Source organism: Buchnera aphidicola (Uroleucon sonchi) (assembly GCF_011035165.1).
GTDB classification, from domain to species: Bacteria; Pseudomonadota; Gammaproteobacteria; order Enterobacterales; family Enterobacteriaceae; genus Buchnera; species Buchnera aphidicola_BE.
Map to the genome: position 1 here is coordinate 173,015 of NZ_CP047588.1, position 115,343 is coordinate 288,357.

Here is a 115,343-nt window from a genome sequence, read left to right on the forward strand (position 1 = left end):
TATTAAATTATATGACTTACCTATCACTCAAATACCATTATCTAGTGCAGCTCTTGCTTTATCTGCTATTTATTATTCTGGTTATTACATTAATCAAAATGTCATAAGAAAGTTGCTTCCTTCTGTTCAATTATCGGGCAGGTTTCAAACTATTTCTATTTCTCCTCATGTTATTATAGATGTAGCTCATAATCCTCATGCTGCATTATATTTATCTCATAAATTAGATGAAATGCATATTATTGGTAAAATATATGCAGTAGTAGGAATATTAAAAGATAAAGACATTACAGGTATTATAAATCAATTAAAAAATAAAATTGATTATTGGTTAGTATCTCCATTAAAAAATGTTCGTACTGCAACTTCAATACAATTGAGAAATATATTTCCTATTCATAATACATCAATCTTTAATAATATAAGTGAAGCTTATAAAAAAGCATATATAACAGCAAAAAAAGAAGATTTAATTTTAGTATTCGGTTCTTTTTTTACTATTTCAGAACTTTTTTCATTACATGTATAAATAATAAAATATATTAAAAATATTATGCTTTTCTTAGATTATATTGTTATCTTAACTATTATTAGTTCATTTTGTTTTGGTATATGCCGCGGGTTTAATCAAGAAGTAATTGCTTCTTTTTTTTGGTTTTTTAATTTTTATTTTTTTAGTAAATATAATTATTTTTTTCATTTTTTTCACAATTCTATTCAAAATATTTTTTTAATAAATCATTTTTTCATATTTTTTATGATGATTTTTTTTTTATAATAAAACGTACATTAAATTTTTATATAAAAAAAATTATTAAAAAAATGCATATTTCTTATTGGAATATTTTATTAGGAGGTATATTCGGAATTATTCGAGGTATAATATTAGCGTGTTTTATTTTATTGATATTTAGCTATATTAGTCAAAAAAACTATAATTATTATATTAATCATTCTATATTAATTAATAGATTTATAATATGCACAATGTTTTTATTATATTAAACTAAGCACATTATTGTTAATGTCAAAATTATAGTGTGCTTAGAATAAATTGTATTTTCAAAAAGTATATTAATGCTCAAACATAGCAGAAATTGATTCTTCGTTACTAATACGTCTAATTGCTTCAGCAAGCATTCCTGATAATGTTAATGTGCGTACATTTGGTAGTAATGCTATTTGCTTTGACAAAGGAATGGTGTCACATACTACTACTTCATCTATAACAGAAGTTTGTAGATTAATCAAAGCATTTCCAGAAAAAATAGGATGAGTAGCATATGCAAAAACTCTCTTAGCACCTCTTTCTTTTAAAGCTTCTGCAGCTTTACATAAAGTGCCACCTGTATCTATCATATCATCTACTAAAATACAATCACGATTTGCTACATCTCCAATAATATGCATGATTTGTGATACATTAGCATGAGGCCTTCTTTTATCAATAATAGCCATATCAGTATCATAAAGCAATTTAGCAATTGCTCTTGCTCGAACGACTCCTCCTATATCAGGAGAAACAACAATAGGATTTTTTAATTCTCTTTGCAACATATCTTCTAGTAAAATCAAACTACCAAAAACATTGTCTACTGGTACATCAAAAAAACCTTGTATTTGTTCTGCATGTAAATCTACTGTTAATACACGATCAACTCCAATACTAGATAAAAAATCAGCTACTACTTTAGCTGTTATAGGTACTCTAGCTGATCTTACACGACGGTCTTGGCGAGCATATCCAAAATATGGTATTACTGCTGTAATTCTTCCAGCAGATGCTCTTCTTAATGCATCTACCATAACTACTAGTTCCATAATATTATCATTAGTGGGTGAACAAGTAGATTGAATGATAAATACATCACCTCCTCTAACATTTTCATTAATTTGTACACTGACTTCACCATCACTAAATCGACCTACAGACGCATTACCTAAATTAATATATAATCTATTAGCAATATATTTTGCTAATTTTGGAATAGAATTTCCTGCAAAAAGTTTCATGTCTGACATAAAACAACCTTTTCATTTTATTCAAAAATAATATTTTTGAAAATTTTAATAAATAAATTTATATTAAGAGATTGTTTAATCAAAACATATTATTAATTAAACATTTTATGTAATGGTGAAATATTAACACTTTTCGTAATAAAGCTTGTTGTATCTTTTGGTATTAGTTTAAATATTTTTTGTGCAGATTGTTTATCATTAAATTCAGAAAATATACAAGAACCGGTCCCTGTCATTCGAAATGGAGCATATGAAGATAATATAGAAATTAATTTTTTTATTTTAATAAATTTATTTTTTGCTATATCTTCAAAAACGTTTTTGAATGGTAAATGCAATAGTTCTTGAATAGATTTTTTAGAACTATATTGCATTAAACTAAGATTTTCAAACATGTTTTTTGTTGAAATAGTAGTATTAGGATAGACTATTAAATACCATTTTTCTTGCGTTTGAATCGGATGAAATATATCGCCTATTCCTTCAATAATAGCTGTTTTTCCCATAATAAAACCAGGTATATCTGATCCTATTTCTAGACTGAATAAAGATAATTCTTCTAAAGTGAATTGTGTATTCCATAATTGATTCAATAGAATTAATGTAGTTGCTGCATTAGATGATCCCCCTCCTAATCCACTGCCTATAGGTATATTTTTTTTTAAAAATATTTTTGCCCCATTTAGAGAATTATGTAATCTTTTATAAAAAATTCCTTTCTGTTTTAATAATTTAGCAGCAGTAATAATACTGTTTTTTTTATTTAAAAGATTTTTGTTTTTAGTAAATAATTCAATATAACCTGTGTTATTAGGAATAATTTTTAATGTGTCTCCGTAATTTAGAAATTGAAATAATGTTTGTATATTATGATATTTATTTGAACGTATACCTGTGACATATAAAAACAAATTAATTTTTGCAGGTGATGGCCACCATGTATAGATTGTTTTAATTTTCATTGAATAATATATAAAAAGATTTTAATGTAAATATTAATTAAAATTACAATGAGATGATTTGCAATGATATAATTTTACAATATAAATATTTTTATTAATGTAAGAATCATTACATTAAAATGTTTTATTATCATATTAAATGATATTTATAAACAATTATTTTATTTTAATTAAAAATATTTTACGCAATACTTTTATTATAAGGATTTTATGAATAATTCTATTTTAAATAAATTAAAATCTTTGCGTGATCGCTATCAAGAACTTGAATATATGCTTGCTCAGCAGGACACTATTACTAATAGAGAATATTTTAAAACTTTATCTAAAGAGTATTTAAAATTATCTAAAATTATGAAAAATTTTATTCAATGGGAAGAATTACATCATGACATCCAAAATATTAAAATTTTGTTAAATGATATAGAAATGCAAGAAATAGCTAAAGAAGAATTATATGTATTGCATCAAAAAAAAAATATTTTAGAAAAAAAAATAAATATTTTATTATTGCCTGAAAACCCTAATGACCAACATAGTTGTTTTGTTGAAATTAGATCAGCTACTGGTGGAGATGAATCTGCAATTTTTGCTGGTGAATTATTTAGAATGTATTCCAGGTATGCTGAACTTTGTGGATGGAAATCAGAAATTATATATACGAGTGAAAGTGAAAAAGGAGGATTTAAAGAAATTATTTTAAAAATTAAAGGAAAAGGTGCATGTGGCCGCTTAAAATTTGAATCAGGGGGGCATCGTGTGCAACGAGTTCCAGAAACAGAATCACAAGGGAGAATACATACTTCTACTTGTACTGTAGCAGTCATGCCGGTTATTCCTCAAGCTGAAAAAGCAGAAATTAATTCATCTGATTTAAAAATTGATACTTTTCGCTCTTCCGGTGCTGGTGGTCAGCATGTTAATACTACTGATTCTGCTATTAGAATTACACATCTTCCTACTGGACAAGTGGTAGAATGTCAAGATGAACGTTCACAACATAAAAATAAAGCTAAAGCATTATCTATTTTATCTGCACGTATTTATGCAGCTCAATTAGAAAAAATACATCAAGAAAATTCTTCAATAAGAAAAGTATTATTAGGTAGCGGAAGTAGATCAGATAGAAATAGAACATATAATTTTCCTCAAAATCGAATCACAGATCATAGAATTAATTTAACTATTTATAAATTAGATGAAGTATTACAAGGAAAATTAGATGTTCTTATTGATCCGATAAGCCAAGAATATCAAGCAGATTTATTATCTTCTTTATCACAAGAAAAAATATGAATATTCAAAAATGGATTAAATATTGGATGAAAAAATTATGTTATTCTGATAATCCTCAATATGAAGCTAGATTATTATTATCGTATGTGACAAAATACACTTATAGTTTCATTCTGCAATCAGATGAAATTATTTTAACAAAAAAACAGTATAAATTATTAAATCATTTTATTTATCGTAGATCTTTAGGAGAACCTATTGCTTATATAATAAAAGAAAAAGAATTTTGGTCTTTGTCTTTATCTGTTTCATATGATACTCTTATTCCAAGGCCTGATACAGAAATTTTAGTAGAAACAGCGCTATCTAAGATTCATAATCCTTCTGCTCTTATTCTTGATTTAGGCACTGGATGCGGAGCAATTGCTTTAGCTTTATCAAGCATCTGTTCTGATTGGCAAATTGTTGGTGTTGATAAATCAGAACAAGCTATTAAAATAGCTAATTTAAATGCATTAAAATTAAATTTTAAAAATATTTCTTTTTTTTATAGTGATTGGTTTTCAAATATTCATAATAAATTTCATATTATTATTAGCAACCCACCATATATTAGTGCAAAAGAAATAAAATTTTTAAAAAAAGATATTTTTTTTGAACCCATTAGTGCTTTAATTGCTGCTCAAAATGGTTTATCAGAAATTAAAAAGATTATAAAACAATCGAAATATTATTTATTTTTTGGAGGTTGGTTATTAATAGAACATGGATGGAAACAAAAATTATCAGTACAATATTTATTTAAACAATATAATTTTTGTGCAATACAATCTTATCAAGATTATGGAGGCAATGATCGTGTAACTATAGGACAATATAATAAATAACATTGTATTATGTTTTATAAAATTGAAATGTTTTATTAACAAAAATTAAAAAAAATGTTATATTTTAATATTAAGTATATTAATTTTATATAATATATATTATCTCAATTATTATTATTTTAACACATTATCACGACAAATAATATGAAATCTCTTTCTAATATTGATTTTTCTAAATTATCACTTTTGGATTCTATTATTATTTCTTCTCAAGCTATTCGAGAAGATTTTCCTGCGCATTGTGTTTTATCTGAATTGCAAAATAGAATAAAAGAAGCTAAATCTTATGTATCATCAGAATATGAACCTAGTAAAAAATTAGAAAAATTATTGAAATTGTTTTATATTCATTGGAATTTCGGTAGTGCCAATGGTATTTATAAACTTTCAGATGTGATATGGATTGATAATGTTTTAAAAACACGTCAAGGAACAGCAGTATCTCTTGGAGTACTTTTTTTACATATTGCTCAAGAATTGCAATTACCATTGAATCCAGTAGTATTTCCGACACAACTTATTTTAAGAGCAGATTGGATTAATGAGAAAAAATGGCTCATTAATCCATTTAATGGAGATATTTTAGATAAACATACATTAGAAGTATGGTTAAAAGGTAATATCAGCCCTACAGCAGAATTATATGAAAATGATTTATATAAATCTGAATCTATTACTGTAATCTGTAAAATGTTAAATACATTAAAATCTGCATTAATGGAAGAAAAAAATATGGAATTAGCATTAAATGTGACTAATTTATTATTACATATTAATCCTAATGATCCATATGAAATACGTGATCGTGGATTAATATATGCACATTTAGAATGTAATCATGTAGCATTGACGGATTTAATTTATTTTGTAGAACATTGTCCGGATGATCCTGTGAGTGAGATTATTAAAATTCAAATACATTCTATTGAACAAAAAAAAAATATATTACACTAAATAAAATTTATTGAGTAATTGGTAAACAACGTTTATGTAATGTTTTAAAGTAGATTTCTTCTATTTTTTTTTGTATTTTACAATCTATTTTTTTTCCTTCTAAGTAGGAATCAATAGAATTGTACGTAATTCCTAAAACAGATTCATCATCTTGTTGCGGATGATTATCTTCTAAATCAGCCATAGGTTTTTTAAAATATAGATTTTTGGGAGAATGTAATTCTTGTAATAATAAACGACCTTGTCTTTTATTTAACTTATAAATAGGATTAATATCTGTTCCACCATCTCCAAATTTTGTAAAAAATCCAGTTAAATGCTCTGCTGCATTTCCTGTTCCAACAACCAGACCTTGATTCATGGCAGCAATACTATATTGTACTTTCATTCTTTCGCGAGCTTTTTCATTACCGCGTACATAATCTGATATAATAATTCCTGATTTTTGTAAAGATTTTTCGCTTCTTAAGATTGATGGTTTAATGTTAATATTAAAAATTTGATCTGGTTTAATAAAATTTATTGCATCCTGACAGTCTTGTTCATCAGTTTGTATTCCATATGGCATTCTGACTGCAATAAATTTATAATTAATATTTTTTGTCTCATATCTTAATTGTTGAACAGTAATTTGGCATAATTTTCCTGTTAATGTAGAGTCTTGTCCTCCACTAATACCAACTATTAAAGATCTTAAAGTAATATTGTGTAGCAAATAATTTTTTAAAAAATTAACACAATTTTTAATTTCTATTTTAGGTATAATTTTTGGTTTAACTCCCATTAATTTTATAATTTCTTTTTGTATCATAATAATCTCGTAATCATTGAAAAATTAATTTTTAAAAGTGCTAGATTAACATAATGGATAATCAATTGAATAATTTAATTTTAGTTTTAAATTGTGGCAGTTCATCTATCAAATTTGCAATTTTAGATCCTATAAATAATATAAAATATTTATATGGTATTGTAGAATGTTTATTTTTATCAAATACATATATTAAATGGACATATTTAGACAAGAAATATAATAAAATAATAGGTTCAAATATGAATCATAGAGATGCTTTAAATTTTATTATAGATTATGTTTTATTAAAACAAAAAAATATTTGTAAAAAATTAATTGGCATAGGGCATAGAGTAGTGCATGGTGGTAGTCGAATTAAGCAATCTATTTTAATTGATGATTATGTAATTAATTGTATTCAAAATGCTACTTGTTTTGCTCCATTACATAATCCAGCAAATTTAATTGGTATTAAAACTATTATAGAAAAATATTCTATTTTATCTCATCGTAATGTTGCAGTTTTTGATACTTCTTTCTATCAAAATATGCCTGAAACTTCTTTTTTATATGCTATACCATATAAGTTTTATAAAAAATATGGCATTAGACGTTATGGAGCCCATGGTATTAGTCATAATTATATAGCTCATAAAACAGCTATTATTTTAAAAAAATCTTTTAATTCTTTAAATATTATTACGTGTCATTTAGGTAATGGATGTTCAATTTCAGCGATTTGTAATGGAGTATGTGTTGATACTTCTATGGGTTTAACTCCTTTAGAAGGATTGGTGATGGGAACACGTAGTGGAGATATAGATCCTTCAATAATTTTTTTTATGCACAAACAGCTTCATATAAGTATTAATGAAATTGAAAAAATTTTAAATCAAAAATCAGGGTTATTAGGTTTAAGTGAAATTAGTAGTGATTTCCGCTATTTTGAAAAAGCATATGATTCGGAAATAGAAGCTAAAAGAGCTGTTCAAGTTTTTTGTCATCGTTTATCTAAATATATAGCTAGTTATATGAGTTTAATGGGAAATCGTCTAGATGCAGTAGTATTTACTGGGGGTATCGGAGAAAATGTATCTTTCATTAGAGAATTAATTTTTTCTCAATTATCTTTATTAAATTTTAAAATTAATTTAACATTAAATCGTGTAACTATAGGAGGAAAGTCAGGATTAATTACTGAAAGCGCTTCTCATCCAGTATTTGTAATTCCAACAGATGAAGAATTAGCAATAGCTCAAGAAACTGTGCATATAATTAACAAAAAATTATTATAATAGTATTATATTATTTATATATTCAATATATAGGATTATTATGTCACGCATTATAATGTTAATCCCTTTAGATCAAAAAGTTGGTTTAAATACAGTTAGTTTAAGTATAATGTATTATTTTAATATAAAACAAAATAGTATTTATCATAATAAATCCAAAAAATCTATCTTGTATTTCTCTTGTATAAAAAATGAATTAGACTATAGCACATTCATTATTAATAAATATTTTTCAAACATAATTCATACTATAAAAGATATAGATTTTTCTAAATTACTTTTTCAATCTTCTGATTATTTATCTTTATTTACAAAAATTATGGATATTTGTCATCAACAACCAATGTTATATGAATTAATTTTCATTAAAGGTATTAATAAATATGATCATATTCATTCTGAAGAAATTAATTATGATCTTGCAATAAATTTAAATGCAGAAGTAATATTTGTGGATAATTTAAAAAATGATTCTATAAGTTATATTACAAACAAAGAAAAAAAAATTAATTTCTTTTTACATGAAAAAAAATATAAAAATATTTTAGGTATTATTTTTAATAAAATTCATGATCCTTTTTTAATAGAAAAACAATGTTCTTTCATAAAAAAATTAAGAATTTTAAAAGAATCTAAAAATCAAATAATAACAAGTATTATACCTAAAACATATTTTAAAAATAATTTTCTTAAAATTATTGCTTATATTCCATGGAATAGAAATATAATGCAAATACATGTATTAGATATTTTAAATTTTTTAAATATAAAATATATTCATTTAATCAATAAAAGCACTCATATTATAGAAGAAATTATGATATTTGATGAAAGTGATGAAAATATTTTAAGTAAAACATATTGCAATACTTTAATAATAATTTCTTTTAGTCGTATAGAAAATTTTATAGATATGATAAAATTATTAGATTTTAAAAAAAATAAAATTCGGTGCATAATATTAACTGGCACAGCAAAACTAAAAGAAAATATAATTTTTTCTTGTCAACTGTTAATCAAAAAATCTATTTCTATTTTTTTTACGAACAAAAATACAATTGAGATTTTATCAAAATTACACGATTTTGATTTTAATCTCAAAATGAAAGATAAAATATATATTAAGAAATTACAAAAATTTATTTCTAGCTTCTTTAATGTATTTGATAAAATACTTTTACATAAAAAAAATAAGACTATTAGTAAAACATATGCACCAAAAGAATTTTGTTATTATATAAAATTATTTTCTAGGAAAAAAAATAAACGCATTATATTACCTGAATCATATGAAGTGAGAATTTTACAAGCTACTTCAATATGTTATTCTGAAAAAATTGCTCAATGTATATTATTAGGAGATGCAAAAAAAATTTATCAAATAGCATATGATAATAATATTCATTTAAGTAAAAAAATTGAAATTATTAATCCTGATTTAGTAAAGAATAAATATATTTCTCGTCTTGTAGAACTTCGAAAAAATAAAGGAATGAATGAATATATTGCTGAAAAAAAAATAAAAGATAATAATATTTTAGCAACTTTAATATTAGAAGATAATCAAGTAGATGGTTTAGTTTCTGGATCAATTAATACAACATCGAATACTATACGTCCAGCTTTTCAGATCATCAAAACTTATCCTAATAATACTTTAGTTTCATCTATTTTTTTTATGTTGCTATCTAATTCAGTATTAATTTATGGTGATTGTGCTATTAATGTTGCTCCAAATGCAGAAGAATTAGCAAGTATTGCAATTCAATCAGCAGATTCTGCAAAAATTTTTAATATAGAACCACGTATTGCTATGTTATCTTATTCTACTGGTGACTCTGGAGCAGGATATCAAGTTGAAAAAGTAAGACAAGCTACTAATATTGTACGACACAAAAGACCTGATTTAATTATTGATGGACCTATTCAATACGACGCTGCTGTTTCAGAAACAATATCTCAATTAAAAGCACCATATTCACCGATTTTAGGATCGGCGAATATATTTATATTTCCAGATTTAAATTCTGGTAATATAGCTTATAAAGCAGTTCAACGTTCTGCAAATATTATTTCTATTGGTCCAATGTTACAAGGATTAAGAAAACCAGTAAATGATTTATCACGAGGAGCTTCAATTGAAGAAATCATTTACACTATTGCATTGACATCAATTCAAGCTAAATAAAAAAATTTTATATCTTAATTATAATATTACTATCAGGTTTACAGCAGCATGGAAGAATTTCTTTTTTGTTAAATAAAGCAGCCATCGGCTGTTTTATTAAGTAGTACACTTGTCCTTTTATTAAGTTAATTCTACATGAACCACAATATCCGGAACAGCATTGATGTTCTATGTAAATTTTATTTTTTTTTAATATAGACAAGAGTGAAAGATTGTTTTTGTACACAATTTTTTTATTAATATTAATTATTGTAATAGTATTGTATTTCATAGTTTGAATGTTTTAAATTCGTTATTAGATACTTCTGAATCAATTTGACCAACTAAATAAGAACTAATTTCTGTTTCTTGTGGAGCATTTTGTATATAATCAGAATTTAACCAATCATTAATCCAAGGAATCGGGTTGGATTGTTTTTTAAAAATTGTATCAAAACCTAATGCTTTCATGCGAATATTAGTAATATATTCTATATATTGAAATAAAATATCTTGATTTAATCCTAACATAGAACCATTTTGAAATAAATATTCAGCCCATTTTTTTTCTTGTTGTACAGCCAAAATAAATATATTAATTGCTTCTGTTTTAGATTCGAAAATAATATTTTTCATATTTTCATCATTTTCTATAGTATTTAAAATATTTAATATATGTTGAGTTCCTGTTAAATGCAATGCTTCATCACGTGCTATTAACCTAATAATTTTTGCATTTCCTTCCATAATTTCTCTTTCTGCAAATGCAAATGAACATGCAAAACTAACATAAAATCTAATTGCCTCTAAAACATTAACACTTACTAAACAGAGATATAATTTTTTTTTTAATAAATTTAAATTAATATTAATTTTTTTTTGATCAATTATATGACTGCTTTCTCCAAATAAATGCCAATAATTTGTAATTTTAATTAATTCATCATAATAAATAGAAATATTTTGTGATCGATCATTTATATGTTTATTAGATATAATATCATCAAATACTAAAGAAGGAGAGTTGAAAATATTTCTAATAATATGTGTATAAGAACGTGAGTGAATAGTTTCTGAAAATGACCATGTTTCAATCCATGTTTCTAATTCAGGAATAGAAACAATTGGTAGAAATGCTATGTTTGGACTTCTTCCTTGAATAGAATCAAGTAAGGTTTGATATTTTAAATTACTAATAAAAATATGTTTTTCATGATCTGGTAAATTTTGAAAATCTATTCTATCGCGAGATAAGTCAATTTCTTCCGGTCTCCAAAAAAATGATAATTGTTTTTCAATTAATTGTTCGAATATATTATATTTTTGTTGATCATATCGCGCAATATTAACAGGTTGTCCAAAAAACATGGGTTCTTCAAGTTGATTATTTTTTTTTTTCGAAAAAATTGTATAAGACATAATATTTTGCCTAATATTTAAGATAATTTTATATTATATATGCTATATAGTACATGAACCGTTGTCGCAAATATTTTCTGATACTGAATTAAATATAATATTTTGATGATCTTCAGAGCCATCACGAGTATTTTGATAATATAGGGTTTTAATGCCAAGCTTATAAGATAGAAGTAAATCGTATAATAGTTGCTTCATAGGAATCTTATTATTTGTAAATTTTTTTGGATCATAATTAGTATTGACTGAAATCGATTGATCAATAAATTTTTGCATAATGCTAACTAATTCTAAATATCCTGTATTATTAGGTATATTCCAAAGTAATTCATATTGTGATTTAAGTTTTTTGTATTCTGGTACTACTTGTCTTAATATTCCATCTTTTGATACCTTAATACTAATAAAACCTCTTGGAGGCTCAATACCATTAGTTGCATTAGCAATTTGAGAAGATGTTTCTGAAGGCATTAAAGCAGACAATGTTGAATTCCTTAAACCATATTTTTTAATTTTTAAACGTAATGCATCCCAATCTAAATGTAGCGGTTCATTACATATTGCATCAATATCTTTTTTATATGTATCAATAGGTAATTTTCCTAAATAATAATTAGTATGATGAAATAAAGCACATTTTCCTTTTTCTTTTGCTAATTCACAAGATGCATTTAATAAGTAATATTGTATTGCTTCAAAAGTTTTATGTGTTAAATTTTTTGCACTACCATCTGAATAACGAACTTTATTTTTAGCTAAATAATAAGCAAAATTTATTACACCGATTCCAAGAGAACGTCTTGATATAGCTGATTTTTTTGCCGCTAATATTGGATAATTTTGATATTCTAATATTTCATCAAGTGCGCGTACTGATAATATTGATAATTCTTTTAATTCTTTCAGATCTTGGATTAGTCCTAAATTTAATGCTGATAATGTACATAACGCAATTTCTCCTTTAGTATCATAAATATCATTCAATGCTTTAGTTGGTAAGGTAATTTCTAGACATAAATTAGATTGTTTGATTGGAGATAAGATAGGATTAAATGAGCTATGTGAATTACAATGATCGACATGTTGTATATAAATTCGTCCAGTTGAAGTTCTTTCCTGCATGATTAAAGAAAATAATTCTAATGCTTTAATAGTTTTTTTTCTTATTTTAGTATTCTTTTCATAATTTAAATATAATTCTTCAAATTTTTTTTGATTAGAAAAAAAAACTGTGTATAAATCAGGCACATCAGATGGACTAAATAATGTTATTATTCCTCTTGACAACATTCTTTCATACATTAATTTATTAATTTGTATTGCATAATCTAAATGACGTACTCTATTATCTTCTACTCCTCTATTATTTTTTAAGACTAATAAACTTTCTACTTCAAAATGCCAGATTGGATAGAAAATAGTTGCAGCCCCTCCCCTAACACCTCCTTGTGAGCATGATTTAACGGCACTTTGAAAATATTTATAAAAAGGTATACAACCGGTATGAAATGCTTCACCATTTCTAATTGAACTCCCTAATGCTCGAATTTGTCCAGCATTAATCCCGATTCCTGCACGTTGAGAAACATATTTTACAATAGCACTAGCAGTAGCATTAATAGAATTTAAATTATCAGCACATTCGATTAACACACAAGAACTAAATTGACGAGTTGGAGTTCTAACTCCAGACATAATTGGAGTTGGTAATGAGATTTTAAATGTTGAAATCGCATTATAAAAACGTTGAATATAATCCATACGAATATTTTTAGGATATTGAGAAAATATACATGCAGATATTAAAATATAAAGAAATTGCGCACTTTCATATATTTCACCACTAATACGATTTTGTATTAAATATTTACCTTCTAATTGCTTTACAGCAGCATATGAAAAATTCATGTCTCTCCAATGATCAATAAAAGAATCCATATATAAAAACTCTGAATGAGAATAGTTATATAATAATTTTTCATCATATTTGCCTAATGTGATCATTTTTTTTACATGATCATATAATTTTGGTGGTGTAAATTGACCATAAGCTTTTTTTCTTAAATGAAAAATAGCTAATCTTGCTGCCATATATTGATAGTCTGGTGTGTCTTGAGAAATTAAATCGGCTGCAGCTTTAATAATTGTTTCATGGATATTAATAGTTGTAATATTGTTATAAAATTGAATTCGAGAACATAGTTCTACTTGCGATATAGATACGTCATGTAATCCTTCTGATGCCCAATTTAATACTTTGTGAATTTTATCTAAATTAATTTTTTCTTTTCTTCCATCACGTTTAGTAACAAAAAGATTATTTTTCATAATAAATTTAACTTATTTTAAAAAGTATAAAGACATATTTATATTATTTATTATTAAAATAATGAATAAATAAATATCATTTATATAGGTTTAATAATTCTTTGTAAAGCAACTACTTGTTCTTTTTTTGATGTTCTTATCAATATAACTCCTTGTGTATTTCTTCCTAATATTCCGATTTCAGAAACTCGAATTCTTACCAATGTGCCTGCGTCAGTAATCATCATAATTTGATCTTGCTCAAATACTTGTATTGCTCCAATAATTTTTCCATTTTTTTTAGTAATTTTAATAGATATTACACCTTGTGTTGCACGTGATTTAATAGGAAAATCATCTACTTTTGTGCGTTTTCCATAACCATTTTCTGTTGCTATTAAAATAGATCCTTGATTTTCAGGGACTATTAATGACACTACTTTATCATTTTTTTTAATTTTAATTCCTTTTACTCCAGAAGCAGTTCTGCCCATAGTTCGAACGCTTTTTTCTAAAAATTGAACCACTTTACCATTTTGTGTAAATAACATGATGTTATTATTACCATTTGTTAAAGCGACTCCGATTAATTCATCATTAGGATGTAAATTAATAGCAATGATTCCAGAAAATCTAGGTTTTTTAAATTGCTTTAAAGAACTTTTTTTTACGATACCGTGAGCAGTAGTCATGAAAATATTTAAGTTATCTTGGTATTCATTTACTGGTAATATAGCAGTTATTCTTTCATTAGAACTTAATGGTAAAAGATTAACTATTGGTTTTCCTTTAGCATGTCTGCTTGATTCAGGTAATTGATATACTTTCATCCAATATAAAATACCTTTACTAGAAAAACATAATATAGTGTCATGTGTATTTACTATAACTAAACTTTCTATAAAATCTTGTTCTTTTATTTTTGCAGCTGATTTACCTTTTCCACCACGTCTTTGAGCATTATAATCAGAAAGAGGCTGATATTTAACATATCCTGAATGAGATAAAGTTACTACTACATTTTCTTGAGTAATTAAATCTTCGATATGAATATTAAGATGATTATTCGTAATTTGTGTTCGTCTTTTATCACTAAAATTATTTTGTATTAATAATAGTTCTGATTTAATAACATTTAACATGGAATTAGGATTATCAAGTATTTCTTTTAAGTCTTTTTTTCTTTTATTTAAATCATGATATTCTAAAAAAATTTTTTTTTGTTCTAAATTAGTTAGTTTATGTAAACGTAAGTCTAATATCGCTTGTGCTTGTATTGGACTAAAATAATATTTTTTTTGATCAGAGAGCGATTGTGTATTATTGTATTGAGATAATTTTATATCTTTTGATTTAGTAAAATGATATTTTTTAATATCTTCAGATATCCATTTTTTTTGAATTATTGCTTTTTTAGCATCTGCTGCATTACTTGATTTCTTGATGATATCAATGATAATATTAATATTTATAAATGCAGTGTTAAATCCTTCTAAAATATGAAGACGATTAGATATTTTATTTAATTCAAAAATACTACGTCTAATAATTATTTCTTTTCTGTGAGATAAAAAATTTTTTAATATTTCTTTTAATGATAAAACTTTTGGTTGTCCTTGGCATAATGCCACCATATTAATTCCAAAAGATATTTGAAGAGGTGTTAAAGAGTACAATTGATTTAAAATGATTTCAGATATTGATTCTTTTTTAACTTCTATAACGATTCTCATTCCGTCTTTATCAGATTCATCGCGTAAAGTAGAAATGCCATCAATTCTTTTATCTTTTACTAATTCTGCTATTTTTTCAATCAAACGTGATTTATTAACCTGATAAGGTATTTCATCAAATATAATAGATTCTTTGTTATTTTTTTTATTTTTTTCAATTTTATTACGCGCACGAATATAAATTTTACCTTTTCCTGTACGATACGCTTCTTCAATACCTAATGTTCCATGAATAATACCTGCTGTAGGAAAATCTGGTCCTGGAATATATTTAATAAGTTCTTGGAGAGTAATATGTTTATTATCAATATAAGCTAAACATCCATTAATTACTTCATGTAAATTATGAGGAGGAATATTTGTAGCCATACCAACAGCTATACCTGAAGAACCATTAATCAACAGATTAGGTATTTTTGCTGGTAGTATTTCAGGAATTTTTTCTGTTCCATCATAATTCGATAAAAATTCAACAGTATTTTTTTCCAAATCATTTAATAGTTCATGAGCTATTTTAGACATTCTAACTTCTGTATATCGCATAGCTGCAGCAGCATCACCATCTACCGATCCAAAATTGCCTTGACCATCAATTAGCATATAACGTAATGAAAAATTTTGAGCCATACGAACTATAGCATCATATACAGCAGAATCACCATGTGGGTGATATTTTCCTATAACATCTCCTACTACTCGAGCAGATTTTTTATATGCTTTATTCCAATCATTTTTTAAAACATACATTGCAAACAGTATTCTACGGTGAACCGGTTTTAAACCATCTCGTACATCAGGCAATGCTCGACCAATTATCACAGACATAGAATAGTCAAGATAAGATTTTTTTAATTCTTCTTCAATATTAACATGCATAATATCTTTTTCAGAATCTTTCATAGAACTTTTATCTCTTTAATAAAAAAAATAATTCAATTAAAAGTATAACATAATTAAACAGTTAGATGCATATAAAGACAATTATTCTTCATTTTTTAAATAATTTTATAAAAGATATTTTATAATAAATATATCTTTTATATTGTGTATTTTAAATGAAAGTATTAATATAAAATTGTTAAAAAGTAATATGATATAATATAATATATTAATTTAACTTAATACATAATGAGATATAATTTATGAAAGACGCAGAAAAGAATTTAATAGAAAATTTATTTTATCGTTTAAAACAAACTGAATTAAACTCATCTGAAAGAGATATATCTGCAGATAATTTAATTCACAATTTAGTTTCTAAACAACCTGCTTCTCCTTATTATATGACTCAAACAATCTTGATTCAAGAAACAGCTATTAAAAAAATGAGTATAAAAATTGAGGAGTTAGAAAAAAAGATTAATAATCTAAATTTAGATGAGTCTAATAAAAAACCTAGTTTTTTATCTAGTTTTTTTAAAACAAATCCTCATTTTAAATCTCAATCGCAATCTACGGATAATAGTATTTGGAAAAATAAAGAAAGCACTGCACAATCTAATTATGCCAATCATCCTAATAATTCTTATTCATCTGTTTCACCTACAGCAAATCATTCAATTAGTAATAATAGAAATAATGGTTTTTTAAGTAGCGCATTGCAAACTGCAACAGGTGTAGCTGGTGGTATGATTTTAGGGAATATGTTAATGAATGTGTTTAATCATAGCAAGCCAGAAGAAGAAATATTTGATACTGTTCATTCATCTTATACATCAGTATCAGATAATCATATAGAAGAAAATTTTTTTAATAATAATGATAAAAATGATTTAATCAGTGATAAAGAGAATAATATGCATTTAAATAAATATGAATCAGTCTCAGATGATTTTGAGGATAATAATACAGATAATTTTGATATAAATGATGATAATTTTATTTAAAAATGAATGTTATTTTTTTATAATTTCATTTTTTATGGTTTAATACTAAAAAAAATAAAGCCAGCATAAAATATTTTTGCTGACTTTAATTTTTTTTTAAGAATACTGACTTAAATATTTTGTGATTCCTTCAGAAGAAGTTTGTATACCCTGATCTCCTTTTTTCCAATTAGCTGGACAGACTTCTCCAAATTGATTATAAAAATCTAGCGCATCTACCATTCGTATCATGTCATGTATATTTCTACCAAATGGTAAATCATTAATAATTTGATGACGTACAATCCAATTAGAATCAATTAAAAATGATGCTCTTAATGCTACTCCTAATTTTGGATGTTCAATTCCATAAGATTTTTGAATGTCATGTTTGATATCAGACACCATAGGAAAATTAATTTTGCCAATACCACCATTTTTTGGTAATATTTTTTGCCATGCTTGATGAACAAATACACTATCAATAGATATGCCTACAACTTTAACATGTCTTGTTTGAAATTCTGAATAAAGTTGATTAAATTCTATAATTTCAGTAGGGCATACAAAAGTAAAATCCATAGGCCAAAAAAATAATATAATAGATTGACCATTTGCATATTTTTTTAGATCAAATGTTTCTATAATTTCACCATTTTTTAAGATTGCTGGAGCAATAAAGTTTGGAGCGGTTTGTGTGACTAAAATCATAATATGTTTTATCCTTATTTGATATAATATTTAAAAAGTATACTATTTATAGCAATATATAAATATTTATTATTTAAGTAATAATTATTACTCACAATGGGTATTTAATAAAATGAAATCAAATTTATCGTGGAAAAATTTACTATTTCAAGAAAAAAAAAAAGTATTTTATTGATATTATTAAATTTCTCAAAATATCACGTTCACAGAAGACTATTTATCCTCATCAAAAAGATATATTTAATGCATTTTCTTTAACAGATTTTAATGATATAAAAGTTGTTATTCTTGGACAAGATCCATATTTCTCTCCAAATCAAGCACATGGATTATCTTTTTCTGTTCCAAAATCTTCTAAGATTCCACCTTCTTTGAAAAATATATATAGAGAATTAAATAGTGATTTTAAAACACATGTTGTTTTTAAACACGGTTGTCTAATAAATTGGGCGAAGCAAGGTGTTTTTTTATTAAATACTATTTTAACAGTTGAATCAGGAAAACCAAAATCACATCATTCAATAGGATGGCATATTTTTACTGATAAAGTGATTTCTATAATTAATCAATATAGAAGTTCTATTATTTTTTTATTATGGGGGAATGATGCACAAAAAAAATCTATTTTAATTGATCCTGATAATCATTATATACTAAAAGCATCTCATCCTTCTCCTTTATCAGCACATCGTGGTTTTTTGGGATGTAAACATTTTTCTTTAACAAATAAAATTTTGTTAAAATGCAGTAAAGCACCAATTAATTGGTTTGCAATTTAAAATATTATTAAAATATTTTAAATTAAAAAATATTATTCATAATAAATAATTAATTATTTTTCGCAATAGTTACAAGAGCTTTACGTAATATTATTTTATTAAATGTTAATCCATGTTTTTTAATAGAAAGAATATGATTAGGTAGTATATTTGAAGATGGTTCGATTAAAATAGCATTATGTAATTCAGGATTGAATATTTCATTTTTTTTACCTTCGATTTTTACGCCTAATTTATATAATATATTTAATAAAGATTGTAATGTTAAATTAATTCCTTCTACTAGAGGAATATCTTTTTTTTCTAATGAATGAGATAACATTACAATATCTTCTAAAATATCTATAATTGGAATCATTGTTTTTAAAAATTTTTCCAGCTCATATTGTTTAATATTTTTTATTTTTTCATATGTGTTTTTTTTTATATTCTCCATATTTGCTAATTTGCGTAATTTAATATCATTAATTTTATTTTTATTTTGCAATAATTGTAATTTTAAATCTTCTATTTTTTTATTGTTACATGTAATTATATTATTAATATTTTTTAATTGATTTGTGGTGTTTTTTTTATTTAAATTATTATTCATACAATTACCATTTTAAATATTCAGTATGAAGTTATTATAAGGTTTATAATTAATCTTTCAAGGTTATTTATTATAATATAAAATATATTATATTTTATTGGAATTTTTATGTAATGAAGCAATATTTTAATTCTATCGGTATTGTTGGACGTCCACGTTATACTAGTGCATTAATTACTCATAAAAAATTATATACATGGTTAATAAAATATGGTTATGATGTTGTTATTGAATCTTCTATTGCTCAAGAATTAAGATTAGATAATGCAAAAACAGCTACATTAGTTGAAATTGGACAATTGTGTGATTTAGCTATCATAATAGGAGGAGATGGTAATTTACTATGCGCAGCACGTATTTTATCATTTTATAATATCAAAATTATTGGAATTAATCGAGGTAACTTAGGTTTTTTAACTGATTTAAATCCAGAAACTAGTCTTCAAAAACTCTCAGAAGTATTATCTGGAGAATATTTTTTAGAAAATCGTTTTATATTAGATGTAAAAATTTGTAAAAAAAATATTGTCTCTAAAACTACTATAGCAATTAATGAAGCAGTATTACATACACAAAAATTAGCTCATATGATAGAATTTGAAGTATATATTGATAATAAATTTTCTTTTGCTCAAAGGGCAGATGGATTAATCATTTCTACACCAACAGGGTCAACTGGTTATTCGCTTTCAGCTGGAGGCCCAATTATTGAAACATCTTTAGAAGCGATTGTATTAGTTCCAATGTTTCCACATACTTTATCTGCTCGTCCTGTAGTAATTCATAGTAATAGTGTTATTTGTTTAAAATTTTCTAATATTGAAAAAAACTTAAAAATTAGTTGCGATAGTCAAAATATTTTAACGATCAAAAAAAATGAAAGTGTATTTATTCGTCGCAGTAGTTATTATTTAAATCTTATTCATCCTAAAAGTTATAATTATTTTCAAACATTAAATTCTAAATTAAACTGGTCTAAAAAATTTTTTTAAATATTGAAATAAAATTTAATATACTGTTATTTTTAATTATGCTTACAATTATATTAGTATTTTATATTAAATCATAAAAAAATATTTTTTATAAATTATTTAATATATTAAAATTTAAAATAATAATATATATTATAAAAATATATTTTTATACAATCATATTTCTATATATTGTTTTTGGAGCTGGCGGGATTCGAACCCGCGTCCAAAATTTCGACGAATAAAGTACTACATGCTTAGTTTTTTATATAAATTTCATTATCTAATTTGAAAAAACGCATTTTAGATACATAGCTTGTAATATCATTTCCGTGTCACCGTCAAGCTTAATGCCCACGTTTTCTCTTTTTTATGACTTTCCTATGTTCTATTCCTAAAGAGGGAGGCTAAGAAGGAAAGGCTTTAAAACAGTTTTTTAAGCTGCTAAAGCGTATTTATTTTGATTATTTGCAGCTATTTTTTTACGGTTTTTTTCGAGGCAAACCGTTCCTCGGCATGCACTTTACTTTGTTGATAATTTTGTCAAATCCAAAAACAGCCCCGTGTACAATATTTAGTATTGCAAAAAAAAATATTTTTGTCTATTAATTATTATATTTTTAAAAAAATTTTTATATAATATTTTTATAAAATATATATTATATAATTTTATAAAATGGAAATAAATATGAATGTTATTGAAAAAATTCAAAATCAAATTAAAAATAATATAATTTTGATTTATATGAAAGGCACACCTCAATCTCCTAGCTGTGGTTTCTCTGCTCAAGCAGTACAAGCTTTATCTGCGTGTGGTCAAAAATTTGCTTATATTGATGTATTAGAAAATGAAGATATTAGAAATGCATTACCAAAATATGCTAATTGGCCAACATTTCCTCAATTATGGATTGACGGAGAATTAATTGGTGGTTGTAGCATCATACTAGAAATGCTAGAAAATGGTACATTAAAAAAATTAATATCAAAAAAAATGAAAGATATATAGAATTATCTCAAGTAGTATTTATTTTAATATATAGCAATATATAAATAATCAAGATATGACATTAAATAAAAATTTTATATTTTAAATTTTAATTACTAATGTCATATCTTTTTATTCACATATCATATGTTATTATTTTTTGATTAAATGAATAGGCCATCCACCTAACCGTTTCCAACGATTAACTAATTCACAAAAAAGATTAGCAGTTTGTAAAGTATCATATAATGCAGAATGTGCTTGATTATTATCAAATGATAATCCAATAGCTTTACAAGCTTTAGCTAATACCGTTTGACCTACTACTAAACCACTTAATGACGCTGTATCAAATGTTGCAAATGGATGAAAAGGATTATTTTTTATGTTTGATCTATTAATAGCAGCCATTAAAAAATTATGATCAAAATTCGCATTATGCGCTACAACAATTCCTCGACTACATCCTGCTATTTTAATTCCTTCATTGACTATATCAAATATAGATTGAATAGCTTGTTTTTCAGTAATAGCGCCACGTAATGGATTAAATGGATCAATTTTATTAAAAGCTATTGCATCAGAGTTAATAATAGATCCTTCAAATGGTTTAATATGAAAATGTGATGTATTTTCTTTATGTAACCATCCTAAATTATCCATTTTTAACGTAATCATTGCAATTTCTAATACTGCATCAGTATTAGCATTAAATCCTGCAGTTTCAATATCGATAACAACTGGATAAAATGTACGAAATCGATTACTTAATAAATTGAATGCTTGAGTTGTAGACATCAAAATCTCATTTTTAAAACATTTAGTGTTTGATATAATTATTTTTTATACATTTACGATTATATTTTTAAGACTTTAAAAAAATATATATTATGATTATAATAAAATATTTTATAAGTGTACTATAATTTACAAAAATATTTAATCGTTAATTCAATACTTTTATAAAATTGAATAACAATTCAATTACAATCATAATGGAAAAATAAAATGAGTTATGTTCTTCCTGCTTTACCGTATTCATATAATGCATTAGAACCTTTTTTTGATGAAAAAACCATGAAAATTCATCATACCAAACATCATCAAAACTACATCAATAATACTAATGCTATTTTAGAAAATACAACTTTTTCTTCTTTATCTATTGATGAATTAATTTCTATTTTTAATGAAATTATTTTAGATAATAAAAATACATTACGTAATAACGCTGGTGGACATATTAATCATTGTTTTTTTTGGGAAAGTTTAAAAATTGGAACTGTTGTAACTAAGACATTTAAACTAGAAATAGAAAAACAATTTAATACTTTTGAAGATTTTAAAAAACAGTTTGAATCAGCTGCTCTTAATCATTTTGGGTCTGGATGGGTATGGTTAGTTAATCAAAATGGTGTATTATCTATAGTTTCTACTATTAATCAAGATACTCCATTAATGGGGGAAAAAATATCTAATACTTATGGAAATCCTATTATTGGTTTAGATTTATGGGAACATGCATATTATTTAAAATATCAAAATAGACGATTAGATTATATTAAGGCTTTTTGGAATGTGGTTAATTGGGAAAGAGCATCTGATTTATTAGAACAATAATTAATTTATTTTAATATAAAATTAATTTTTTATATTTTTAAATTTAATGTAAATTAATATATATTTTTCTTAAAAAACATATAATGTATATTATATGTTTTTTAATGTATTTCAAACATATAGTAAATTATATAATTATTTATAAATTAAAGGATTTTTTTTGAGTCATATTAAAATGATAGTAGGATTATCTAATCCCAAAAAACAATATCATAATACACGTCATAATGTTGGTTCGTGGTATATTTATTCTTTAGCTAAATATTATTCACAGAATTTAAAAAAAGAAGATAAATTTTTTGGTTTTACTTCTGTTGGTAAAATAAAATCATATTATATTCGTTTGCTGATACCAAATATTTTTATGAATATCAATGGTCATTCTATATTTAAAATGGCATCATTTTATAATCTTCATTTAAATGAAATTTTAATAGTACATGATGATTTAGAATTAGCTCCAGGTACTATAAAATTCAAATATAGTTATGGTCATAATGGACACAATGGACTAAGAAATATTATTAATACTTTTAATAAAAAAATAAATTTTGCTCGCTTTCGAATTGGAATTGGTCGTCCAAAAGATAGAAAAAAAGTAGCTGAGTTTGTTTTATCTAAGCCGATACGAGAAGAGATAATTTTAATTCAGCAATCAATTGAAAATGCTATAAAACAAGAATTTTTAATCGATTATCTAATAATATAATTTAATAATATTTTGTATTTTGAAGGCATATAAAATATGGGTTTTAAATGTGGTATTATCGGTTTACCTAATGTTGGTAAATCAACTTTATTTAATATTTTAACAAAAGGTAATTCAGCAATTGCTAATTTTCCATTTTGTACTATTAAACCAAATATAGGAATTGTCGCAGTTTTTGATAAACGTATTAATAATCTTGCTAAAGTTATTCAGCCAAAAAAAATAATTAATGCTTCTATAGAATTTATCGATATTGCCGGTTTAGTAAAAGGAGCTTCTCAAGGAGAAGGATTAGGAAATCAATTTTTAAATAATATAAGAGAAACACACGCTTTAGCGCATGTTGTACGTTGTTTTAAAAACGATAATATTACTCATGTATATAATAAAATTAATCCTATTGAAGATATAGATACTATTAATACTGAGCTAATATTAGCTGATTTTGATGTATGTGAAAATACAATATTACAATTAAAAAAAAAAACTATATTCCAAAGTAAGAATATAGATCAAAAAATATATATTTTACAAAAATGTCTGAAACATTTAAAAAGTTTCTCAATGTTAAAGACATTAGATTTAAATCAAGATGAAAAAAAAATGATTCATCATTTACGTTTTTTAACTATTAAACCTACTATGTATATTGCTAATATTAATGAAGAAAAAGAATCTAAATATTTTTTAAATAAACTATATGAAAGAGCAAATAAAGAACAATCTACAGTAATTCCAATTCATGCACATCTAGAATTAGACTTAGTAAATATGAATACTGATGAACAAAAATCTTTTATGAAAGCTTATAATATTCAAACATTAAGCTTAAAAAATATTATCTCTTCTGGATATAAACTATTAAATTTAATTACTTTTTTTACTGCCGGTAAAAAAGAAATTCGCGCATGGCCAATTTTAAATGGATCAACTAGTATTCAAGCAGCGCATAAAATACATAGTGATTTTAGTAAAGGATTTATTAGAGCTCAAATTATTAAATATGTAGATTTTATAAAATATAAAAATGAAAATAAAATTAAAGAAATAGGAAAATTTAAAATAGAAGGTAAAGAATATCAGATTAAAGATGGTGATATTATTCATTTTTTATTTAATATTTAAAAATTATTAATATTTAAAATACGTATATAATATTATTTTTAGAGAGGAAAATATTTCTTTTTATCCTCTCTATATTATATTATTGATCTAATAAAAATTGTTTTAATTTTTTAAAGTCAGGGTTAATATTATAAGATAATAATGGTAAATTAATTCGATTTTTTAGTGCATTAGGTAATATAATTTTATGATTTAGTATTTTTTCTACAGTATTTTTAAATTTAGATGGATGCGCAGTTCCTAAAAATAAACCAAATTCTTCTTGTTTTAATTGATCTCGTAATAATTGATATGCTATTGCAGCATGTGGTTCTGATGTATAACCTAATTTAAATAATTCTTTTAATGCGTTTTTTGTAGTTTCATCAGATACACTGCCAAATCTTAATTCTTTTAAATTCCATTGCTTTCTATTAAATAACTCTTCAATTCTAGGCCAATTATTAGGCTGACTAATATCCATTGCATTAGATATAGTAGATATAGTTTTGTTAGGACTCCATATTCCACTAGAAAGAAATCTTGGCACTGTATCATTTGAATTAGTGCATGCTATAAATGATTTAATTGGTAAACCAAGTGCTTTAGACAATAAACCAGCTGTTAAATTACCAAAATTACCGCATGGGACAGATATAACTAAGTTTTTTCTTTTTTTCTCAGATAATAAAGAAAAAGCTTCAAAATAATAACAAATTTGAGCTAATAATCTGCTAATATTAATAGAATTAGCTGAATTCAGTCCTATTAACTCCTTTAGTTTTTTATCATTAAAAGCTTCTTTAACTAATTTTTGACAGTCATCAAAACTACCATTAATTGATATAGTTTTTATATTCTCTCCTAGAGTGCAAAATAGTTTTTCTTGTAAATAACTAATTTTACCTTTTGGATATAAAATAATTACTCGAACATTTTGCATTTTATAAAATGCATGTGCAACTGCTGCTCCTGTATCGCCTGATGTAGCAGTTAAAATTGTGACAGATTCATGTTTTTTGTTCATTAATAATATCATTTGAGCCATAAAACGAGCTCCAAAATCTTTAAATGCTAATGTTGGTCCGTGAAATAGTTCTAAGCAATCTATGTTTTTTGTAATATTTACTTTTAATGGACGTGTAAATGAAAATGCTTCTTGAACATGTTGATGTAATTGTTTTTTAGATATTTCATGATGAATAAATTTTGCAAGTATTTCAGTGCTACGTGTAATAAAATCCATATTTAATATTTTTAATAATTCAACAGGCTTGAAAGCAGGCAATTCAACTGGAAAAAATAATCCTTGTTTTTGTCCTAATCCTAATTTTACAGCTTTTTCAAAGTTGACTATTTCTTGGTGATATTTTAAATTATACAGTTTCATTTTTTATCCTATTTTTCGTGCACCTTTTAAATCTAAAAAACAAATATGAACGAATCCTATATTATTTTGTAAATAATTATTTTTTAACCATAAAGATATTTTTTTAGCTATACATATATCATCAGAAATTGAAAAAATAGCAGGTCCTGAACCAGATATTCCGCAACTTATTGCTCCAATTTTTTTTATATTTTCTTTCACTTTTAAAAAATTAGGTAGTAATTTCATACGATATGGTTCTGCTATAAAATCTTGCATTAAATGTGCTGCTAATTGAGGTTGTTGACTGTATGATGCATGAATAAATCCAGATAAATAACGACTATTTTTAATACAAATTTCTTTTGTATATTGTTTTGGGAGTATTTTTCTTGCTTCTGAAGTAGAAATATTAATACCTGGCCAAGCTATTATCCAAAACCAATTTTTAAAATGTGGTATTTTTTGACTAATGATTTTCGAATCTTCTAATATTAATTGTAATCCTCCAAGATAAGATGGAGCAACATTATCATAATGTATACTTCCTGATATTTCTCCTTCTATTTCTCCCATAAGAAATAGCAATTCACTAGCATTTAAAGGTTTATTAGATATTTCATTCATTGCTACTAAAGTAGCTACTATTGAGCATGCGCTAGATCCTAATCCTGATCCAATTGGCATATTTTTTTCCAGTATAATAGATACAGGAATATTTTTTTTTATAAATTGGCAAAATTTCAACCAGCATTTCCAAACAATATTATTTTTAATATTTCGGGGTAATTGGTTAGCAAATATACCTTTATTAACTAATTTAAATTGTGTTGATAATTTTATTGTTACAAAATCACCCAATAAATCGCCATTAATGGGCACAATTGCCGCACCTAAAATATCAAATCCTACTCCTACATTGCCAATAGAAGCTGGTGCATAAATTTTAATCATTAATATTGTCCTAATATTTTTATGATAACGTACGTAATAAGTCGGAAAATACTCCAGATGCTGTTACATCATTACCTGCGCCGTAACCTCTTAATACTAGAGGTATAGGTTGATAATAATTAGTATAGAATGCTAGCGCATTTTCACCATTTTTAACTTTATATAATGGGTCATTAATATTGACTTCTTCTATCTTAATAAAAAATTGGTTTGGATCTTCTATTGTTGCAACAAATCTTAATACATTATTACGTTTTAATGCTGTATTAATTTTTCTTGAAAATATTAAATCTAATTTTTGTAAATTTAATAAAAATTCATCAATATCTTGATTATTTTCAAATATTTCTGGTAATAACGGTTCAATTTTAATATCTTTTAATTCTATGTCATATCCAAATTCACGAGCAAGAATAAGCAATTTTCTAGCCACATCAATTCCCGATAAATCGTCACATGGATTTGGTTCAGTAAATCCTAATTTTTTAGCTTCTTTAGTAGCTTGAGATAATAAACTTCCTTCTTCTAATCGTCCAAAAATATAAGATAAAGAACCAGATAATATTCCTTTAAAACGAATTAAGGTATCTCCTGTTTGAAACAAATTTTTAATAGTTTCTATTACTGGTAATCCTGCTCCTACATTAGTTTCATAAAAAAATTTATTATTTGTTGTCGTAATCGCTTTTCTTATTTTTTTATAATAATGTAATTGACTTGTATTAGCTTTTTTATTTGATGTAACTACATGAAAGTTATTATGAAGAAAGTCCACATATTTTTCTGATAATACTTGATCAGATGTGCAATCTATTATAACTGAATTAGATAAATTATTTTTTTTAATTAAATGATTTAATATTTTCATATTAAATGTTTTAGCATATTGTTGAAAATTGTTTTTCCAATTAGATAAACTAATTGTATTATCGAAATATAATATTTTTTTTGAATTCGCAATTGCACATATTTTAATAACTATATTTTTCTTATTTAAATATTCTCGTTGTTTTAATATTTGTTTAATTAATGTGCTACCTATTCCACCTATTCCAATTAAAAAAACATGAATTATCTTTTTATGACTAAATATTTGACAATGAATATTTTGCACGGCCTGTAAAATATTTTCTTGATTAATTACAAGTGAAATAGAATTTTCAGACGCACCTTGTGAGATAGCAAAAATATTAATTTTTGATTTATTTAAAGTAGAAAAAATTTTTGACAATATATCGTATTGTCTATGAATATTAGATCCTATTACAGATAGAATAGATAAATTTTTTTGTATTTTAAAAGATTTTAATAATTTATTTTTTAATTCTAATTTAAATTCTTCATTAAATAAATATAGAATTTTTGAAACGTCTTTTTCTGATATAAATAAATTGATTTTATTTTCTGAATATGATTGAGTAATTAAAAAAATTTTAATTTTTTCTCTTAGTATTGTGCTAAATATACGTGGAGTTATATTTCTTAAATCTTGCATGTAATTTTCAGAGATATTTAACATTGCTATATAGTTGAGATGAGTTACACCTTTGACAATATATCTATCAGAATCATGTGTATTGCAAATTAAAGTGCCTTTTGATTGAATATTATTAGTGTTTTTAATCCAACAAGGAATATTAAACTGTGAAATAGGTATAATGGTTCGAGGATGCAATACTTTAGCGCCAAAATAAGATAGCTCTATTGCTTCTTGATATGATATATATTGTAATAAGTATGGATTTGAGATTATATTAGGATCTCCAGTTAATACTCCATCTACATCTGTCCAAATTTCACAACATTGTGCATTTAAACAAACAGCTAAAATAGCTGCAGAATAATCAGAACCATTTCGTCCTAACACTATTAATTCTTGATTTTGATTTCCAGCAATAAAACCAGACATTAAAATAATTGTATTTTGTGCTATTTTCAGTTTACTAATGTATTTCTTTGAATCATCTATATTAATAGTAGCATCTAAGTAACCATGACTACATGATATAAAACTTTTTACAGGATCAATTATAGTAATATCATAACTTTTTGCTTGAAGAATACTTTGCATAATTAATACAGAAAGAATTTCGCCACGAGAAACAATAATTGCATGAATATTATCTGGACATTGTTGTAATAAAGTAATGCCATGTATTATATTTCTTAATTGATTAAATTCTTTTTGAATAATTTTTTTTGTTTCTTTATATAAGAAATTTTTTTGAAGATTAGAAATGTTGTTAATTAATTCAATAAATATATTTTCTGTTAAATTAATTTTTTCTAACATTTTATCGTGTTTATCTATATTTTCAGCAATATTTACAAGATGATTAGTAATTTTAGCAGGAGCTGATAGCACAACTGCAATTTGATCAGTTATGATATTTTTTTCTATAATATTAGCAACGCATAAAAATTTTTCTGCATTAGCTAATGATGTTCCACCGAATTTTAATACTTTCATATTTTATCATTCCTTATATTTTTATCATAAAAACCCGCTTTCTAATATGAGCAAGTAGTTTTTAAAAAAATAATCTGAGCCTACATCATGATTAGTTATAGTAATTAGGATAGCTATTCTAGTGAAGAGGTTATGAATAGATATTAATATTGTTTTATTACAACATAAAAGTTTTTTAATTTATTCATAGTATTTTTGATAAAAATTTTATATGTAGTAGAAATATTTTTTAGCAATAATAATTTTTATTACAGAAAAAATATTATATAAATTATATTTTCAGAAATATAGAATATATATATTTGAATATTTAAAAAATTTTTATTAGTTAAATAATTTTTATAACATAATGATCATGATTACTGCAATAGTTAAAAATAGAAATGTTTAATTTTTAATTATAAAAACATTTTTTTTAAAAAATTGTATATTTTTAATAGACATAAGTATATTATTGAAAATTTTCATACATCATTATTGATGCTAAACATTTATTTAATATTATGAAGCATAATATTCAAATTATTATTACTGAAAAAGAGCTTAATATTCGTGTTGAAGAACTCGGACAAGCAATTACTACAAAATATAAAGATAGTAAAAATAAAATGATATTGATTGCATTACTACGTGGTTCTTTTATATTTATAGCTGATTTGTGTCGTAAAATTAATATGCAACATGAAATTGATTTTATGACCACTTCTAGTTATGGTCGAGGAATAATATCTAGCGGGGATGTAAAGATTATTAAAGATTTAGATGAAGATATTTATAATAAACATGTTTTAATTGTTGAAGATATTATTGATTCAGGAAAAACTTTAAGTAAAGTATTAGATATTTTAAAATTAAGAAACCCAAAATCATTGTCTATTTGCACTCTTTTAGATAAACCAAAATGCCGTGAAGTAGACTTACATGTAGATTTTATTGGTTTTTCTATTTTAAAAAATTTTTTTATAGTCGGTTATGGTATTGATTACGCTCAATCTTATCGTTATTTGCCATATATAGGTAAAGTAGTTTTTGAAAAATAATATTTTTAATATCAATCAAAAAATATTATTTTAATTTATTATTAATTTAATAGATATTTTATATTTAAATATATTATATATTGATTATATTTTTAAAAAAAAATATAAATTATTATATATTAATATTTGAAGTATTTGATTAATAGAATTAATCAAATTACATTAATATTTATTAAATCAAAATTTATTAGTATTTCTACATTTTTGTAAAAAATTAGTTGTACATAATTATAGATTAATATATTTAGAATTATTTTCAAAATGATTGATTAAATATTTAACGATATTTATATCATACAATATAATATAAAAATATTTTTATAAAAATGTAATTTATAGTTTAATAAATGAAATATTTATATCTCTATTAAAAATATTAAATTAATGTTAATTATCGTTAATTCCTGAGAAGAGATACTCATTATTGATCAGATAAATCAATTGAATATCCTTCTCTATAAAATTTTTTAATTTTTTTTAAAAAAATTAACCAGTCATTTGTTTTTCTCTAATTTCTGCTAATGTTTTACAATCAATACAAAGATTAGCTGTTGGTCTTGCTTCTAAGCGACGAATACCAATTTCAATACCACAAGAATCACAATAACCAAAATTTTTTTCTTGAATTTTTTTTAAAGTTTTTTCAATTTTTTTAATTAATTTACGACTTCTATCACGATTTCGTAAATCTAAACTAAATTCTTCTTCTTGTGTTGCTCTATCAATTGGATCAGGGAAATTAGTAGCTTTATCTTGCATATAGAATAAAGTATGATCAATTTCTTTTTGTAATTGATTTTTCCATGTTTGAAGAATTTTATCAAAATGCAGCATTTGATCTTCATTCATATATTGTTCATTATTTTTTTTTTGGTAAGGCTTTAAACCCGCAATAGCTAGAACATTTAAAGATGATGTTTGTTTTTTATTTTTTTTTTTTTTCATAATTTAATCCTAAATTTTTTCATTGAATGTAAAATGACATGAAATAAATATTAATTATATTAATAAATAATTGTAATAAATTAAAATTATTAAATGATATAAAATATTTTAAAATGATTAATATACTATAAAAATATGATTAATTATAATTTCATACAAAAAGATATAATAATAAATTATGTTAACATAAACTATAATTAAATATATTTTTATATGATTCAATCTTAAAAAATCGAATTAAATTTTTTTAATAAACATAATTTTTTTATTTTTATACATTTTTATAATGAGATTTAATATATGATATTCAATAATGTTAAAAGATTTGCTTTAGGCATTCAATATAATGGAAGTATTTATCATGGATGGCAACGTCAAAATAGAGTATCTAGTATTCAAGAAGAAATTGAAAGTGCATTATCTAAAATAGCTAATCATAATATTAATGTTATTTGCGCAGGTCGAACAGATGCAGGTGTACATAGTATAGGACAAGTTATACATTTTAATACAACTACAGTACGCAAAATGTCAGCTTGGATACTAGGAACGAATAGTTATTTATCTCCATATATTTCTGTTCGATGGGTTAAATATGTTCCAGAACATTTTCATGCACGTTATAGTGCTGTTTCACGTTCATATCGTTATATAATATATAACAATAATATTCGTTCAGTTTTTTTTCAAAAACAATCGAATTACATTTATAAAAAATTAAATGAAAAAAAAATGTTTTCTGCAGCGCAATTTTTATTAGGAGAACATGATTTTACATCTTTTAGAGCTATTGGCTGTCAATCTTTATCTCCTTATAGAAAAATTATAAAATTGAATGTATTTCGCTTAGATGATTTTGTAATTATTGATATTACAGCGAACTCTTTTTTATATCATATGGTAAGAAATATTGTTGGTGCGCTTATTGATGTAGGAATTAGTCAAAAAAAAGAAGAATGGATTCAAGAGTTATTAAAAAAGAAAAATAGAAAATATGCTAGTTTTACTGCTCCATCTCAAGGTTTATATCTATTATCCATAAAATATCCGTTATATTTTAATATACCCAGTTTAAAATATACTAATGTATTTTTTTAAATAAAGAATAAAATTAAATTATTTTTTTTGATTGATATTTTTTCAAAATATTTTATATATCAGATAAAGGAATCATTAATGCAAAATTTTATAAAAAAAAAAAAATAAGCAAAATATTTTTTTTTATTTTTTGTATAATTATTTTTTATGGAGTTTATTTGTATATTAAAATTCATCAGTTAATTCATGGAAAAGTATGGGATTTTCCTAATTCAATATATACGCGTATAATTAATTTAGAACCAGGGAATATATATTCTCAAGAGGAAGTTTTAAATATTTTAAAAAATACAATGTACAGAAAAGTAGATCATGTTATGTCATCTGGAGAGTATAGTGTAAAAGGTAATGTTATAGAATTAATACGACGTTCTTTTAATTTTCCTGATCTTAAAGAAGAAGAATGTGACATTAAATTATTTTTTAAAGAAAATATTTTAAAAAAAATTATCAATGTTAAAAATGGTCATAATTTTCTTTTTATGCGTTTAGAACCTAAATTAATTGCTATGTTAAATACTCCTAAAAAAGAAAAACGTATTTTTTTACCTCGTAATAAATTTCCAGAAATATTAGTGAAAACACTAATATCTATTGAAGACAAACACTTTTATGAACACCATGGTATATATTTATCTTCTATAGTTCGAGCATTTTTAGCTAATATAACAGCTGGACATGTAATTCAAGGGGGTAGTACTTTAACTCAGCAGTTAATAAAAAATTTATTTTTAACTAATGAACGTTCAATTTTAAGAAAAATAAACGAAATATATATGGCTTTAATTTTAGACTATTTTTATGAAAAAGATCGTATTTTAGAATTATATTTAAATGAAGTATATTTAGGTCAAGATGGTGATGAGCAAATTAGAGGATTTCCATTAGCAAGTATTTATTATTTTGGACGTCCAATCAATGAATTGACTTTAGATCAATATGCATTATTAGTAGGTATGGTAAAAGGAGCTTCTTTATATAATCCTTGGAATCACCCTATATCTGCTTTAAAACGAAGAAATTTAGTTTTATTATTATTATATAATCAAAAATATATCACGAAAGATGTTTATCTTAATTTATCTCATAAACCTTTAAATATTCAACCTAAAAGTAATATTTTTTCACATTATCCACATTTCATACACTTAGTATCTGAAGAATTTCAAAAAAATATTAAACATTCTGTTAATACATTTTCAGGTATAAAAATTTTTACTACTCTTGATTCTATTTCACAAAATGCATTAGAAAAAGCTGTACAAATAGAAGTGTCTATATTAAAAAAACAAAAAAAACTAAAAAATTTAGAAGTTGCAACAATAGTAATTGATAAATTTACTGGTGAAGTTCAAGCTTTAATGGGTAGTGCAAACCCAAAAGTTAATCATTATAATTATATTTTACATACTCGTCGTGAAATTGGTTCATTATCAAATATGATAACTTATTTAACTGCTTTATCACAACCTAATAAATATCATTTAAATACTTGGATTTCTAATTCTCCAATTTTTATAAAATTAAATAATGGTAAATCTTGGGTACCAACAAATAATCAATTTTATTATAATAGAAAAATAATGTTATTAGATTCTTTTATCTATTCAATGAATAATTCAACAGAAAATATTAGTATAGATATAGGTTTGAAAAAATTAGTTGACCATTGGTTACGATTAGGAATTGACAAACATCAAATGACTACCATTTCGCCTCTCTCGTTAGGAGATATGAATTTAACACCTATTGAAATAGCTCAAGTTTTTCAAATTATTGCTAATAATGGTCATAAAAAATCGCTAATATCAATTAAATCAGTTTTTTTTGATCGGAATAAAATATTTTATCATACTACACCTCAATTAAAAGATATAGAATCCCCTGAAGCTTCTTATCTTATATTATATGCTATGCAAAAAGCATTCAATCATGGATCAGTTCAATTTTTAGGAAATAAGTTTAAAAATTTTTCTTTAGCAGGGAAAATTGGAACTACAAAAAACTTTGCTAATAATTGGTTTATTGGAATTGATGGAAAACAAGTTGTAATTATTTGGATGGGTCAAGATAATAATAAAAGTAATAATTCATTTGATAATTCAGGTGCTATTCAAATTTATAAAAGATATCTTCAGTATAAATCACCAACTCCATTAGTCTTAATACCTCCAAAAAATATAAATATTTTTTATGTTGATAAATTAGGACGATTATCTTGCAAAAAAGATGATCAACATAATCAAATATTACCTATATGGAATTTGAAAAATAAACAGAATAATAATTCTAATGAAGAATTTCCATGTTATATAATAAAAAAGAAAAAAAATATTTTATCTTGGTGGAAAAGTTTATTTTAAAAAATATTTTTAAGATAATTATTTTAATTTTAGTAAATTATTATAATTATAATATGTCCTTAAAATATATAAAAATACTTTTCAAAATGATACAACATTGTAATGACAAATTTAAAAAAATTTAAATGTGAGAATTGATAGTATGTTAATTAAATTTTTAAACAAAATATTTAGTAATCGTAATAGTCGTATTTTAAAAAAATTCAATAAAATAGTATATGCTATTAATAAAAAAGAAGAAAGTTTTGAAAAGTTATCAGATCAAAAATTAAAAAATCAAACCAATTTATTACGATTACGATTAAAATATGGAGAAACTTTAGATGACATATTACCTGAAGCATTTGCTACAGTTCGCGAAGCAAGTAAACGTATATTTAATATGAGACATTTTGATGTTCAAATATTAGGAGGTATAGTTTTAAATCAACAATGTATTGCAGAAATGAGAACAGGTGAAGGAAAAACTTTAACATCTACATTACCAGCTTATCTTAATGCATTAACCGGTCAAGGGGTGCATATAGTTACAATGAATGATTATTTAGCTCGTAGAGATGCTGAAAAAAATACTCCTTTATTTGAATTTCTTGGCTTAACAGTAGGTTTAAATTTGTCTGATATGTCTTTTTTTTCTAAAAAACAAGCTTATTTATCTGATATTACTTATGGTACTAATAATGAATATGGATTTGATTATTTACGTGATAATATGGTATTTCTTCCCGAAGAAAGAGTACAAAGAGAATTAAATTATGCATTAGTCGATGAAGTTGATTCTATTTTAATTGATGAAGCCCGAACTCCTTTAATTATTTCAGGTCCTGCAGAAGATACTTCTGAAGTATATCATACAATCAATAATATTGTTCCTTTTTTAATTGCTCAGAAACAAGAAGATTCAGATAATTTTCATGGAATTGGTCATTTTTTTCTTGATGAAAAATCAAAACAAGTATATTTAACAGAGCGAGGATTAATAGCTGTTGAAAATTTTTTATTAAATGAAAAATTAATCAAACCGGGTGAATCGTTATACTCATCTCATAACATCATATTAATGCATCATGTGTTATCTGCATTACGTGCGCATAAATTATTCACACGTAATGTTGATTATCTTGTTAAAGATGACAACATAATTATTGTTGATGAGCATACTGGACGAGCTATGTTAGGTAGAAGATGGTCAGATGGATTGCATCAAGCAATAGAGGCTAAAGAAAATGTTTCTATTAAAAATGAAAATCAAACTTTAGCATCTATTACATTTCAAAATTATTTTCGTTTATATAATAAAATAGCGGGCATGACAGGAACTGCTGCAACTGAATCTTTTGAATTTAGTTCTATTTATAACCTTGATACTATTGTAATACCAACAAATAAAAAAATGATACGTAAAGATTTGCCTGATTTAGTGTATGTGACTGAAAAAGAAAAAATTCATGCTATTATTCAGGACATTAAAAAATGCGTATCTTTAAAACAACCTGTATTAGTAGGTACAGTCTCTATTGAAAAATCAGAAAAAATTTCGCAAGAATTGTTTCAATTAAATATTCATCATAATGTTTTAAATGCTAAATTTCACTCTCAAGAAGCTGATATTATAGCTCAAGCAGGTAAGTCTAAATCAATTACTATTGCTACTAATATGGCTGGACGAGGTACAGATATAGTTCTAGGAGGAAATTTAGAAGTAGAATTAAAGAAAAAGAAAAATCTAACCCAAAAAGAAATAAGTGTAATTAAAAAAAAATGGAAAAAAGAACATGATTTCGTTGTTTCTATTGGTGGTTTACATATAATTGGCACTGAACGTCATGAATCAAGACGCATTGATAACCAATTAAGAGGTCGTGCTGGTCGTCAAGGAGACAGTGGTTCGTCTCGTTTTTATTTGTCTATGGAAGACGCATTGATGCGTATTTTTGCATCTAATAAAATTATTCGTATGATGAAAAAGTTAGGATTATCTTTAAATGAAGCTATTGAGCATCCTTGGATTAATAAAGCTATAGAAAACGCCCAAAAAAAAGTAGAAAGTAGAAATTTTGATATTAGAAAACAATTATTAGAATATGATGATGTAATTAATGAGCAGCGCAGTATAATTTATACTCAAAGAAATAAATTAATTAATGCAAAAGATATAAAAAATACAATATATGATATTTTGAGAGATGTTTTAAAAAAGAATATTAATATATATATACCAGAAAATACCATGAAAGATAAGTGGCAAATTATTAAATTAGAAAAAATATTAAATATTAATTTTCATATTAAAATATCAATTTTAGACTGGTTAAATATAGAACCTAATTTAAATTGTTTTGAATTAGAAGATAAAATTATTAACGCTGCTAAAAAAAAATATAAACAACAAGAAAATCTAATTGGTATAGATAATATGCGTATAGTTGAAAAAACAATTATGTTACAAAAATTAGACATGTTATGGAAAGAGCATTTATCTGCAATAGATTATTTGAGACAAGGTATTCACTTAAGAAGTTATGCCCAAAAAGATCCGAAACAAGAGTATAAAAGAGAATCTTTTAACATGTTTGCTAACATGTTAGAATTATTAAAAGATGAAGTAATATCATGTTTAAGTACAATGGATTTGTTTCATGCAAAACAATGCGTGCATGCTAATCAATGTTTAAAAAATATTGTAAATAATAGAAATATTAATCGAAACACAATATGTATTTGTGGATCAGGAAAAAAATATAAACATTGTCATGGTCGCTTGTAAAATGTTTTATATATTAGAAATATTTGCTATATTAATTTTATCAAAAATATGTATAAAAAACATTTTATAATAAATAATATAACAATATTTATATATGTTATAAAAATTTGTTTATATTTTTGACGTTTTAGCATAATCTTAAATTTTCTAATTTTTTATCTACGAATTATAATATCATAACTTTTCTTCAAATATTTCTATAAATTATAAGATTATAAATAATTTTACAAAAAATTAATGTCCAGAAAATACAATAAATGTATTAGATTTTCAATAAAATTTTGTTAAATAATTTTTTTTAACATTTATTTTATTTTTTTTATATTTTGTTGAAAGATATATATAAAATAAATTTAAATAATGAACAGATAAGCGCATATTTGTATTATTTTTTTTATTAAAAATGATATCGTCAGCTATAGAAATTCTTTGTTTTCTAGTAGCTTGAATTGCAATAATTTTTTTTGCTTCTGTACGATGGATTTTATCTCTTTTGATAATTCGTTTTATTTGTTCTTTTATTGATATATCAACTAATAGAATTCTATTAACTTTATTTTCTAAGCGTTTTTCAACTAATAAAGGCACTACCCATAAACACCAAATTGATTTTACATGTTTTATTTGATATTCAGTTTCTTTATAAATCTTTGGATGTAATAGATCTTCTAGCCATAAACGATCATTTGGGTTATTTAAAATTTGTTTTCTTAATAAAGATCTATTAATTGAATTGTCTGTATTTAATATTTTTTTTCCAATTTTTTTTTTTACAGCATATGATATCGTAATATTATTATTTAGTATATTTTTTGCTATAACATCAGTATCAATTATATCAATACCTAATTTTTTAAAATGATTAGAGCAAGTAGTTTTTCCGCTACCAATACCGCCAGTAAGTGCTACAATATATGTCATAATATTTAAAAGTTTTCTTAGTATAATTTATATACTATTTAAATTAAGGTAATAATTATATGCGAATTAAATAAGATATTAAATGAGGTTTTAAAGATTTTTTAATTTTGTCAAACATTCTACGCTAAATATTCGTTCTCAAGTTGATCTGATTTATAATTTTTTTTAAATTTTCTTCATATATTTGATTGGGTATTCTTATTATTGCATCGAATATAGATATAATAAGTATATTTAACATGATAAAATCTTGATCAACATTTAACATATTAGCAGCTATATATAAATATCGTTTTTTAAAAATTGGAAAAATTTTATTAATATATCTTTAAAAAGTATATTAAATTATGTAGTTCTTTCTATAAGAATATCTAACGAAGATTTTCAAAATTAAAAATATTTTTTTATTGTCTAAAAAGATAAGATATATTTATATTAAGATTGTTAATATATATCTTGATTATGCTATTACTTTATTACAATTAATTAGAAAATTTGTTCATAAACAAAATTATTTGATCTAGCAATATTTTTACTAGAGAAATAGTTTAAGAATTAATATTATTTTTTTTGCAAATATAATTAAAGTTATTATTGGTTAAAAATCAGTATGTACTACACTTATTAAAACTGGATTTAGCGTATCCTTAGATTTTTCTGCGAATATTAAATATTCTGATACCATTCATATATTAAGTAATTATATTATTATTCTAATATGATCTATACTATATCTGGAGATATCACTAAAGATTTTTAGAGGAAGATCTGACTTTTTTATATTTAGAAAATACTTTCTAGTTATAAAAATGTTCTACAACAATTATTCAGACAAATCAAAGAAAGATATATGTTATTTTTTTTAAAATAAGTTCAAAATCTTCAATGAAGATATATCATGGAAAAATTTTAAGAAGATATCGTGTATTTGAAGGAAAAATTGTTAAAATATCGTTTTGTGGATATGTTAAGCATACAATTCGTAACATTTTAGGAGAATTACATTTTGTGTGTACTGATATTGAATCAGAAAAGCTAAAAGATCAACAAAAAAATAATATCTATAGGAGTAACTAAACAAAAAAATTGTATTTTTAATATTATAAAAACTGAATAAAATTTTTTATTACAATATATAATATTTTAAAATTAATTATATTGATACATGTAATTTTATTAATTTTAAGACTAAAATCAATATTATATATACATCATGCATAAGGAATTTATACCATGTCAGAAAATTTATATCATGATGTGGATCCAATTGAAACTAGTGATTGGGTGCAAGCTATTGAATCTGTTATTCATCAAGAAGGTCGTGAAAGAGCATATTTTTTAATAGAAAAAATTTTAAAAAAATCTAAAATTAGTCGAGTAAATTTTTTTAGATCTTTTTTTAATAGTGATTACATCAATACTATTGATAAAGAAGATGAATGCGAATATCCTGGCGATCTTATATTAGAAAAAAATATTCGTTCAGCTGTACGTTGGAATGCTATTATGATGGTATTACGTGCATCAAAAAAAAATTTAGAATTAGGGGGGCACTTATCATCTTTTCAATCTTCAGCTACAATATATGAAATATGTTTTAATCATTTTTTTCGTTCTAGTAGTGATGAAGACGGCGGTGATTTAGTTTATTTTCAAGGTCATATCGCTCCTGGTATTTATGCTCGTGCATTTTTAGAAGGACGTTTATCTGAAGAGCAATTAAATAATTTTAGACAAGAAGTCAATGGAAAAGGTTTATCATCTTATCCTCATCCTAAATTGATGCCAAATTTTTGGCAATTTCCTACTGTATCTATGGGTTTGGGTCCAATTTGCGCTATTTATCAAGCAAAATTTTTAAAATATTTACAAAATAGAAGATTAAAAAATACTTCTCAGCAAACAGTATATGCTTTTTTAGGAGATGGTGAAATGGATGAGCCAGAATCTAAAGGTGCTATTTCTGTTGCAGTTCGTGAAAAATTAGATAATTTAATATTTGTAATTAACTGTAATTTGCAAAGATTAGATGGACCAGTGACAGGTAATGGTAAAATTATTAATGAATTAGAAAGTTTTTTTTATGGAGCTGGATGGAAAGTAATTAAAGTAATTTGGGGAAGTAATTGGGATGCTTTATTCAAAAAAGATACAACTGGTAAATTAATACAATTAATGAATGAAACTGTTGATGGTGATTATCAAACTTTTAAATCAAAAAATGGAGCATACATTCGTAAATATTTTTTTGGAAAATATAAAGAAACATATGAATTAGTAAAAGATATGACAGATGAAGAAATATGGAAATTAAATCGAGGAGGACATGATCCTAAAAAAATGTTCAATGCTTTTAAAAGAGCGAAAGAAACTCAAAATAAACCAACTGTGATTTTAGCACATACTATTAAAGGTTATGGTATGGGAGTAACTGCGGAAGGTCAAAATATTGCTCATCAAATAAAAAAAATTAATATAGAAGGTATAACATATATTCGAAATCGTTTCAATATTCCTATATGTGATAGTAATATTAATGAATTGCCATATATTACATTGAAAAAAGATTCTAAAGAATATAATTATATACATGCTCAAAGAAAAAAATTAGGTGGTTATATTCCTTGTCGTTTAGATAAATTTACTAATAAATTAACTATCCCTGATTTAAGCGACTTTAAATTATTATTAACAGAACAAAAAAAAGAAATTTCTACAACTATTGCTTTTATTCGTTTTTTAAATATTATTTTAAAAAATCATACTTTAAAAGATTTAATAGTTCCTATTATTGCTGATGAAGCACGTACATTTGGCATGGAAGGTTTATTTCGTAAAATAGGTATTTATAATTCTAGTGGTCAAAAATATATCCCTCAAGATCGAGAACAATTAGCGTATTATAAAGAAGATAAGAAAGGGCAAATATTACAAGAAGGAATTAATGAATTAGGTGCTGCTTCATCTTGGTTGGCTGCAGCAACTTCTTATAGTACTAATAATTTTCCTATGATTCCTTTTTATATTTATTATTCAATATTTGGTTTTCAAAGAATAGGTGATTTATTTTGGGCGTCTGGTGATCAGCAAGCTCGAGGTTTTTTAATTGGGGCTACATCTGGACGAACTACTTTAAATGGTGAAGGTTTACAACATGAAGATGGACATAGTCATATACAATCTTTAACTATACCTAATTGTATATCTTATGATCCTGCATTTGCTTATGAAGTCGCTGTAATTATACAAGATGGATTAAGACGAATGTATGGTTCTAACCAAGAAAATATATATTACTATATTACTACTATTAATGAAAATTTTTATATGCCAGCTATGCCGGTAGGTGTTGAACAAGGTATTTGTAAAGGTATTTATAAATTGAAAACTTTATACAGTTCTACTAAATTAAAAGTACAATTAATGGGATCTGGTGCTATCTTACATTCTGTTTGTAAAGCTGCAGAAATTTTATTAACAGATTATTTTATCACAACCGATATATATAGTGTTACTTCTTTTACAGAACTAGCTAGAAATGGTCAAGATTGTGTACGATGGAATATGTTGCATCCTAAAAAAAATAATAAAATACCATATATTCAACAAGTAATGAATACTAGCCCGACTGTGATAGCTACTGATTATATGAAATTATTTGCTGAACAAATTTGTAATTACATTCCTGCAAGAGCATATCATGTTTTAGGAACAGATGGTTTTGGTCGTTCAGATAGTCGTGATCAATTACGTATTCATTTTGAAGTTAGCATTCATTATATAGTTATAGCGGCTTTGAGTTTATTAGCTAAAATTAAACATATTCACACTCAAGTAGTTGAAGATGCAATTATTAAATTTAAGATTGATCCTGATAAAATTAATCCGCGTTTAGCTTAAGAGGTATAAAAAGAGTGGATATAGTAGTAAATATGCCCGATATTGGAGCAGATGAATTAGAGGTAATAGAAATATTAGTTAATCTTAATGAGCATATAGAATTAGAACAAGGTTTAATTACTGTAGAAGGAGATAAAACTTCTATGGAAATACCATCTCCTCACACAGGAGTCGTAAAAGAGATTTATATACAAATTGGTTCAAAAGTTAAAATAAATTCTGCTATTATGATGCTAGAGGTAGATAATGAAAATACTTTTTCATCTAATACAAAAAAACAACAATCTGATTTATTAAACAACTTTAAAAAAGATAAAATTTGTCATGCAACTCCAGTTATTCGGCGTTTAGCTCGAAATTTAAATATTGATTTACATAAAGTTATTGCTACAGGCCCTAAAAATCGTATATTAAAAAAAGATTTGGAATTATATCAACATAACTATTTAGAAAAAAATAATCAAATTAATCATCATAATTCTAATAAATTATCAACATTAGAGCTAGAATTAAATAGTAATCAAAAAATAGTTAGTTATAATCTTCATCAAAATTGGATTAATATACCGCATGTTACACAATTTGATGAAGTTAATGTAACTGTATTAGAAGAATTTCGTAGAAATTATAATACTAAAAAAAAACATCATACACAAATTCATCACAATATCACTATGTTGGTTTTTATTATTAAAGTTGTATCATATGCATTGGAAAAGTTTCCTATTTTTAATAGTTCTTTAAGCGTAGATAATAAAAAAATTATTTTAAAAAAATATATTAATATTGGTATTGCTGTAGATGTTAATGATGAATTATATGTTCCTGTTTTAAAAAATACTAATAAAAAAAATATTGAACAATTATCTAATGAATTAAGATGTCTTTTAAAAAAAGCAAAATCAAAAAAATTAAAAATTTCAGATATGACATCAGGATCTTTTACCATTTCTAATTTAGGAAGTATTGGAGGAAGTTTTTTTTCTCCTATTATTAATGCTCCTGAAGTTGCAATTCTTGGTGTGTCAAAAATTCAAATAAAACCATGGTGGAATGGAAAAGAATTTATACCATCATCAATATTACCATTATCTTTATCTTATGACCATCGTGTAATTAATGGCGCTAATGCAGCTCGTTTTATTACGTTTATTAATCAAATATTATCTGATATACATTTTTTTATTATGTAATATGTATATTTTTTATTGAACTTATTTAAGTTAAAATTTTTTATAAGAGAAAATTGCAATGAATAATACGATTCATGCTCAAGTAATAGTAATTGGATCTGGTCCTTCAGGTTATTCGGCAGCTTTTCGTTGTGCTGATTTAGGTTTAGATACTATTTTAGTCGAACGTTATAATACTTTAGGAGGTGTTTGTTTAAATGTTGGATGTATTCCTTCAAAAACTTTACTACATATAGCAAAAGTTATTAAAGAAGCAAAAGATTTACATCAATCAGGCATATTTTTTAATGAACCGGTAATTGATATTAAAAAAGTTCAAACTTGGAAAGAAAATATTATAAAAAAATTGACTAATGGTTTATCTTATATGAGAGATAAAAGAAAAATTAGAATTTTTCACGGACATGCTGTTTTTGATACTGATAAAAGTATTTCAATAATAAGTCAAGAAGATAAATTAACAGTTTTTTTTGATTCTGCAATCATTGCTACAGGTTCTAAGCCTATTCAAATTCCATCTATACCTAATGATGATGTAAGAATTTGGGATTCCAGTGATGCTTTATCATTGCAATGTATACCTAATCGTTTTTTAATTATAGGAGCTGGTATTATTGGGCTAGAAATGGCTACAATATATAGTGCATTAGGTTCTAATGTTGATATTATTGATCGATTTAATCATTTTCTTCCTGCAGTAGATCAAGATATATCTAATATATATATTAAATCGATTAATAAAAAATTCAATTTAATGTTAAATACTCATGTAGATAACATTAAATTAGATCACTCTGGATTAATTACTCATTTGATAAAAGACGGCGTTGATCAAAAAAATATGTTGTATGATGCTATATTAGTAGCAATCGGAAGAACTCCTAATATTGATAAATTGGGATTAGATAAAATCGGATTAAAGATTAATGATTTTGGTTTTATTTCGGTGGATAATCAATTAAAAACTAATATACCTCATATTTATGCTATAGGAGATGTAACTGGTTTTCCTATGTTAGCTCATAAAGGCGTTCATGAAGGACACATTGCTGCAGAAGTAATTGCTGGTAAAAAGCATTATTTTGAGCCAAGAGTAATCCCATCTATTGCATATACTGAACCTGAAATTGCTTGGGTTGGATTAAATGAAACACAAGCTAAAAAAGAGGATATAGATTATGCAATATCTATTTTCCCTTGGAGCTCATCAGGTAGAGCAATGGCATCAAATTCTACTCTAGGCATGACAAAATTAATTTTTAATAAGAATAATAATAAAATAATTGGAGGCTCTATTATAGGAACTAATGCTGGTGAATTAATTGGAGAAATTGGACTTGCTATTGAAATGGGTTGCGATGCTGAAGATATTGCATTGACAATTCATGCTCATCCTACTTTATATGAATCTATTGGGTTATCTGCAGAAATTTTTCAAGGAACTGCTACAGATGTATTAAATTATAATGCATAAGTCTTAAAGTATTTTATATTTTAATTTATTAATAGTAATTTTTATTAGAAAAAGAAAAGATGATAGAATTTTAATTTCTATGATTTTTTCTTTTTCTAAAATTTTACTGTTTATTTAATAATTTGTTATTTTAAATTTTAAAATATTATTCTAAGAATAAAAATATTTTTTATATTATCAATAATGATTTAATTAAATTAAATATATTTTATAAAATAAAATTATGTATGCATAATATTTTAGTTTATTTATTTTGTGTAATTAATATTGATACCAATGTATATATAATAAAAATTATATTTTGAAAAGTATTTATTCTATTTAATGTATTTTTGTAAGTATCTTTATAAAGATATTATTCGCATATAGATACGATATAATAATATTATTCTATTATTAAAAATATTATTTTTTTATTTATATATAATATATATGTTAATACAATATCTTTTATATATAACATATAATTCATAACAGGTTATTGAATTATTTCATTACTATTTTTGAATAATGATTTAATTGATAGTATTACTTAACGAAAAAAGATTTATATTATCTCATGTATTAGTAATATAAATTAAATTTTTTTATTATTTCAAATATGTGAATAATATTATTGATTAGTTAAACTAAAAAAATCATTTTTTATTTAATAAAAATACAACATTAAAATAATTTATATAATCTAACTATTTATTTTAACATATGAATATATTTTATCTTATATTAAAATTATATGATTTCGATATACTGCAAAATTTGATATGTATTAAGACTATAGTCATGATTTAAATAATATTTAAATAAAAATAAAGTATTAAAAATTTTTTCTATCTAATTAAATAATCATTATATATTAATTTAGAAATTAATATTTTGATTTATAGTAATAGTATATTATATAATATGAGAATTCATTGTTAATAATACTAATATATCTTATATAAGATAAAAATTTAATTTTGATAAAAATAATAGGAACATTGATGATTTTATTATATAAAACATATTAAAGATAATATTTATTTTTTAATTATTTTTTTTAAAATGTATTTTACTAATATATAAGCATTAAACGCGGCAATAGATATATTTTTTTTAAAATTAAATGTAGCGTTTTCGTTGGACAAATCAGAAATTGATTTTACTACAATAAGAGGAATATTAAATTTATAACATATTTGAGCTATAGCAGCTGATTCCATATCTACAGCTATTGCAGCAGGAAAAAGATTTTTTAAAATACTTGTATATATATTATCAGAAATAAATGAATCACCACTGATTATTAAACCTGTTTGAACATTCAATTGATTATTAAAATATTTATTTTTAAAAAATTTGTTGCATTTTTGATTAACCGTAAATTTTTGTGGATATGTAGGTATTTGTCCATAGGAATAATTAAAATTTGTCAAATCTACATCATAATAACAAACTTGTTTGGGAAGAATAACATCACCAATATTTAATGATGATTTTAAGCTCCCAGCAGAACCGCCATTAATAATAATATTTGGTTGATATACATTAATAAGAATCATAACAGCTATACTAGAAGAAACTTTTCCAATTCCTGATTCTATTAAAAAAATATTATTGTTTTTGAAAGTTCCAAGATAAACTGTATGACGTTGAATAATTATTTTTTTATACAAAAATATTATTTTTTTTAATTGTTTAATTTCTTCTTTTATCGCACCAATAATTCCAATTTTCATTTTAATAAAATCTATGTTAATTATCAAAAATATAAAAAATAATTAATATTTTGTATTATTGATTAAATACCAAATGATACACCACAACTACATGTATTTTTTGCATTAGGATTAAAAATAATAAATTTAGAACCTTCTAAGTTTTCTAAATAATCTACTGTTCCGCCATATAAATATTGTAAACTTATAGGATCAATAATTAACGAAACACCTGATTGTGTAATGATAATATCATCTGGATTTGTGCATTCATCAAAAATAAATTCATATTGAAATCCACTACAACCTCCGCCATTTATATAAATTCTTAGTTTTAAATTATAATTATTTTTAATTTTTATAATACTTTTTAATTTTTTTATTGCTTTTTCTGTAATTTTTAAGTGTTGTTTAGAAAATTTTTTCATTTTTATGATATTCTCAAAATATTTTAAATGTTTATAATATCTATTATATGATAGACAGTCTTATAATATTTAATATTTTTCATTTACATAATATCCGTGCGCCGATCGATGATTCAGTCTTTATTGGCGCCGGTTATCATTAAAAAATAATATTATTAATCAGCATTTAATTTAATATTTTCAGCAATCTTAATAATTATTAAACATTTAATCTGATTTTTTACGAAGAAAAGATGGAATATCTAAATATTCTGGCTCTTGATTAACTTTATTTTCTGAGCTTTTGATTTCTTTTTTAATATTTTTTTTGTCTATTTTTGATGAAGAAAGATTTAAATATTGATAACGATAATCCATTAACGCTTCTCTAGAAGATTTATTTTTTATTTGATTAAGATCAATATTTTTTTCCATGCCAATTCCAGTAGCGACAACTGTAACACGTAAAGTATCATTCATATCCGGATCTAAAGAAGTTCCTATTACAACAGTAGCATTATCTGATGCAAATGATCGAATTGTATTTCCTACTGTTTCAAATTCATCTAATTTTAAATCAAAACCAGCTGTAATATTAACTAATACACCACGAGCACCAGACAAATCAATATCTTCTAATAAAGGACTTGATATAGCTATTTCTGCAGATTCTTCTGCACGATTCTCTCCAGAAGATATTCCAGTTCCCATCATAGCATATCCCATTTCAACCATTACAGTACGAACATCAGCAAAATCTACATTCATTAATCCAGGTCTAGTAATTAGCTCAGCAATACCTTGTACAGCACCTTTTAAAACATTATTAGCTGCGCTAAAAGCATCAAGCAAAGAAATCCCGCGATTCAAAACTTTTAATAGTTTATCATTAGGAATTGTAATTAAAGAATCGACATATTTTGATAATTCAATTACTCCTTGTTCTGCCACAATCATTCTTTTTTTTCCTTCAAAATTAAAAGGTTTTGTAACAACTGCAACAGTTAAAATTCCTAATTCTTTTGCTATTTCTGCGACTACAGGAGCTGCTCCAGTACCTGTGCCACCTCCCATTCCAGCAGCAATAAATACCATATCAGCACCATCTAATGCAGATTTTAATATTTCTTTATCTTCTTCTGCTGATGTACGCCCAATTTCTGGATTAGCTCCAGCACCTAATCCTTTAGTAACATTATTTCCTATTTGTATAGTTTGTTCTACTTCTATTTTTCTTAATGCTTGTGCATCTGTATTAACAGCAAAAAATTCTACTCCTTCAATTCGTTCTCTTATCATATGCTCTACTGCATTACCACCTCCACCTCCAACTCCAATTACTTTAATTATCGCATTATTACTTAATTCTGTAGCTTCAAACATAATTTTTTTCCAGTATATATCTATATTTTCATAAAATTTTAAGTATTTTAAATTTTAAAATTCTTTTTTGAACCAAAAATTAATTTTTTTAAAAAATTTTTCAATAAAAGAAGTATTTTTTTGAGTTTCACTAATATTGGTATAAAATTCTTTACTATAATGTAATAATCCAGCAACTGTTGCATAATGTGGTTGCATAATATTCTCTATCAATCCGGAAACATTTAAAGGTGTAGCAATTCTTACTTTTTTACAAAACACTTTTTCTGCACACTCAGTTAAAAATGCAATATTTGATCCACCTCCTGTTAGGACTATACCGCTTAATAATTCATATTTTTCTCCTTTCTTATATAATTTTTTTTGTATATTTAAAATTTTATTTTTGATTAAAGATAATAATTCAACATATCTTGATTCAATAACTTCTATTAATTGATCTTGTTGTAAATTTGTTCGAAAATTACTATGCATATTTGAATAATCAATTTTTTTTGAAGATCCTAATGATGATTGAATTGCAGATCCATATTCAATTTTCATAATTTCTGCATCATGATGAGAAATACTAAAAGCATATGAAATATCATTAGTAACGATATTCCCAGCATATGGAATAACTTGACTATGTTGAATAAAACCATCAATATAAATATTAAAATCTATAGTTCCTCCTCCTATATCAATCATACATACACCTAGTTTACATTCTTCTTCAGTTAAAACTGCTTTACTTGAAGCTAGACCTGAAAAAACAATTTGATTAACTTTTAAATCGCATTTTTCTACGGCTTTAATAATATTTTTTGTTATATTTTGATGGCAAGTAATTAAATGAACTCTTACTTGCATACGCACTCCAGATAAACCTAATGGATTTTTTATACCAGATTGTTGATCAATTGAGTATTCTTGTGGTATTACATGTAAGATATGATGTTCATTTAAAATTTGCACAGATTTGGCTATATGTATAGCATTTTCTAGATCATCTTTTGTTACTTCTTCTTCAGAAATAGGAACAATTCCTATTTCATTTTGACAATTAATATCTTCATTAGATAATGATAAATACACTGATGTGATATGACAGTCTGCCATAGTTTCAGCTTTTTTAATAGATTCTCGTATACATTCAACAATTGCATCTAAATTATTAATTCTACCTTTATCTATACCTTTTGATACACAAGTTCCTAATCCAATAATTTTGATTGTTTCGTCTGGTAATAGCTCTCCAACTAACGTCACTACTTTAGTAGTTCCTATTTCTAATCCAACTACTAATTTTTTATCTTGTGATATGATCATTATTTCTTGACCTATACTTTTTGATTTTTTTTAAAATCAAAATATTTTTTTTAAATATTCATGCTATATTGAATCAATTATTTTATTTTGAATCATGTCAAATATACGATATACAATTAAGATTCGTTTTCAAATCGTAATTTATCTTATTATCTTATATATATTAAATATATTTATTATTCATATCTAAAATAGATAATACTAATTCATCAAATGATATTCCTGCAAAACGTGCAGACATTGGAGTTAAACTGCGATTTGTCATGCCAGGTATAGTATTAATTTCTAATAACCAAAATTGATCTTGATCATCTAATATAAAATCAATTCTTGCACAACCATGACATCCTAATGTATTCCAAGCCAACATGGCTATTGTTTTTAATTTTTTTTCTTGATTAGCGCTTAATTCACCTGAAGACGCATATTTAGCAGAATTGGATATATATTTAGCATTATAATCATAAAATTGACTTTTAGTAGAAATGAGAATAGGAGGTAAAATATTTTTACCTAAAATAGAGACAGTATATTCTTTCCCTGATATAAATTTTTCAATAATAATATTATTATCATAACTAAATGCATTTTTAATTGCGTCATAAAGTTGTGTAATAGAAGAAACAACTGTTATACCGATACTAGAACCATGTTGATTTGGTTTTATAATGACAGGAAGCCCTAATTGTAATGTTTGTTTTTCTATAGTAGAAAAAAAAGACTCAATATTTTTTTTTTTCGAAATATAAATATCAGGAGCTGTTAATAAACCGCGCGATTTCCATAATAATTTAGTTCTAAATTTATCTATAGAAATTGAAGAAGCCATGATTCCACTTCCTGTATAAGGTATATTACAATATTCCAGAAATCCTTGTATGCTACCATCTTCTCCACCCTTTCCATGCAGTGCAATAAATGCTTGATTGAATCCATTTTGTTTTAATTCTAAAATAGAATCATCACGTACATCAATTGGATAAGCATTTAATTTAGATTTTAATAAACTATTAAGAATTGCATATCCTGATTTAATAGAAACATCTCTTTCTGAAGATGTTCCACCTAACAAAACTGCTATTTTTTTATTCATATTATCACTTTTTTTATTTTTTGAATTAATTTTTGATGAATGATTTGATTTATATCACCAGCGCCTTGTATTAGAATAATATCGTTTCCACTTAATTTTGACATAATAGTATCTAATATAATATTATTATCATTAATTAATGTAATATCATTCTTTTTTAATTTTTTAATATCATTATACAGCGCAAAACTATCTGCTCCAAAAATATATTGTTCGTTTGCTGGATATACATGTAATATTAATAAAAAATCGACTTGACATAAACTTTTGATAAAATCATTATATAAATTATGTGTTCTAGTATAACGATGAGGCTGAAAAATCATAATTAAATTTTTATTTGGCCAACTCATCCTGATTGTTTTAATATTTTCTGATAATTCTGTAGGATGATGTCCATAATCATCTATAAAAATAGCACTATTATTATCTATATTTTTGTTAATTAAATATTTTCCTAAAAATTCAAATCTTCTACAAGTGCCTTGAAAATTTTTTAAAGATTTAATTATATTTTCATTGTTTATCTTCTCATGAATTGCAAGCGCAATAGCAGCTGTAGCATTTAATATATTATGCTTTCCTGGCATATTTAATGTTATATTTAATATAGTTTGATTTTTTATAATTAATTGAAATGTTGACACAAATTGAGTTTGTGTATAATCGCAAATACGAATATCTGCATTTTGATTAAATCCATATGTAAGCAATTTACATTTAACATGAGGTAAAATACTGTGAATTGCATCATTATCTATACATATAATAGCAATGCTATATAATGGTATTTTGTTTAAAAAAGTTAAAAATGCTTTTTTTAATTTAATAAAATTATGATTATAATAATCCATATGGTCAGATTCAATATTAGTAACAATAACTATTTTGGGATTTAATAATAAAAATGAACCATCACTTTCATCTGCTTCTGCAATTAAATAATTAGAATTTCCTAATTTTGCATGAGAATTGATAGATTTTATTAAACCACCATTAACGATAGTAGGATCCAAACCGGTTTCAATAAAAATATCTGAAATCATAGAAGTAGTAGTTGTTTTTCCATGAGTACCAGAAATTGCTATCCCATATTTAAATTGCATTAACATGCTTAACAAATTTGCTCTTGATAATATAGGAATATTATTTTTTTTAGCACTAATTATTTCTATATTATTTGATTTAATAGCACTAGATCTTACAATAATATCAACGTTTTGAATATTTTTTTCAGCATGTTGAAAATATATTTTTGCTCCGAGATTAATCAATTGTTCTGTCATGTTGTTTTTTAACAAATCTGAACCGCTAATTTTATATCCTAATTGTAATAAAATTAAAGCAATTCCTGACATACCTGATCCACTAATGCCAATAAAATGAATATTTTTTTTTGTTTTATTAGTTTTAAAAAAATTAATTTTTTTTATATTCATATTGTTTAGATATATTATTAATAATATTAAAAATATTTTTCGTTGCGTCACGTACACCCAAAGAAAAAGCTCTTTCTGCCATAATTAAAAGTTTTTTTCTAGTTAACGCATTCAATATGTTTACTATTGATATAGTATTCAAATTAGATTGATCAATAATTTTAGCAGCACCAACTCTTTCTAGATCTTCGGCATTACGATGTTGTTGTTTATCTTTATGTGGATAAGGTATAAATATAGCAGCCAATCCAACTATAGATATTTCACTTACTGTAAGAGCTCCAGAACGACAAATAATTATATCTGCCCATTGATAAGCATCAGCCATATTTTTAATAAAAGAAGTAATTAAAACGTGATCTAATCCGAGTTTTTTATATTTTTTTTTAGTTTGTTCTAATTCATTTTTACCTGTTTGATGCCAAACAACAATTTGTTTTTTGAGTAAAAAAAATGCTTCTGGTAAAATATGATTTAAAATAGATGCTCCTTGACTACCTCCTATTACTAATATCCTTAAAAAACCTATTCTATTTTTAAAGCGTTCAATAGGTTTTGGGGTATTTATGATACTTTCACATACTGGATTTCCTACAACTATTGCATGTTTTAAAGCTCCAACATATGCTTGTATATTTTGAGTAGATATTTTCGATAACCAATAATTAGTAATACCTGCAATTTTATTTTGTTCATGAATAATCAGTGGAATATTAGACTGCCAAGCAGCTATTCCTCCTGGACCAGATACATATCCTCCCATTCCTAAAATAATATTTGGAGACCAATTTTTGATTATTTGATTAATTTGGTAACAAGCACGTAATATGTATATTGGTGAAAAAATTATTTTTTTTAAGTTAGCATTCCGTAATCCTTGAATTTTAATAAAATGAATTCTTATATCATATTTTGGTATAATTTCAGATTCAATACTATTTTTTGTCCCTATCCAATTTACAGACCACCCTTTTTTTATTAAATAACGTGCTATAGTTAATCCTGGAAAAATATGACCACCACTACCTCCAGCCATGATTATTATTTTTTTAGAAATCATTTCGATCCTCTAGGAAAAGCTTGTGATGTTTTTAATCTTAACTCAAAATCGATTCTTAATAGAAAAAAAATAGCTATTGAATTAATAATTAAACTTGAACCGCCATAACTAATAAATGGTAAAGTTAATCCTTTGGTAGGTAAAAGACCAGTAACAGCACCAACATTAATAAATGTTTGAAAGCTAAGCCAAATGCCAATTGAAGAAGCTAAAAATCCTGAAAAAATTTGCTTTATTTCTAAAGCTTTTTGTCCAATATGTAAAGCACGAATGGAAATAATAAAAATAATAAAAAGTATACAACAAGAACCAATACAACCGAATTCTTCACCTATAATAGAAAATATAAAATCACTATGCGCGTCTGGTAAATAATTTAATTTTTGTATTGAGTTTCCTAAACCTTTTCCGAGAAAATTTCCTTGACCTAATGCAATTAATGATTGTGTTAATTGATATCCGTGACCAAATGGGTCTTCCCAAGGATTCCAAAAAGATAATACTCTTTTAATGCGATAGGGTTCTAATAATATTAATAAAATAATTGATAAAATACTGATAGTAATAATAAATAAAAATTGTCCTATTTTAACTCCAGATAGGAATAATACTGTAATAGTAGTAAAAAAAATAACAATAGCTGTTCCTAAATCAGGTTCTGCTAAAAGTAGCATAGATTCTATAATAATTACACTCATGGGTTTAAAAAATCCCCAAAAATGATTACGTACTTCATAATATTTTCGTGATAAATAACTAGCTATATAACAAAAAGAAGTAATTTTACATATTTCAGATGGTTGTATATGTAAAAAACCTATATTTATCCATCTAAATGATCCATGTATTGAATTTCCAATTATTAAAACAAAAATAAGTAATAAAATTGAAGTAATTAGTATAAAAATACTATTTGTTTTCCAAAAACTCATGGGAGTTCGTAAAATAATCAAAGATAATAAAAATATTAAAAAAAAATATAATATTTCTCTTTTAATAAAAAAAAATGGTGTATGATATATATTTTGACTAATAGGTATAGAAGTAGAAATAACCATAATAAATCCAATAGAAAATAAATTCAATGTTAACCATAATAATATGCGATCATATAGTATGACATGAAAAATTTTGGCATCTATTTTTTCTAAATTATTTTCTTTATTTGTTATTTTTTCTTTTTGTATTTGCATTACGTGTGTTCCTGTATGATCTTTATAAAAAGATTACCTCTCTCTTCAAAATTAGAAAATTGATCTAAACTGCTACATCCAGGAGATAAAAGTACGGTGTCTCCTGATTGAATATTTTTTAAAATTAGCATCATTGCTTCTTCTAATTTATTTACATAGATTGATTTTTTTTTACATATTTGCGAAATTTTTAATCCATCTTTACCAAAACAATAAATTTTTATTTTTGTTTTTTTAAAATATTTTTTTAATATATCAAAAGTATTTGATTTGCTATCTCCGCCTAATAATAAATGTATCATACCTGTTGTATGTACAGATTTTAAAGCTGCTTCAGTACTATTAACATTAGTAGATTTAGAATCGTTTATCCAATGTATATTATTTTCATTCTTAATTGTTTGAAATCTATGTGGTAAACTAATAAAATTTTTTAATATATATATTGTATGTTTTCTAGAAAATTGCATTGCATCTGAAATCGCAATAGCAACTAATACATTATTATAATTATGATAACCAGATAATAATAATTCAGAACTATTTAGTATTTTTTGGTTTTTATGAAATAAAATATAAGAATCTGATTTTTGATCAATATAGTAATCACTATTTTTATTTCCAAAAGTAATGAAAGTTTTATTTTTTTTATATAAAATATTTTTTAATTGATCATAAGAATTCATTATGCAAATATCGGCTTGATGAAAAATAGATAATTTAGTTTGTTTATACTGTTCAAAACCTTGTGGATAGCGATTTATATGATCTTTAGAAATATTTAAGATCACAGATATTTTTGATTTTAAGTTAAATGTATTTTCTAACTGAAAACTAGATAATTCTATGATATAGAGATCTGTTTTTTTATCAATTATATCTAAAACTGGTAAACCAATATTTCCACCTAACAAAGCACGATAACCAGCATATTTTGCAATTTTTGTAATCATTGTAGCTACAGTGCTTTTTCCGTTTGTTCCTGTAATAGCAATGATTGGAACAGATACCTCTCTTGCAAATAATTCTATATCACTAATAATTTCAATTCCTAATAAACGTGCTTTGATTAAAATTGGTTTAAAAGGAGAAATTCCTGGACTAATAATAATTAAATCTGATTCTATAATCCATTCATTTTTTAAACCACCTAAACTATATTGAATATTTTTAGGTATTTTCATAAATAATACAGGATTGTGAGATTCATCAATAATTTTTGGTTTTATACCTTTTTTTAAAAAAAAATTAATACAAGATATTCCAGTTAATCCTATTCCTAAAATTAATATTTTTTTGCCAAAATAATTGTATGACATTAACATACCTTTAATGAAATAAGTCCTATAAGCACGAAAATGAATGATATAATCCAAACTCTAACAATAATTAAAGGTTCTAATATACCTTTTTCTTCATAGTGATGATGAATTGGAGCCATTTTAAACATTCTTTTTTTTCTTATTTTAAAAGATAGTATTTGTAATATTACTGAAATAGCTTCACACACAAAAATACCACCCATAATAACCAGTAATAATTGTTGATGTAATAAAATTGCTATTGTTCCTAAAACACCCCCTAAAGATAATGATCCTACATCTCCCATAAAAATTTTAGCTGGATAACTATTAAACCATAGAAAACCTAAGCCTGATCCAATTATTGCAGAACATAATATAGCTAATTCACTTGAGTCTTTTACATAAGCAATATTTAAATAATTAGAGTTATTTATGTTATCACTAAACAAAGATATTAATGCAAAACCAGATATTGCAAAAATAACAGGCATAATAGCTAACCCATCTAATCCATCTGTTAAATTAACCGCATTACTGGTTCCAACGATGACAAAATAAGAAAGAAAAATATATAAATAATATACTTCAAAAGTATTTTTTATATGAAACGGGATAATTAATTGAGTAAAAAAAATGTTTGGAGTATTATATTGTATAATATATATTAAAAATATAGCATAAATAGACATCCAAAAATATTTCCATATTAATTTTAATCCTTGACTATTTTTATGTTTAATTTTTTTATAATCATCTATAAAACCTATTATCCCATATGTTATTAAAATGCTTATAATTAACCAAATATCTATATTTGATAGATTGCAATATATCATTGTGGAAAAAAATATAGAAAAAATAATAATTATTCCACCCATAGTTGGTATATTTTGTTTTAAATAATGTTTTTTAGGACCATTATGACGAATTATTTGAAATTTTTTATATTTTTCTAAAAAACATATTAAATACGGCATCATATATAAACTAATAAAAAAAGACGTTAACAAGCTAAGTATCATACGATACGGAATATAAAAAATTATATTCATATTTAAAAATAAGTATTTATTTAAAAATATTAACATTTTTTGCTCTCTTGGATAATATGTTCTACTACTTCTTCCATTTTTGTCTTACGAGATCCTTTTACTAATATTGTAATTGTTGTTTTTTTTAAGATATAATCGTGTAATTTATTATTTAGATCTGTTTTACTCATAAAATGCTCTCCATTATCAAATATTTTAGTAATTTCATGGCTAATTTCTCCTACACTAAAAATTTTATGAATTTTAGATAAATTAGCATGATTTCCTATCATGCGATGATATAATCGACTATTTTTACCTAATTCAGCCATATCTCCAGTTACTAATATTTTATAACCAGGCATTTTTTCTAATACTTTGATTGCTGTAATCATAGATGCAACATTAGAATTATAAGTATCATTAATTAAAATTTTATTTGAATCTAACATTATAGTTTCTAGTCTGTTTGATAACTTAGGAGTATTTAATAGTCCTATTTTAATTGTTTGCAAAGGTATTTGAAGAGCAAAAGATAGAGCGCTAGCAGCTAATGCATTAGATATATTCTGATAGCCTAAGAAAGGTAGAGAAATATTTATTTCTCCATTAGGGGTGTGCATTAAGAAAGATGTACCATGTATATTGGTATTAATATTACTAGAAAAAAAATTACTATATTTTTTTTTTTAATAGAAAAATATATAATATTATTGTTAATAATATTTTTTTTCCATTTTGATAAATGGTGACTATCTAAATTAATAACTACTGTACCATTAGGTCTTAGACCTGAAAAAATTTCTGATTTTGCTTGAGATACTCCTAGCAATGATTTAAAACCTTGTAAATGAGCATATTGAATATTATTAATTAATATAATTTCTGGTTGACTCATATTACTAATATATGAAATTTCACTTGGTTTGTTAGCTCCTAGCTCAATGACAGCATATTTATGTGAATGATTTAACTGCAATAATGTTAAAGGAACGCCTATATTATTGTTAAAATTACCGATAGTAGATATGGTATTGCCATTCTGTCTTAATATAGAAGCTGTCATTTCTTTTACTGAAGTTTTTCCACAAGAACCAGTAATAGCTAATATTTTGGCATTCGTTTGTTTACGAACCCAAGCTGCAATTTGACCTAAAGCAAGAGATGTATTTTGAACAATAATATATGAAATATGACATTGAATATGTTTTTGTGTGACTATTGCAGCACAACCTTTTTCTATTGCATCTTTTATAAAAATATGAGCATCGAAATTTTTCCCGATTAAAACAATAAATAAACAATTTTTAATAATTTTTCTACTATCGATTATAATATTATCTATAAGTAAATCTTTTCCACAAAGTTGTCCATTAGTAATCATAGCTATAGTTTTTAAGGATATAGAAATCATATATTTTTTTCCAATAGATTTAATACGGTTTTTTGATCTGAATAAATAATAGATTTATTTCGAATGATTTGTGTTGTTTCGTGTCCTTTTCCTGCTATAAAAATTATATGATTATATTTTGCTTTAAAATAAGCATAAGATATTGCTTTTTTTCTATTTCGAATAATGATGATTTTTTCTTTTTTTTGACAACCACTTAAAATATCTTGAATAATTACTGTTTCTTTTTCATGTCTAGGATTATCATTAGTAATAATTACTTGATTTGATATATTTTCTGCGATATTTCCCATAATAGATCGTTTAGTTTTATCTTTTTCACCTCCACATCCAAATATGCACCATATATATTTTTTATAATGTAAGCGAATTGCATTTAGTGTTTTTTTTAAGGCATCTGGTGTATGAGCATAATCAATAATAAAAATTGGTTTATTTTTTTTAGTGAATATTTGCATTCGACCACTGATCGGTTTTATTTTTTTAGATAAATTAATTATATCTGATAAATTATGACCTAATTCTAAAAGAGCTGCTAATGATAATAAAAGATTTGTGACATTAAAATCTCCAATTAAACAAGATGATATTTCTGCGTTTCCCCAACTAGATTCAAACGTAATATGAACATAATTATCAATAAGTGTAATTTGAGTCGCATTTAACCACTTTGTGGCATATTTTTTTTGACTAGAATCATTAATAGTAACTGCTACTGTATAAAAATTAAATAATTTTTTTAACCATTTTTTTCCATATGGATCATCAGCATTTAATATGATTTTTTGCACTTGATGTGTACTAAATAATAACCATTTTGCTGATTCGTATTTTTCCATATTATCATGATAATCTAAATGCTCTGGTGTTAGATTTGTAAATATCGCAATATAAAATGGAATAGATATAACACGATTTTGTGTTAAACTATGTGAAGATACTTCCATTGTAACTAATTTAGCTTTTTTTTTTAATGCTATAGATAAAAAAGAGTGAATTATAATTGCAGAAGATGTAGTATTTTTTGTTGGATATAAAGAATTGTGAAAACCGTTCCCTAAAGTGCCCATAGTTGCAGTTTTATTACCTAATAAATAACTCCATTGATTGATTAGTTGCGTTACAGTAGTTTTTCCATTGGTTCCAGTCACTCCTATAATTGTTAATTTTTTTTCTGGCTGATCATAAAAACGACTCGCTAATTTTGATATATTTTTAGATAGATCAAAAAATTTTATTATAGGTATTTGATTAATATATTTATATATTCCATGTTCTATTTTGTTATCAGTATTATATAAAATAGCTGATACTTGTTTTTTAATCACTTGATAAATAAAATTACGCCCATCTTGTTTAACACCTGGAACAGCTATAAATAACTCTCCTTTAATTGATTGTCTACTATCCATATTTAAAGTTAAAATATTTTTTTTTGGAGCATATTTGATCCATGGAGATAATAAATACTGTAAACACGTTTTTTTTATTAATTGCATATTATTTAATTTTTTCAACATGATGATTTAACAAATTATCAGGTGCTATATTCATAGTTTTAAATATTAAAGTCATGATTTGACTAAAAACTGGAGCAGAAACTGAACCTCCGTAATATTTTCCTTCTTTTGGATTATCTATCATAATTACTAATGAAAACATAGGACGACTAACTGGTGCTATACCTGCAGTATATGCTATATATTTTTTTACATAATGTCCGTTTTTATCAATTTTTTTTGCTGTTCCTGTTTTAATAGCAACTCGGTATCCTTTTACTGCAGCTTTTATACCTGATCCTCCAGATTGCGAAACACTTTCCATCATATTAATTACTTTATTTACATATATTTCAGGAAAAACTCTAATTCCAGGTATTATTTTATCAACTTTAAGAATTGAAAGAGGTCGATATATTCCACCACTACCAATTGTTGCATATAATCGTGTTAGCTGAAGTGGAGTAACCATTAATCCATACCCAAATGAAAAAGTAGCTTTATCTAAATCAGACCAATTTTTTTTTTTAGGTAAAAAACCGTTTTGTTCACCAACTAATCCTAATTGAGTAGGTTGTCCTAAGCCAAAATTTATATAACTATTAACTAGCTGTGTTGTAGGAATTAATAATGCAATTTTTGATATACCTACATTGCTAGATTTTTTCAAAATACCAGTAATTGATAGTTTTTCGTAATATGAAATATCTTTAATTTGATGTTTATTAATTACAAATGGTTTAGTTTTAATAATAGAATTTTCTTGAATAATACCTAATCTTAATGCTTCCATAATAACTATAGGCTTAACTGTTGATCCTGGTTCAAACATGTCAGTAATTGCTCTATTACGAATATTTTTTTTAACTATATGATGCATATTATTAGGATTATATGAAGGGAAATTTGCCATAGCTAAAATTTCTCCTGTTTTAATACTTATCAAAATTGCAGTTCCAGAATTGGCATTATTTTTTTCAACAGCTTTATGTAATGCATGATATACAATTGTTTGTAATTTTTTATCAATACTTAATGTTACATTATTAGATATATTTTTTTCAACTAAAGGTATACTTTCAATAATATGTCCATTTGTATCTTTTCTTATTTTTCTTTTACCTGGTTTTCCTGTCAAAAGAGTATTAAAACTTTTTTCAACACCTTCAATTCCTATGCCATCAATATTAGTAAATCCTATTAGTTGGGCTGCAATTTTACCAGAAGGATAATATCTTTTTGATTCTTCTAATAAAAATATTCCAGGTAAATTTAATTTTTTAATATATTCTCCAACTTCAGGAGTTACTTGTCTAGCTAAATAAATAAATTTAGACATTTTATGATTATTAATATTTGATAATATCGTTTGTAGCGGTATAGAAAGGATATCAGATAAAGCTTGCCAACGATGATTATTATTAATATTATTAATATTAATAATTTCTGATGGATTAGCACAAATCGCATTAACTGATATTGTAACTGCTAAAGGATATCCTGATCGATCTTTAATAATTCCTCTAGTATTCAATAAAGATTGTGTTCTGGATGTTCTAAGGTCACCTTCTCGTATTAGTTGATCTGAATTAATTACTTGTAAAAAGATAATTCGTATAGTTAAAACAAAAAAAGATAGAAAAATAAAAATATATAATATAAAAAGACGCCAGTTTAAATAAGTATGTTTTTTTATTTTTTTTTCTTTAAAAAAAATGATTTTACTTTTTTTATACATGTTTTAAATGATATCCATCAATTAAATTATTTATGAAAAAAATATTATTTTTTTTTTGTAGAATGATTTGATAAAGCATTTTTTTCAATAATTAAATTCCTCCATTCATTATTTTTTTTTTTTTTTGTAAAATAAGTTCTTCTTCTTGAGAGACTAATAAACGGGTTTCATATACTGTAATAATTATCACAATAGAGGATAATAAAATTGAGATTAATAAGATTAAATAAGTTTTTCCATACAATATAAAATCGTTTTTAATAATTTTTAGTAAATCATAACGTTGAATTGTCATATTGATATTTTTTTTCTGCTATTCTTAGTATAGAGCTTCTTGCTCTAGGATTATATTGGATTTCAAATTGACTTGGAAATATACGATCAATTACTTTTAACTTACATGTTTTAAGTTTGTTTAATTGTTTTTCTGTAATAGGAATCCCATGTGGAACAATATTTGATCTACTGTTTTTTGAAATAAATTTTTTCACTATTCTATCTTCTAATGAATGAAAACTAATAATTAATATACGTCCTCCTGGTTTTAATATTTCTATTGTACTTTCTAAAGCTGTTTGTATTTCCTTTAATTCTTGATTAATATGAATCCTGATGGCTTGAAAACTTCTTCTTGCTGGATGTTTAAACATATATTTTGTCGGTATAGCATATCGGATAATATTCGATAACTCTAAAGTATTAGTTATTTTTTTTATATTACTAAATTTTTTAATAGCATAAGCTATTTTATTCGAAAATCGTTCTTCTCCAAATGTTTTTAATACATAAGCAATTTCTTTGATACTACTTGAAAATAACCAATCTGCAGCAGAAATACCATATTGAGGGTTCATACGCATATCTAAAGGTCCATCTTTTTTAAATGAAAAACCTCTATAATTATTATCAAGTTGTATTGAAGATATTCCTAAGTCAAATATAATTCCATCAACTTTTCCTACAATTTTCTGATTTTGAGCATAATCTAATAATTTTGAAAAATTTTGATGATGTATCTGAAAACGTTTATCTTTTATGTTTTTCCCAATACAATAAGATTCTGGATCTTGATCAATAGCATACAATTTTCCATTATTGCCTAAATTTTTTAAAATTTCTTTTGTATGTCCTCCCATTCCAAACGTACTATCAATATAAATACCATTTTTCTTTATTTTTAAATGATGAATAATTTCTTTTTTCATTACTGGAATATGATTGAATACAGTATTCATGTTTTTAATATACTTTACATTTTATAAATAACATTAATAAAGAAAATTGTAACATGGTCATGTTAAACAACGACCATGTTTGATAAAATATGTTTAATGTATAATATAGTATAAATATTTAATCTATTAAAAATATAAAAAAATTATTTTTATACATAAACTATTTTGAATAATTTATAAATATATTTTATTAGAAAATATAACATGTAAAAATTTTTATATTTCATCCTCGAGTAATGCCTATAATACCTGATCGACTTAATTCAATCACATCTGACAAATTTCGGATGATTTTTAGAAATGCATCAATTTTTTTAGTTGTCCCAGATAATTGTAATATATATGTATTAGATGTAATATCTACAATTTGCCCACGAAATACTTCAGTAATATGTTTAATATCATCTTTTTTATATTTATTAAACTTAACTTTTAACAATATAATTTCACGTTCAATGATATTTGAAAGTGGATTAATCTGAATAACTCGCAATACATCGATTAATTTATGTAATTGTTTTTCAATTTGCTCAATTGATTTTTCATTGCCTATCGTTTGTATAGTTATTTTTGATAATGATGGATCTTCAGTTGGAGCTAATGTAATTGTTTCTATATTATATCCTCTTTGTGAAAATAAACCGATCACTCGCGATAATGCACCTGATTCATTCTCTAATAAAATTGATAAAATTCTTCGCATATTTTTACGAAACCTCTTTTTTCCTTAGCCACATTTCATTCATTCCTCCTCCTTGAATTTGCATAGGATAAACATGTTCAGAACTATCAACATCAATATCTACAAAAACTAAATGACCATCAGATAATTTTTTTAATGCCGTTTTTAATTGATTATGTAAATTTTTTGGTTTTCTAATTTTAATACCACAATGTCCATAAGATTCTGATAATTGGATAAAGTTTGGAAGCGAATTCATATAAGAATGAGAATGTCGTCCAGAATAAAGTATATCTTGCCACTGTTTGACCATACCTAAAGAAGAATTATTTAAGTTTAATATTAATATTGATAAATTATATTGTTTTGCTGTAGATAGTTCTTGAATATTCATTTGAATACTACCATCTCCTGTAACACAAATGACAGTGTCTTCTGGATATGCTAATTTGACTCCTAATGCTGCAGGTAATCCGAAACCCATTGTACCTAATCCACCTGAATTAATCCAACGTCTAGGTTGGTTAAATGGGTAATATAATGCTGTAAACATTTGATGTTGACCAACATCTGAAGTAATATAAGCATTTCCTTTAGTTAATTTAAAAAGAGTTTCAATTACTTGTTGCGGTTTGATTGTTTTATCGTCCTGTTGATACTGTAAACTATTGTTTTTTTTCCATTTGTTAATTGTATCCCACCAAGATTCTAAACATACAATATTTTCTTTTTTTTCAAGTAATTTTAACATTTTTTTCAAGATGTATTTTGCATCACCAACAATAGGAATATTTGCCATAACAGTTTTAGAAATTGACGTAGGATCAATGTCAATATGTAAAATAATAGCATTAGGACAGTATTTATTTAAATTATTTGTTGTACGATCATCAAATCTTACACCAATTGCAAAAATTACATCTGCATTATGTATTGTCATATTAGCTTCATAAGTGCCATGCATTCCTAACATAGAAATACTTTGCACATGATTACCTGGAAAAGCACCTAATCCCATTAAAGAAGTAGTTACAGGACAGTTAGTTTTTTCTGCAAAAATTTTTAATTCTTCATGACTTTCAGAACTAATAATTCCTCCTCCTGCGTAAATTACAGGTCTTGTAGCTTTTAAAAAGATATCTAATGCTTTTTTAATTTGACCAGTATGACCTTTATTAGTTGGGTTATAAGAACGCATATAAATATTTTTTGGCCATTTATAACAAAAATTACTTCTTTTTTTTAAGACATCTTTTGGTAAATCAATGACTACTGGTCCTGGACGACCACTTGACGCCAACCAGAAAGATTTTTTAAAAATTACCGGGATATCTTCAGTTTTTTTTACCAAAAAACTATGTTTAACTATTGGGCGAGAAATGCCAATCATATCGCACTCTTGAAAAGCATCATATCCAATTAACGAAGAAGACACTTGGCCAGATATGACTACCATAGGAATAGAATCCATGTATGCAGTAGCAATACCAGTAATTGCATTAGTTGCTCCTGGTCCAGAAGTTACTAACACAACACCAATTTTACCAGTAGCACGAGCATATCCATCTGCCATATGAGTCGCCGCTTGTTCATGTCGAACTAAAATATGTGTAATTCCACCAATAGTTTTTATAGCATCATAAATATCTAGTACAGCACCACCAGGATAGCCAAATATATACTGTATTTCTTGATCAATTAATGATCGAATAACCATTTCAGCTCCTGATAATATTTCCATCTTTTCCTCCAGGATGCTAATTTATTAGGTAGTATATCTTTACTTTATTGCTTTATTTATTAGTTTATCCTGTAGTTTAACGAGATAAATTAGCAATATTAAATTTATAAAATATTATTGAAGATTATTTCAAAAAATTTACATAAACTCATGTTTTTTATTATTATGATAATATCAGATATTATTAATGAATAGAACGTATTCAACATAATTTATATCACGTTAATTTCGATTATAAATAATAATAAAATAATATATTTTCAACTTAAGTTAGATAATATACCAATCAATATATTATATTCTAAGAAATGATGTTTACTAAATAAATAGTATTATAATTTTAATGATATAATAAATTTTTAAAAAAAATTAATTATTTTGTATATATTACAGCTTATTTATAATTATTTTTTTAAAATTTTGCACTAAAGTAAAAGATAACTAAATTATACATTATACAAATATTATTTTTTACATGAATATAATTTAAATTTTCTTTTTCAAAAAAAATAATGCTTGTAACAATTTTTTTTGATTGATTTGATTAATAAACATATTTCATAATAAATATTTTAAGATAGATATTTAAGAGAAATAGAGTTAAATAGTTATGAAGTGTATAATAAACATTTATCTGACATAATGTCATGATGATATTTTTTATTTATCGCTTAGATTGTAATTATGAGAAAGAAATAATGAAAAAATTAGTTATAATATTAAAAAAAACACCTTTCATTTTCACTGTATTACTCAGTTTAGGTATTTTTTGTCAGAATTTTGCTGTTAGCAAAATGCATAGTCATGCATTTTCTAAAACAGCATGTCCTAGTTTAGCTCCAATGTTAGAAAAAGTAATGCCTTCAGTAATTAGTATTAATGTTGAAGGAAGTACAATAGTACATACTTCACGTTTACCTCATCCATTTCAACCATTTTTTGGTGATAATTCTCCTTTTTGTCAAGAAAACTCACCGTTTTATAATTCACCTTTTTGTCAATTGAATCCTAATTCTAATAATACTAATGAAAAATTTCGAGCATTAGGATCGGGTGTGATTATTAATGCTGAAAAAGGATATGCCGTCACAAATAACCATGTTGTTGAACATGCAAACAAAATTCAAGTACAATTGAGTGATGGACGTCGTTATGAAGCGCATGTTATTGGTAAAGATGCGCGTTCTGATATAGCTTTAATACAATTAAAACATGCAAATAATTTAAGCGCAATAAAAATTGCTGATTCTAATTCGTTACGAGTAGGAGATTATACTGTAGCTATCGGAAATCCATATGGATTAGGAGAAACAGTGACTTCAGGTATTATTTCTGCTTTAGGACGTAGCGGGTTGAATATTGAACATTATGAAAATTTTATTCAAACTGATGCTGCTATTAATAGAGGTAATTCTGGTGGGGCTTTGGTAAATTTAAATGGTGAATTAATAGGCATTAATACTGCTATTTTAGCTCCAGATGGTGGAAATATTGGCATAGGATTTGCTATCCCAGGAAATATGGTTAAAAGTTTAGCTGAACAAATTGTACAATTTGGACAAGTTAGAAGAGGAGAATTAGGTATAATTGGGATGGAACTTAATTCAGATTTAGCAAAAATAATGAAGATTAATATACAAAAAGGGGCGTTTGTTAGTCAAGTGATGCCGAATTCTTCTGCTTTTGAAGCAGGCATTAAAGCTGGAGATATTATTATTTCTTTAAATAAAAAACCTATTTCTAGTTTTTCTGCATTACGTGCAGAAATTGGGTCATTACCGGTAAAAACAAAAATGGAATTAGGAATTTTTAGAACAGGAAATATTAAAAATATAATTGTTGAATTAAAAGAATCTACTAGAAATAATTTGAATTCAGAAAATATTTATGTAGGAATAGAAGGTATAGAAGTATATAATTTTACGTTCAATGGAAAACATGTAGTAAAAGTAAAAAATGTCAAATTAAATACTCCAGCATCTAAAATAGGATTTAAAAAAGATGATGTTATTCTTGGAGTTAATCAAAAATTCATTAGTAATATAAATGAATTAAAAGCTGTGTTAGATAGTAAACCAAAAATATTAGTATTTATTGTTCAAAGAGGTAATAATACTATATATTTAGTTAGTGAATAATAATTATAATAATCCGCCCGAAAAACACGGGCGGTTTATTTTTATGTAACATTTCTTAGTAATTGGTTAATTTCTGTTTTTTTTAATGTTTTTGAATCTACTTTTTTAACAATAATAGCAGCATAAAGATTATATTTTTTATTGTTTGATGGTAAGCTACCAGGTACTACTACAGAATTAGATGGTACTCTTCCATAAAAAATTTTGTCATTTTCTCTATCGTAAATTTTAGTACTTTGCCCAATAAAAACACCCATAGAAATTACTGATCCTTTTTCGATAATAACTCCTTCTACAATTTCAGAACGAGCTCCAATAAAACAATTATCTTCAATAATTGTAGGATTATTTTGTAACGGTTCTAATACACCTCCTATACCTACACCTCCAGATATATGGACGTTTTTTCCAATTTGAGCGCACGATCCTATAGTAGCCCAAGTATCTATCATACTCCCTGTATCAATATATGATCCTATATTAATATAAGAAGGCATAATAACTGTTTTATAATTAATGAATGCACCATATCTGATGGTGGCTGGAGGCACTATTCTAATTTGTTCTTTTTGAAACTGATCTTCATTGTATTGCTCATATTTTAATGGAATTTTATCATAGTAATTGGTATGATTACCTGTTATAAGTCTGTTTTGTTTGATATACATATATAATAAAACTGCTTTTTTTAACCATTCATGTGTAATCCAAACATTGTTTTTTTTTTCCGCTATTCTAATAGAACCAGAATTTAACAATGTAATAATTTCAAATATGCTTTGTATGACATTATAATCAATATCATTAAAATTTATTTTATTTTTATTTTTATATACTTTTTCAACTATTTGTTTTAATTTTTTCATTGATTATACAAACCTATTTTTAATACATTAAATATTATTTTTACACTAATTTAAGTTTTGTTAATTAATTTTGGAGAAATTATTTCGCCTTTTTGCCATGTTAAAATATCACAACCATATTCTGTTACTAATATTGTATGTTCATATTGTGCAGATAAAGAATTATCTTGAGTTTTAACTGTCCATCCATCTGACATACATCTAACATGTCGCTTACCAGCATTAATCATTGGCTCGACTGTAAAAATCATTCCTTTTTCTAGAAGAATATTATTATTTTTATTATAATAATGTAATATATGAGGTTCTTCATGAAAATTTCGACCAATTCCATGACCACAATATTCTTCTACAACAGAAAAATTATGTTTATTTACATATTTTTCGATTATTTTACCAATTTTATATAATGGTATACCTGGTTTAATTGATTTTAAAGACAAATACAGACTGTTTTGAGCTACTTGACATAAATTTTTTGATAAAAGATTAACTTTACCTACAAAAAACATTTTTGAAGCATCACCGTAATATTTATTTTTAATAACTGCAATATCAATATTAACTATATCTCCTTCTTTTAATATCTGTTTTGTATTAGGTATACCATGACAAACTACATCATTGATTGAAATACATATAGATTTTGGAAAACCATGATAGCCTAAACAAGCTGGAATAGCTTGTTTTTTCCGTACAATATAATCATGACAAATTGTATTAATATCTTCAGTATTTATATTTGGTTTAATATATTTACTTATCATTTCTAACACTTCAGCTGCTATTTTGCCAGATTTTCTCATATTTTTGATTTCTAATGCTGTTTTAATTATACAACTCATAGTATTTAGTCACTTGTTATATCAATTTTGATAATTTAAGATATGTTTAAATTATACTGTAAAATATATTATTTTTTTTTTATTTAATTTAAAATATATAAACAAATTTTTATTAAAAATGTGATATAAACATATTTTATATTATAAAAAATAAGAGAAGATAAAATTAATATATTGATATTTGCTATTTTTTAATATATTACTTAATAAAGTATTTAATATTTTATATGCCAGGAGTGTAAATATGGAAATGATATCAATGCGAGATATGCTTAAAGCCGGAGTTCATTTTGGTCATCAAACACGTTATTGGAACCCAAAAATGAAACCTTTTATTTTTGGCGTACGAAACAAAGTGCATATTATTAATTTAGAAAAAACTTTGCCAATGTTTAATTTAGCTCTTGCTGAATTAAAGAAGATATACTTAAGAAAAGGGAGAATACTATTCGTAGGTACTAAACGAGCTGCTAGTAAAAAAATTAAAGAAACTGCTATACATTGCGAACAATTTTATGTAAATCATCGTTGGTTAGGAGGAATGTTAACAAACTGGAAAACTGTTCGTCAATCTATCAAACGCTTAAAAGATTTAGAAATAGAATCAAAAGATGGTACATTTTCTAAATTAACCAAAAAAGAAGCATTAATAAGATCAAGAGAATTATATAAATTAGAAAATAGTTTAGGAGGAATTAAAAATATGGGAGGTCTTCCTGATTGTTTATTTGTCATCGACGCTTCTCATGAAAATATTGCTATTAAAGAAGCAAATAATTTAGGTATACCTATTTTTGCTATAGTTGATACTAATTCTAATCCTGATGGTGTAGATTACATTATACCCGGTAATGATGATGCTATTAGGTCAGTAACGTTATATTTAAAATTTGTAGAACTTATTTGTTCTAAAACTAATAATAAATTAATTAATTTAAAAAATGATATATAAAATTCATTTATATCATATTGAATACAATTATGGATATAAATAAAAAATTTTAAAATAAGGAATATAATATGGTAAATATTAGTATTTCTGCAGATCTTATTAAAAATCTTAGATCTCGTACAGGAATAGGTTTATTAGAATGTAAAAGAGCACTTATAGAAGAAAATGGAGATATCGAGTCAGCAATTGATAATTTAAGAAAATCAGGAAAATTAAATGCTGTAAAAAAAAATAATAATATTACAAATCAAGGAATTATTTTTTCAAATATTAAAAATAATTTTGGTGTAATGTTAGAATTAAATTGTGAAACTGATTTTGTATCTAAAGATAATTTATTTATTAATTTTGGACAAAATATTATATTAAAATCACTAGAAAAAAAAATAAAAAATATTGATCAAATTAGAAGTGAATTTGAAGAAAAAAGAACAGATTTAATATTAAAATTTGGTGAAAATATTAACATTAGACGTTTTTGTTGGATTGAAGGAGAAAATATTTATTCATATGTACATGGTATTAGAATTGGTGTATTAGTTAGTGCTATTGGATTAAATAAAGTAATGTTAAAAAATATTGCTATGCATATAGCTGCAAGTAAACCAGAATATTTACATCCAAACAATATTCCTAGTACAGAATGGAATCGTGAATATCAAATTCAATCAGAATTAGTGAAAAATTTAAAAAAACCATCTGATGTGTTGAATAAAATTATACAAGGAAGAATGAAAAAATTTACTAATAGTATTTCTTTAACAGGACAAAATTTTATTATCGATCCTACAAAAACAGTAGGTGAGATACTAAATGAAAATAATTCACATATTATATCATTTTCTAGATTTGAATTGGGTGAAAATATGTCTAAATAAAAAATAGATTGAAAATACATTAATACAAAATATATTTAGGTTAAAAATATGTTTACACATGATAAATTTTTATATCGACGTATTTTATTAAAAATTAGTGGAGAAGCGTTACAAGGAATCAACAAATTTGGAATTGATATAAATTCTTTAACAAGAATAGCAGAAGAAATCAAATGCATTGTCAATATTGGTATTCAGGTAAGTTTAGTTATTGGAAGTGGTAATTTATTTCGTGGGGAAAATTTATCTAAATTAGGTTTAAATCGTGTAGTATCAGATCATATTGGTATGTTATCAACTGTGATTAATAGTTTAGCAATGAAAGATATGATTAATTCTATCTCATCCATTAATACTTGTGTAATGTCTTCTATACCAATTAATGGTATTTGTGAAACATATAATTATGAACGGGCAATAAATTTATTATCTAATAATTATGTACTTATTTTTTCTGCAGGTATAGGTAATCCTTTTTTTACTACTGATTCTGCAGCTTGTTTACGTGCTATTGAGACAAAATCTGATATTGTTCTAAAAGGAACTAATGTAGATGGAGTCTATTCAAAAGATCCGAAAAAATATTCTGATGCTATTTTATATAAAAAATTAACATATCAAGATGTTCTTCAAAAAGAACTTAAAGTAATGGATTTAGCTGCTTTTATATTAGCAAGAGATCATCATGTACCAATTATTGTGTTTAATATTAAAAAACCTGGATCTTTATCTCGTGTTATTGCTAATAATTGTGAAGGCACAATTATTGGTAATTAAGTTTATAATTGAATATATTAAGCATAACCATATTAATAATTCAATAATATTTTAATTAATTAAGAATATTTTATAGGTCATCATGTGATTAATCAAATTAATGTAAAAACTTGTGAAAAAATGAAAATATGCGTTGAAACATTTAAAAATAGCATTAATAATATTCAAACTGGTCGAGCATCACCTGCATTATTAAATAATATTTACATCGAATATTTTGGTGTTAAAACTTCTTTATACCAATTATCTAATATAACTGTTGAAAATTCTCATACTCTTAAAATTAATATTTTTGATATTTCTATTACTCCATTAATTAAAAAAGCTATTTTAAATTCAAATTTAGATTTAAATCCAATTTCACGTGGTAAAGATATACTAATAATAATACCTACATTAACAGAAGAAAGAAGAAAAAAATTAGTTAAAATTATTCGTAATGATGCTGAGAATAGTCGTATTAGTATTCGAAATATTCGAAGAGATGCTAATGATCAAATTAAAAAACATCTTAAAAACAAAATAATTAGTGAAGACGATGAATATGTTGCTCAAACAAAAATACAAAATATGACTAACGATTATATTAAACAAATAGATTCCATTTTATTAAAGAAAGAAATGGAATTAATGCAATGTTAAACTTTAAAAGTTATATATTTTAATCCATTCATGTAAAATGTATGATTTATATAATTAAGAAAATTTATGAAAAAAATAACCATTTTAGGATCTACTGGTTCTATTGGTATTAACACATTATCTATTATTAAAAAACATCCAAATTTTTTTAAAGTCATTGCGTTAGTTGCTAATACCAATGTCAAAATGATGTTAAAACAATGTGAATTATTTTCACCAGATTGGGTGGCAATGAGAGATGAACAAGCTGCTAATATATTGAGAAAACAAATAAAAGTTAAAAAAATAAATACACAAGTTCTTTCTGGAGAAAAAGACATTTGTTATTTAGCTGCTTTAGAAGAAACTGATCAAGTAGTAGCAGCGATTGTTGGTATGGCTGCACTATTGCCAATTTTATCTGCAATACATGCTGGAAAAACAATATTACTAGCCAGTAAAGAATCTTTAATTACATGTGGTGATTTATTTATGAAAGCACTTGCGTCCAATGGAGCTAAAATTTTTCCTATTGATAGTGAGCATAGTGCTATTTTTCAAGTTTTACCTTTAAATATTCAGAATAAAATTGGTTTGACTGATTTAACAAAATGTGGTGTTGATCATATCATTTTAACTGGATCAGGTGGCCCTTTTTATCATTTTTCTGATTCAGATTTATCTTATGTTACTCCAAATCAAACCTGCGCGCATCCTAATTGGTCAATGGGTAAAAAAATTTCAGTAGATTCAGCTACAATGATGAATAAAGGTTTAGAATATGTTGAAGCAAAATGGTTATTTAATGCTTTAGAACTAGAGATTAAAATTTTAATTCATCCTGAATCTATTGTTCATTCTATGATTCAATATTGTGATGGTTCGTTATTAGCACAATTATCAATTCCTGATATTAGAATTGCAATTTCTTATGCAATGTTTTGGCCTAATCGTATTAATACAAAAATTAATTTTGTCAATCTTTCAAAAATTAAAAATTTAACATTCTTTGAACCTAATTTTATTCAGTTTCCATGTTTAAAATTAGTCATTGATGCTTTTAATCATGGTCCAGCAGATATGATTGTATTAAATGCTGCTAATGAAATTGCTGTATCAGCTTTTCTTAATTCGCAAATTTCATTTACTCAGATTTATCAAATAAATATTGAAACGTTAACATCAGCTTGTTTTTCACGACCTAATTGTATTGAAGATGTGTTAGAAATTGATAAAAAATCAAGAATACTAGCAAAAAAGAAAGTATATCATTTTAGCAAAATATGATAAAAATTATTTTTTCATCCACAAAATATCTTAATAAAATTCTTTTTTAGAGAAACATATACATTTTATGCAATATAAATCTTTATTAAACAAAAGTCAGAAATCTAAAACATATTATCCTCGTCATGTAGCAATTATTATGGATGGAAATAGAAGATGGGCAGAAAATAAAGGTAAAATGTATTCAATAGGTTATCAAAAAGGAGTAAAAGCTTTAAAAAATGCTGTAAGATTTTCTATCTTAAAAAATTTGGAAATATTAACTGTATATGCTTTTAGTACTGAAAATTGGAATCGTTCATTATTTGAAGTTCAATATTTAATGAATTTATTTTTTTCTATATTGAATAATGAACTTGATCAGTTCACAAAATATAACATTAAATTTAAAGTAATTGGTGATATTACATTTTTTAATAAAAAACTACAAAATAGTATTCATAAAGTAGAAAAATTAACTATAAATAATAATGGTTTGATTTTAAATATAGCTGCAAATTATGGTGGAAAATGGGATATAATTCAAGGTGTGAAAAAAATTATTCATAAAGTACAAAAAGGTGTTTTACATATCAATGAAATTAAAGAAGAGACGTTTTCTCAGTATTTATCTACTAATGAACTAATTCCAGTAGATTTAGTAATTAGAACAGGTGGAGAGAAAAGAATTAGTAATTTTTTATTATGGCAAATAGCTTATTCTGAATTATATTTTACTGATATTTTATGGCCTGATTTTGATCAGTATATTTTTCAAGATGCTATTAATTTTTTTATATCTCGTGAACGACGTTTTGGTGGATTTTAAAATTAAACATAATGTATGTTTTATTTATTAAAATTTTATTGATAAAATATCAATTGATTGAAAAATAAATTTTTGAAAAATATTTTTTAAAATTTTCAAATATTTAATTCTGAAATATATCAAACAAAATTTTATTTTTAGATATAATTTTATCTAATTATTTCTATAAATATATATTTTAAAAAATCCGTATCACACTTCATTGTAGGAAAAATTATAATAACAATGTTTATTAAAAAATTTTTTATAACTTTTTTAGTATTATTTAGTATTTCAAGTCATGCAAAAAATATTGGCATCATTAATAATATTCAATTTGAAGGATTACATAATGTTTCAAAAAATGAAGCATCAAAACATATTATTTTAGATATAGGAAATGTAATTTCTGAGTATGATGTAAAAAATAGTATTAAATCATTATTTGCTACAGGAAAATTTCAAGATATTAAAGTAATATATTCAAAAAAAAGTATTATTTTTCGTGTAAAAGAAAAACCAATTATTTCTAATGTTATTTTTACTGGTAATCATATTATCAAAAATTCAGTTCTAAATTTATATTTACAAAAATTAAATATCAAAAAAGGAAGTGTATTTGATCCTCTTTCTATTAACATACTTATTAAAACAATAGAAGATTTTTTTTATAATATTGGAAGATTTGAATCAAATGTACAAATATTTAAACAAAGTTCTGAGGATAATACTATTAATTTAAAAATAATTTTTAATGAAGGTATAATCAAAAAGATTAATAGTATTAAAATATTAGGAGCAAAACATTTTTCTGAACAACAAGTTACTTCATTATTACAATCAAAAAATTATTCTATTAAATGTAATTTTTTTGAAACATGTGTTTATTCTCCTCAAAAATTAGATCAAGATTTAAAGCGTTTAAATAATTTTTATTTAAATCATGGTTATTTTTATTTTCATATTAATGATAAAAAAATTGATTTTATTAATAATAAAAATCAAATTGATATTAAAATTAATATTTCTGAAGGTGAAAAGTATCATATTTCACAAATCTTTTTCTTAGGAAATTTTAATCCATATAAAAAATTAATTAAAAAATTTGTTACAATAAATAATAATGAGTTATATAATCAAGAAAAAATTAATAATATTATTCATGAAATTACAAAATTTTTATCTGATCATGGGTATATTAATGCTATTGTTCAAGTTCAACCTGAAGTTAATAATAAAACTAAAACAATTGTTTTAAATTTTTATATTGATATAAAACAACGTTTTTTTGTACATAGAATTCATTTTATTGGTAATACCATTACTCAAGATAAAGTATTACGTCGTGAAATCAAACAAATAGAAGGTAAATATATTGATTTACATTTAATTAATTTAGGAAAAAAATCATTAGAAAAAACAAAATATTTTAAAAATATTGAAATTATAAAAAAAATATATTCTCCTAATTCTAATCAAATAGATATTTTTTATAAAGTACACGAGCAACCAACTGGTTCAATAAATTTTGGATTAGGATATGGAGTAGATAATGGCATTAATTTTAATGCTGCTTTATCTAAAGATAATATATTTGGTTCTGGAAATTCTTTTAAAGCTAGTATTATTAAAAATGATAATCAAAAATATGCAGATATATCAATAAGTTATCCATATTTTATATCAAATATTAAAGATTTAAACACTAGATTGTTCTATAATGACTTGAAGTATAATTTTGATAGTTCTTCGGATTTTAGTAAAACGACTTATGGTTTAGAAAGTAATTTAGGAATTAAAATTAATGATTATAACAAAATCAATTTTGGTTTTGGATATACTCATAATGGAATAAAAAACAAAGAAAACATTACTAATCCTGATGATGCAAGAAATACATCTATGGATTTAATGTTTTTAAAAAATAAAAGAGTAAATGATTTTACCTTAAATTATTCTTGGATATATTCGACTTTAGAGTCTCTTTATTTTCCTATTTCTGGTCATCAAATATATATTAGCGGAAAAAACACCACTCCAGGATCAGATAATAATTTTTATAAATTTATATTAGATAATGAAAATTATCTACCGCTTGATAAGAAAAAAGATTTTATATTTTTTAGTCACGTGCATTTAGGTGTAGGTAATATTTTTAATAAAGAAAAATTACCTTTTTATGAAAATTTTTATTCTAATCATGAAAGTAATATTAGAGGTTTTCGTTTAAATACTATTGGTCCTAAAAAAATTTATAATATTTCCAATGCAAAAAATTGTACCGGATATATTAACAATCATGCATGTGAATCAATTGATACTATTGGCGGGAATACTAGCTTTACTACTAATTTAGAAATGATAACACATATTCCATTTATACAACGTCAATATTCTCATTATTTACGTACTTCTTTATTTTTAGATGTTGGTAATATTTGGGATGTATCATTAGATGATGATAAAAAAATTCATGAGTTTTCTTTTAAAGATGATATATTAAACAATATTTATTCATCTATTGGTGTATCATTACAGTGGTTATCTCCTATTGGCCCATTATTTTTTTCTTATGCTCTTCCAATTCAACAAAATAAAAATTCTCAATTAGAGCCGTTTCAATTTCATTTTGGGAAAAATTGGTAACATTAAAAAAATTAACATAATATTTTAACTATATTAGTATTATTTTTTATTATAGTATTTAATAACATAATTTTTTCATAAACTTTAAATAGGTCAATAAATTTGAATGAGCAATGCGATATTTTAAATATTAACAAAATTTTTGATATTTTACCTCATCGTTATCCTTTTTTACTTGTTGATCGTATTTTAAACGTAAAAAATTTTAAATCTTTACAAGCGATTAAAAACTGTACTATGAATGAACCACATTTCCAAGGGCATTTTATAAAAGAACCAATTTTCCCGGGTGTTCTTATTATTGAATCTATGGTGCAAGCATCAGGTATTTTAATATATAAAAGTACAGGTCAATTAAATATTAATAAATTATATTATTTTGTCGGAATAGATAATGCACGTTTTAAAAAAGTTGTTATCCCTGGAGATCAGATAATTATAAACGTGACTTTTTTGCAGTTTAAAAGAAATCTATTAGTTTTTAAAAATACAGCTACAGTTGATAAACAGATAATTTGTCAATCTAAAATTATTTTTGCAAAAAAAAATATAGTTATATAAATTTCGGATAACATATGAATGCACCAAAATTTATTCACTTACATGTACATAGTGATTATTCTATTATTAGTGGATTATCAAAACCTGAAGATTTAATTATACAAGCATCAAATTTGAATATGCCAGCTATTGCTATCACTGATTATAATAATTTATATGGTGTAATTAAATTCTATAAAATAGCTCATCAATTAGGTGTTAAACCAATTATAGGTGTCACAGTACAATTTATCTCTAATTTAGTTAATAATGAAATAACAAAATTAATTATATTAGCCTCTACTCAAGAAGGATATAAAAATTTAATTTTATTAATTTCTTATGCATATCAAAAAGGATACACTAATAATAGTAATGTAACTATTGAAAAAGAATGGTTATCAGAAATTAATAAAGGATTAATATTACTATCTGGAGGATGTCAAGGTGAAATTGGAAAAATATTAATATATAATAAATTGCAATTAATACCTGAGTGTTTATCATTTTATCAGAAATATTTTCCTGATTCTTATTATTTAGAATTATTACGTACTAAAAGAGACCATGAGGAAACTTATTTAAATTTAGCAATAGATTTATCATTATCCACGGGTATCCCTGTTGTTGCTACGAACGATGTATGTTTTTTAAATAAAGAAGATTTTAATATTCATAAAATTAGAGTTGCAATTAATGAAGGTGAAACATTACAGTGTTCGAAAATACAGCATTATTATAGTTGTGAACAATTTTTAAAAACTTCTGAAGAAATGTGTGATCTTTTTTCGGATATACCAGAAGCATTAATTAATAGTGTAGAAATTGCAAAACGTTGTAATGTGTTTATATATTCTGGTAAATATTTTTTACCAAAGTTTACAACTAATAATATTAGTGTTGAAAATTATTTAATTAAACAATCATATTCAGGTATGAAAAAACGTTTAAGTAGTATTTATAATATAAAAAATATACAATATCATAATATTTATAGTAGATATAAAAAACGTTTGGATATGGAATTAAATGTAATTAATAAGATGGGTTTTCCAAGTTATTTTTTAATTGTTATGGAATTTATACAATGGGCCAAAAAAAATAATATACCAGTAGGACCAGGACGAGGTTCTGGAGCAGGCTCACTTGTCGCATATGCTTTAAGTATTACTGAAATTGATCCATTATCTTTGAATCTGTTATTTGAACGATTTTTAAATCCAGAACGAATTTCATTGCCAGATTTTGATATTGATTTTTGTATGGAAAAACGTGATCAAGTGATTGATCATGTTTCAGAAATATACGGTAGAGACTCAGTAGCGCAAATAATTACTTTTGGAACATTAACAGCTAAAGCTGTAATTCGAGATGTAGGACGAGTTTTGGGCTATCCATATGGATTTATTAATAAATTGTCTAAATTAATACCTTTAGATCCTGGAATTACTTTAAATGAAGCATTTTCTCAAGGATCTGAATTGTATAATTTTTATATACAAAATGAAGATGTGCGAAATTTGATTGATTATTCTAAAAAATTAGAAGGTATTAATAGAAACGTAGGTAAACATGCAGGAGGAGTGGTAATTTCTCCTACTAAAATAACTGATTTTTGTCCTTTATATTGCGATGAAAAAGGCAATAATCCAGTAACGCAATTTGATAAAAATGACATTGAACATATAGGATTAGTCAAGTTTGATTTTTTAGGCTTACGTACACTAACTATTATTCATAATACAGTTGAAATGATTAACACTAAATTGTCTGTCAATCAAAAAAATAAAATAAATATTAACTCTATTTGTCTTAATGATAGTAAATGTTTTAATTTATTAAAAAAATCTGCCACAACTGGCATATTTCAATTAGAATCTGATGGAATGAAAGATTTAATTAATAGATTACAACCTGATTGTTTTGAAGATATAATTGCATTAGTTGCTCTTTTTAGACCAGGCCCTTTGCAATCGGGTATGGTAGATAATTTTATTAATCGAAAACATGGTCTTGAAGATATTTCCTATCCTGATGCACAATGGCAACATAAATCATTAAAATCTATTTTAGAATCTACTTATGGTATCATATTATACCAAGAACAAGTCATGCAAATAGCACAAGTTTTAGCTGGTTATACATTAGGTGGTGCAGATATTTTAAGACGTGCTATGAGCAAAAAAAATTTAAAAGATATGTCGGAACAACGAGTGATTTTTGAAGCTGGAGCTCGTAAAAATGGTATCAGTAAAAAATTATCAAGAAAAATTTTTGATATATTAGAAAAATTTGCAGGATACGGATTTAATAAATCTCATTCTGCAGCCTATGCTTTAGTATCATATCAAACTTTATGGCTAAAAACACATTATCCTGCTGAATTTATGGCAACAGCCATGACATCAGATATAGATAATACAGAAAAAATTGTTATTTTAATTAATGAATCTTATAGTATGGGATTAAAAATTTTACCTCCAAATATTAATATGAGTAATTATGAATTTTATGTAAATAATGATGGTCATATAGTATATGGTTTTGGTGCTATTAAAGGTATAGGAGAAAATTCAGCACGTGATATTGTAGAAGAACGTCAAAAAAATGGCGTTTTTTATGATTTTTTTGATTTTTGTATACGTATAGATGCAAAAAAAATATCACGTCGTATATTAGAAAAATTAATTATGTCTGGAAGTTATGATTGTTTAAACAACAATCGTAATTTTTTATTGAAATCAATTGATGATGCTATTAAAGTATCAAAACAATCTTTAAGAATTAAGTCTTTTAAGCAAGAAAGTTTATTTGGCACATTTACATGTGAATTAGATCAAGTAAAAAAGAATAATTATATTAATATCAATTACTCTAAAAACCATAATTTAAAACATGAATATCAAGTATTAGGATTATATCTAACAGGACATCCTATTCATGAATATACAAAAGAATTAAGACATTATATGCATAATTTTACGCTATCGAAATTACAATTTACTCCAAAAAATAAGATTATTTTAGTTTCTGGAATAATTATTTCTATTAAAATTAAAATTACTCAGAATAAAAATCGTATAGCTATTGTAATTTTAGATGACTCTACTAGTCGTCTAGAAGTAGTAATTTTTTCAAATTTACTACATTCCCATGGATATCTTTTAAAACTACATAAACTTTTATTTATAAAAGGCGTATTAAATGTCAATTTAATATATAAAAATTTTAAAATGACAGCATATAATCTAATGAGTCTAAATGATATAAGAAAAACTAATATAAAAAATTAATTATTATATTCAGTTGAAAAAATAAACACTATTTTTTAAAACAATCAAATAGATTGTTAATAAAAGATAAGATAAGTAATTATTTTATATTTATCTTTTATAAATAAAAATAAATATGTGTTAATATAAAATTAAAATAAATAGCTAATAAAACAGCTAAAACTTTCTTAAAAAATTTAAAATTCATTATAAATTATAAAAAATCGAATTAAATTTTAATAAAATATTTTTTTTAAAATACAAAGAATAAATTAAACATATTTTTTATAATCCCATAATTTTTTGGTGAGTATAGTCAATTATATCTTGAATATTAATTAAAATACTTTTTTTATTTTTTCTGTCGGAATATTCCACATGATTTTTTTTAATTAATTTTTCACTAATGATAATTCTGTGAGGAATACCAATTAAATCCATTTCATTAAACATAATACCTGGTCGTATATTTCGATTATCTAAGATAATATCTATTCCTATTTTTTTAAAGTCTTGATATAAAAGATGTGCTATATCTTTAATTTTATCAGATTGATGCATATTAATAGGTATAATAATTACTTCAAAAGGAGCGATAATACTAGGCCAAATAATACCATGGTGGTCATGATTTTGTTCAATAATTGCCGCTATAATACGATTGATTCCAATACCATAACATCCCATATAAGTATTATTTTTTTTACTATTTTGAGATTGAATAAATGTCTTCATTTTTTTAGAATATTTTTGACCTATTTGAAATATATGTCCAATTTCAATGGTTTTTTTAATATTTAAATGACCAGAACCATCAGGACTCATATCATATTTTGTTACTTTTCTAATATCTTTAATTGAAGGAATAGGTAAATCAATATTCCAATTAACGTTAATAAAAAATTGGTTTTGATTATTTGCACCAATAGAAAAATTTTTCATTTTACATACAGAAATATCAGCAATGATTGGAAATTTTAAACCTAATGGTCCTAAAAACTGTTTTTGTACTCCTGTTAGTAAAATAATTTCTTGTTCATTAAGAAGAACAATTGGTTTATCTGATATATTCATTTTTTCTATTTTAAATAAATTTAATTCATGATCTCCACGTATTAATAATGCTATAATTGATTTATTATTTTGATTTTGTACACGCGCTAAAATTGTCTTGATGTGATTTTTTAAAGCAATATTAAAATTTTCGTCAGCAAAAATGATAGATTTTTTTTTGGTAATATTTTTTACATCAAATTTATATTGATTAGAATTATTTAAAAAATGAACTGTTTCTAAAGATTGAGCCATATTGATATTTGAATAATATGATTTATTATTAGAGAATACTACTTCATCTTCTCCATTTTTAGAAAATGCTTGAAATTCATGAGATACATTTCCTCCCATCGAACCAGAATCAGCTTTAACTATGCAAAAATTTAAATTCATTTTTTTAAAAATAGTTGAATAAGCTACATAAAATTTTTTATAAGTTTCTTCTAAACAATATAAATTGCTATGAAAAGAATAAGCGTCTTTCATAATAAATTCACGCGTTCTTATAATTCCAAAACGTGGTCTTATTTCATCTCGAAATTTATTTTGTATCTGATATACAATTAAGGGGAGTTGTTTATATGAATTAATTTCAGAACCAATCAAATTTGTAATCATTTCTTCATTAGTAGGTCCTAAAATAAATTGATTATTATGACGATCAGAAAATTTTAATAATTCTTCTCCAAATAGATGAAATCGTCCACTATTTTCCCATAAATTTTTAGATTGTATAATTGGCATTGATATTTCTAGTGCATCAATTTTATTCATTTCTTTTTTAATAATATTTTGAATTTTATTTAGTACTCTTATTCCTGTAGGTAACCATGCATATATACCTGAGGAAGTTTTTCGAATCATTCCGCTTCTTAACATTAATTGATGACTAATGATTTTTGCATCATATGGTATATTTTTTAAAGTAAAAAACAAATATTGACTAGTAAGCATTAATTTTATTCTCAAAAAATAATATTTTTATATTAAAAAATAAATATATTATACAATAATTTTATTTTGATATTAAAATTATTTTAACTTATAAACGTTTGATATATTAATAATACATATATTCGTTTAATCTAATGAGATTAAAAAAGTTTTATCTGATCATTTAATAGTTTAATAAAATTCACTTGTTTTTTTTTGTATACAAAGGTTTAATGAAATTTTTATATATTTAAATAGGTTAGAAAATTACAATATGAATCATAGTATGAATGAAGAAAAAACAGAAAATCCTACCGAGCATCATATTAAAAAATTTAAAAAAAAGGGAAAAACGAAATATTCTAGAGAATTAAATTCTTTTCTAATTATATGTATTGGATGTTTAAATATATGGTGGTGTAGAGATATTATCTTTTTAAATTTGAGTAAAATTATCTTTAAAAGTTTCTATTTTAATAAAAATATTTTATTTAACAATAATAATTTATTAGAAATATTAATGCTATTAAAAAGCATGTTTTTTATTTTCTGTCCATTTTTTATTTCTTTATTAATTGTTACCATTATACCTCCGATTATATTTAGTGGAATTAAATTAAATTTTACTTTACTAAAGTTTGATTTTATAAAATTAAATCCTTTTTACGGTTTAAAAAAAATATTTTCTTTTCAAATATTTATAGAATTATTGAAAATTATACTAAAATTATTTTTAGTTAGTATGATATCTTTTTGGTATTTATGGTCTGCTTTATCTAGAATATTGTTCTTAATTTATCAAAACTATTCATCTGCATTATCAAATGGTTTTAATCTAATAGCTACTTGTTGTTTTTTAGTTATACTAGGTTTAGTACCTATGGTTTGTTTTGATATTTTTTGGCAACAATTTAACTATTATAAAAAATTAAAAATGACTCGTCAGGAAATTAAAGATGAATCAAGAGAACAAGAGGGACATCCCAATATTAAAATGCGTATTCGTCGAGAAATGAAAGAAACGATACGAAGAAGAATGATTTTGGATATTCCTAAAGCAGATGTAATCATTACGAATCCGATACATTATTCTATTGCTTTGAAATATGATTCAGAAAAAATGGATGCTCCTAAAGTAATAGCAAAAGGTATAGGTAATATGGCTATAAAAATAAAAGAAATAGGTCTTCAAAATAAAATTGCTATTATTTCTTCGCCATTATTAGCGCGCGCATTGTATCGTTATACTGAAATAGGAAAATATATTCCTGGTTCTTTTTATAAAGCTGTTGCAGAGATTTTAGCATGGGTTTGGAAGGTACGAAAATGGGAAAAAGAAGGTGGAATCTTTCCTGAACAACCTAATAATATATTAATTCCATCAGAATTTAATATCAAAGGAGAACATAAAAATAATGATTAATTTTTCTACTTTTTTTCGTATTCTTAAAAATTTGAAAAGTATTCAATGGCAAATACTTTCAGGCCCAATACTTATTTTAATGATTTTATCAATGATGGTTTTACCATTAGCACCTTTTGTTTTAGATATTTTTTTTACTTTTAATATTTCTTTATCTATTATTATTTTACTTGTATCTATGTTTACTCGTCAAACACTAGATTTTACTGCATTTCCAACTATTTTATTATTTTCTACATTATTACGTTTAGCTTTAAATGTAGCTTCTACACGTGTTATTTTTTTAAAGGGACATGAAGGAGCTAATTCAGCAGGAAAAGTAATTGAATCATTTGGTCATTTTTTAGTAGGTGGTAATTTTGCTATTGGAATAGTCGTATTTATAATATTAGTTATTATTAATTTCATTGTGATTACTAAAGGAGCTAGTCGTATAGCGGAAGTAGGTGCACGATTTATATTAGATGCGATGCCAGGTAAACAAATGGCAATTGATGCTGATTTAAATGCAGGTTTAATTGGTGAAGAGAAAGCAAAAAAACGCCGTATTAAAATAACACAAGAAGCTGATTTTTATGGTTCTATGGACGGTGCTAGTAAATTTGTGCGTGGAGATGCCATTGCGGGTATTTTAATCATGGTAATTAATATCTTTGGAGGATTAATTATTGGTTTAATACAACATAATATGTTATTGAGTAAAGCTATTGAAGTTTATACTTTATTAACAATTGGTGATGGTTTAGTTGCACAAATTCCAGCTTTAGTGATTTCTACTGCAGCTGGTGTAATAGTAACGCGTGTAAGTAGTAATCAAAATGTTGGGGAACAAATGGTTAGTCAATTATTTTATAATCCTCAAGTTATTTTATTAAGCGCCATTGTTTTAGGTGTTCTTGGTTTAGTTCCTGGCATGCCTAATATTATATTTTTAATTTTTACAATTATCTTATTAATATTGTCTTGGTGGTTGTATGAAAAACAATATATGTTAGAAAACAATTTTTTAACCTCTAATAAAAAATATAAATTAATACATAACTCTATTTCAGAAGCATCATGGAAAGATGTGAAATTAGAAGATCCAATTAGAATAGAAATAGGTTATAAACTAACACCAATAATTGATATAAATAAAACAAATAATTTATTAGATAGAATTCGTGTAGTGCGTAAAAAAATTGCTCAAGAAATTGGATTTTTACCTCCATTAGTACATATTCAAAATAATATGAATTTGTCAGGAAATATTTATCGTATATTTATTAAAGGAGTTGAAGTAGGTCAAGGTGAATGTTTTTATGATCTTCATGTAGCTATTACTTCAGGTAGAGAAACCGCATCTTTATCATTTGAAAAAATATATCAAACTGATTTTGGTTTATCTGGTTATTGGATTCACGAAAAATTCAAAAATGAAGCTCAAAAAAAAGGTTATTCTGTTGTAGAATCAAGTATGTTAATTGCGACACATTTAGATTTTTTAATTTCAAATCATATTAATGAACTATTTGGCCGTCAAGAAGCTCAACAATTATTAGATTATGTTAGTACAGAAATGCCTAAATTAACTGAAAACTTAATTCCTAATATAATTAGTTTAACTACTTTACATAGAGTGTTAAAAAATTTACTTTTAGAAAATATTCCAATTCGTGATATGAGAACTATTTTAGAAACAATATCAGAGCATGCTGATGTTCAAAAAGATCCAAATGAATTAACTAGTCTTGTTCGAATAGCACTAAGAAAAATTATTATACAAAAAGTGTTTAATACGAACAATGTGATTGAAATGATAGGATTAGATCTCAATTTAGAGCAATTATTATTAAGTAATATTAAATCAGGTTTAAATAATATAGAACCTACTTTATCGGAAAATATACTAATAAAAACAAAAGAAGCTATAAAAAAACAAATCTTAATAAATGCTCCTATTGTATTATTAGTCAGTCATCCTTTAAGAAATTTTTTATCACAATTTCTTAGACCAAGTTTTCCAGAATTAATAGTTTTATCTCAATTAGAGATTACAGATGTTAAAAAAATTAAAATAACAAATATTCTTGGTTCTTAATAAAATATAATTTTTATTATATTCATATTTTTTAATACAGATGGTGTGGTAGTAAGTAGTGCATATTTAGTGCTACATTATTCCCTCACCTTACTGTTTTATATAAATATATCAGTTAATTTTTTTTAAAATATTACATTTTTTTTACTATTTTAATTCCAAGTATATTTAATCCTTTTTTTAATGTTTTTGCTGTTAAAATAGATAATTTTAATCTACTTTTATAAGTATTGATGTTTTTTGCAAAAAGTATAGAACAATTTTCGTAAAAACTAGAAAAATTTGTTGCAAGTTGATAAAGATATTTACATAAAATATGAGGGGTTCCTTTTTCAGCAAGTAATAATATTATTTCTTCAAATTCTAGTATTTTTATTGCTAAAGTTATTTCAATGTCTTTTTTTAAAATAATTTGTTCTTTTAATTTATGTATAGGAATAATAGATTTTTTTATGATAGAAGAAATTCTTGTATAAGCATATTGTATATATGGAGCTGTATTTCCTTCGAAACTTAACATATCATCCCAATTAAAAATATAATTAGTATGTCTATTTTTAGATAAATCAGAATATTTAACTGCACTAATACCAATTATAGTTGCTAATGTAAGTAATTTTTTTTTAGATAAATTTGGTTGTTTTTTTTGGATTAAATGTTTAGCTCTTTCTATAGATTCATTTAAAAGATCAGTAAGTTTAATATTATTTCCATCTCGAGTTTTAAATGGACGTTTATTTATTGATAACATCATTCCAAATGTATGATGCTCTAACAATAAATCTTTAGGTATATAATTAGCTTTTTTTGCAATAATCCATGATTGCATTAAATGTTGACTTTGTCGAGAATCAGTATAGTATATAATACGATCAGCATGTAACACTTCATGTCTATATTTCAAACAAGCGATTTCTATAGTAGAATATAAAAATCCTGTATCTTGTTTTTGAATTACGACACCCATAGATTCACCTAATCTATTTTTAAATTCTTTTAAAAAAACAATAGTAGCACCATTTTTCTTAATAGCTATTTTTTTGCTTATTAAATCTTCAATAATGTTAGGGAGCATTTTATTATAGACACTTTCTCCTATAGTATGAATATTTTCTAGAGTAACATTTAGTTTTTTATATATTTTGTAATTTTCTGTCATAGTAATTGATACTAATTTTTTCCATATAGAATGACAATATATATCGCCATTTTGTAATTTTACTACATATTTTCTAGATTTTTCTGCAAATTTTTTATTAATATCATATTTTTTTTTTGCTTTACAATAATATGATTCTAATTCTTTAAGAGATAAATTATTATTTGTTAATATATCTTTTTGTTGTAAATATGCAATTAACATGCCAAATTGTGTGCCCCAATCGCCAATATGATTTGCTCTAATAACATTATGTCCTAAAAAATCTAATACTCTAGCTGTAACATCCCCAATAATTGTAGATCGTAAATGTCCAATATGCATTTCTTTTGCAATATTTGGCGAAGAATAGTCTATTACAATATTTTTTTTAACCATTCGGTTAATACCAAGTCGAGATGAAATAAAAATTGTTTCTAATTGTTTAGCAAGCCAACGACGACTAAAAAATATATTGATAAAACCTGGCTGAGAAAAAGTGATTTTTTTATAAATATTTTTTTTTTTGATATTAAATATAATTTTTTTAGATAATTCATATGTATCTAATTTTAATATGTTAGCAATTTTAATTAAATTGTTTAGTTGATAATGACCTAAATGTGTTTTTTTACTTAATATAATAATCGGTTTACAAAAATTTTTATAACCAATATTAATTAAAGTATTTTCAATATCTGTTTTAATAAGGTGTGTTATATTCATTTTAAAAGCCTTGGATCATAATTTTAAATTGTATTTAAAAAAAATATCTTATTTAAAAGATAAGGTATTTTGTAATAAATATTAATTGAAATATATTATAAATATTTAATCTTATAAAATTTATAATTTCTTTATATTAATTAAATATTACTGATGTTTTCAAAGATATTATTTAATTTTATACTAATATATAAAAATTAAAAATTTTTTTATAAAAGAGTTGACAATATAGTAAAAAAAATGTAACCTCATAGTCTAAAGTTTTATAAAATAAAAATTTTAAAAACGCTCTTTAAAAATATATTAAATAATCTGTGTGGGCACAGACAATTAAGTACAAAATTTATTTTTGTTATTTAAAATTTCTCAAAAAGTTTTCTTTTTGGGAAAAGCTTTTCAATTGAAGAGTTTGATCATGGCTCAGATTGAACGCTGGCGGCAAGCCTAACACATGCAAGTCGAGCGGCAGCGAAAGAAAGTTTTGCTTTCTTGTCGGCGAGCGGCGAACGGGTGAGTAATATCTGGGGATCTACCCAAAAGAGGGGGATAACTACTAGAAATGGTAGCTAATACCGCATAATGTTGTAAAACTAAAGTAGGGGACCTTATTTTTCAGGCCTTATGCTTTTGGATGAACCCAGACGAGATTAGCTTGTTGGTAGAGTAATAGCCTACCAAGGCTGCGATCTCTAGCTGGTCTGAGAGGATAACCAGCCACACTGGAACTGAGACACGGTCCAGACTCCTACGGGAGGCAGCAGTGGGGAATATTGCACAATGGGCGAAAGCCTGATGCAGCTATGCCGCGTGTATGAAGAAGGCCTTAGGGTTGTAAAGTACTTTCAGCAGGGAGGAAAAAAATAAAACTAATAATTTTATTTCGTGACGTTACCTGCAGAAGAAGCACCGGCTAACTCCGTGCCAGCAGCCGCGGTAATACGGAGGGTGCTAGCGTTAATCAGAATTACTGGGCGTAAAGAGCGCGTAGGTGGTTTTTTAAGTCAGATGTGAAAGCCCTAGGCTTAACCTAGGAACTGCATTTGAAACTGAAAGTCTAGAGTATCGTAGAGGGAGGTAGAATTCTAGGTGTAGCGGTGAAATGCGTAGATATCTGGAGGAATACCTGTGGCGAAAGCGGCCTCCTAAACGAATACTGACACTGAGGCGCGAAAGCGTGGGGAGCAAACAGGATTAGATACCCTGGTAGTCCATGCCGTAAACGATGTCGACTTGGAGGTTGTTTCCAAGAGAAGTGACTTCCGAAGCTAACGCATTAAGTCGACCGCCTGGGGAGTACGGCCGCAAGGCTAAAACTCAAATGAATTGACGGGGGCCCGCACAAGCGGTGGAGCATGTGGTTTAATTCGATGCAACGCGAAAAACCTTACCTGGTCTTGACATCCACAGAATTTCTTAGAAATAAGAAAGTGCCTTCGGGAACTGTGAGACAGGTGCTGCATGGCTGTCGTCAGCTCGTGTTGTGAAATGTTGGGTTAAGTCCCGCAACGAGCGCAACCCTTATCCTTTGTTGCCATCGGTTCGGCCGGGAACTCAGAGGAGACTGCCGGTTATAAACCGGAGGAAGGTGGGGACGACGTCAAGTCATCATGGCCCTTACGACCAGGGCTACACACGTGCTACAATGGTTTATACAAAGAGAAGCAAATCTGCAAAGACAAGCAAACCTCATAAAGTAAATCGTAGTCCGGACTGGAGTCTGCAACTCGACTCCACGAAGTCGGAATCGCTAGTAATCGTGGATCAGAATGCCACGGTGAATACGTTCCCGGGCCTTGTACACACCGCCCGTCACACCATGGGAGTGGGTTGCAAAAGAAGCAGGTATCCTAACCTGTTAAAAGGAAGGCACCTACCACTTTGTGATTCATGACTGGGGTGAAGTCGTAACAAGGTAACCGTAGGGGAACCTGCGGTTGGATCACCTCCTTAAAATATATATACTTTTTTGAAAGTGCCCACACAAATTATTTAATAAAAATTAAAAGGCTTGTAGCTCAGATGGTTAGAGCGCACCCCTGATAAGGGTGAGGTCGGTGGTTCAATTCCACTCAGGCCTACCACCATCAAAATATCTGGGGCTATAGCTCAGCCGGGAGAGCGCCTGCTTTGCACGCAGGAGGTCAGCGGTTCAATCCCGCTTAGCTCCAAAAAAATCTTTTTTAATACGCAATTCTGTGAAAACTTCTAATCCAGTACTGAATAAATTCATACCTAAAGTTTTTTTTAAAAAACATTCATCTGTCCTAAAAAATAAATTAATTTTTTTTTCGAATATTAAATATGACGGCAAAGTAGCTTTGCCGATACTTATTTGGTGTTGCATTTTTTTAAAATACAATTGAATTTGTATATCATTCGGTAAAAAAAACATAGTAAATTGTAAATTTAATAAAGTATATTCATGTGAACAACATATAATTGTAAAATCAGGTAAAGAAGAAAGTAATTGTATAGAATTGTACATTTCTAAGTATTGATTTTTATAAATACTCCCACAACCACCAGAAAATATAGTATCACCACAAAAAAGATATGGATCACTATAATATGTAATATGACCTGCAGTATGACCAGGAGTAAAAAAAATAGAAAATGTTCTATTTAAAACGATAATTTTATCTCCTTCTTTTAAAATTTTATTTACATGATAATTTTTAGTTTCATCAGGACCGAATACAGTAATTGGATAAGAATAATATTGAATAATACCTTTAACACCTAATACATGATCAAAATGGCAATGTGTTAAAAAAATAGCTATAGGATACCATTTTTTTTTATTCATTATTTTGATGACAGTTTCAGAACATCCAGGATCAATAATAATACAAAAACCATCATTATTAACTAATAACCATACATAGTTATCAACTAATATTGGTATTTTTTTTAAAAATAACATATTATTTTCTTATAAATTTATTTTAATAACCTAATAATAAATAATATTAAAATTTACTTTTTTCGTAATAATAATCATTTATTGAAGGTTGTTTTGCTGATTTACGTGCTATTATATCACATTTTTCATTTTCTAAATGACCAATATGTGCTTTAATCCAAAGCCATTCTACTGAATGATTTTTCAAAGCATTATCAATTCTCAACCATAAATCTATATTTTTTACATTTTTTTTGTTTGTTGTTTTCCATTTTTTTTTTTTCCAAATAGGCATCCAATCAATAATGCCTTTTTTTACATATAAGCTATCAGTTATTATTTTCACAGAACAAGGAGTTTTGAGAAACTCTAATCCCGATATTACAGCCATTAATTCCATACGATTATTTGTAGTTAAATAAAATCCTGCAGTTAGAATTTTTTCATTAAATTTATAACGTAATATTACAGCATAACCGCCCGGACCAGGATTACCCAAACAAGATCCATCTGTAAACATTTTGACTATTTTCAAAATCATTATACTTTTCCAAAAATTATTTAATCATATTTATATATTTAAGACAAAAATTTATGAACAATACAAGAATTGTTATATTAGATACAGAAACTACAGGTATAAATAAAACTAGTCTTCCTTATATTAATCATAGAATTATAGAAATTGGAGCTGTTGAAATTATTAATCGTCGTTTTACCGGAAATAACTTTCATGTTTATATTCAACCTAATAGATTAATTGAACCTGAAGCGTTAAAAGTACATGGTATTACTGATAATTTTTTAAAAGATAAACCATTTTTTAAAGATATTTTTAATGAATTTTTAAAATATATTCAACATTCTACTTTAGTCATACATAATGCTGCATTTGATGTCGGTTTTATGAATCAAGAATTTGATATGTTAAATAAAAACATAAAAAAAATTGATAGATTATGCACTATAATTGATACATTAAAAATTGCACGTAAATTATTTCCAGGAAAAAAAAATACATTAGATGCATTATGTACAAGATATAAAATAAATAAATCTCATCGAGATTTACATAGCGCAATAATAGATGCGTATCTTTTAGGTAAATTATATCTCTTAATGACTAACAGTCAAGAATCTATATGCTTTAATCATTCAATTGATAATTCAAAAATATATCAAAAATCAAAAAAATTTATTCGATCTAAAAATATTGTTTTAAAAACATTATATGCTAAACCAGTAGAATTAGATTCACATATCACTTATTTAGAATACATGAAAAATAATAGTTTTTGTATATGGAAATAATTTTTATTGCAAATATATAAAAGATTATTGACTGATTTGTTAAAATATGTACAATATAAAGATAATAAATAGGTGCGGTAGTTCAGTTGGTTAGAATACCGGCCTGTCACGCCGGGGGTCACGGGTTCGAGCCCCGTCCGCACCGATAAAAACAATATTTTTAAAAAGTAAAGTATTTTAAGTAATTTTACGATCATGTATAAAAAAATAATTTTTTCTGAATTTAATTCAGCTTTAATGACATTAAAAAAATTTTTAAAGAATAATGAAGAAATAAATAATATTCAAAAAGCAGCTCTAGTCATTTCTCAATCATTTAAGAATGGTAATAAAGTAATATCATGTGGAAATGGAGGCTCTCATTGTGATGCTATGCATTTTTCGGAAGAATTAACTAGCGTATACCGAGATAAAAGAGATGGATATCCTGCTATTTCTATATCAGATAGTAGTTATATATCTGCAGTAGGAAATGATTTTGGATATGATCAAATATTTTCACGTTATATAAAAAGTATAGGATGTACAAATGATGTATTGTTAGCTATTTCGACTTCTGGTAATTCATTAAACGTAATTAATGCAGTTAAAATAGCTACTCAAAAAAATATGAAAGTTATTTCATTAACAGGTAACAATGGAGGAGAAATTAAAAAATTATCTGATATAGCAATTTGTGTACCATATTACGGTTATGCAGATAGAATACAAGAAATGCACATTAAAATTATTCATATATTAATATTACTTATTGAAAATGAAATGAAAAACATAAAATAAAAACTATCATGAATTAATAAAAATGTTTTAATTAATTTTAATCAATTTAAATTATTTCCACTTTTTAATAAATACTATTTTATAGTTTCGGAATTTTTTTATGAGTGAGAAATACATTGTCACTTGGGATATGCTTCAAATTCATACAAGAAAACTTGCTGTTCGATTGTTAAAAAAAAATAATTTTTGTAATGGTATAATTGCAGTCAGTCGGGGAGGTCTGGTGCCCTCAGCTATATTAGCACGTGAATTAGATATTCGATGTGTTGATACTGTATGTATTGTAAGCTATCAGCATAATTGTTTAAAAGACAAAAGAAAAATAATTAAAAAAGCAAATGGTGATGGAGAAAAAATTATTGTAATAGATGATTTAGTAGATACCGGTGGTACTGCAAAAATTATTCGTAATTTATATCCTAAAGCTTACTTTGTAACAATTTTTGCAAAACCCATAGGTCGTTTATTTGTTGATGATTATATCATAGATATTCCTCAAAATGTATGGATTGAACAACCATGGGATATGTCAACTTCTTATATCTCTCCTATTATTTCGCAAATATAATCAAATTAATATCTTTAAACATATTATGTTTTCCAAAAGAAATTTTTATATATTTTTTAAAAAGAAAATAAAAAATTTTTTAAAAATTAATACATATTAAATTTAAAAAGGATATTTTTATGATAGATGAACAAGAAAAAAAAATAAAAAATGTAAAATCTGAAAAACATCAAAAATATAATAATGAAAATAATGAAAATAATGAAAATAATGAAAATAATGAAAATAATGAAAATAATGAAAATAATGAAAATAATGAAAATAATGAAAATAATGAAAATAATGAAAATAATGAAAATAATGAAAATAATGAAAATAATGAAAATAATGAAAATAACAATTTAATCAATGAATTATCAAATGAGATATGTTTATTAAACAAAAAAATAATACAAAAAAAAATTGAAAGTGAACAAGATATTATTACTCTTTATGAAAGAGTAAACAAAGACATAGAAAACGCTAGAAAATTTTCCCTAGAAAAAGTGCTTAAAGACTTTTTACCTATTATTGATAATATTGAGCGTGCAGTAGATTTAATAGAAAAAAACTCATCACAAGATATCTTTTTAAAAATAATAAATAAATTACAGAATATTAATGATTTATTTAAAAAATTTTTTACTATCTTTAGTATAACCAAGATAGATAGTTGCAATGTACCATTTGATCCATTAATTCATCAAGCTATGTCAATTCACTATACTAATACAGTAGAACCAAATCAAATTATTACAGTAATGCAACCAGGTTATACATTACATAAAATTCGTTTATTGCGTCCGGCTATGGTTATAGTTTCAAAAAATAAAACATAAATATCATATATTTTAGATTTAATAATAAAAATATTTTTGAATATTATTAAATCTAAAAATATTTTTAGAAATACTAAACATTTTATACAATTAATAATTTTGAACATTCACATTTTTAGTGAATAAATGTTTATAATGACTATATCAAATTTATTACTCATTAATAATTAATTTAGTATTTAAAATCAATATATTGTTTTTATTTTGCATTATATTACATAATATTTATTATGCATGAATATTATTAGATTATATAAAAGTATTTATTCAAATTTATTGAAATTTAATATTCAATAGATGAATATATTAAATTATCGATAAAATATTAGCAAATTTTAATTACCACATAATGTATATTACAAAATAAATTTATTTATAATCATCAAATGATATAATTTAATTAAATCTTAATTGAAATTTTAAGTTATTTAAAATTTGGAATAAATTACATTATGTCATATAAAATAAATGCTCAACAAAAAAAGTGTAAAATCGTATCAAATAAAAAAGCATATCATCATTATTTTATTGAACAAATTTTTCACGCTGGAATTGTGCTACAAGGTTGGGAAGTAAAATCTATCAGATCTGGTAGAATAAACATTTCAGAAAGTTATGTATCAAACTATTTTAATGAAATGTATCTTGTTAATACTTTAATTCAACCTTTGTATATGTCTTCTAATCATATTATTTGCGATCCAAAGAGAAAAAGAAAATTATTATTAAATAAACATGAAATTGCATTATTATCAATGAAAAAAAATAATATAGGCTATACAATTATATCATTATCTATGTTTTGGGAAAAATCTTGGTGCAAATTAGAATTGGGTCTAGCAAGAGGTAAAAATAAACAAGATCAAAGAATAGATATTAAAAAAAGAGAATGGCAAAGAGAAAAGCTAAGAATTTTAAAAAACAAATAATTTATAAAAATACTATACAATATAATAAAGATATATATTGGATGAAAATTGCTTTAAAATATGCATTTTTTGCTCAAAAAAAAGGCGAAATCCCTATTGGATCAATAATAGTTTATGAAGAACGTATAATTGGAATTGGATGGAATAGTTCAATTATTCAGCACGATCCTACTGCACATGCAGAAATTATCGCATTACGTCATGCAGGTAAAACAATAAAAAATTATCGTTTAAAAAATAGTACATTATATGTAACATTAGAGCCATGCATAATGTGTTTTGGAGCAATTATACATAGTCGTATTCAACGTTTAGTATTTGGAGCAAATAATAAAAAATTTAATCAAAATCAATCTTTAAAAAATTTTTCTTTTCATTCAGATAAAAATTATAATTTAAATATACAAAATAATATAATGCAATATGAATGTGAAAATATTTTAGTAAATTTTTTCCAAAAAAAAAGGAATAAAATAAAATAATTTATGATTATTTTAGTTTTCTAAAATTACTAAAGCATAAGCATATAATTTTTGATCAGATATACTAACATGTATATTTTTACATTTTAACTCTTTAGATTTTTTAAATGCATTATTTAAAAATCTTAATTGAGGTTTTCCTAATGAATTATTATAAAATTCTAACTCGTTAAATTGAATACTATTATGTATCCCTGTTCCTAATGCTTTAGAAGCAGCTTCTTTAGCTGCAAATTTTTTAGCAAGAAAATGAATTTTTTCTTGTGATGCGATATATTGTTTAAATTCTTCTATAGATAAAATTTTTTTAGCAAAATTATTTTTATATTTAAAAAATATTTTCTTAATACGTAATATTTCAATAAAATCAATTCCTATTCCAATAATAGACATTATTAATATACACCTTGTAAAAAAAATTTTTTTTAAAATTAGTTAAAAATAACAGTATTTAACTAATTTTAAAAAATAGTTATATTTTTATTAATTTAATATATTTTATTTTACCCATATAAAAAGATGTGTTTTAGCGCATATTTCATTTATGATTTTTTGTCTTGAAATCATACTAATTTTTTTAATTTTTTCTCCATGATGACCAATAACAATTTTTTTATGTCTTGAATTTTTGACTTTGATTATAGCAATAATACGAACATCTTTATTTTGATTAATCTTCAATGATTCAATATGTACTGTTATTAAAGCAGGCAATTCATCTCCTAAAAATAATATTAATTGTTTTCTAATAATTTCGGACAAGGTAAATAATTGAGTATTAGTTGTTACATAAGATCTAGGATATATATGTTGTTGCTTTGGTAAATATTTTATTATAATATGATTTAAAAAATTCATATGATTTGTTTTTTTAATAGAAATAGGAATAATTTCTATAATATTTTTTTTATTTTTAAGAAATTTAATTAAAGGTAATAAAATCATTTTATTATTAATTCTATCAATTTTATTGATAATAATAATAATTGGTATATTGTATTGTTGTATTTTATCGAAAATAATCTGATTATCTTGAGTCCAAAATATTGTATCGATTATGAATATTATTAGTTCTGAAATTTTTATTGTTTTATAAAATTTTTCTTGTTCAGATATAATAGACTGTTTTTTTTGATCTATAATCATACCTGGCGTGTCTATATAAATAGTTTGATAAATATTTTGTGTTTTAATACCAATAATATTATTTTGTGTTGTATATTTTTTTTTTGATGAAATAGAAATTGTTTTACCAATAATTTTATTAAGTAAAGTTGATTTACCAACATTTGATTTTCCAACAATAGAAATATATCCACAATATTCTTGTTTTATGTTCACTCTACACCTAATTGAATTAATGCTTTTTGTGCAGCATCCTGTTCAGCCTTTCGTCGACTAGAACCAGTTCCAATAAAACATTCAGCTATCATACTAATTTTACAATGAATAGTAAATAATTGATTATGAGCTTCACCATATACTTTTACAATAAAATAATTTGGCAAATCTAAATGTTTTGATTGTAAATACTCTTGTAACCGTGTTTTAGAATCTTTTTGTTTTTCTCCAGGACTAATTTTTTCTAAACGTTTTTCATACCATTTTAATATCAATTCTTCTACTGTTTTAATATTACTATCTAAATAAATACTACCTATTAAAGCTTCTACTGTATTTGCTAAAATAGATTCACGCCGAAATCCTCCACTTTTTAGCTCTCCTTGCCCTAATTTTAAATATTCTCCTAAATCAAATTCATATGCAATTTCAGCTAAAGTATTTCCACGTACTAAAGTAGCTCTCATACGACTCATATCACCTTCATTTATATATGGAAAATGTTGATATAAAGCATTCGCAATCACAAAACTTAAAATAGAATCACCTAAAAATTCTAATCTTTCATTGTGTTTACTACTGGCACTACGATGCGTTAATGCTTGTCTTAAAAGATCTTTATGAGTAAAAGTATATCCTAATACTTTTTGTATTTTATTTGTTACAATATGATTCATGTTATACCAATGTTAAAATATTTTAATTAATTATCTATAACAGGAAAAATAGAAAATTTAATAAAATTGAAATATATGAATATATAATAATTTTTAATATTTATAATATTTTAATATATATTTCCAATTCGATTGATACGTATACCAGTCGGCCATTCATTTTCATTTTTATCAAAACTCATCCATATTTTAATGGCTTTTCCTACTAAGTTTTCTTCAGGTACAAAACCCCAATAACGACTATCTAAACTATTATCACGATTATCTCCCATCATAAAATATTTATTTTCTGGAACAATCCAAGTTAATTTTGGAAGATTTTTTTGCTGAAAATAATCTGTTGTTGGATTATTTATATTATTTAATAATAATATATCATGTTTTAGAGTATTAATATTTTCTTCAACAATATTAAAACGTATTAAATCATATATTTTTTTTTGTTCTATTGAATCATTATTTACGTCAGAAAAATATATTTTTTGAAAAAAATTACTTAATTTAGGCTTAGAATAATGAATAATTAATTTTTTTGTACAATTTTTGGTATGTATATAATTAACACATATATGTATATGTTTTTTATGGCTATCATATATAATTTTATCTCCCGGTAAACCTATGATTCTTTTAATATAATTAGTATTATGATCATCTGGATGTCTAAAAACTGCTACATCACCTCGTTTCGGATGATAAGTATTAATTAATATTTTATTCGTAATAGGCTCTTTGATGCCGTATGAAAATTTTTCTACAATAATAAAATCTCCTATTAAAAGAGTAGGCATCATAGAACCTGATGGAATTTGAAATGGTTCATAAATAAATGATCGTACAATAAATATAATCAAAAAAATTGGAAAAAATGATGCTAATGATTGAAAAAAATATGTTTTATTATTTGATAATAATCTTTTTTCTAGCAATATATGATCATTTTTTATTCTTTTTTGATTTAAATAATAAATTTGTATATTTTTAACGCGATAAATAATCCAAATTATTCCTGTCACGATTGTGCTAATTAACAAAAAAATAGTAAATATATTAGCCATATATATTTCCTTATAAAATTATTTTTTTTGAGTATTTAAAATATCAAAAAATATTGTTTTAGGAACGTTTACATTACCTATTTGTTTCATTCTCTTCTTCCCTTCTTTTTGTTTTTTTAATAATTTTTTCTTTCTGCTAATATCACCTCCATAACATTTTGATAATACATTTTTTCTTAATTGTTTAACTGTTGCACGAGTAACAATAGAATTATTAATAGAAGCTTGAATAACAATATCAAATTGATGCCTAGGTATTAATGTTTGAATTTTATTTACTATTTCTCGTGCACGATATTGTGCGTTTTTATAATATGATAACATTGTTAATGCATCTACTTTTTCTGCATTTATAAAAATATCTATTTTTACTATTTTTGTAGTTTGAAAACACTTAAAATCATATTCTAATGAAGCATATCCACGCGATATAGATTTTAATTCATCAAAAAAATTTAGCACTACTTCATTCATAGGAATATTATATGTTAATAATACTTGATGTGTATGATAAATCATATTTATCTGAATGCCTCTTTTTTGAACACATAATTTTATTACTGATCCAATGAATTGAGTAGGAAGCAAAATATTGCATTCAACTATAGGTTCTTGAATTTCTTGTATTTTATTTATATCAGGAAAATGAGCAGGACTATCTAAATAAATATTTTTTCCATTAATTAATTTTATTTTATAAATAACTGTTGGTGCAGTAGAAATTAAATCAAGAGAATATTCTCGTTCTAAACGTTCTTGAACTATTTCCATATGTAACAAACCTAAAAATCCACATCTAAATCCGAAACCAAGAGCTGAAGAGTTCTCTGGTTCATAAAATAATGATGAATCATTTAAACTAAGCTTACTTAATGCATCTCGAAATGTTTCATATTGATCAGATCTGAGAGGAAATAAACCAGCATATATTTGAGGTTTAATTTTTTTAAACCCTTGTAACATTTTATTTGCAGGATTATTTGTTTTTGTTAATGTATCTCCAACAGAAAATGCTTCAATATTTTTTATACCACAAACAATCCACCCTACTTCACCACAGTTTAATTGAGATCTATAAACTTTTTTCGGGGTAAAAACTCCTAATTTTTCAACAAAATAATTATGTCCTGTACTCATTACTTGAATTTGATCTTTCTGAAACAAAGTGCCGTTTTTAATTCTGATTAATGATACTATACCTAAATAATTATCAAACCATGAATCAATTATTAATGCTTGTAGAGGCGCATTGATTAAACCATTTGGCGCAGGAATGTCAGTAATAATACGTTCTATTAGTTCTATTATCCCTTCTCCTGTCTTAGATGAGCACCTAATTGCATCTAAGGCAGATATACCTATAATATCTTCTATTTCTCTACATACCTTATCTGGATTTGAATTAGGTAAATCAATTTTATTTAATACTGGTACAATTTCAATATTCATATCTAATGCAGTATAACAATTTGCTAATGTTTGTGCTTCTACTCCTTGAGTAGAATCAACAACTAAAAGAGCTCCTTCACATGCAGATAATGATCTAGAAACTTCATAAGAAAAATCTACATGACCAGGTGTATCAATAAAATTTAAATTAAAAATTTTATTATATTGATTTTGATAACTAATCATAACACTGCGTGCTTTGATCGTAATGCCTCTTTCTTTTTCTAATTCCATCGAATCTAATACTTGATTAGACATCTCTCTTGCAGATAATCCACCACATATTTGTATTAATCTATCAGACAAAGTTGATTTTCCATGGTCAATATGAGCTATAATGGAAAAATTTCTTATATTTTTCATATTATTTTTAATATAATTTATTTTAAATATATTTTAACATGCGTAAAACACATTTTTTTACTTTTTTATAAAATTTTTAATTATTGAAATTTATATAAAATAATTTTTCAAAAAAATATAATTTACAAAAAAGATATAATATAATGTTACATATAAAAATTTTTTAAAAATAAAACACTGCAATTAATATATGAAAAATATAAAAATAAAAGATACTAAAAAAGTAATTGTTGCTATGTCTGGAGGTGTAGATTCATCAGTAGCTGCATGGATGTTAAAAAATCAAAATTATCAAGTAGAAGGTTTATTCATGAAAAATTGGGAAGAAGATGATCGAGAAGGATATTGTAATTCTACTCAAGATTTATTTGACGCAGAAGAAATATGTAAAAAATTAAATATCTATCTTCATAAAGTTAATTTTTCTGCAGAATATTGGGAATCTGTTTTTAAAAAATTTTTAAATGAATATAAGAAAGGAAACACGCCAAATCCTGATGTATTATGTAATAAAGAAATTAAATTTAATGTTTTTTTTAATTATGCTATTGATGTCTTAAAAGCTGATTATATTGCTACAGGTCACTATGCACGTATCAAAAAATATAATGAAAAATATATGTTATTAAAAGGTATTGATAAGAATAAAGATCAAAGTTATTTTTTATATACATTAAGTAGTCAACAACTGAAAAAAATTTTATTTCCAATTGGTTATTGGAAAAAAAATATCATAAGAAATTTAGCTAAAAATATTAATATACGAATTTCTAAGAAAAAAGATTCTACTGGAATATGTTTTATTGGTCCAAAAAAATTTAAAAATTTTTTAAATTTTTATATTCCTGAACAAATAGGTGACATAATAACTATATCTGGAAAAGTAATTGGAAAACATAATGGTGTTGTTTATTATACCTTAGGTCAAAGAAAAGGTTTAGGTATTGGAGGTATAAAAGAAGCATATAACATGCCTTGGTATGTTGTAGAAAAAAATATTCAAAAAAATCAGTTAATTGTTGCGCAAGGAGGTAATAATATTCATTTAATGTCTATAGGTTTAATTGCTAAAAATATTCATTGGATTAACAATGATAATATAACTTTTCCTTTTTCTTGTACAGTTAAAATAAGATATCAACAAATAGATATCTCATGTAATATAGAATATAAAAAGTATAAACGTTTAAAAATAATCTTTGATTCTCCTGTTATTGCTGTAACACCAGGACAGTCAGTTGTGCTATATTTGTTAGAAATATGTATTGGAGGTGGAATTATCGAATCTAGATTACCATTATCATCACTTGCATTGTAAAAAAAATACGATAATTTTAATTATAAAAATATAAATTTAATTAATCTCTTGAAGATATATATCTATCAATTCATTTAGTATAATATTTAGCATTTCAAAAATATTTAATTAGTATATTAGAATCAATATTATCTAATTATTAAGAAACATATATATTATAAAATTTAATTAATATGATTACATTTTTAAATATTAATATCTATTTTAATTATTGCATTTCAATAATTAACTAATATATATATATTAAATTTTTATATATTTATAATAACTATTATTAATACGAAATTTTGAAGTATATAAAAATATATTTTAAAAAATATAAAATATATTGTTAATATCTAATTGGTATTATTTTTTAATAATATTAAAATAACTGATTAAATAAAAAGTTATGTTTTAAAATCATTACATTTGTAATAAAGAATGCAATTAATTTTTATAAGAATTAATGTATACAGGAAAAATAAATTATTTACTATTTTTAGTATACATGTAATAGTTTATAAAAGTTATTTTACACTCATAAATTTTAATTAATTAATTTTAAAAATTTTATTAGCAGATAGAAAATAAAATATTATATTTTTTTACAAAATTACTTAAATATAATTATACATATAAGATAGAATCTATGAAATTAACTGAATTAACAGCAATTTCTCCTATTGATGGTCGATATTCTAATTCAACAATATTATTAAGAAATATTTTTAGCGAATATAGCTTTCTAAAATATCGTCTACATGTTGAAATTCAATGGTTTAAAAAAATTATTAGTATGTCTCAAGTATTAAATATTCAATATTTTATTAAATCTGAAGAAATATTATTTCTAGATAATATTTTAAATACATTTAATGAAAATGATGCAATGGATATTAAAAAAATAGAAAAAACAACTAATCATGATATTAAAGCCTTAGAATATTTTTTAAAAAATAAAATCTCTACATGTGAAGGTTTAGTGCATATATCTGAATTTATTCATTTTGGTTGCACTTCAGAAGATATTAATAATCTAGCATACGCGTTAATGATTAAAGATTCTCGTGATAACATTATTTTACCATTATGGCAAAAAATTTTAATTATTTTAAATCATCTAATGATCAAATATCAGAACATTCCTTTGTTATCTCTAACTCATGGACAACCAGCTACTCCATCAACCATGGGAAAAGAAATAGCTAATTTTTATTATCGAATGAAACGTCAATATTTAAAATTACGAAAAATAGAAATTTTAGGAAAAATGAATGGAAGTACTGGTAATTATAATGCACATTTATCTGCTTACCCTAATATAAATTGGCATAAAATTAGTGAAACTTTTGTAAAATCATTAGGTATACATTGGAATCCTTATACTACACAAATCGAACCTCATGATTATATTGCAGAATTGTTTTCTTGTATTACGCTTTTTAACACAATATTAATTGATTTTAATCAAGATATGTGGGGGTATATTTCTTTAAATTATTTTAATCAAAACATTGTTGAGAATGAAATAGGTTCTTCAATTATGCCGCATAAAATTAATCCAATTGATTTTGAAAATTCTGAAGGAAATTTAGGATTATCTAATGCTTTAATGAATCATATGATAAAAAAATTACCTATTTCTAGATGGCAACGAGATTTAAGTGATTCAACAGTATTAAGAAATTTAGGGGTAGCTATTTCTTATTCAATAATTGCATATAATTCTGTGTTATCAGGTATTAAAAAATTAAAAATCAATGAAAATCAATTATTAAAAAATTTAAATCAGAACTGGTCTATTTTATCAGAACCTATTCAAACTGTTATGCGTCGTTATAATATTAAAAATGCATATGAAAATCTTAAAAAAATTACTCGTGGTAAAAAAATAAATAAAAATGTTATTCATCAATATATTTCAAGTTTAAATATTCCAGAAGAAGAAAAAAAACGTTTAAAAGATATTACTCCTATTAATTATATTGGTTTTTCTAATAAAATGGTTGATGAGATAAAATAAAATATTTCATGTGAATATATAAATTAACATGATATAAAATAGTTGCCTGCAGTAATTTAAAATATTATAGGAAATATTGTTATGACATTAGGAGTGTTGATTATTTCTGTTTTATTATTAACTGAATGTAATAATATTGCAAATACAAAAAAAAATCTTAAAAAATATTATTTTTCAAATAAAAATAATATTGAAAAAAAATTAAATAATTGGGTTAATCTTATTAGACATGCTGCATATAAATATAATGTTGATGAAACATTAATTAAAGCAATTATTTATGCTGAATCTTCTGGAAATCCTTATGCAAAAAGTAAATCCAATGCGATTGGTTTAATGCAAATCAAACCTTCTGCAGCTGGTTTAGAAGTATATCGTTTACATGGAAAAAAAGGACAACCTTCTATTGAAGAATTGTATAATCCTAAAAAAAATATTAATATAGGAACTGCTTATATTCATTTTTTACAAAAACAACTGAGTGGAATCAAAAACCAAGATATTATGAGATGTGCTACTATCGTGTCATATTCTAATGGAATCCATAAACTTCTGAAAATATTTTCTCGTAATAATCAAAATGCAATACATATAATTAATAGTATGACAAAAAAAAATTTTTTTCTTTATATAAAAAAAAACATCCAGAAATTCAGGCTTTAAAATATTTAAAAAAAGTGATGAAAATTTATACTCTTGAAAAAGTTCAAAAAAATAAAAAATAAAAAATTAAATTAATTTTTATATAATATAGTTGAGATCGAAATATGAATTTGCTAAAAGGAAAAAAAATTTTAATTGTTGGTATATCCGGCAAGAGATCTATTTCTTTTGGTATAGCAAAATCTTTGTATTATCAAAAAGCTGAATTAGGATTTGTGTGTCAAAATGCATATATAAGTAAGAAAATAAAAAATTTAGCTAATTCTATGAAATCTCATATTGTGTTATCTTGCGATGTTGCTAAAGATAAAGAAATTAAAAAATTATTTACTGATTTAAGTAAAATATGGAAAAAATTTGATGGTTTAGTTCATGCAATCGGATATTGTCCAAAAGAACATTTACATGGTGATTTTATTGCTAATATTACACGAGAAGGATTTAATATTGCACATGAAATTAGCTCATATAGTTTTACAGCATTAGTGCAAGCATGTAGTAATATGTTAAATAATTCATCTTCTTTATTAACATTATCTTATTTAGGTTCTCAACGTGTAGTAAAAAATTATAATGTTATGGGTTTAGCTAAAGCTTCATTAGAAGCAAATGTACGTTATATGGCTTATTCATTAGGTCAAAAAAATATTCGAGTTAATGCTATTTCATCTGGTCCAATTCGAACTTTATCTTCTTATCAAATTCAAGATTTCAATAAAATACAAAACCATGCCCACTCTTATTCATTGATTAAAAAACCTATTACAAGTAAAAATATAGGAAATGTAGCATCTTTTTTATTATCTAATTTATCTTTAGGTATTACTGGATCAGTTATTTACGTTGATAATGGTTTTAATGTACAAGTATAAATACATAAATCATATATTATAATTATAATTTTTATTTAATCAGTTCTGATTAATAATACTAAATTAACTGAATTATTATCAAATGCATTACATTAATAAAGTATACATTTTAATTAACATATAAATTTATAACATTATTAATGTTTTCCAATAAAAATTAGGTTTGATTATTATGTTTCAAAATAATCCATTACTCACAAAATTAAAAAAAAATCTACGCGCTCAAATACCAAGAGTAGAAGGCATAGTAAAAAGCAATGAACGAGGATTTGGATTTTTAGAAGTCGATACGCAGAAAAGTTATTTTATACCTCCTCAAAATATGAAAAAAATAATGCATGGTGATAAAATTATTGCATTATTAAAAATAGAAAAAGATAAAGAAATAGTTGAGCCTGAACGATTAATTGAAGCATATTTAAAAAGATTCGTTGGCACAATAGAAAAAAAAAACAATACATTGTTTATTATACCAGATTATCCATTATTAAAAAATCGTATAATATGCCATCCTGATAAAAATTGTATGAATATTTTTCAAGATGGAGATTGGGCAATAGCTAAATTAACACAACATAAATTGAAAGGAGATCATATTTTTTATGCTGAATTAAATGAAAAAATTGCATATAAAGATGATCCATTTATCCCCTGGTGGGTAACTTTAGCTAAACACAAAATTGATAAACAAGAACCTATAGCTGAAGCAAATGATTTAATTTTAAAAGAAAATTATCCAAGAAAAAATTTAACAGATTTAGATTTTATTACTATCGATAATATTAATACAAAAGATATTGATGATGCAATTTTTGTTGATGAAGAATCTAATGGTAATATTTGTTTAACTGTAGCTATTGCAGATCCAACAGCATATATCGAAAATGGTAGTAAATTAGATTATATTGCATTAAAAAGAAGTTTTACAAATTATCTTCCTGGATTTAATATTCCCATGTTACCTCGAAATTTGTCAGAAAATTTATGCTCATTACATCCTAACCAATGTCGACCTGTATTAGCATGCCGTATTATTATTTTAAAAGATGGCAGTATTTCTAATAATATAAAATTTTTTTTAGCTTGGATTAAATCAAAAGCAAAATTATCTTATAATCATGTTTCAGATTGGATTGAAAAATCTGGATCGTGGATACCTCCAACAAAATCTATTCAAAAACAAATATTAATTTTACATCGTTTATGCTTATTACGTATTAAGTGGCGTCAAATAAATGCAGTTTTATTTAAAGATCGTTTAGAATATCGATTTCATTTATCTGAAAATGGATCTGTTATAGATATTTTAGTTGAAAAAAGACGGATTTCTCATAAAATTATTGAAGAGTGTATGATAATTGCTAACATTTCTGCTGCTAATTTTTTATCTGTAAATCTTGGTTTTGGTATATATAATATACATCGTGGTTTTGATAGTATTAACGCTAAAAATGTTGTATCGTTTTTAAGAAATTACAATTTAAATTTTAATGCAGAAGAAATAACTACTTTAAAAGGTTTTTGTCATTTAAAACGTGTTTTAAATATCTTGTCCAATGATTATATTGATAATCGCATTCGTCGTTTTCAATCTTTTGGCGATTTAAGTATTACTCCTGGTCCACATTTTTCATTAGGTTTTTTAGAATATGCAACTTGGACATCTCCAATTCGAAAATATAGTGATATGATTAATCATCGTTTATTAAAAGCAATTATTCATAAAGAAAAAGCAATACAACCAAGTGAAACAATAAAATTTAAAATTAATGAACAAAAACGTCGTAATCGAATGGCTGAAAGAGATATTTCAGATTGGTTGTATACAATATTTTTAAAACAAAAAAAATATCAAAATAAAAAATTTTATGCTGAAATAACTGATGTTTCTAGAAATGGAATGAGAGCTCGATTAATTGAAAATGGCGCTAATATTTTTATTCCTGGAACACTTATTCATAGCATTAGAGAAGAAATAAACTTAAATCAAGAAACAGGACAAGTATTTATTAATAATATTATGCGTTATAAAATATCTGATATTATTCAAATTAAATTATTAGATATTCGTTTAGATACTAGAAAAATTATTGCAAAAATTGAATTTTAAAATTTTAAAGAATAATTTATATATTTATATGTATTATATTCTTTAAATTATTTGTAAAAATTTAATATAATTTAGGAAAATGATATGAGTATTTCAATTTTTGATTTATCTATATATATAAAATTTTTTATTAATTTGTGTGCTTTAGTTAATCCAATAGGAATGATTCCTATTTTTATAACTATGACAAGTAATCAATCTTTTTCCGAAAGAAAAAAAACTAACTTAGTAGCTAATTTTTCAGCATTATTAATTTTATTAATATCATTATTCTTTGGTAGTAATATTTTAAACCTTTTTGGAATATCAATTAATTCTTTTCGTATTGCAGGAGGAATACTAATTATTGGCATAGCTTTTTCTATGATTAATGGTCAATTTATAAATAAAATACAAGAAAAAAAAGAAGAAAATCAATTAAATAATATTAGTGTTATGCCATTAGCTATGCCTTTAATTGCTGGACCTGGAGCAATTAGCTCTACTATTGTTTGGAGTACGTATTATTCAACTTGGATCAATTTATTTGTATGTACTATAGTTATTATTTTATTTTCATTTATATGTTGGTTATGTTTTGAAGCAGCTCCATGTGTTGTCCGTATATTAGGTAAAACAGGAATGAATATTATTACTCGCATTATGGGTTTATTATTAATGTCTCTAGGAATAGAATTTATTAGTATCGGGATAAGTACTATTTTCCCTAGGTTATTATATTAATTTAATTAATTATATTTTGGAATTACATTGCAAAAAAAAATTATTTTTTTTCGTAATTTAGGCATACAAAATTATTTAGAAGTTGTTCAAAAAATGAATTATTTTACTGTATCGCGTAACATTTACACATTTGATGAAATTTGGTTAGTAGAACATTATTCTATTTTTACTCAAGGAGCGTTAACTAAAAAAAATCACATACTGAAATTAAGTAATATTCCAATCGTAAATACTGACAGAGGTGGAAAGATTACATATCATGGACCTGGACAACAAATATTATATTTTTTAATTGATTTAATACGTCGCAAAATGAGTATTCGTCAATTAATTAATATAATGCATAACGTCATAATTGCAACACTAAATTATTTTTCAATTCCAGCATATACCAATAAAGATATGCCAGGTGTTTATGTGCATAAAAAAAAAATATGTTCTTTAGGATTAAGAATTAAAAAAGGGTCAACATTGCATGGTTTAGCATTAAATATAAATATGAATTTAAAACCATTTGAATATATTCATCCTTGTGGAGATATAAATATTAAAATGACACAAATTCAAGAATTTAACAAAAATATTACTATAAAACATGTGCAAGATATATTAATTACAAAATTAGCTAAATATCTAGAAGTATGTATGATAAATTATCAATATAAAAATTCAATTATGTATTAATTAATGATTTAAAAACATTTTTAATTTTTATTAAAATTAATATAAATTATATATTACATATTTCTAATTGAGATAATAATTTTTATGAAAAAAAAACAGGATATTTTATCAAAACCTTTAACATTAAAAAAAATTAATATTATTAATATTAATAATACTGATACAAAACTAAATAAAATACCTAAACCCAATTGGATTAAGATTCAAATTCCTATAGAAACTGATCGAATTAATCACATAAAAAAAACTTTACGTCAAAATAATTTACATTCAGTTTGTGAAGAAGCACAATGTCCCAATTTATCAGAATGTTTTAACAATGGTACTACAACATTTATGATTCTTGGATCTATATGTACTAGAAATTGTCCATTTTGTGCAGTACAACATGGAAAACCTAGATTAGTTAATACAGATGAACCAAGTAAATTATCTCATGCTATTTTAGACATGAAAATTAATTATGTAGTCATTACATCAGTAGTGCGTGATGATTTATATGATGGCGGGGCTCAACATTTTGTTAATTGTATTAAATCAATTAGAAAGAAAAATAACGTACAAATTGAAATATTAGTACCTGATTTTCGAGGTAGAATAAATTTAATTTTAAAAATTTTTAATCAAGGACTTCCAGATATTTTTAATCATAATATCGAAAATGTACCTCGTATGTATAAAACAATTCGTCCCGGAGCGAATTATAAAAGATCTCTTTTATTATTAGAATCGTTCAAAAAACAATATTCTCATATACCAACAAAATCAGGATTGATGTTAGGTCTTGGTGAAACATATTTAGAAATTATACAAGTAATGAAAGATTTATATTCTAGTGGTGTGGAGTTATTGACAATTGGTCAGTATCTTCAGCCAAGTATAAATCATTTACCAGTAAAACGTTATATATCACCTTCAGAATTTGATGATATTAAAAATGAAGCATTATCTATTGGATTTTCTAATGCTTTCTGTGGTCCTTTTGTACGTTCATCTTATCATGCTAGTTTGCAATCATGTGCATCTGTAAACAAACTATAATATTATATATTGAATTTTTTTTATTAAATATCTTTTATTACATGTAAATTGAATTTTTTATTTAAAATATGTCAAATATAATATTTTTATTCATTTATATTTTATACTAGAGGCAATATAGTGTTGAATCCTAATTTATTTAAGATGCCAAAAATTATTATTGCATTAGATTTTTGCAATAAAAAATCAGCTATGAAATTAGTAAATCTTTTAAATCCATCTATATATTATTTAAAAATTGGAAAAGAAATGTTTACTATTTTAGGTTGTAAATTTATAAAAGAGTTACATAAACTGGGATTTAATATATTTCTTGACTTAAAATTTCATGATATCCCTAATACTGTTTTCAATGCTACAAAAGCAGCTGCAGATTTAGGAATATGGATGTTAAGCGTGCATGCTTCTGGTGGGAAAAAAATGTTAATTGCAGCAAAAAGAGCATTACAATCCTTTAAAAATAATCCTCCGTTATTAATTGCTGTTACAGCTTTAACTAGTTTAAAAGAAGTAGAATTACAAGAAATTGGAATACAAATTTCGTTAACAGAATATATTTTAAAATTATCTAAATTATCTTATGATTGTGGTTTAGATGGAATTGTATGTCCAGGAAAAGAAGCAAAAAAAATTAAATTTTTATTAGGTAATCAATGTAAAATTATCACTCCAGGTATTAGAATTTCTAAAGACTTACTTTATGATCAGAATAATATTATCACTCCTAAAGAAGCAAAAGAATTTAATATAGATTATATAGTAATAGGTCGATCTATTACAATGTCAAAACATCCAATTAAAAAATTAGATTTAATTGTTAAATCTATGCAATAAATTTAAATAATAAAAACTATTATTAAACATATGTAATTTTAAAGGAAGATTTATGAAACTAATTGAACAATCTATATTACCTACTCCATGGGGGAATTTTTGTATTATTGGTTTTGAAGAACAAAAAAACGGAAAAAATCATATTGCTCTTATATATGGAAAGATTAAAAAAAATGTTCCTGTTTTATCAAGAATACATTCAGAATGTCTGACAGGAGATGCATTATTTAGTTTACGATGCGATTGCGGAGCACAACTAGAAATGTCTATGGAAAGAATTTCAAAAGAAGGAAGTGGAGTATTAATTTATCATCGTCAAGAAGGACGAAATATTGGCTTACTGAATAAAATAAAAGCATATGCTTTGCAAGATAAAGGATTAGATACTGTTCAGGCTAATCAAAAATTAGGTTTTTCTGCAGATGAAAGAGATTTTTCTATATGCGCAAGTATATTTAATATATTAAATATAAAAAAAATTCGTTTATTAACAAATAATCCATTTAAATTACAAATGCTTAGTGATGCTGGAATTAATATTGTTGAAAGAATTCCTTTGATTACTCAAAAAAATTCTAAAAATGCTGATTATTTACAAACTAAATCTGAAAAAATGGGTCATTTATTGTCTGAATAAGAATTAGATTATCCAGATTATTGAAATATATTTATTAATATAATTTATTGTTAAAAAATTATATTATTTTAATCTATTAAAACAAAATATGCATACTTTATATATTACTTGATTTTTCATGCAATATTTTTTTATCAATTAATACATATATTATGAATATATTTTTGCAATAATTCTTAGAATATTTATCTATAATTATTGTATTTATTTTATTAAATGTATTTTAAAAATTATAAATATTATTATTTATGCTTGATTGATATATATTTGCATATTTATATAAATAATAATTATATATGTAAATCAAAATGCAATAAAAACTTTTTTAAAATATCATAATTGTAGTATTTGATAAAAAATATTTGATATTATTTTAATAATTCACTCTACTATATAAATATTTTTGATCAACTTTATTTTTATGATTATAAAATAATAATATTGTACTATAATAATGGACTTAAAAAATAAAATATTTTTTCAAGAATTCTAGTCCAATATGATCTCATAGACCAAATTTTTTTATCTAATAATTGTGAGTCTGAAATATATTCATTTTGTATAGTTAATAAATTATATCCAAAATCACTATCATCAATAACTAAAGTGATTTCAAAATTTAACCACAGACTTCTCATGTCTAAATTGACAGTACCAATAAGACTTAATTGTTGATCAACTAATATACTTTTGCTATGTAATAATCCTTTTTTAAATTGATAAATTTTCACACCCGCTTCTAATAATTCAGTAAAAAAAACTCTACTAGCCCACTTAACTAAAATTGAATCATGACATAATGGTATAATGATGCTTACATTAACTCCTCTTTGAGCTGCAGTACAAATAGCTTGCAATAAATCTTCACTCGGAACCAAATAAGGAGTTGTCATGATTAATTCAGTTTTAGCGGAATAAATGGCAATTAATAATGCTTGATGAATCATGTTTTTAGGAAAACCAGGTCCAGATGCAATCACTTGTACGCTAGAATTAATATTAAATTTATTTTTTGATATTTTTTTATCTGGTAGTTGAGGTAAAATCTTTAAACCTGTTTCTATTTCCCAATCACATGAGTAAATAATACCTATTGCTGCAGCAATAGGGCCTTCTATTCTAGTCATTAAATCAATCCATTTTCCTAATCCAGAAGATTTTTTGAATAAATCAGGATCAACAAGATTCATACTACCAGAATACACAATATAATTATCAATTAAAACTATTTTTCTATGTTGTCGCACATCAATACGTCTTAAAAAAATACGCGATAAATTAAATTGAAGTGCTTCTACAACTTGAATTCCAGATTGTTTCATAATGTCAAGCCAAGGACTTTGAAAAAATTCAATACTTCCTATAGAATCTAGCATTAATCTACAATGTATACCTCTTTGTGCAGAATCAATTAAAGCAAGAGCAACATCATCTGCTATACCTCCTGGTTTCCAAATATAGAATACCATTTCAATATTTTTACGTGCTAAATAAATATCACGTATTAACATTTGCATAATATCTTTAGTATTACTCAATAATTTAATTTGATTACTTTTAATACCAGATATACCTTGCCTATGCTTACATAATTGAAACAATGAATTAGCTACTTCACTATTATGTGTTTGAAAGATATGTTTGTAAGATTTGAGTTCATTTAAACATGTATTAGATATAGACCAAATTCTATTAGCAATTTTTTTTTGTCTTTTCCCTAAATATAATTCACCAAAAAAAAACCAGATAGAAATACCAATGAAGGGAATAATATAAATTGTTAGTAGCCAAGACATAGACGCAGGTATATTACGACGCTTCATTAAGACTCGAAAAGAAATATTTGCAATCAATAGCCAATATGTTAAAAATAAGAAATATTTGATTAAATTATAGAAAATATTCATTAATTGAAGTTCCTATTCATTATTATATCAAAATATCTTGATATTTAATTGAATATTTTTCAAAATATAAATTACATGTACAAGATAAATTAAAATTAATTTAATATAAACTGTATTAGTATTATTTTATAATTTATTTTAAATATATAATTATATTTCAAATATATAAAATTATTTTTTAATTTTTTTTAAATATCAAATTTTAATATTTTAAAAATAGAAAAATTTTTATATATTAAGTTTAAAAATATTATTCTATAAAATTAAAATAAATTAATATTTTATTTTAAATAATGCTCATAGGTAATAATTCACGTGGTTTTCCTGTATCATCAATAGCTACATAAATAAATTCTGCTTCTACAGCACAGTAATATTGACCTAATGGTTGAGAATAAATTTTTTTTATCCAAATCTCTATATTGATATTAATAGAACTTTTGCCAAGTTTAATGCAACGTCCATAACAATTTAAAATGTCACCAACTGATATAAATTTTAAAAAATTTACGCTATTAACTCTCACTGTAGCAACTTTTCCTCCTGAAATTTCTTTTGCTAATATTGCACCACCCATATCCATTTGAGACATAATCCAACCACCAAAAATATCTCCATTAGAATTAGTATGTTCAGGCATTGATAGTGTTTTTAACACTATTATACCTTTTGGTAATTTATTATGTTCTAGCATTATTAAAATCTTCACTTTATGATTATGTTAAAATAATTATTTTTTTTTAAATTTTATGTAATTTATATAAATCCCTGTTACTAAAATTAAAATCAATGTTAAAATTGTTAATCCAAATACTTTAAATATTACCCAATTTGCTTCTGAACAATATAATGATATATAAATATTTAAAACAGCGCAGCATAAAAAAAATATTAACCAAAAGAAATTAATTTTCCGCCAATGCTGATGAGGTATTTTTATATCTTTTTCTAAAAATGTTTGCATGATTGGTTTATTTGTAAAAAATTGACTAATAAATAATACAGTTGCAAAAATAATATAAATTATTGTGATTTTCCATTTGATAAATTGAGCATTATGAAATAATA

The 115,343-nt window shown here is 24.4% G+C and carries 96 protein-coding genes, 3 tRNA genes, 1 rRNA gene, 1 other RNA gene and 1 pseudogene (2 of these 102 running past the window's edge); 54 read left to right on the forward strand and 48 right to left on the reverse strand.

Annotated features, from left to right (window positions below; genetic code table 11):
* Both folC and GUU85_RS00785 read left to right on the forward strand, forming a co-directional pair.
* A protein-coding gene (folC, locus tag GUU85_RS00780; protein ID WP_163119070.1) for a bifunctional tetrahydrofolate synthase/dihydrofolate synthase crosses the window boundary here: on the forward strand, nucleotides 1-529 show its 3' end. 707 nt of this gene lie to the left of the window's left edge; only the last 529 of its 1,236 coding nucleotides appear in the window; its start codon lies off the left edge, out of view; it ends in the stop codon at nucleotides 527-529.
* Between the two features lie 293 nt (nucleotides 530-822).
* Nucleotides 823-1,005: a CvpA family protein gene (locus tag GUU85_RS00785; RefSeq protein ID WP_254056361.1), complete on the forward strand. Its 183-nt coding sequence runs from the start codon at nucleotides 823-825 to the stop codon at nucleotides 1,003-1,005.
* A 69-nt stretch (nucleotides 1,006-1,074) separates the two neighbouring features.
* Here the strand turns inward: GUU85_RS00785 and GUU85_RS00790 are convergent, their stop codons facing one another.
* Nucleotides 1,075-2,022, reverse strand: coding sequence for a ribose-phosphate pyrophosphokinase (locus GUU85_RS00790; RefSeq protein WP_163119072.1), 948 nt, complete (start codon nucleotides 2,020-2,022; stop codon nucleotides 1,075-1,077).
* A 92-nt stretch (nucleotides 2,023-2,114) separates the two neighbouring features.
* Nucleotides 2,115-2,984, reverse strand: a complete 870-nt coding sequence (gene ispE, locus GUU85_RS00795; protein ID WP_163119074.1) for a 4-(cytidine 5'-diphospho)-2-C-methyl-D-erythritol kinase — start codon at nucleotides 2,982-2,984, stop codon at nucleotides 2,115-2,117.
* A gap of 210 nt (nucleotides 2,985-3,194) precedes the next feature.
* Between ispE and prfA the strand changes: the two genes are divergently transcribed.
* From prfA to sirB1, 3 genes are all read left to right on the forward strand, one after another.
* Entirely contained in the window at nucleotides 3,195-4,280 is a 1,086-nt protein-coding gene (prfA, locus tag GUU85_RS00800) for a peptide chain release factor 1 (protein WP_163119075.1), read from the forward strand.
* Nucleotides 4,277-5,107 carry a peptide chain release factor N(5)-glutamine methyltransferase gene (prmC, locus tag GUU85_RS00805; RefSeq protein ID WP_163119077.1) on the forward strand — a complete coding sequence of 277 codons (831 nt, stop codon included), beginning with the start codon at nucleotides 4,277-4,279 and terminating at the stop codon, nucleotides 5,105-5,107. The genes prfA and prmC overlap by 4 nt, the downstream gene beginning before the upstream one ends.
* 144 nt (nucleotides 5,108-5,251) lie before the next feature.
* Entirely contained in the window at nucleotides 5,252-6,061 is an 810-nt protein-coding gene (sirB1, locus tag GUU85_RS00810) for an invasion regulator SirB1 (RefSeq protein WP_163119079.1), read from the forward strand.
* A 7-nt stretch (nucleotides 6,062-6,068) separates the two neighbouring features.
* On the opposite strand, the gene nadE is transcribed toward sirB1, so the two are convergent.
* A complete protein-coding gene (gene nadE, locus GUU85_RS00815) occupies nucleotides 6,069-6,875 on the reverse strand; it encodes an ammonia-dependent NAD(+) synthetase (RefSeq protein ID WP_163119770.1) in 807 nt (268 codons plus the stop codon).
* Nucleotides 6,876-6,925: 50 nt separating this feature from the next.
* Here nadE and GUU85_RS00820 point away from each other — a divergent pair, with 50 nt between their 5' ends.
* Both GUU85_RS00820 and pta read left to right on the forward strand, forming a co-directional pair.
* Nucleotides 6,926-8,149 (forward strand): acetate kinase, encoded by a 1,224-nt coding sequence (locus GUU85_RS00820; protein WP_163119081.1) that lies wholly within the window; start codon nucleotides 6,926-6,928, stop codon nucleotides 8,147-8,149.
* Nucleotides 8,150-8,189: 40 nt separating this feature from the next.
* Nucleotides 8,190-10,337, forward strand: a complete 2,148-nt coding sequence (gene pta, locus GUU85_RS00825; protein WP_163119083.1) for a phosphate acetyltransferase — start codon at nucleotides 8,190-8,192, stop codon at nucleotides 10,335-10,337.
* Between the two features lie 7 nt (nucleotides 10,338-10,344).
* On the opposite strand, the gene yfaE is transcribed toward pta, so the two are convergent.
* From yfaE to gyrA, 4 genes are all read right to left on the reverse strand, one after another.
* Complete coding sequence (gene yfaE, locus GUU85_RS00830) at nucleotides 10,345-10,608, reverse strand: class I ribonucleotide reductase maintenance protein YfaE (protein ID WP_163119084.1); 264 nt, start codon at nucleotides 10,606-10,608, stop codon at nucleotides 10,345-10,347.
* Nucleotides 10,605-11,735, reverse strand: coding sequence for a class Ia ribonucleoside-diphosphate reductase subunit beta (nrdB, locus tag GUU85_RS00835; protein ID WP_163119086.1), 1,131 nt, complete (start codon nucleotides 11,733-11,735; stop codon nucleotides 10,605-10,607). Before nrdB ends, yfaE begins: the two co-directional genes overlap by 4 nt.
* A gap of 42 nt (nucleotides 11,736-11,777) precedes the next feature.
* Entirely contained in the window at nucleotides 11,778-14,063 is a 2,286-nt protein-coding gene (gene nrdA / locus GUU85_RS00840; protein ID WP_163119088.1) for a class 1a ribonucleoside-diphosphate reductase subunit alpha, read from the reverse strand.
* 80 nt (nucleotides 14,064-14,143) lie between these two features.
* The gene (gene gyrA / locus GUU85_RS00845; protein WP_163119090.1) at nucleotides 14,144-16,675 is read right to left on the reverse strand and encodes a DNA topoisomerase (ATP-hydrolyzing) subunit A; all 2,532 of its coding nucleotides are present in this window, start codon (nucleotides 16,673-16,675) and stop codon (nucleotides 14,144-14,146) included.
* Nucleotides 16,676-16,917: 242 nt separating this feature from the next.
* Between gyrA and GUU85_RS00850 the strand changes: the two genes are divergently transcribed.
* Nucleotides 16,918-17,661, forward strand: a complete 744-nt coding sequence (locus GUU85_RS00850; protein ID WP_163119092.1) for a DUF2076 domain-containing protein — start codon at nucleotides 16,918-16,920, stop codon at nucleotides 17,659-17,661.
* Between the two features lie 96 nt (nucleotides 17,662-17,757).
* On the opposite strand, the gene GUU85_RS00855 is transcribed toward GUU85_RS00850, so the two are convergent.
* Nucleotides 17,758-18,351 carry a redoxin domain-containing protein gene (locus GUU85_RS00855; RefSeq protein WP_163119094.1) on the reverse strand — a complete coding sequence of 198 codons (594 nt, stop codon included), beginning with the start codon at nucleotides 18,349-18,351 and terminating at the stop codon, nucleotides 17,758-17,760.
* 112 nt (nucleotides 18,352-18,463) lie between these two features.
* On the opposite strand from GUU85_RS00855, the pseudogene ung reads away from it, so the two are divergent.
* A pseudogene (ung, locus tag GUU85_RS00860) lies at nucleotides 18,464-19,130 on the forward strand (uracil-DNA glycosylase).
* Between the two features lie 49 nt (nucleotides 19,131-19,179).
* Here ung and GUU85_RS00865 read toward each other — a convergent pair.
* Nucleotides 19,180-19,722 (reverse strand): nucleotide exchange factor GrpE, encoded by a 543-nt coding sequence (locus GUU85_RS00865; RefSeq protein ID WP_163119096.1) that lies wholly within the window; start codon nucleotides 19,720-19,722, stop codon nucleotides 19,180-19,182.
* Between the two features lie 113 nt (nucleotides 19,723-19,835).
* Between GUU85_RS00865 and nadK the strand changes: the two genes are divergently transcribed.
* On the forward strand, nucleotides 19,836-20,714 hold the full coding sequence (nadK, locus tag GUU85_RS00870) for an NAD(+) kinase (protein WP_163119098.1): 879 nt from the start codon (nucleotides 19,836-19,838) through the stop codon (nucleotides 20,712-20,714).
* 175 nt (nucleotides 20,715-20,889) lie between these two features.
* Here nadK and ssrA read toward each other — a convergent pair.
* Nucleotides 20,890-21,256: a transfer-messenger RNA gene (ssrA, locus tag GUU85_RS00875) on the reverse strand.
* 125 nt (nucleotides 21,257-21,381) lie between these two features.
* Between ssrA and grxD the strand changes: the two genes are divergently transcribed.
* Complete coding sequence (gene grxD / locus GUU85_RS00880) at nucleotides 21,382-21,702, forward strand: Grx4 family monothiol glutaredoxin (RefSeq protein ID WP_163119100.1); 321 nt, start codon at nucleotides 21,382-21,384, stop codon at nucleotides 21,700-21,702.
* A 132-nt stretch (nucleotides 21,703-21,834) separates the two neighbouring features.
* On the opposite strand, the gene rnt is transcribed toward grxD, so the two are convergent.
* A complete protein-coding gene (rnt, locus tag GUU85_RS00885) occupies nucleotides 21,835-22,479 on the reverse strand; it encodes a ribonuclease T (RefSeq protein ID WP_163119102.1) in 645 nt (214 codons plus the stop codon).
* Between the two features lie 210 nt (nucleotides 22,480-22,689).
* Here rnt and GUU85_RS00890 point away from each other — a divergent pair, with 210 nt between their 5' ends.
* The 3 genes from GUU85_RS00890 (at nucleotide 22,690) to ychF (ending at nucleotide 25,135) form a co-directional block, all read left to right on the forward strand.
* Nucleotides 22,690-23,301, forward strand: coding sequence for a Fe-Mn family superoxide dismutase (locus GUU85_RS00890; protein ID WP_163119104.1), 612 nt, complete (start codon nucleotides 22,690-22,692; stop codon nucleotides 23,299-23,301).
* A 175-nt stretch (nucleotides 23,302-23,476) separates the two neighbouring features.
* On the forward strand, nucleotides 23,477-24,010 hold the full coding sequence (gene pth / locus GUU85_RS00895) for an aminoacyl-tRNA hydrolase (protein WP_163119774.1): 534 nt from the start codon (nucleotides 23,477-23,479) through the stop codon (nucleotides 24,008-24,010).
* Nucleotides 24,011-24,046: 36 nt separating this feature from the next.
* Nucleotides 24,047-25,135: a redox-regulated ATPase YchF gene (gene ychF / locus GUU85_RS00900; RefSeq protein ID WP_163119106.1), complete on the forward strand. Its 1,089-nt coding sequence runs from the start codon at nucleotides 24,047-24,049 to the stop codon at nucleotides 25,133-25,135.
* Between the two features lie 79 nt (nucleotides 25,136-25,214).
* Here ychF and thrC read toward each other — a convergent pair whose 3' ends face one another.
* Genes thrC through thrA form a run of 3 tightly spaced genes read right to left on the reverse strand, consistent with a single transcriptional unit; the run spans nucleotide 25,215 to nucleotide 29,907 of the window.
* On the reverse strand, nucleotides 25,215-26,504 hold the full coding sequence (thrC, locus tag GUU85_RS00905; protein WP_163119108.1) for a threonine synthase: 1,290 nt from the start codon (nucleotides 26,502-26,504) through the stop codon (nucleotides 25,215-25,217).
* Between the two features lie 3 nt (nucleotides 26,505-26,507).
* Nucleotides 26,508-27,437: a homoserine kinase gene (thrB, locus tag GUU85_RS00910; protein ID WP_163119110.1), complete on the reverse strand. Its 930-nt coding sequence runs from the start codon at nucleotides 27,435-27,437 to the stop codon at nucleotides 26,508-26,510.
* Between the two features lie 19 nt (nucleotides 27,438-27,456).
* Complete coding sequence (gene thrA / locus GUU85_RS00915; protein ID WP_163119112.1) at nucleotides 27,457-29,907, reverse strand: bifunctional aspartate kinase/homoserine dehydrogenase I; 2,451 nt, start codon at nucleotides 29,905-29,907, stop codon at nucleotides 27,457-27,459.
* A gap of 503 nt (nucleotides 29,908-30,410) precedes the next feature.
* On the opposite strand from thrA, the gene hpt reads away from it, so the two are divergent.
* Nucleotides 30,411-30,947, forward strand: a complete 537-nt coding sequence (gene hpt / locus GUU85_RS00920) for a hypoxanthine phosphoribosyltransferase (protein WP_163119114.1) — start codon at nucleotides 30,411-30,413, stop codon at nucleotides 30,945-30,947.
* A gap of 486 nt (nucleotides 30,948-31,433) precedes the next feature.
* On the opposite strand, the gene dksA is transcribed toward hpt, so the two are convergent.
* Nucleotides 31,434-31,892: an RNA polymerase-binding protein DksA gene (dksA, locus tag GUU85_RS00925; protein ID WP_163119115.1), complete on the reverse strand. Its 459-nt coding sequence runs from the start codon at nucleotides 31,890-31,892 to the stop codon at nucleotides 31,434-31,436.
* 300 nt (nucleotides 31,893-32,192) lie between these two features.
* On the opposite strand from dksA, the gene truA reads away from it, so the two are divergent.
* The 3 genes from truA (at nucleotide 32,193) to secA (ending at nucleotide 38,120) form a co-directional block, all read left to right on the forward strand.
* Complete coding sequence (truA, locus tag GUU85_RS00930; protein WP_163119117.1) at nucleotides 32,193-32,990, forward strand: tRNA pseudouridine(38-40) synthase TruA; 798 nt, start codon at nucleotides 32,193-32,195, stop codon at nucleotides 32,988-32,990.
* A 113-nt stretch (nucleotides 32,991-33,103) separates the two neighbouring features.
* Nucleotides 33,104-35,353 carry a penicillin-binding protein 1B gene (gene mrcB, locus GUU85_RS00935; RefSeq protein WP_301951200.1) on the forward strand — a complete coding sequence of 750 codons (2,250 nt, stop codon included), beginning with the start codon at nucleotides 33,104-33,106 and terminating at the stop codon, nucleotides 35,351-35,353.
* Between the two features lie 142 nt (nucleotides 35,354-35,495).
* Complete coding sequence (gene secA, locus GUU85_RS00940) at nucleotides 35,496-38,120, forward strand: preprotein translocase subunit SecA (RefSeq protein ID WP_163119119.1); 2,625 nt, start codon at nucleotides 35,496-35,498, stop codon at nucleotides 38,118-38,120.
* 270 nt (nucleotides 38,121-38,390) lie between these two features.
* On the opposite strand, the gene coaE is transcribed toward secA, so the two are convergent.
* Nucleotides 38,391-39,041 carry a dephospho-CoA kinase gene (gene coaE / locus GUU85_RS00945; RefSeq protein WP_163119121.1) on the reverse strand — a complete coding sequence of 217 codons (651 nt, stop codon included), beginning with the start codon at nucleotides 39,039-39,041 and terminating at the stop codon, nucleotides 38,391-38,393.
* 885 nt (nucleotides 39,042-39,926) lie between these two features.
* Between coaE and GUU85_RS00950 the strand changes: the two genes are divergently transcribed.
* From GUU85_RS00950 to lpdA, 4 genes are all read left to right on the forward strand, one after another.
* The gene (locus tag GUU85_RS00950; RefSeq protein WP_163119122.1) at nucleotides 39,927-40,118 is read left to right on the forward strand and encodes a hypothetical protein; all 192 of its coding nucleotides are present in this window, start codon (nucleotides 39,927-39,929) and stop codon (nucleotides 40,116-40,118) included.
* Nucleotides 40,119-40,274: 156 nt separating this feature from the next.
* A complete protein-coding gene (gene aceE, locus GUU85_RS00955) occupies nucleotides 40,275-42,941 on the forward strand; it encodes a pyruvate dehydrogenase (acetyl-transferring), homodimeric type (RefSeq protein WP_163119123.1) in 2,667 nt (888 codons plus the stop codon).
* Nucleotides 42,942-42,973: 32 nt separating this feature from the next.
* Complete coding sequence (locus GUU85_RS00960) at nucleotides 42,974-44,134, forward strand: 2-oxo acid dehydrogenase subunit E2 (RefSeq protein WP_163119124.1); 1,161 nt, start codon at nucleotides 42,974-42,976, stop codon at nucleotides 44,132-44,134.
* Nucleotides 44,135-44,192: 58 nt separating this feature from the next.
* Nucleotides 44,193-45,608 (forward strand): dihydrolipoyl dehydrogenase, encoded by a 1,416-nt coding sequence (gene lpdA, locus GUU85_RS00965; protein WP_163119125.1) that lies wholly within the window; start codon nucleotides 44,193-44,195, stop codon nucleotides 45,606-45,608.
* Between the two features lie 1,022 nt (nucleotides 45,609-46,630).
* Here the strand turns inward: lpdA and GUU85_RS00970 are convergent.
* The 18 genes from GUU85_RS00970 to ilvB all read right to left on the reverse strand — a co-directional run bounded on the left by GUU85_RS00970 (nucleotide 46,631) and on the right by ilvB (nucleotide 65,838).
* Nucleotides 46,631-47,329, reverse strand: coding sequence for a 5'-methylthioadenosine/adenosylhomocysteine nucleosidase (locus GUU85_RS00970; RefSeq protein ID WP_163119126.1), 699 nt, complete (start codon nucleotides 47,327-47,329; stop codon nucleotides 46,631-46,633).
* Nucleotides 47,330-47,391: 62 nt separating this feature from the next.
* Nucleotides 47,392-47,736 carry an iron-sulfur cluster insertion protein ErpA gene (gene erpA, locus GUU85_RS00975; protein WP_163119127.1) on the reverse strand — a complete coding sequence of 115 codons (345 nt, stop codon included), beginning with the start codon at nucleotides 47,734-47,736 and terminating at the stop codon, nucleotides 47,392-47,394.
* A 207-nt stretch (nucleotides 47,737-47,943) separates the two neighbouring features.
* Entirely contained in the window at nucleotides 47,944-49,098 is a 1,155-nt protein-coding gene (gene ftsZ / locus GUU85_RS00980; protein WP_163119129.1) for a cell division protein FtsZ, read from the reverse strand.
* A 54-nt stretch (nucleotides 49,099-49,152) separates the two neighbouring features.
* A complete protein-coding gene (gene ftsA / locus GUU85_RS00985) occupies nucleotides 49,153-50,409 on the reverse strand; it encodes a cell division protein FtsA (RefSeq protein ID WP_163119131.1) in 1,257 nt (418 codons plus the stop codon).
* 163 nt (nucleotides 50,410-50,572) lie between these two features.
* Complete coding sequence (locus GUU85_RS00990; RefSeq protein ID WP_163119133.1) at nucleotides 50,573-51,502, reverse strand: D-alanine--D-alanine ligase; 930 nt, start codon at nucleotides 51,500-51,502, stop codon at nucleotides 50,573-50,575.
* Nucleotides 51,499-52,941 (reverse strand): UDP-N-acetylmuramate--L-alanine ligase, encoded by a 1,443-nt coding sequence (murC, locus tag GUU85_RS00995; protein WP_163119135.1) that lies wholly within the window; start codon nucleotides 52,939-52,941, stop codon nucleotides 51,499-51,501. Before murC ends, GUU85_RS00990 begins: the two co-directional genes overlap by 4 nt.
* Nucleotides 52,922-54,001 carry an undecaprenyldiphospho-muramoylpentapeptide beta-N-acetylglucosaminyltransferase gene (gene murG / locus GUU85_RS01000; RefSeq protein WP_163119137.1) on the reverse strand — a complete coding sequence of 360 codons (1,080 nt, stop codon included), beginning with the start codon at nucleotides 53,999-54,001 and terminating at the stop codon, nucleotides 52,922-52,924. The genes murC and murG overlap by 20 nt, the downstream gene beginning before the upstream one ends.
* Nucleotides 53,998-55,194: a cell division protein FtsW gene (ftsW, locus tag GUU85_RS01005; RefSeq protein ID WP_163119139.1), complete on the reverse strand. Its 1,197-nt coding sequence runs from the start codon at nucleotides 55,192-55,194 to the stop codon at nucleotides 53,998-54,000. Before ftsW ends, murG begins: the two co-directional genes overlap by 4 nt.
* Entirely contained in the window at nucleotides 55,194-56,513 is a 1,320-nt protein-coding gene (gene murD, locus GUU85_RS01010) for a UDP-N-acetylmuramoyl-L-alanine--D-glutamate ligase (protein WP_163119141.1), read from the reverse strand. Before murD ends, ftsW begins: the two co-directional genes overlap by 1 nt.
* A complete protein-coding gene (gene mraY, locus GUU85_RS01015) occupies nucleotides 56,513-57,586 on the reverse strand; it encodes a phospho-N-acetylmuramoyl-pentapeptide-transferase (RefSeq protein ID WP_163119143.1) in 1,074 nt (357 codons plus the stop codon). The genes murD and mraY overlap by 1 nt, the downstream gene beginning before the upstream one ends.
* Nucleotides 57,580-58,152 (reverse strand): glutamate ligase domain-containing protein, encoded by a 573-nt coding sequence (locus tag GUU85_RS02900; protein WP_254056363.1) that lies wholly within the window; start codon nucleotides 58,150-58,152, stop codon nucleotides 57,580-57,582. Before GUU85_RS02900 ends, mraY begins: the two co-directional genes overlap by 7 nt.
* Entirely contained in the window at nucleotides 58,152-58,943 is a 792-nt protein-coding gene (locus tag GUU85_RS02905; RefSeq protein ID WP_254056364.1) for a Mur ligase family protein, read from the reverse strand. The genes GUU85_RS02900 and GUU85_RS02905 overlap by 1 nt, the downstream gene beginning before the upstream one ends.
* Nucleotides 58,940-60,463 (reverse strand): UDP-N-acetylmuramoyl-L-alanyl-D-glutamate--2,6-diaminopimelate ligase, encoded by a 1,524-nt coding sequence (gene murE / locus GUU85_RS01025; protein ID WP_254056365.1) that lies wholly within the window; start codon nucleotides 60,461-60,463, stop codon nucleotides 58,940-58,942. The genes GUU85_RS02905 and murE overlap by 4 nt, the downstream gene beginning before the upstream one ends.
* Nucleotides 60,444-62,180 (reverse strand): peptidoglycan glycosyltransferase FtsI, encoded by a 1,737-nt coding sequence (gene ftsI / locus GUU85_RS01030; RefSeq protein WP_163119145.1) that lies wholly within the window; start codon nucleotides 62,178-62,180, stop codon nucleotides 60,444-60,446. The genes murE and ftsI overlap by 20 nt, the downstream gene beginning before the upstream one ends.
* Before the next feature lie 91 nt (nucleotides 62,181-62,271).
* Nucleotides 62,272-62,475, reverse strand: a complete 204-nt coding sequence (locus tag GUU85_RS01035; RefSeq protein WP_254056366.1) for a cell division protein FtsL — start codon at nucleotides 62,473-62,475, stop codon at nucleotides 62,272-62,274.
* Nucleotides 62,456-63,415: a 16S rRNA (cytosine(1402)-N(4))-methyltransferase RsmH gene (rsmH, locus tag GUU85_RS01040; RefSeq protein ID WP_163119147.1), complete on the reverse strand. Its 960-nt coding sequence runs from the start codon at nucleotides 63,413-63,415 to the stop codon at nucleotides 62,456-62,458. The genes GUU85_RS01035 and rsmH overlap by 20 nt, the downstream gene beginning before the upstream one ends.
* A 223-nt stretch (nucleotides 63,416-63,638) precedes the next feature.
* Nucleotides 63,639-64,118 (reverse strand): acetolactate synthase small subunit, encoded by a 480-nt coding sequence (gene ilvN / locus GUU85_RS01045; protein ID WP_163119155.1) that lies wholly within the window; start codon nucleotides 64,116-64,118, stop codon nucleotides 63,639-63,641.
* Nucleotides 64,119-64,122: 4 nt separating this feature from the next.
* Nucleotides 64,123-65,838 (reverse strand): biosynthetic-type acetolactate synthase large subunit, encoded by a 1,716-nt coding sequence (ilvB, locus tag GUU85_RS01050; protein ID WP_163119157.1) that lies wholly within the window; start codon nucleotides 65,836-65,838, stop codon nucleotides 64,123-64,125.
* A gap of 698 nt (nucleotides 65,839-66,536) precedes the next feature.
* On the opposite strand from ilvB, the gene degP reads away from it, so the two are divergent.
* On the forward strand, nucleotides 66,537-67,976 hold the full coding sequence (degP, locus tag GUU85_RS01055) for a serine endoprotease DegP (protein WP_163119159.1): 1,440 nt from the start codon (nucleotides 66,537-66,539) through the stop codon (nucleotides 67,974-67,976).
* 41 nt (nucleotides 67,977-68,017) lie between these two features.
* On the opposite strand, the gene dapD is transcribed toward degP, so the two are convergent.
* On the reverse strand, nucleotides 68,018-68,842 hold the full coding sequence (gene dapD / locus GUU85_RS01060) for a 2,3,4,5-tetrahydropyridine-2,6-dicarboxylate N-succinyltransferase (protein WP_163119161.1): 825 nt from the start codon (nucleotides 68,840-68,842) through the stop codon (nucleotides 68,018-68,020).
* Nucleotides 68,843-68,892: 50 nt separating this feature from the next.
* Complete coding sequence (gene map / locus GUU85_RS01065) at nucleotides 68,893-69,687, reverse strand: type I methionyl aminopeptidase (RefSeq protein WP_163119163.1); 795 nt, start codon at nucleotides 69,685-69,687, stop codon at nucleotides 68,893-68,895.
* Between the two features lie 244 nt (nucleotides 69,688-69,931).
* On the opposite strand from map, the gene rpsB reads away from it, so the two are divergent.
* The 9 genes from rpsB (at nucleotide 69,932) to dnaE (ending at nucleotide 81,468) form a co-directional block, all read left to right on the forward strand.
* Nucleotides 69,932-70,639: a 30S ribosomal protein S2 gene (rpsB, locus tag GUU85_RS01070; protein ID WP_163119165.1), complete on the forward strand. Its 708-nt coding sequence runs from the start codon at nucleotides 69,932-69,934 to the stop codon at nucleotides 70,637-70,639.
* Between the two features lie 68 nt (nucleotides 70,640-70,707).
* Complete coding sequence (gene tsf / locus GUU85_RS01075) at nucleotides 70,708-71,517, forward strand: translation elongation factor Ts (protein WP_163119167.1); 810 nt, start codon at nucleotides 70,708-70,710, stop codon at nucleotides 71,515-71,517.
* A gap of 48 nt (nucleotides 71,518-71,565) precedes the next feature.
* A complete protein-coding gene (pyrH, locus tag GUU85_RS01080; RefSeq protein WP_163119169.1) occupies nucleotides 71,566-72,294 on the forward strand; it encodes a UMP kinase in 729 nt (242 codons plus the stop codon).
* Nucleotides 72,295-72,378: 84 nt separating this feature from the next.
* Nucleotides 72,379-72,936 carry a ribosome recycling factor gene (gene frr, locus GUU85_RS01085; RefSeq protein ID WP_163119171.1) on the forward strand — a complete coding sequence of 186 codons (558 nt, stop codon included), beginning with the start codon at nucleotides 72,379-72,381 and terminating at the stop codon, nucleotides 72,934-72,936.
* Between the two features lie 66 nt (nucleotides 72,937-73,002).
* Complete coding sequence (ispC, locus tag GUU85_RS01090) at nucleotides 73,003-74,202, forward strand: 1-deoxy-D-xylulose-5-phosphate reductoisomerase (protein WP_163119173.1); 1,200 nt, start codon at nucleotides 73,003-73,005, stop codon at nucleotides 74,200-74,202.
* Nucleotides 74,203-74,269: 67 nt separating this feature from the next.
* Entirely contained in the window at nucleotides 74,270-75,010 is a 741-nt protein-coding gene (gene uppS, locus GUU85_RS01095) for a polyprenyl diphosphate synthase (protein WP_163119175.1), read from the forward strand.
* 225 nt (nucleotides 75,011-75,235) lie between these two features.
* A complete protein-coding gene (bamA, locus tag GUU85_RS01100; protein ID WP_163119178.1) occupies nucleotides 75,236-77,635 on the forward strand; it encodes an outer membrane protein assembly factor BamA in 2,400 nt (799 codons plus the stop codon).
* A gap of 102 nt (nucleotides 77,636-77,737) precedes the next feature.
* Nucleotides 77,738-78,196, forward strand: coding sequence for a 3-hydroxyacyl-ACP dehydratase FabZ (fabZ, locus tag GUU85_RS01105; protein ID WP_163119180.1), 459 nt, complete (start codon nucleotides 77,738-77,740; stop codon nucleotides 78,194-78,196).
* 14 nt (nucleotides 78,197-78,210) lie between these two features.
* Entirely contained in the window at nucleotides 78,211-81,468 is a 3,258-nt protein-coding gene (dnaE, locus tag GUU85_RS01110; protein ID WP_254056367.1) for a DNA polymerase III subunit alpha, read from the forward strand.
* Between the two features lie 264 nt (nucleotides 81,469-81,732).
* On the opposite strand, the gene GUU85_RS01115 is transcribed toward dnaE, so the two are convergent.
* Nucleotides 81,733-83,457, reverse strand: a complete 1,725-nt coding sequence (locus GUU85_RS01115; protein WP_163119182.1) for a proline--tRNA ligase — start codon at nucleotides 83,455-83,457, stop codon at nucleotides 81,733-81,735.
* A 253-nt stretch (nucleotides 83,458-83,710) separates the two neighbouring features.
* Here GUU85_RS01115 and flhB point away from each other — a divergent pair, with 253 nt between their 5' ends.
* Both flhB and flhA read left to right on the forward strand, forming a co-directional pair.
* Nucleotides 83,711-84,859 (forward strand): flagellar biosynthesis protein FlhB, encoded by a 1,149-nt coding sequence (gene flhB, locus GUU85_RS01120; protein WP_163119184.1) that lies wholly within the window; start codon nucleotides 83,711-83,713, stop codon nucleotides 84,857-84,859.
* Nucleotides 84,852-86,939 carry a flagellar biosynthesis protein FlhA gene (gene flhA / locus GUU85_RS01125; RefSeq protein ID WP_163119186.1) on the forward strand — a complete coding sequence of 696 codons (2,088 nt, stop codon included), beginning with the start codon at nucleotides 84,852-84,854 and terminating at the stop codon, nucleotides 86,937-86,939. The genes flhB and flhA overlap by 8 nt, the downstream gene beginning before the upstream one ends.
* Before the next feature lie 133 nt (nucleotides 86,940-87,072).
* Here flhA and argS read toward each other — a convergent pair whose 3' ends face one another.
* Nucleotides 87,073-88,803, reverse strand: a complete 1,731-nt coding sequence (gene argS / locus GUU85_RS01130; protein ID WP_163119188.1) for an arginine--tRNA ligase — start codon at nucleotides 88,801-88,803, stop codon at nucleotides 87,073-87,075.
* A 397-nt stretch (nucleotides 88,804-89,200) separates the two neighbouring features.
* Between argS and GUU85_RS01135 the strand changes: the two genes are divergently transcribed.
* From GUU85_RS01135 to GUU85_RS01145, 3 genes are all read left to right on the forward strand, one after another.
* Nucleotides 89,201-90,753 (forward strand): 16S ribosomal RNA (locus tag GUU85_RS01135).
* A gap of 54 nt (nucleotides 90,754-90,807) precedes the next feature.
* Nucleotides 90,808-90,884: transfer RNA gene (locus GUU85_RS01140), tRNA-Ile, on the forward strand.
* A 14-nt stretch (nucleotides 90,885-90,898) separates the two neighbouring features.
* Nucleotides 90,899-90,971, forward strand: a tRNA-Ala gene (locus GUU85_RS01145).
* Here GUU85_RS01145 and gloB read toward each other — a convergent pair.
* Entirely contained in the window at nucleotides 90,953-91,726 is a 774-nt protein-coding gene (gloB, locus tag GUU85_RS01150) for a hydroxyacylglutathione hydrolase (RefSeq protein WP_163119190.1), read from the reverse strand. The two genes, GUU85_RS01145 and gloB, sit on opposite strands and share 19 nt — an antisense overlap.
* Nucleotides 91,727-91,772: 46 nt before the next feature.
* Nucleotides 91,773-92,243 (reverse strand): ribonuclease HI, encoded by a 471-nt coding sequence (rnhA, locus tag GUU85_RS01155; protein WP_163119780.1) that lies wholly within the window; start codon nucleotides 92,241-92,243, stop codon nucleotides 91,773-91,775.
* Nucleotides 92,244-92,299: 56 nt separating this feature from the next.
* On the opposite strand from rnhA, the gene dnaQ reads away from it, so the two are divergent.
* The 7 genes from dnaQ (at nucleotide 92,300) to tadA (ending at nucleotide 96,593) form a co-directional block, all read left to right on the forward strand.
* Nucleotides 92,300-93,016 (forward strand): DNA polymerase III subunit epsilon, encoded by a 717-nt coding sequence (gene dnaQ / locus GUU85_RS01160; RefSeq protein WP_163119192.1) that lies wholly within the window; start codon nucleotides 92,300-92,302, stop codon nucleotides 93,014-93,016.
* A 71-nt stretch (nucleotides 93,017-93,087) separates the two neighbouring features.
* Nucleotides 93,088-93,161 (forward strand) — tRNA-Asp (locus tag GUU85_RS01165).
* A gap of 50 nt (nucleotides 93,162-93,211) precedes the next feature.
* Complete coding sequence (lpcA, locus tag GUU85_RS01170) at nucleotides 93,212-93,796, forward strand: D-sedoheptulose 7-phosphate isomerase (protein ID WP_163119194.1); 585 nt, start codon at nucleotides 93,212-93,214, stop codon at nucleotides 93,794-93,796.
* A gap of 100 nt (nucleotides 93,797-93,896) precedes the next feature.
* Nucleotides 93,897-94,364: a xanthine phosphoribosyltransferase gene (gene gpt / locus GUU85_RS01175; RefSeq protein WP_163119196.1), complete on the forward strand. Its 468-nt coding sequence runs from the start codon at nucleotides 93,897-93,899 to the stop codon at nucleotides 94,362-94,364.
* A gap of 119 nt (nucleotides 94,365-94,483) precedes the next feature.
* A complete protein-coding gene (locus tag GUU85_RS01180; protein ID WP_163119198.1) occupies nucleotides 94,484-95,182 on the forward strand; it encodes a nucleotide exchange factor GrpE in 699 nt (232 codons plus the stop codon).
* 452 nt (nucleotides 95,183-95,634) lie between these two features.
* Entirely contained in the window at nucleotides 95,635-96,111 is a 477-nt protein-coding gene (gene smpB / locus GUU85_RS01185; protein WP_163119200.1) for an SsrA-binding protein SmpB, read from the forward strand.
* 14 nt (nucleotides 96,112-96,125) lie between these two features.
* The gene (gene tadA, locus GUU85_RS01190) at nucleotides 96,126-96,593 is read left to right on the forward strand and encodes a tRNA adenosine(34) deaminase TadA (protein ID WP_163119782.1); all 468 of its coding nucleotides are present in this window, start codon (nucleotides 96,126-96,128) and stop codon (nucleotides 96,591-96,593) included.
* A gap of 12 nt (nucleotides 96,594-96,605) precedes the next feature.
* Here the strand turns inward: tadA and acpS are convergent, their stop codons facing one another.
* The 5 genes from acpS to lepA all read right to left on the reverse strand — a co-directional run bounded on the left by acpS (nucleotide 96,606) and on the right by lepA (nucleotide 101,481).
* On the reverse strand, nucleotides 96,606-96,986 hold the full coding sequence (acpS, locus tag GUU85_RS01195; protein ID WP_163119202.1) for a holo-ACP synthase: 381 nt from the start codon (nucleotides 96,984-96,986) through the stop codon (nucleotides 96,606-96,608).
* A 105-nt stretch (nucleotides 96,987-97,091) separates the two neighbouring features.
* Entirely contained in the window at nucleotides 97,092-97,934 is an 843-nt protein-coding gene (era, locus tag GUU85_RS01200) for a GTPase Era (RefSeq protein WP_163119204.1), read from the reverse strand.
* Complete coding sequence (gene rnc, locus GUU85_RS01205) at nucleotides 97,931-98,611, reverse strand: ribonuclease III (RefSeq protein ID WP_163119206.1); 681 nt, start codon at nucleotides 98,609-98,611, stop codon at nucleotides 97,931-97,933. Before rnc ends, era begins: the two co-directional genes overlap by 4 nt.
* Nucleotides 98,612-98,721: 110 nt before the next feature.
* Nucleotides 98,722-99,669, reverse strand: coding sequence for a signal peptidase I (gene lepB, locus GUU85_RS01210; RefSeq protein WP_163119208.1), 948 nt, complete (start codon nucleotides 99,667-99,669; stop codon nucleotides 98,722-98,724).
* A gap of 18 nt (nucleotides 99,670-99,687) precedes the next feature.
* On the reverse strand, nucleotides 99,688-101,481 hold the full coding sequence (gene lepA / locus GUU85_RS01215) for a translation elongation factor 4 (RefSeq protein WP_163119210.1): 1,794 nt from the start codon (nucleotides 101,479-101,481) through the stop codon (nucleotides 99,688-99,690).
* A 190-nt stretch (nucleotides 101,482-101,671) separates the two neighbouring features.
* Here lepA and mnmA point away from each other — a divergent pair, with 190 nt between their 5' ends.
* From mnmA to ribA, 10 genes are all read left to right on the forward strand, one after another.
* Nucleotides 101,672-102,799 (forward strand): tRNA 2-thiouridine(34) synthase MnmA, encoded by a 1,128-nt coding sequence (mnmA, locus tag GUU85_RS01220; RefSeq protein WP_163119212.1) that lies wholly within the window; start codon nucleotides 101,672-101,674, stop codon nucleotides 102,797-102,799.
* Between the two features lie 631 nt (nucleotides 102,800-103,430).
* Nucleotides 103,431-104,804 carry an adenylosuccinate lyase gene (purB, locus tag GUU85_RS01225; RefSeq protein WP_163119214.1) on the forward strand — a complete coding sequence of 458 codons (1,374 nt, stop codon included), beginning with the start codon at nucleotides 103,431-103,433 and terminating at the stop codon, nucleotides 104,802-104,804.
* Between the two features lie 81 nt (nucleotides 104,805-104,885).
* Nucleotides 104,886-105,467, forward strand: a complete 582-nt coding sequence (locus GUU85_RS01230; protein WP_163119215.1) for a transglycosylase SLT domain-containing protein — start codon at nucleotides 104,886-104,888, stop codon at nucleotides 105,465-105,467.
* Between the two features lie 104 nt (nucleotides 105,468-105,571).
* Nucleotides 105,572-106,339 carry an enoyl-ACP reductase FabI gene (locus GUU85_RS01235; RefSeq protein WP_163119216.1) on the forward strand — a complete coding sequence of 256 codons (768 nt, stop codon included), beginning with the start codon at nucleotides 105,572-105,574 and terminating at the stop codon, nucleotides 106,337-106,339.
* 172 nt (nucleotides 106,340-106,511) lie between these two features.
* Nucleotides 106,512-108,449, forward strand: a complete 1,938-nt coding sequence (gene rnb, locus GUU85_RS01240) for an exoribonuclease II (RefSeq protein WP_163119217.1) — start codon at nucleotides 106,512-106,514, stop codon at nucleotides 108,447-108,449.
* A gap of 84 nt (nucleotides 108,450-108,533) precedes the next feature.
* Nucleotides 108,534-109,172 (forward strand): YchE family NAAT transporter, encoded by a 639-nt coding sequence (locus GUU85_RS01245; RefSeq protein ID WP_163119218.1) that lies wholly within the window; start codon nucleotides 108,534-108,536, stop codon nucleotides 109,170-109,172.
* A gap of 27 nt (nucleotides 109,173-109,199) precedes the next feature.
* A complete protein-coding gene (gene lipB / locus GUU85_RS01250) occupies nucleotides 109,200-109,856 on the forward strand; it encodes a lipoyl(octanoyl) transferase LipB (RefSeq protein WP_163119219.1) in 657 nt (218 codons plus the stop codon).
* Between the two features lie 84 nt (nucleotides 109,857-109,940).
* Nucleotides 109,941-110,897, forward strand: a complete 957-nt coding sequence (gene lipA / locus GUU85_RS01255; protein ID WP_163119221.1) for a lipoyl synthase — start codon at nucleotides 109,941-109,943, stop codon at nucleotides 110,895-110,897.
* Between the two features lie 120 nt (nucleotides 110,898-111,017).
* Nucleotides 111,018-111,731, forward strand: coding sequence for an orotidine-5'-phosphate decarboxylase (pyrF, locus tag GUU85_RS01260; protein ID WP_163119223.1), 714 nt, complete (start codon nucleotides 111,018-111,020; stop codon nucleotides 111,729-111,731).
* 52 nt (nucleotides 111,732-111,783) lie between these two features.
* Nucleotides 111,784-112,368 (forward strand): GTP cyclohydrolase II, encoded by a 585-nt coding sequence (gene ribA, locus GUU85_RS01265; protein ID WP_163119225.1) that lies wholly within the window; start codon nucleotides 111,784-111,786, stop codon nucleotides 112,366-112,368.
* A gap of 446 nt (nucleotides 112,369-112,814) precedes the next feature.
* Here ribA and cls read toward each other — a convergent pair whose 3' ends face one another.
* The 3 genes from cls to GUU85_RS01280 form a co-directional block, all read right to left on the reverse strand.
* A complete protein-coding gene (gene cls / locus GUU85_RS01270) occupies nucleotides 112,815-114,275 on the reverse strand; it encodes a cardiolipin synthase (RefSeq protein WP_163119227.1) in 1,461 nt (486 codons plus the stop codon).
* 286 nt (nucleotides 114,276-114,561) lie between these two features.
* The gene (gene yciA, locus GUU85_RS01275; RefSeq protein WP_163119229.1) at nucleotides 114,562-114,969 is read right to left on the reverse strand and encodes an acyl-CoA thioester hydrolase YciA; all 408 of its coding nucleotides are present in this window, start codon (nucleotides 114,967-114,969) and stop codon (nucleotides 114,562-114,564) included.
* A 36-nt stretch (nucleotides 114,970-115,005) separates the two neighbouring features.
* Nucleotides 115,006-115,343 carry the 3' portion of a septation protein A gene (locus GUU85_RS01280; protein WP_163119231.1) on the reverse strand. It continues 196 nt past the right edge of the window, so the window shows 338 of its 534 coding nt (coding positions 197-534); the start codon falls outside the window, past its right edge — the gene reads right to left on this strand; the stop codon is at nucleotides 115,006-115,008.

Coding starts and splice junctions, on each gene's coding strand:
- GUU85_RS00785 (WP_254056361.1), top strand. CDS start 823: ATGCATATTTCTTATTGGAATATTTTATTAGGAGGTATATTCGGAATT.
- GUU85_RS00790 (WP_163119072.1), bottom strand. CDS start 2,022: ATGTCAGACATGAAACTTTTTGCAGGAAATTCTATTCCAAAATTAGCA.
- ispE (WP_163119074.1), bottom strand. CDS start 2,984: ATGAAAATTAAAACAATCTATACATGGTGGCCATCACCTGCAAAAATT.
- prfA (WP_163119075.1), top strand. CDS start 3,195: ATGAATAATTCTATTTTAAATAAATTAAAATCTTTGCGTGATCGCTAT.
- prmC (WP_163119077.1), top strand. CDS start 4,277: ATGAATATTCAAAAATGGATTAAATATTGGATGAAAAAATTATGTTAT.
- sirB1 (WP_163119079.1), top strand. CDS start 5,252: ATGAAATCTCTTTCTAATATTGATTTTTCTAAATTATCACTTTTGGAT.
- GUU85_RS00820 (WP_163119081.1), top strand. CDS start 6,926: ATGGATAATCAATTGAATAATTTAATTTTAGTTTTAAATTGTGGCAGT.
- pta (WP_163119083.1), top strand. CDS start 8,190: ATGTCACGCATTATAATGTTAATCCCTTTAGATCAAAAAGTTGGTTTA.
- yfaE (WP_163119084.1), bottom strand. CDS start 10,608: ATGAAATACAATACTATTACAATAATTAATATTAATAAAAAAATTGTG.
- nrdB (WP_163119086.1), bottom strand. CDS start 11,735: ATGTCTTATACAATTTTTTCGAAAAAAAAAAATAATCAACTTGAAGAA.
- nrdA (WP_163119088.1), bottom strand. CDS start 14,063: ATGAAAAATAATCTTTTTGTTACTAAACGTGATGGAAGAAAAGAAAAA.
- gyrA (WP_163119090.1), bottom strand. CDS start 16,675: ATGAAAGATTCTGAAAAAGATATTATGCATGTTAATATTGAAGAAGAA.
- GUU85_RS00850 (WP_163119092.1), top strand. CDS start 16,918: ATGAAAGACGCAGAAAAGAATTTAATAGAAAATTTATTTTATCGTTTA.
- GUU85_RS00855 (WP_163119094.1), bottom strand. CDS start 18,351: ATGATTTTAGTCACACAAACCGCTCCAAACTTTATTGCTCCAGCAATC.
- GUU85_RS00865 (WP_163119096.1), bottom strand. CDS start 19,722: ATGAATAATAATTTAAATAAAAAAAACACCACAAATCAATTAAAAAAT.
- nadK (WP_163119098.1), top strand. CDS start 19,836: ATGAAGCAATATTTTAATTCTATCGGTATTGTTGGACGTCCACGTTAT.
- grxD (WP_163119100.1), top strand. CDS start 21,382: ATGAATGTTATTGAAAAAATTCAAAATCAAATTAAAAATAATATAATT.
- rnt (WP_163119102.1), bottom strand. CDS start 22,479: ATGTCTACAACTCAAGCATTCAATTTATTAAGTAATCGATTTCGTACA.
- GUU85_RS00890 (WP_163119104.1), top strand. CDS start 22,690: ATGAGTTATGTTCTTCCTGCTTTACCGTATTCATATAATGCATTAGAA.
- pth (WP_163119774.1), top strand. CDS start 23,477: ATGATAGTAGGATTATCTAATCCCAAAAAACAATATCATAATACACGT.
- ychF (WP_163119106.1), top strand. CDS start 24,047: ATGGGTTTTAAATGTGGTATTATCGGTTTACCTAATGTTGGTAAATCA.
- thrC (WP_163119108.1), bottom strand. CDS start 26,504: ATGAAACTGTATAATTTAAAATATCACCAAGAAATAGTCAACTTTGAA.
- thrB (WP_163119110.1), bottom strand. CDS start 27,437: ATGATTAAAATTTATGCACCAGCTTCTATTGGCAATGTAGGAGTAGGA.
- thrA (WP_163119112.1), bottom strand. CDS start 29,907: ATGAAAGTATTAAAATTCGGTGGAACATCATTAGCTAATGCAGAAAAA.
- hpt (WP_163119114.1), top strand. CDS start 30,411: ATGAAGCATAATATTCAAATTATTATTACTGAAAAAGAGCTTAATATT.
- dksA (WP_163119115.1), bottom strand. CDS start 31,892: ATGAAAAAAAAAAAAAATAAAAAACAAACATCATCTTTAAATGTTCTA.
- truA (WP_163119117.1), top strand. CDS start 32,193: ATGATATTCAATAATGTTAAAAGATTTGCTTTAGGCATTCAATATAAT.
- secA (WP_163119119.1), top strand. CDS start 35,496: ATGTTAATTAAATTTTTAAACAAAATATTTAGTAATCGTAATAGTCGT.
- coaE (WP_163119121.1), bottom strand. CDS start 39,041: ATGACATATATTGTAGCACTTACTGGCGGTATTGGTAGCGGAAAAACT.
- GUU85_RS00950 (WP_163119122.1), top strand. CDS start 39,927: ATGAAGATATATCATGGAAAAATTTTAAGAAGATATCGTGTATTTGAA.
- aceE (WP_163119123.1), top strand. CDS start 40,275: ATGTCAGAAAATTTATATCATGATGTGGATCCAATTGAAACTAGTGAT.
- GUU85_RS00960 (WP_163119124.1), top strand. CDS start 42,974: ATGCCCGATATTGGAGCAGATGAATTAGAGGTAATAGAAATATTAGTT.
- lpdA (WP_163119125.1), top strand. CDS start 44,193: ATGAATAATACGATTCATGCTCAAGTAATAGTAATTGGATCTGGTCCT.
- GUU85_RS00970 (WP_163119126.1), bottom strand. CDS start 47,329: ATGAAAATTGGAATTATTGGTGCGATAAAAGAAGAAATTAAACAATTA.
- erpA (WP_163119127.1), bottom strand. CDS start 47,736: ATGAAAAAATTTTCTAAACAACACTTAAAAATTACAGAAAAAGCAATA.
- ftsZ (WP_163119129.1), bottom strand. CDS start 49,098: ATGTTTGAAGCTACAGAATTAAGTAATAATGCGATAATTAAAGTAATT.
- ftsA (WP_163119131.1), bottom strand. CDS start 50,409: ATGATCATATCACAAGATAAAAAATTAGTAGTTGGATTAGAAATAGGA.
- GUU85_RS00990 (WP_163119133.1), bottom strand. CDS start 51,502: ATGAATAAAAAAATAGCAGTTTTGTTAGGTGGAACATCTTCAGAAAGA.
- murC (WP_163119135.1), bottom strand. CDS start 52,941: ATGAATATAAAAAAAATTAATTTTTTTAAAACTAATAAAACAAAAAAA.
- murG (WP_163119137.1), bottom strand. CDS start 54,001: ATGATTTCTAAAAAAATAATAATCATGGCTGGAGGTAGTGGTGGTCAT.
- ftsW (WP_163119139.1), bottom strand. CDS start 55,194: ATGCAAATACAAAAAGAAAAAATAACAAATAAAGAAAATAATTTAGAA.
- murD (WP_163119141.1), bottom strand. CDS start 56,513: ATGTCATACAATTATTTTGGCAAAAAAATATTAATTTTAGGAATAGGA.
- mraY (WP_163119143.1), bottom strand. CDS start 57,586: ATGTTAATATTTTTAAATAAATACTTATTTTTAAATATGAATATAATT.
- GUU85_RS02900 (WP_254056363.1), bottom strand. CDS start 58,152: ATGCACACCCCTAATGGAGAAATAAATATTTCTCTACCTTTCTTAGGC.
- GUU85_RS02905 (WP_254056364.1), bottom strand. CDS start 58,943: ATGATTTCTATATCCTTAAAAACTATAGCTATGATTACTAATGGACAA.
- murE (WP_254056365.1), bottom strand. CDS start 60,463: ATGTTGAAAAAATTAAATAATATGCAATTAATAAAAAAAACGTGTTTA.
- ftsI (WP_163119145.1), bottom strand. CDS start 62,180: ATGTATAAAAAAAGTAAAATCATTTTTTTTAAAGAAAAAAAAATAAAA.
- GUU85_RS01035 (WP_254056366.1), bottom strand. CDS start 62,475: ATGACAATTCAACGTTATGATTTACTAAAAATTATTAAAAACGATTTT.
- rsmH (WP_163119147.1), bottom strand. CDS start 63,415: ATGAATACTGTATTCAATCATATTCCAGTAATGAAAAAAGAAATTATT.
- ilvN (WP_163119155.1), bottom strand. CDS start 64,118: ATGCGAAGAATTTTATCAATTTTATTAGAGAATGAATCAGGTGCATTA.
- ilvB (WP_163119157.1), bottom strand. CDS start 65,838: ATGGAAATATTATCAGGAGCTGAAATGGTTATTCGATCATTAATTGAT.
- degP (WP_163119159.1), top strand. CDS start 66,537: ATGAAAAAATTAGTTATAATATTAAAAAAAACACCTTTCATTTTCACT.
- dapD (WP_163119161.1), bottom strand. CDS start 68,842: ATGAAAAAATTAAAACAAATAGTTGAAAAAGTATATAAAAATAAAAAT.
- map (WP_163119163.1), bottom strand. CDS start 69,687: ATGAGTTGTATAATTAAAACAGCATTAGAAATCAAAAATATGAGAAAA.
- rpsB (WP_163119165.1), top strand. CDS start 69,932: ATGGAAATGATATCAATGCGAGATATGCTTAAAGCCGGAGTTCATTTT.
- tsf (WP_163119167.1), top strand. CDS start 70,708: ATGGTAAATATTAGTATTTCTGCAGATCTTATTAAAAATCTTAGATCT.
- pyrH (WP_163119169.1), top strand. CDS start 71,566: ATGTTTACACATGATAAATTTTTATATCGACGTATTTTATTAAAAATT.
- ispC (WP_163119173.1), top strand. CDS start 73,003: ATGAAAAAAATAACCATTTTAGGATCTACTGGTTCTATTGGTATTAAC.
- uppS (WP_163119175.1), top strand. CDS start 74,270: ATGCAATATAAATCTTTATTAAACAAAAGTCAGAAATCTAAAACATAT.
- bamA (WP_163119178.1), top strand. CDS start 75,236: ATGTTTATTAAAAAATTTTTTATAACTTTTTTAGTATTATTTAGTATT.
- dnaE (WP_254056367.1), top strand. CDS start 78,211: ATGAATGCACCAAAATTTATTCACTTACATGTACATAGTGATTATTCT.
- GUU85_RS01115 (WP_163119182.1), bottom strand. CDS start 83,457: ATGCTTACTAGTCAATATTTGTTTTTTACTTTAAAAAATATACCATAT.
- flhB (WP_163119184.1), top strand. CDS start 83,711: ATGAATCATAGTATGAATGAAGAAAAAACAGAAAATCCTACCGAGCAT.
- flhA (WP_163119186.1), top strand. CDS start 84,852: ATGATTAATTTTTCTACTTTTTTTCGTATTCTTAAAAATTTGAAAAGT.
- argS (WP_163119188.1), bottom strand. CDS start 88,803: ATGAATATAACACACCTTATTAAAACAGATATTGAAAATACTTTAATT.
- gloB (WP_163119190.1), bottom strand. CDS start 91,726: ATGTTATTTTTAAAAAAAATACCAATATTAGTTGATAACTATGTATGG.
- dnaQ (WP_163119192.1), top strand. CDS start 92,300: ATGAACAATACAAGAATTGTTATATTAGATACAGAAACTACAGGTATA.
- lpcA (WP_163119194.1), top strand. CDS start 93,212: ATGTATAAAAAAATAATTTTTTCTGAATTTAATTCAGCTTTAATGACA.
- gpt (WP_163119196.1), top strand. CDS start 93,897: ATGAGTGAGAAATACATTGTCACTTGGGATATGCTTCAAATTCATACA.
- GUU85_RS01180 (WP_163119198.1), top strand. CDS start 94,484: ATGATAGATGAACAAGAAAAAAAAATAAAAAATGTAAAATCTGAAAAA.
- smpB (WP_163119200.1), top strand. CDS start 95,635: ATGTCATATAAAATAAATGCTCAACAAAAAAAGTGTAAAATCGTATCA.
- acpS (WP_163119202.1), bottom strand. CDS start 96,986: ATGTCTATTATTGGAATAGGAATTGATTTTATTGAAATATTACGTATT.
- rnc (WP_163119206.1), bottom strand. CDS start 98,611: ATGAATCATATTGTAACAAATAAAATACAAAAAGTATTAGGATATACT.
- lepB (WP_163119208.1), bottom strand. CDS start 99,669: ATGGCTAATATATTTACTATTTTTTTGTTAATTAGCACAATCGTGACA.
- lepA (WP_163119210.1), bottom strand. CDS start 101,481: ATGAAAAATATAAGAAATTTTTCCATTATAGCTCATATTGACCATGGA.
- mnmA (WP_163119212.1), top strand. CDS start 101,672: ATGAAAAATATAAAAATAAAAGATACTAAAAAAGTAATTGTTGCTATG.
- purB (WP_163119214.1), top strand. CDS start 103,431: ATGAAATTAACTGAATTAACAGCAATTTCTCCTATTGATGGTCGATAT.
- GUU85_RS01230 (WP_163119215.1), top strand. CDS start 104,886: ATGACATTAGGAGTGTTGATTATTTCTGTTTTATTATTAACTGAATGT.
- GUU85_RS01235 (WP_163119216.1), top strand. CDS start 105,572: ATGAATTTGCTAAAAGGAAAAAAAATTTTAATTGTTGGTATATCCGGC.
- rnb (WP_163119217.1), top strand. CDS start 106,512: ATGTTTCAAAATAATCCATTACTCACAAAATTAAAAAAAAATCTACGC.
- GUU85_RS01245 (WP_163119218.1), top strand. CDS start 108,534: ATGAGTATTTCAATTTTTGATTTATCTATATATATAAAATTTTTTATT.
- lipA (WP_163119221.1), top strand. CDS start 109,941: ATGAAAAAAAAACAGGATATTTTATCAAAACCTTTAACATTAAAAAAA.
- ribA (WP_163119225.1), top strand. CDS start 111,784: ATGAAACTAATTGAACAATCTATATTACCTACTCCATGGGGGAATTTT.
- cls (WP_163119227.1), bottom strand. CDS start 114,275: ATGAATATTTTCTATAATTTAATCAAATATTTCTTATTTTTAACATAT.
- yciA (WP_163119229.1), bottom strand. CDS start 114,969: ATGCTAGAACATAATAAATTACCAAAAGGTATAATAGTGTTAAAAACA.